Annotated in this window: 103 protein-coding genes, 4 tRNA genes, 3 rRNA genes, 1 other RNA gene and 2 pseudogenes (2 of these 113 only partly in view); 66 read left to right on the forward strand and 47 right to left on the reverse strand. The window is 63.4% G+C overall.

The window, feature by feature from the left end; translation table 11 throughout:
• Positions 1-383, reverse strand: the 5' end (the start) of a protein-coding gene (locus F3W81_RS17265) for a DNA polymerase III subunit gamma/tau (protein ID WP_193080543.1). It extends 1,447 nt beyond the left edge of the window; the window shows 383 of its 1,830 coding nt (coding positions 1-383); it begins with the start codon at positions 381-383; its stop codon lies off the left edge, out of view.
• 191 nt (positions 384-574) lie between these two features.
• On the opposite strand from F3W81_RS17265, the gene ypfJ reads away from it, so the two are divergent.
• On the forward strand, positions 575-1,423 hold the full coding sequence (ypfJ, locus tag F3W81_RS17270) for a KPN_02809 family neutral zinc metallopeptidase (RefSeq protein ID WP_193080545.1): 849 nt from the start codon (positions 575-577) through the stop codon (positions 1,421-1,423).
• 43 nt (positions 1,424-1,466) lie between these two features.
• Here ypfJ and ffs read toward each other — a convergent pair.
• Positions 1,467-1,563: signal recognition particle sRNA small type (ffs, locus tag F3W81_RS17275), an RNA gene on the reverse strand.
• A gap of 163 nt (positions 1,564-1,726) precedes the next feature.
• Positions 1,727-3,700 (reverse strand): bifunctional 2',3'-cyclic-nucleotide 2'-phosphodiesterase/3'-nucleotidase, encoded by a 1,974-nt coding sequence (locus tag F3W81_RS17280; RefSeq protein ID WP_193080547.1) that lies wholly within the window; start codon positions 3,698-3,700, stop codon positions 1,727-1,729.
• Positions 3,701-3,911: 211 nt separating this feature from the next.
• On the opposite strand from F3W81_RS17280, the gene nudC reads away from it, so the two are divergent.
• Together nudC and F3W81_RS17290 are read left to right on the forward strand one after the other, a co-directional pair.
• The gene (gene nudC / locus F3W81_RS17285) at positions 3,912-4,883 is read left to right on the forward strand and encodes an NAD(+) diphosphatase (protein ID WP_193080548.1); all 972 of its coding nucleotides are present in this window, start codon (positions 3,912-3,914) and stop codon (positions 4,881-4,883) included.
• A 51-nt stretch (positions 4,884-4,934) separates the two neighbouring features.
• Positions 4,935-5,393, forward strand: a complete 459-nt coding sequence (locus F3W81_RS17290; RefSeq protein WP_193080549.1) for an SRPBCC family protein — start codon at positions 4,935-4,937, stop codon at positions 5,391-5,393.
• Between the two features lie 48 nt (positions 5,394-5,441).
• On the opposite strand, the gene F3W81_RS17295 is transcribed toward F3W81_RS17290, so the two are convergent.
• Complete coding sequence (locus F3W81_RS17295) at positions 5,442-6,275, reverse strand: prephenate dehydratase (RefSeq protein WP_193080550.1); 834 nt, start codon at positions 6,273-6,275, stop codon at positions 5,442-5,444.
• Between the two features lie 142 nt (positions 6,276-6,417).
• On the opposite strand from F3W81_RS17295, the gene F3W81_RS17300 reads away from it, so the two are divergent.
• The 5 genes from F3W81_RS17300 to F3W81_RS17320 all read left to right on the forward strand — a co-directional run bounded on the left by F3W81_RS17300 (position 6,418) and on the right by F3W81_RS17320 (position 13,242).
• Positions 6,418-6,939, forward strand: coding sequence for a c-type cytochrome (locus F3W81_RS17300; protein ID WP_193080551.1), 522 nt, complete (start codon positions 6,418-6,420; stop codon positions 6,937-6,939).
• 208 nt (positions 6,940-7,147) lie between these two features.
• Positions 7,148-9,106: an extracellular solute-binding protein gene (locus F3W81_RS17305; RefSeq protein ID WP_193080552.1), complete on the forward strand. Its 1,959-nt coding sequence runs from the start codon at positions 7,148-7,150 to the stop codon at positions 9,104-9,106.
• Between the two features lie 9 nt (positions 9,107-9,115).
• Entirely contained in the window at positions 9,116-10,201 is a 1,086-nt protein-coding gene (locus F3W81_RS17310; protein WP_193080553.1) for a microcin C ABC transporter permease YejB, read from the forward strand.
• 3 nt (positions 10,202-10,204) lie between these two features.
• On the forward strand, positions 10,205-11,389 hold the full coding sequence (locus F3W81_RS17315) for an ABC transporter permease (RefSeq protein ID WP_226941724.1): 1,185 nt from the start codon (positions 10,205-10,207) through the stop codon (positions 11,387-11,389).
• On the forward strand, positions 11,386-13,242 hold the full coding sequence (locus tag F3W81_RS17320) for an ABC transporter ATP-binding protein (RefSeq protein WP_193080554.1): 1,857 nt from the start codon (positions 11,386-11,388) through the stop codon (positions 13,240-13,242). The genes F3W81_RS17315 and F3W81_RS17320 overlap by 4 nt, the downstream gene beginning before the upstream one ends.
• A 5-nt stretch (positions 13,243-13,247) precedes the next feature.
• Here the strand turns inward: F3W81_RS17320 and hemN are convergent, their stop codons facing one another.
• Positions 13,248-14,603, reverse strand: a complete 1,356-nt coding sequence (hemN, locus tag F3W81_RS17325; RefSeq protein ID WP_193080555.1) for an oxygen-independent coproporphyrinogen III oxidase — start codon at positions 14,601-14,603, stop codon at positions 13,248-13,250.
• A gap of 76 nt (positions 14,604-14,679) precedes the next feature.
• Between hemN and fnrL the strand changes: the two genes are divergently transcribed.
• Positions 14,680-15,426, forward strand: a complete 747-nt coding sequence (gene fnrL, locus F3W81_RS17330) for a transcriptional regulator FnrL (RefSeq protein ID WP_193080556.1) — start codon at positions 14,680-14,682, stop codon at positions 15,424-15,426.
• Between the two features lie 294 nt (positions 15,427-15,720).
• On the opposite strand, the gene F3W81_RS17335 is transcribed toward fnrL, so the two are convergent.
• Positions 15,721-16,557 carry a universal stress protein gene (locus F3W81_RS17335; RefSeq protein WP_193080557.1) on the reverse strand — a complete coding sequence of 279 codons (837 nt, stop codon included), beginning with the start codon at positions 16,555-16,557 and terminating at the stop codon, positions 15,721-15,723.
• A 212-nt stretch (positions 16,558-16,769) separates the two neighbouring features.
• Between F3W81_RS17335 and ccoN the strand changes: the two genes are divergently transcribed.
• From ccoN to ccoP, 4 genes are read left to right on the forward strand one after another with little or no spacing between them, the layout of a single operon-like run.
• Positions 16,770-18,389, forward strand: coding sequence for a cytochrome-c oxidase, cbb3-type subunit I (gene ccoN, locus F3W81_RS17340; RefSeq protein WP_193080559.1), 1,620 nt, complete (start codon positions 16,770-16,772; stop codon positions 18,387-18,389).
• A gap of 12 nt (positions 18,390-18,401) precedes the next feature.
• Complete coding sequence (gene ccoO, locus F3W81_RS17345) at positions 18,402-19,127, forward strand: cytochrome-c oxidase, cbb3-type subunit II (protein WP_193080561.1); 726 nt, start codon at positions 18,402-18,404, stop codon at positions 19,125-19,127.
• 11 nt (positions 19,128-19,138) lie between these two features.
• A complete protein-coding gene (locus F3W81_RS17350) occupies positions 19,139-19,321 on the forward strand; it encodes a cbb3-type cytochrome c oxidase subunit 3 (RefSeq protein WP_193080562.1) in 183 nt (60 codons plus the stop codon).
• Between the two features lie 3 nt (positions 19,322-19,324).
• Entirely contained in the window at positions 19,325-20,188 is an 864-nt protein-coding gene (gene ccoP, locus F3W81_RS17355; protein WP_193080564.1) for a cytochrome-c oxidase, cbb3-type subunit III, read from the forward strand.
• A gap of 154 nt (positions 20,189-20,342) precedes the next feature.
• Here the strand turns inward: ccoP and F3W81_RS17360 are convergent, their stop codons facing one another.
• Together F3W81_RS17360 and F3W81_RS21050 are read right to left on the reverse strand one after the other, a co-directional pair.
• Positions 20,343-20,501 carry a hypothetical protein gene (locus F3W81_RS17360; protein ID WP_193080565.1) on the reverse strand — a complete coding sequence of 53 codons (159 nt, stop codon included), beginning with the start codon at positions 20,499-20,501 and terminating at the stop codon, positions 20,343-20,345.
• Between the two features lie 38 nt (positions 20,502-20,539).
• Complete coding sequence (locus F3W81_RS21050) at positions 20,540-20,668, reverse strand: hypothetical protein (RefSeq protein ID WP_264298876.1); 129 nt, start codon at positions 20,666-20,668, stop codon at positions 20,540-20,542.
• Positions 20,669-20,788: 120 nt separating this feature from the next.
• On the opposite strand from F3W81_RS21050, the gene F3W81_RS17365 reads away from it, so the two are divergent.
• The 5 genes from F3W81_RS17365 to ccoS all read left to right on the forward strand — a co-directional run bounded on the left by F3W81_RS17365 (position 20,789) and on the right by ccoS (position 26,202).
• Complete coding sequence (locus F3W81_RS17365; protein ID WP_319022270.1) at positions 20,789-21,697, forward strand: LysR family transcriptional regulator; 909 nt, start codon at positions 20,789-20,791, stop codon at positions 21,695-21,697.
• Positions 21,698-21,763: 66 nt separating this feature from the next.
• Positions 21,764-23,389 carry a cytochrome c oxidase accessory protein CcoG gene (ccoG, locus tag F3W81_RS17370; RefSeq protein ID WP_193080569.1) on the forward strand — a complete coding sequence of 542 codons (1,626 nt, stop codon included), beginning with the start codon at positions 21,764-21,766 and terminating at the stop codon, positions 23,387-23,389.
• Positions 23,389-23,862 carry a FixH family protein gene (locus F3W81_RS17375; protein WP_193080571.1) on the forward strand — a complete coding sequence of 158 codons (474 nt, stop codon included), beginning with the start codon at positions 23,389-23,391 and terminating at the stop codon, positions 23,860-23,862. The genes ccoG and F3W81_RS17375 overlap by 1 nt, the downstream gene beginning before the upstream one ends.
• Before the next feature lie 4 nt (positions 23,863-23,866).
• Entirely contained in the window at positions 23,867-26,038 is a 2,172-nt protein-coding gene (locus F3W81_RS17380; RefSeq protein ID WP_193080573.1) for a heavy metal translocating P-type ATPase, read from the forward strand.
• Between the two features lie 5 nt (positions 26,039-26,043).
• On the forward strand, positions 26,044-26,202 hold the full coding sequence (ccoS, locus tag F3W81_RS17385) for a cbb3-type cytochrome oxidase assembly protein CcoS (RefSeq protein WP_193080575.1): 159 nt from the start codon (positions 26,044-26,046) through the stop codon (positions 26,200-26,202).
• Between the two features lie 152 nt (positions 26,203-26,354).
• Here ccoS and F3W81_RS17390 read toward each other — a convergent pair whose 3' ends face one another.
• Together F3W81_RS17390 and F3W81_RS17395 are read right to left on the reverse strand one after the other, a co-directional pair.
• The gene (locus tag F3W81_RS17390; protein ID WP_264298925.1) at positions 26,355-27,833 is read right to left on the reverse strand and encodes a D-alanyl-D-alanine carboxypeptidase family protein; all 1,479 of its coding nucleotides are present in this window, start codon (positions 27,831-27,833) and stop codon (positions 26,355-26,357) included.
• A gap of 588 nt (positions 27,834-28,421) precedes the next feature.
• Positions 28,422-29,129, reverse strand: coding sequence for an HAD family hydrolase (locus F3W81_RS17395; RefSeq protein WP_193080577.1), 708 nt, complete (start codon positions 29,127-29,129; stop codon positions 28,422-28,424).
• A gap of 136 nt (positions 29,130-29,265) precedes the next feature.
• Here F3W81_RS17395 and clpS point away from each other — a divergent pair, with 136 nt between their 5' ends.
• From clpS to F3W81_RS17420, 5 genes are all read left to right on the forward strand, one after another.
• Entirely contained in the window at positions 29,266-29,601 is a 336-nt protein-coding gene (gene clpS, locus F3W81_RS17400; protein WP_193083997.1) for an ATP-dependent Clp protease adapter ClpS, read from the forward strand.
• Between the two features lie 9 nt (positions 29,602-29,610).
• A complete protein-coding gene (locus tag F3W81_RS17405; protein ID WP_193080579.1) occupies positions 29,611-30,672 on the forward strand; it encodes a class I SAM-dependent methyltransferase in 1,062 nt (353 codons plus the stop codon).
• Positions 30,669-31,469 (forward strand): SDR family NAD(P)-dependent oxidoreductase, encoded by an 801-nt coding sequence (locus F3W81_RS17410; protein ID WP_193080581.1) that lies wholly within the window; start codon positions 30,669-30,671, stop codon positions 31,467-31,469. The genes F3W81_RS17405 and F3W81_RS17410 overlap by 4 nt, the downstream gene beginning before the upstream one ends.
• An 87-nt stretch (positions 31,470-31,556) precedes the next feature.
• Positions 31,557-32,450 (forward strand): oxygen-dependent coproporphyrinogen oxidase, encoded by an 894-nt coding sequence (gene hemF, locus F3W81_RS17415; RefSeq protein ID WP_193080583.1) that lies wholly within the window; start codon positions 31,557-31,559, stop codon positions 32,448-32,450.
• A 184-nt stretch (positions 32,451-32,634) separates the two neighbouring features.
• Positions 32,635-33,513, forward strand: a complete 879-nt coding sequence (locus F3W81_RS17420) for a YihY/virulence factor BrkB family protein (protein WP_193080584.1) — start codon at positions 32,635-32,637, stop codon at positions 33,511-33,513.
• A gap of 3 nt (positions 33,514-33,516) precedes the next feature.
• On the opposite strand, the gene hemE is transcribed toward F3W81_RS17420, so the two are convergent.
• On the reverse strand, positions 33,517-34,548 hold the full coding sequence (hemE, locus tag F3W81_RS17425; RefSeq protein WP_193080586.1) for a uroporphyrinogen decarboxylase: 1,032 nt from the start codon (positions 34,546-34,548) through the stop codon (positions 33,517-33,519).
• Positions 34,549-34,740: 192 nt separating this feature from the next.
• Here hemE and hemC point away from each other — a divergent pair, with 192 nt between their 5' ends.
• Positions 34,741-35,688: a hydroxymethylbilane synthase gene (gene hemC / locus F3W81_RS17430; RefSeq protein ID WP_193080588.1), complete on the forward strand. Its 948-nt coding sequence runs from the start codon at positions 34,741-34,743 to the stop codon at positions 35,686-35,688.
• Between the two features lie 23 nt (positions 35,689-35,711).
• On the opposite strand, the gene F3W81_RS17435 is transcribed toward hemC, so the two are convergent.
• The 3 genes from F3W81_RS17435 to F3W81_RS17445 all read right to left on the reverse strand — a co-directional run bounded on the left by F3W81_RS17435 (position 35,712) and on the right by F3W81_RS17445 (position 37,846).
• Positions 35,712-36,296 (reverse strand): hypothetical protein, encoded by a 585-nt coding sequence (locus F3W81_RS17435; protein WP_193080589.1) that lies wholly within the window; start codon positions 36,294-36,296, stop codon positions 35,712-35,714.
• The gene (locus tag F3W81_RS17440; RefSeq protein WP_193080591.1) at positions 36,293-36,775 is read right to left on the reverse strand and encodes an RNA pyrophosphohydrolase; all 483 of its coding nucleotides are present in this window, start codon (positions 36,773-36,775) and stop codon (positions 36,293-36,295) included. Before F3W81_RS17440 ends, F3W81_RS17435 begins: the two co-directional genes overlap by 4 nt.
• Before the next feature lie 159 nt (positions 36,776-36,934).
• On the reverse strand, positions 36,935-37,846 hold the full coding sequence (locus F3W81_RS17445) for a LysR substrate-binding domain-containing protein (protein ID WP_193080593.1): 912 nt from the start codon (positions 37,844-37,846) through the stop codon (positions 36,935-36,937).
• Between the two features lie 105 nt (positions 37,847-37,951).
• On the opposite strand from F3W81_RS17445, the gene F3W81_RS17450 reads away from it, so the two are divergent.
• Both F3W81_RS17450 and F3W81_RS17455 read left to right on the forward strand, forming a co-directional pair.
• The gene (locus F3W81_RS17450) at positions 37,952-39,178 is read left to right on the forward strand and encodes an acyl-CoA dehydrogenase (RefSeq protein ID WP_193080595.1); all 1,227 of its coding nucleotides are present in this window, start codon (positions 37,952-37,954) and stop codon (positions 39,176-39,178) included.
• A 124-nt stretch (positions 39,179-39,302) separates the two neighbouring features.
• Positions 39,303-39,713 carry a VOC family protein gene (locus F3W81_RS17455; protein ID WP_193080597.1) on the forward strand — a complete coding sequence of 137 codons (411 nt, stop codon included), beginning with the start codon at positions 39,303-39,305 and terminating at the stop codon, positions 39,711-39,713.
• A 54-nt stretch (positions 39,714-39,767) separates the two neighbouring features.
• On the opposite strand, the gene F3W81_RS17460 is transcribed toward F3W81_RS17455, so the two are convergent.
• From F3W81_RS17460 to F3W81_RS17490, 7 genes are all read right to left on the reverse strand, one after another.
• On the reverse strand, positions 39,768-41,150 hold the full coding sequence (locus F3W81_RS17460; RefSeq protein ID WP_193083999.1) for a S41 family peptidase: 1,383 nt from the start codon (positions 41,148-41,150) through the stop codon (positions 39,768-39,770).
• Entirely contained in the window at positions 41,150-42,316 is a 1,167-nt protein-coding gene (locus F3W81_RS17465) for a murein hydrolase activator EnvC family protein (RefSeq protein WP_226941726.1), read from the reverse strand. Before F3W81_RS17465 ends, F3W81_RS17460 begins: the two co-directional genes overlap by 1 nt.
• Positions 42,313-43,830 carry a 2,3-bisphosphoglycerate-independent phosphoglycerate mutase gene (gene gpmI / locus F3W81_RS17470; RefSeq protein WP_193080599.1) on the reverse strand — a complete coding sequence of 506 codons (1,518 nt, stop codon included), beginning with the start codon at positions 43,828-43,830 and terminating at the stop codon, positions 42,313-42,315. Before gpmI ends, F3W81_RS17465 begins: the two co-directional genes overlap by 4 nt.
• A gap of 182 nt (positions 43,831-44,012) precedes the next feature.
• Positions 44,013-44,483 carry a 23S rRNA (pseudouridine(1915)-N(3))-methyltransferase RlmH gene (gene rlmH / locus F3W81_RS17475; protein WP_193080601.1) on the reverse strand — a complete coding sequence of 157 codons (471 nt, stop codon included), beginning with the start codon at positions 44,481-44,483 and terminating at the stop codon, positions 44,013-44,015.
• Positions 44,484-44,498: 15 nt separating this feature from the next.
• Positions 44,499-44,861: a ribosome silencing factor gene (gene rsfS / locus F3W81_RS17480; RefSeq protein ID WP_193080602.1), complete on the reverse strand. Its 363-nt coding sequence runs from the start codon at positions 44,859-44,861 to the stop codon at positions 44,499-44,501.
• Positions 44,862-45,228: 367 nt separating this feature from the next.
• Entirely contained in the window at positions 45,229-45,900 is a 672-nt protein-coding gene (locus F3W81_RS17485) for an FAD-binding oxidoreductase (RefSeq protein WP_193080604.1), read from the reverse strand.
• 48 nt (positions 45,901-45,948) lie between these two features.
• Entirely contained in the window at positions 45,949-47,283 is a 1,335-nt protein-coding gene (locus F3W81_RS17490; RefSeq protein WP_193080606.1) for a mechanosensitive ion channel family protein, read from the reverse strand.
• A gap of 280 nt (positions 47,284-47,563) precedes the next feature.
• Here F3W81_RS17490 and F3W81_RS17495 point away from each other — a divergent pair, with 280 nt between their 5' ends.
• From F3W81_RS17495 to F3W81_RS17570, 16 genes and pseudogenes are all read left to right on the forward strand, one after another.
• Entirely contained in the window at positions 47,564-48,190 is a 627-nt protein-coding gene (locus F3W81_RS17495) for a hypothetical protein (protein ID WP_193080607.1), read from the forward strand.
• A gap of 180 nt (positions 48,191-48,370) precedes the next feature.
• A complete protein-coding gene (gene leuC / locus F3W81_RS17500; RefSeq protein ID WP_193080609.1) occupies positions 48,371-49,783 on the forward strand; it encodes a 3-isopropylmalate dehydratase large subunit in 1,413 nt (470 codons plus the stop codon).
• Between the two features lie 39 nt (positions 49,784-49,822).
• Positions 49,823-50,341 carry an HdeD family acid-resistance protein gene (locus F3W81_RS17505; RefSeq protein ID WP_193080611.1) on the forward strand — a complete coding sequence of 173 codons (519 nt, stop codon included), beginning with the start codon at positions 49,823-49,825 and terminating at the stop codon, positions 50,339-50,341.
• A 201-nt stretch (positions 50,342-50,542) separates the two neighbouring features.
• Complete coding sequence (gene leuD / locus F3W81_RS17510; RefSeq protein WP_193080613.1) at positions 50,543-51,148, forward strand: 3-isopropylmalate dehydratase small subunit; 606 nt, start codon at positions 50,543-50,545, stop codon at positions 51,146-51,148.
• Positions 51,149-51,304: 156 nt separating this feature from the next.
• Positions 51,305-52,327: an endonuclease/exonuclease/phosphatase family protein gene (locus tag F3W81_RS17515; protein WP_193084003.1), complete on the forward strand. Its 1,023-nt coding sequence runs from the start codon at positions 51,305-51,307 to the stop codon at positions 52,325-52,327.
• A gap of 75 nt (positions 52,328-52,402) precedes the next feature.
• A complete protein-coding gene (leuB, locus tag F3W81_RS17520; protein ID WP_193080615.1) occupies positions 52,403-53,509 on the forward strand; it encodes a 3-isopropylmalate dehydrogenase in 1,107 nt (368 codons plus the stop codon).
• A gap of 115 nt (positions 53,510-53,624) precedes the next feature.
• Complete coding sequence (locus tag F3W81_RS17525; protein ID WP_193080617.1) at positions 53,625-54,584, forward strand: DMT family transporter; 960 nt, start codon at positions 53,625-53,627, stop codon at positions 54,582-54,584.
• 58 nt (positions 54,585-54,642) lie between these two features.
• Positions 54,643-54,719: transfer RNA gene (locus F3W81_RS17530), tRNA-Pro, on the forward strand.
• Between the two features lie 851 nt (positions 54,720-55,570).
• Positions 55,571-57,032 (forward strand): 16S ribosomal RNA (locus F3W81_RS17535).
• Between the two features lie 178 nt (positions 57,033-57,210).
• A tRNA-Ile gene (locus F3W81_RS17540) sits at positions 57,211-57,287 on the forward strand.
• Positions 57,288-57,306: 19 nt separating this feature from the next.
• Positions 57,307-57,382 (forward strand) — tRNA-Ala (locus F3W81_RS17545).
• A 532-nt stretch (positions 57,383-57,914) separates the two neighbouring features.
• Positions 57,915-60,744 (forward strand): 23S ribosomal RNA (locus tag F3W81_RS17550).
• 104 nt (positions 60,745-60,848) lie between these two features.
• Positions 60,849-60,963: ribosomal RNA gene (gene rrf / locus F3W81_RS17555) — 5S ribosomal RNA — on the forward strand.
• The 16S, 23S and 5S rRNA genes sit together here with 2 tRNA genes alongside, the layout of an rRNA operon.
• A gap of 277 nt (positions 60,964-61,240) precedes the next feature.
• Positions 61,241-61,803, forward strand: a pseudogene (locus F3W81_RS17560) (integrase core domain-containing protein); the annotation flags it as partial.
• Positions 61,802-62,173, forward strand: a pseudogene (locus F3W81_RS17565) (ATP-binding protein); the annotation flags it as partial. The pseudogenes F3W81_RS17560 and F3W81_RS17565, both read left to right, overlap by 2 nt.
• 448 nt (positions 62,174-62,621) lie before the next feature.
• Positions 62,622-62,698: transfer RNA gene (locus tag F3W81_RS17570), tRNA-Met, on the forward strand.
• A gap of 768 nt (positions 62,699-63,466) precedes the next feature.
• Here the strand turns inward: F3W81_RS17570 and F3W81_RS17575 are convergent.
• The gene (locus F3W81_RS17575) at positions 63,467-63,754 is read right to left on the reverse strand and encodes an SH3 domain-containing protein (protein ID WP_193080619.1); all 288 of its coding nucleotides are present in this window, start codon (positions 63,752-63,754) and stop codon (positions 63,467-63,469) included.
• 210 nt (positions 63,755-63,964) lie between these two features.
• On the reverse strand, positions 63,965-65,131 hold the full coding sequence (locus F3W81_RS17580) for a benzoate/H(+) symporter BenE family transporter (protein ID WP_193080621.1): 1,167 nt from the start codon (positions 65,129-65,131) through the stop codon (positions 63,965-63,967).
• Between the two features lie 153 nt (positions 65,132-65,284).
• On the opposite strand from F3W81_RS17580, the gene F3W81_RS17585 reads away from it, so the two are divergent.
• Positions 65,285-65,860 carry a helix-turn-helix domain-containing protein gene (locus F3W81_RS17585; RefSeq protein ID WP_193080623.1) on the forward strand — a complete coding sequence of 192 codons (576 nt, stop codon included), beginning with the start codon at positions 65,285-65,287 and terminating at the stop codon, positions 65,858-65,860.
• A 28-nt stretch (positions 65,861-65,888) separates the two neighbouring features.
• Here the strand turns inward: F3W81_RS17585 and F3W81_RS17590 are convergent, their stop codons facing one another.
• Complete coding sequence (locus F3W81_RS17590; RefSeq protein WP_193080625.1) at positions 65,889-66,845, reverse strand: LysR family transcriptional regulator; 957 nt, start codon at positions 66,843-66,845, stop codon at positions 65,889-65,891.
• Positions 66,846-66,963: 118 nt separating this feature from the next.
• Here F3W81_RS17590 and uraD point away from each other — a divergent pair, with 118 nt between their 5' ends.
• From uraD to F3W81_RS17630, 8 genes are all read left to right on the forward strand, one after another.
• A complete protein-coding gene (uraD, locus tag F3W81_RS17595; RefSeq protein ID WP_193080626.1) occupies positions 66,964-67,521 on the forward strand; it encodes a 2-oxo-4-hydroxy-4-carboxy-5-ureidoimidazoline decarboxylase in 558 nt (185 codons plus the stop codon).
• Complete coding sequence (locus F3W81_RS17600) at positions 67,518-68,045, forward strand: tripartite tricarboxylate transporter TctB family protein (protein WP_226941727.1); 528 nt, start codon at positions 67,518-67,520, stop codon at positions 68,043-68,045. The genes uraD and F3W81_RS17600 overlap by 4 nt, the downstream gene beginning before the upstream one ends.
• A 3-nt stretch (positions 68,046-68,048) precedes the next feature.
• Complete coding sequence (locus F3W81_RS17605; protein ID WP_193080630.1) at positions 68,049-69,563, forward strand: tripartite tricarboxylate transporter permease; 1,515 nt, start codon at positions 68,049-68,051, stop codon at positions 69,561-69,563.
• A 43-nt stretch (positions 69,564-69,606) separates the two neighbouring features.
• Positions 69,607-70,569, forward strand: coding sequence for a Bug family tripartite tricarboxylate transporter substrate binding protein (locus F3W81_RS17610; protein ID WP_193080632.1), 963 nt, complete (start codon positions 69,607-69,609; stop codon positions 70,567-70,569).
• Positions 70,570-70,621: 52 nt separating this feature from the next.
• Positions 70,622-71,572, forward strand: coding sequence for an ABC transporter substrate-binding protein (locus F3W81_RS17615; protein ID WP_193080633.1), 951 nt, complete (start codon positions 70,622-70,624; stop codon positions 71,570-71,572).
• Positions 71,569-72,498, forward strand: a complete 930-nt coding sequence (locus F3W81_RS17620) for a BMP family protein (RefSeq protein WP_226941728.1) — start codon at positions 71,569-71,571, stop codon at positions 72,496-72,498. Before F3W81_RS17615 ends, F3W81_RS17620 begins: the two co-directional genes overlap by 4 nt.
• A gap of 153 nt (positions 72,499-72,651) precedes the next feature.
• Positions 72,652-73,764: a hypothetical protein gene (locus F3W81_RS17625; RefSeq protein ID WP_193080637.1), complete on the forward strand. Its 1,113-nt coding sequence runs from the start codon at positions 72,652-72,654 to the stop codon at positions 73,762-73,764.
• Between the two features lie 66 nt (positions 73,765-73,830).
• Positions 73,831-74,757 (forward strand): LysR substrate-binding domain-containing protein, encoded by a 927-nt coding sequence (locus F3W81_RS17630; RefSeq protein ID WP_193080639.1) that lies wholly within the window; start codon positions 73,831-73,833, stop codon positions 74,755-74,757.
• On the opposite strand, the gene F3W81_RS17635 is transcribed toward F3W81_RS17630, so the two are convergent.
• From F3W81_RS17635 to F3W81_RS17645, 3 genes are read right to left on the reverse strand one after another with little or no spacing between them, the layout of a single operon-like run.
• Positions 74,758-75,648 carry an alpha/beta hydrolase gene (locus F3W81_RS17635; protein WP_193080641.1) on the reverse strand — a complete coding sequence of 297 codons (891 nt, stop codon included), beginning with the start codon at positions 75,646-75,648 and terminating at the stop codon, positions 74,758-74,760.
• A gap of 52 nt (positions 75,649-75,700) precedes the next feature.
• Entirely contained in the window at positions 75,701-76,774 is a 1,074-nt protein-coding gene (locus F3W81_RS17640; protein ID WP_193080642.1) for a type 2 periplasmic-binding domain-containing protein, read from the reverse strand.
• A 16-nt stretch (positions 76,775-76,790) separates the two neighbouring features.
• On the reverse strand, positions 76,791-78,743 hold the full coding sequence (locus tag F3W81_RS17645) for a tripartite tricarboxylate transporter permease (RefSeq protein ID WP_193080643.1): 1,953 nt from the start codon (positions 78,741-78,743) through the stop codon (positions 76,791-76,793).
• Between the two features lie 251 nt (positions 78,744-78,994).
• Here F3W81_RS17645 and F3W81_RS17650 point away from each other — a divergent pair, with 251 nt between their 5' ends.
• Positions 78,995-79,378: a RidA family protein gene (locus F3W81_RS17650; RefSeq protein WP_226941729.1), complete on the forward strand. Its 384-nt coding sequence runs from the start codon at positions 78,995-78,997 to the stop codon at positions 79,376-79,378.
• 70 nt (positions 79,379-79,448) lie between these two features.
• Here the strand turns inward: F3W81_RS17650 and F3W81_RS17655 are convergent, their stop codons facing one another.
• The 4 genes from F3W81_RS17655 to F3W81_RS17670 all read right to left on the reverse strand — a co-directional run bounded on the left by F3W81_RS17655 (position 79,449) and on the right by F3W81_RS17670 (position 82,037).
• The gene (locus F3W81_RS17655) at positions 79,449-80,081 is read right to left on the reverse strand and encodes a nuclear transport factor 2-like protein (RefSeq protein ID WP_226941730.1); all 633 of its coding nucleotides are present in this window, start codon (positions 80,079-80,081) and stop codon (positions 79,449-79,451) included.
• Between the two features lie 120 nt (positions 80,082-80,201).
• The gene (locus F3W81_RS17660) at positions 80,202-81,026 is read right to left on the reverse strand and encodes a bifunctional 5,10-methylenetetrahydrofolate dehydrogenase/5,10-methenyltetrahydrofolate cyclohydrolase (protein ID WP_193080644.1); all 825 of its coding nucleotides are present in this window, start codon (positions 81,024-81,026) and stop codon (positions 80,202-80,204) included.
• A 10-nt stretch (positions 81,027-81,036) separates the two neighbouring features.
• Positions 81,037-81,819: an IclR family transcriptional regulator gene (locus F3W81_RS17665; protein WP_193080645.1), complete on the reverse strand. Its 783-nt coding sequence runs from the start codon at positions 81,817-81,819 to the stop codon at positions 81,037-81,039.
• On the reverse strand, positions 81,813-82,037 hold the full coding sequence (locus F3W81_RS17670; protein WP_193080646.1) for a hypothetical protein: 225 nt from the start codon (positions 82,035-82,037) through the stop codon (positions 81,813-81,815). Before F3W81_RS17670 ends, F3W81_RS17665 begins: the two co-directional genes overlap by 7 nt.
• A gap of 193 nt (positions 82,038-82,230) precedes the next feature.
• Here F3W81_RS17670 and F3W81_RS17675 point away from each other — a divergent pair, with 193 nt between their 5' ends.
• The 8 genes from F3W81_RS17675 to F3W81_RS17710 all read left to right on the forward strand — a co-directional run bounded on the left by F3W81_RS17675 (position 82,231) and on the right by F3W81_RS17710 (position 90,213).
• The gene (locus F3W81_RS17675) at positions 82,231-83,034 is read left to right on the forward strand and encodes a creatininase family protein (protein ID WP_193080647.1); all 804 of its coding nucleotides are present in this window, start codon (positions 82,231-82,233) and stop codon (positions 83,032-83,034) included.
• Complete coding sequence (locus F3W81_RS17680; protein ID WP_193080648.1) at positions 83,031-84,326, forward strand: amidohydrolase family protein; 1,296 nt, start codon at positions 83,031-83,033, stop codon at positions 84,324-84,326. The genes F3W81_RS17675 and F3W81_RS17680 overlap by 4 nt, the downstream gene beginning before the upstream one ends.
• Positions 84,326-85,714 carry an FAD-binding oxidoreductase gene (locus tag F3W81_RS17685; protein WP_193080650.1) on the forward strand — a complete coding sequence of 463 codons (1,389 nt, stop codon included), beginning with the start codon at positions 84,326-84,328 and terminating at the stop codon, positions 85,712-85,714. Before F3W81_RS17680 ends, F3W81_RS17685 begins: the two co-directional genes overlap by 1 nt.
• A 69-nt stretch (positions 85,715-85,783) precedes the next feature.
• Positions 85,784-86,365: an NAD(P)H-dependent oxidoreductase gene (locus tag F3W81_RS17690; RefSeq protein WP_193080652.1), complete on the forward strand. Its 582-nt coding sequence runs from the start codon at positions 85,784-85,786 to the stop codon at positions 86,363-86,365.
• A 20-nt stretch (positions 86,366-86,385) separates the two neighbouring features.
• On the forward strand, positions 86,386-87,195 hold the full coding sequence (locus F3W81_RS17695) for an ABC transporter ATP-binding protein (protein ID WP_226941731.1): 810 nt from the start codon (positions 86,386-86,388) through the stop codon (positions 87,193-87,195).
• 2 nt (positions 87,196-87,197) lie between these two features.
• On the forward strand, positions 87,198-88,100 hold the full coding sequence (locus F3W81_RS17700; protein WP_193080653.1) for an ABC transporter permease: 903 nt from the start codon (positions 87,198-87,200) through the stop codon (positions 88,098-88,100).
• Positions 88,101-88,171: 71 nt separating this feature from the next.
• Positions 88,172-89,335 (forward strand): hypothetical protein, encoded by a 1,164-nt coding sequence (locus tag F3W81_RS17705; protein ID WP_193080655.1) that lies wholly within the window; start codon positions 88,172-88,174, stop codon positions 89,333-89,335.
• Positions 89,335-90,213, forward strand: coding sequence for a bifunctional 5,10-methylenetetrahydrofolate dehydrogenase/5,10-methenyltetrahydrofolate cyclohydrolase (locus tag F3W81_RS17710; RefSeq protein ID WP_193080657.1), 879 nt, complete (start codon positions 89,335-89,337; stop codon positions 90,211-90,213). Before F3W81_RS17705 ends, F3W81_RS17710 begins: the two co-directional genes overlap by 1 nt.
• A 104-nt stretch (positions 90,214-90,317) precedes the next feature.
• On the opposite strand, the gene pepT is transcribed toward F3W81_RS17710, so the two are convergent.
• The 3 genes from pepT to F3W81_RS17725 form a co-directional block, all read right to left on the reverse strand.
• A complete protein-coding gene (gene pepT / locus F3W81_RS17715; protein WP_193080658.1) occupies positions 90,318-91,562 on the reverse strand; it encodes a peptidase T in 1,245 nt (414 codons plus the stop codon).
• Positions 91,563-91,644: 82 nt separating this feature from the next.
• Positions 91,645-92,115, reverse strand: coding sequence for a hypothetical protein (locus F3W81_RS17720; RefSeq protein WP_193080660.1), 471 nt, complete (start codon positions 92,113-92,115; stop codon positions 91,645-91,647).
• A 100-nt stretch (positions 92,116-92,215) separates the two neighbouring features.
• Positions 92,216-93,505 (reverse strand): O-acetylhomoserine aminocarboxypropyltransferase/cysteine synthase family protein, encoded by a 1,290-nt coding sequence (locus F3W81_RS17725; RefSeq protein ID WP_193080661.1) that lies wholly within the window; start codon positions 93,503-93,505, stop codon positions 92,216-92,218.
• 264 nt (positions 93,506-93,769) lie between these two features.
• On the opposite strand from F3W81_RS17725, the gene F3W81_RS17730 reads away from it, so the two are divergent.
• From F3W81_RS17730 to F3W81_RS17750, 5 genes are all read left to right on the forward strand, one after another.
• Positions 93,770-95,218 (forward strand): YfcC family protein, encoded by a 1,449-nt coding sequence (locus tag F3W81_RS17730; protein ID WP_193080663.1) that lies wholly within the window; start codon positions 93,770-93,772, stop codon positions 95,216-95,218.
• A complete protein-coding gene (locus tag F3W81_RS17735) occupies positions 95,215-96,438 on the forward strand; it encodes an arginine deiminase (RefSeq protein ID WP_193080665.1) in 1,224 nt (407 codons plus the stop codon). The genes F3W81_RS17730 and F3W81_RS17735 overlap by 4 nt, the downstream gene beginning before the upstream one ends.
• 11 nt (positions 96,439-96,449) lie before the next feature.
• Entirely contained in the window at positions 96,450-97,451 is a 1,002-nt protein-coding gene (gene argF, locus F3W81_RS17740; protein ID WP_193080667.1) for an ornithine carbamoyltransferase, read from the forward strand.
• A gap of 1 nt (position 97,452) precedes the next feature.
• Positions 97,453-98,379 (forward strand): carbamate kinase, encoded by a 927-nt coding sequence (locus F3W81_RS17745; RefSeq protein WP_193080669.1) that lies wholly within the window; start codon positions 97,453-97,455, stop codon positions 98,377-98,379.
• Positions 98,380-98,529: 150 nt separating this feature from the next.
• Positions 98,530-99,390 (forward strand): alpha/beta fold hydrolase, encoded by an 861-nt coding sequence (locus F3W81_RS17750; RefSeq protein WP_226941732.1) that lies wholly within the window; start codon positions 98,530-98,532, stop codon positions 99,388-99,390.
• A 43-nt stretch (positions 99,391-99,433) separates the two neighbouring features.
• On the opposite strand, the gene F3W81_RS17755 is transcribed toward F3W81_RS17750, so the two are convergent.
• The 10 genes from F3W81_RS17755 to hmgA all read right to left on the reverse strand — a co-directional run bounded on the left by F3W81_RS17755 (position 99,434) and on the right by hmgA (position 109,020).
• The gene (locus F3W81_RS17755) at positions 99,434-99,907 is read right to left on the reverse strand and encodes a MarR family transcriptional regulator (RefSeq protein ID WP_193080671.1); all 474 of its coding nucleotides are present in this window, start codon (positions 99,905-99,907) and stop codon (positions 99,434-99,436) included.
• Between the two features lie 32 nt (positions 99,908-99,939).
• Positions 99,940-101,247 (reverse strand): TRAP transporter large permease, encoded by a 1,308-nt coding sequence (locus F3W81_RS17760; RefSeq protein WP_193080673.1) that lies wholly within the window; start codon positions 101,245-101,247, stop codon positions 99,940-99,942.
• Positions 101,240-101,680 carry a TRAP transporter small permease gene (locus F3W81_RS17765; protein ID WP_226941733.1) on the reverse strand — a complete coding sequence of 147 codons (441 nt, stop codon included), beginning with the start codon at positions 101,678-101,680 and terminating at the stop codon, positions 101,240-101,242. The genes F3W81_RS17760 and F3W81_RS17765 overlap by 8 nt, the downstream gene beginning before the upstream one ends.
• 11 nt (positions 101,681-101,691) lie before the next feature.
• Positions 101,692-102,726 (reverse strand): TRAP transporter substrate-binding protein, encoded by a 1,035-nt coding sequence (locus F3W81_RS17770; RefSeq protein ID WP_193080677.1) that lies wholly within the window; start codon positions 102,724-102,726, stop codon positions 101,692-101,694.
• 58 nt (positions 102,727-102,784) lie between these two features.
• Positions 102,785-103,447, reverse strand: a complete 663-nt coding sequence (gene maiA / locus F3W81_RS17775; RefSeq protein WP_193080679.1) for a maleylacetoacetate isomerase — start codon at positions 103,445-103,447, stop codon at positions 102,785-102,787.
• Positions 103,444-103,653 (reverse strand): DUF2783 domain-containing protein, encoded by a 210-nt coding sequence (locus F3W81_RS17780; RefSeq protein WP_193080681.1) that lies wholly within the window; start codon positions 103,651-103,653, stop codon positions 103,444-103,446. The genes maiA and F3W81_RS17780 overlap by 4 nt, the downstream gene beginning before the upstream one ends.
• A 4-nt stretch (positions 103,654-103,657) precedes the next feature.
• Positions 103,658-105,280, reverse strand: coding sequence for an FAD-dependent oxidoreductase (locus tag F3W81_RS17785; protein ID WP_193084012.1), 1,623 nt, complete (start codon positions 105,278-105,280; stop codon positions 103,658-103,660).
• Between the two features lie 69 nt (positions 105,281-105,349).
• Positions 105,350-106,300 carry an MBL fold metallo-hydrolase gene (locus tag F3W81_RS17790; protein WP_193080683.1) on the reverse strand — a complete coding sequence of 317 codons (951 nt, stop codon included), beginning with the start codon at positions 106,298-106,300 and terminating at the stop codon, positions 105,350-105,352.
• An 84-nt stretch (positions 106,301-106,384) separates the two neighbouring features.
• On the reverse strand, positions 106,385-107,623 hold the full coding sequence (gene fahA, locus F3W81_RS17795) for a fumarylacetoacetase (RefSeq protein WP_193080685.1): 1,239 nt from the start codon (positions 107,621-107,623) through the stop codon (positions 106,385-106,387).
• A gap of 38 nt (positions 107,624-107,661) precedes the next feature.
• Positions 107,662-109,020 (reverse strand): homogentisate 1,2-dioxygenase, encoded by a 1,359-nt coding sequence (gene hmgA, locus F3W81_RS17800; RefSeq protein ID WP_226941995.1) that lies wholly within the window; start codon positions 109,018-109,020, stop codon positions 107,662-107,664.
• A 92-nt stretch (positions 109,021-109,112) separates the two neighbouring features.
• Between hmgA and F3W81_RS17805 the strand changes: the two genes are divergently transcribed.
• The gene (locus F3W81_RS17805) at positions 109,113-109,538 is read left to right on the forward strand and encodes a MarR family winged helix-turn-helix transcriptional regulator (RefSeq protein WP_193080689.1); all 426 of its coding nucleotides are present in this window, start codon (positions 109,113-109,115) and stop codon (positions 109,536-109,538) included.
• A 5-nt stretch (positions 109,539-109,543) separates the two neighbouring features.
• Here the strand turns inward: F3W81_RS17805 and F3W81_RS17810 are convergent, their stop codons facing one another.
• The 3 genes from F3W81_RS17810 to F3W81_RS17820 form a co-directional block, all read right to left on the reverse strand.
• Complete coding sequence (locus F3W81_RS17810; protein ID WP_193080692.1) at positions 109,544-110,065, reverse strand: hypothetical protein; 522 nt, start codon at positions 110,063-110,065, stop codon at positions 109,544-109,546.
• A gap of 55 nt (positions 110,066-110,120) precedes the next feature.
• Positions 110,121-112,091, reverse strand: coding sequence for a primary-amine oxidase (locus F3W81_RS17815; RefSeq protein WP_193080693.1), 1,971 nt, complete (start codon positions 112,089-112,091; stop codon positions 110,121-110,123).
• A gap of 62 nt (positions 112,092-112,153) precedes the next feature.
• Positions 112,154-112,269: the 3' end of an APC family permease gene (locus F3W81_RS17820; RefSeq protein ID WP_193080695.1), read on the reverse strand. 1,336 nt of this gene lie beyond the right edge of the window; the window shows 116 of its 1,452 coding nt (coding positions 1,337-1,452); its start codon lies beyond the right edge, outside the window; it ends in the stop codon at positions 112,154-112,156.

Raw genomic sequence — 112,269 nt, forward strand, 5'->3', positions numbered from 1 at the left:
CGATAATTCACGCTGTCGATGATCTCGCGGATGTCATTGACGGAGGTGTTGGAGGCCGCGTCCATCTCCATCACGTCGACGTGGCGCCCCTCCATGATGGCGCGGCAGTGTTCGCATTTGCCGCAAGGTTCGGTCGTCGGACCGCCATTGCCATCGGGTCCGATGCAGTTGATGCCCTTGGCGATGATACGTGCGGTCGTGGTTTTCCCGGTGCCGCGGATGCCCGTCATGATGAAGGCCTGCGCGATGCGATCGGCGGCAAAGGCGTTTTTCAGTGTGCGCACCATGGCGTCCTGCCCGACGAGGTCGGCAAAGGTCTCGGGCCGGTATTTGCGGGCCAGAACCTGGTAGGCGCCAGAGGATGTCTGCTCGGTGTCGGTCATGCGAGGCCTGTTCGGGTAGCGATCCGGCAAGAGGCCGGATGTGGGGGTCGCCCCAAGGTTAAAGGGCTGTGCGGGCAGCGTCCACCGGCAACGATCGAGTAGGTGGCGGGATGCTGCAAGGGAACCATACCCCTGTTTCGCACATTGGCCCTGCACATATAAGGGCGCGTTGCCCATGAGAGGAGACTTTGATGCGTCTGCGGGGCACGAGAACCAGTTCCAATATCGAAGACCGGCGGCGATCCGGCGGCGGCGGCCGGGTGATTGGCGGGGGGCTGGGCATCGGCGGCGTGCTGCTCGTCCTGGCGATCGGCTGGTTCACCGGCATAGACGTGACGCCGATCCTGAATGGGGGCTCCGAGCCGCAGAGCCAGCAAACCACGCGAGAGCTGAGCGCGCAGGAAGAACAGTCCGGCGTCTTCGTCTCGCAGGTTCTGGCCAGCACCGAGGACGTCTGGGGCGAGGTTTTCCCGCAGCAGGTGGGTGAGGCCTATCAGCCGCCACGTCTGGTGATGTTCTCGCAGGTGACGAGCAGCCCCTGTGGTGGCGCTTCTGGGGCGACGGGGCCTTTCTACTGCCCGCTGGATCAGAAAGCCTATCTCGATACGGATTTCTTCTCGACGCTGTCGCAACAGTTGGGCGCGGAGGGTGACTTTGCCGCCGCTTATGTGATTGCGCATGAGGTCGCGCACCACGTGCAGAACCAGCTGGGGATCCTCGATCAGGTCGACAGCTATCGCCAGGGGGTGAGTGAGGCGGAGGGGAATGCGGCAACCGTGCGGTTGGAGTTGCAGGCGGATTGTCTGGCGGGCGTTTGGGCCTCGAATGTCGATGCGCTGCTGGAGCCGGGGGACATCGATGAGGCGGTAAATGCTGCCCGGATGATCGGCGATGACCGTCTGCAGCGTCAGGCGGGGCAGGTGCCGCAGCCCCATACTTTCACACATGGGACATCTGAACAGCGCTCGCGCTGGTTCACGACCGGCTATGAAACCGGTGAAATCGGCAGCTGCGATACGTTCAACGCCAAGACTTTGTGAGGGGTATGCCCTACAGGCGCAGCTGGCGCCTGTAGCGGGGCAAGGTGAGAGGCTGGACAACGACCCAAGCGGGGCTCGTTACGGCTGCTTCCTTCCGGACCTGACCGGGTTGGCGAGGCGCTCGCCCGCGCCAACCTCTCGAGGGGTGATATAGGGGCTGCTACGCGGATTCGCAACACCTTGTGGCAGGGGGCGGATTTGCCTCTCTCTGCGAGAGCGGCAAGCCTCCGGCGGGAATATATTTGCAGGAAGAAGGGCCGGGGTTTGCGCCCCGGCCCTGTCGTTTTCTCAAGTCTCAGGTGATCAGAGCATGATGCGGAACAGGGCGAAGCCGCCTTCGCCTTCGCCAGCCGGCTCAATATCGACGCCTTTGACGCTGTCGGCGTATTTTGCAGCGCCGGGGCCGGTTTCAAACAGCACTGTAGTGTCGGGCATCGGCGCGAAGGTCCAGTTGGCATCTGCTTTCGGGCTGATGGTACCCTTGTCGACGATGTAGCGCACGATGATGTCGCGGTTGGTGTCGGGGCCTTCAAAGATGATCGTGTCGCCAGTGCCGGGGAAGTGGCCGCCGCCGGAGGCACGGTAGTTGTTGGTGGCGACGATGAACGTCATGTCATCGGTGACCGGCTTGCCCTGGTAGGCGAGGTTGACGATGCGGCTCTCAGGGCTGACCTCGCCCCCGTCATCGTCGTAACGCGCAGGCTTGGACAGGTCGATCTGGTAGGTCACGCCGTCGATCACGTCGAAGTTGTAGCTGGGGAAGGAGGTGTTCAGCAGCGCCGCGTCTTTCGAGCCCGGTTCGATCTGGTTGAACATGCCGGCCGAACGGTCCAGCCAGCCCCGCAATTGCGTGCCGTTGATCTTCACCGCGCGGATCGTGTTGGGGTAGAGGTAGAGGTCGGACACGTTCTTGATCGCGACATCGCCCACCGGCACTTCGGTGTAGTATTCCGGGCCACCGCGACCGCCGGCCTTGAAGGGGGCGGCAGCAGACAGAATTGGCAGGCCTTCGTATTCGGTGCCGACCATCATGTCCTTGATGTACCACTCCTGCGCGTTCGAGACGACCTGAACCGAAGGATCATCGGCGACCAGCGCAAAGTAGGAATGCAGCGGCGTGTCGGTCTTGCCGACGGCGCGGCGCACGTAGGACAGCGTCTCGTCGTGCTGTTGCTGGGCGGCGGCCAGAACGGTCGGCACGCTTTCGACCAGTGCAGTGATGGAGCGATCCTCGCCGCGTTTGTAGATCGGGCGGGTCTCACTTTCGGTGGCGACGACACGCCACTCGTTGCCCTCATGCTCCAGCAGCAGGTCGATCACACCGAGGTCGGAGCCCCAGAAACCACCCATGACGGCGGGTTTGCCGTGGATCGTGCCTGCGGCCACATCGACGGCGGCGAAGCCTTCGAAGGTGGGCGAGGGGAAGACGAGGTGCGAGTGACCTGTGAGCAGGGCGTCTATGCCCTCGACCTCGGCCAGCGGGACGGCGGCGTTTTCCATGCCGTCTTCGTGCTTGGCGGAACCGATGCCGGAGTGGGACAGTGCGATGATGATATCGGCGCCCTCTTCCTTCATCTGCGGCACGTAGGCGCGGGCGGTTTCGACGATGTCGCGGGTGTTGACCTTGCCCTCAAGGTGCTTGCGATCCCAGTTCATGATCTGCGGCGGCACGAAGCCGATCAGGCCGATCTTGATGGGATGGGCGCTGCCGTCGCCGAGGGTGATGGTCTTGTCGAGGATCACATAGGGCGGCAGCAGTGTCTTGTCGGCGGTCGGATTGGCCGCCATTTCCTTGACCACGTTGGCCGAGATCACCGGGAAGTTCGCGCCCGCCACGGATTTCATCAGGAAATCGAGCCCGTAGTTGAATTCGTGGTTGCCGAGGGTCGAGGCCTCATACCCCAGCGTGTTCATCGCGGCGATCACCGGGTGCAGGTCGCCGTCCTTCATGCCGCGCTCATAGGCGATGTAGTCGCCAAGAGGATTGCCCTGCAGGAAGTCGCCGTTGTCGATCAGGATCGAGTTCGTCGCCTCGGAACGGATGGTGTCGACATGCGCCGCGGTGCGGGCAAGGCCGACCGTGTCATCGGGTTTGTCGGCGTAATAGTTATAGGGAAAGACATGCACGTGCAGGTCGGTCGTTTCCATGATGCGCAGGTGCGCCTGGGCGCCGGCGGCGCGCGCCGAGAAGGGGTGAAGGCTGAGCAAGGATGCCCCCGCTACTGTGCCGGCCAGGAAGCCGCGGCGCGACAGGCTGGATGATTTGAATTTCGACATGATCGACTCCCTCAATTTCGTAAAGGCGCATCATGCGACCCGAGGATGACATTGCCATAACAGATTCAGGGTGACGTAGCCGGAGGTGAGGTGTTTGGCGCGTCTTGGCCTGTCATGTGGCGCGGATCTTGGCCCACTTTGCCTGATTTTTCAACATTGCACTCGCTGAGGCAAGCGGGCAGGTTGCGGCAAATTATGGAAGGAAGATCCCATGACTGTCGCAATCGCCGAGGAGGTGACGTTTGGGGGATCCGGCCTGGACAGGGCCGCGCATCTGCGGGGAAATCCTGAGGCACTGATGGCGTCTTTGCGCCAGCCCGAGGCACGTGCGATCCTGTTCTGGCGCGGCACTCTGCTGGTCGAGGCGGACGGCCGTCTGGCCCGGCATGAGATGAACCCCAGCGTTGTGATCGAGGCCGGCGATGCCGCGACCCTTCTGGGATTGGACGAGGGGGGGCCGGTTTTCGCGCTTGATCTCGCGACCTGGGGCCGGGATGAGGCCGCGTTTCGGGACCCGACAGCGGACCTTGCGGCACAGGGCTTGCCCCTGCTCCGGGCCTTGCCCGAAGACGAGGTCTTCGTGGATCTGCGCAGCGTGATGGCTGGCCTGTCGCCGGTGGATGCCGAGCTGGCTGCGACGGCAAAGGCGCTCTACGCATGGCATGCGACCCACCGTTTCTGCGCCTGCTGCGGCCAACCGAGCGAGATCATCGAAGCGGGCTGGCAGAGGCGCTGTCTGTCCTGCGATGCGCGCCATTTTCCCCGCACCGACCCCGTGGTGATCATGTTGATCACGCGCAACAATCAGGTGCTGCTGGGGCGCTCTCCGCAATGGCCGGAGGGGATGTATTCGCTGCTGGCCGGGTTTGTCGAGCCGGGCGAGACGATCGAGGCCGCCGTGCGCCGCGAGGTGCTGGAGGAAACCGCCGTGCCAGTGGGCGAGGTCTCGTATCTGTGCAGTCAGCCCTGGCCGTTTCCGAATTCGCTGATGTTCGGCTGTCGCGGCACCGCCCTGTCAGATCGCATCGAAGTAGACCCGGTTGAGATCGAGGCCGCGCTCTGGCTCAGCCGTGAAGATCTGGTGACGGTTTTCGCCGGAGATCATCCGATGATTCGCCCGCCGCGAAAGGGAGCAATTGCCGAATTTCTTCTGCGTAATTGGCTTGCGGACCGTTTGGATTGACGCAATCCTCGCTGGGATCAATCACCACGAGCTGCAAAACGGCGGAGCTTCATGAAGATCGTTGCGAAACAGGATATCGAAGCGCCGATCCAGAAGGTTTTCGAACGCGCCACGGATTTCAAAAACTTCGAGCGTTCTGCGATGCGTCGCGGGGCCAGCGTCACGCGACTTGAGGGCGAGGATGACGCGCAGGTCTGGGATGTGGCGTTTCCGCTGCGCGGCAAAACCCGCCTCTTTCGCCTGACGGTCACCGATTTTGACGAGCCCGAAAGGATGAGCATGTCTGCCGTCTCGGAAGGGATGGCAGGCAGCATCCAGGTGGATCTGGTTGCCTTGTCGCGCAGCCGCACACGCCTGCGCGTCGAGATCGAGGTCAAGCCGCAGACCCTGTCGGCCCGGTTGCTGGTCCAATCCCTGCGTCTGGCGCGCGGCAGCCTGCAACAGCGCCTGCAAGAGCGTCTGGCGGAGTTCACGACGGCCGTGGAGGGGACCCGGTCCCGGCGCGCCTAGCAGGCCGCTGGACGGCGGCCTGCGTGCCCCGGAAGGGTCAGCGCGTGTTCAGCCGCGCTGCGGATCAGCGGCATATACGCCCAGAATTTCCAGCTTTGAGGAGAAGTACCCCAGCTCGTCGAGGGCCAGCTGGACATTGTCGTCCTCGGGGTGGCCTTCGATATCGGCATAGAACTGGGTCGCGGTGAAACTGCCCCCGACCATGTAGCTCTCAAGCTTGGTCATGTTGATGCCGTTGGTCGCAAAGCCGCCCATGGCTTTGTAAAGCGCTGCGGGGATGTTGCGCACTTCGAACACCAGCGTGGTGATCATGCCGTGATCGCCGCGCCGGCGCATGTCAGGCTCACGGGACATGATCAGGAATCGGGTCGTGTTGTTGGCCTGATCCTCGATATGGCGGGCCAGCACGTCCAACCCATAGACCTCTCCGGCCAGTTCGCTGGCGAGGGCCGCCCGCGTTGGATCGTCCTGCTGAGAGATCAGCAGGGCCGAGCCTGCCGTGTCCGCGCCAATGATCCGGCTGATGTTATGCTCTGACAGAAACGCACGGCATTGCCCCAGCAGCATCTGGTGCGAGGTGGCCGAGGTGACCTCCTCCAGACGTGTGCCGGGCAGGGCCAGCAGGTTGATATGCACCCGCACGAAGGCCTCGCCGACGATGTTCAGCCCGCTGCCGGGCAGCAGATAGTGCATGTCGGCGACGCGCCCGAAGGTTGAGTTGTCGACGGGCAGCATGGCTAGATCGGCGGTGCCGTCCAGCACGGCGGCAATCGCGTCCTCAAAGCTGCGGCAGGGGAGCGGTTCAAACTCCGGCTTCGCTTCTACACAGGCCTGATGGGAATAGGCACCCAACTCTCCCTGGAACGCAATGCGGCGATTCATGACGATTAATTCCGTGTTATTCTGGACATATCGCCATAAAGGGCGATTGGTCGCGGTAACTACACCTTGCGTTGAGCGAGGGGAAGCGGATAGATACCCGCCGAAACACTTGCGACGGATTCAATCAGGGGCGCGGCTTTTCATGTTTGATACAATGACTATCACGAAGATCGTTGGCGGCGTATGCGGCACGCTTTTGGTGTTCCTTTTGGGGAACTGGTCGGGCGATCTGCTGTACGAAACCGGATATGGCGAACATGGCGCTGAAGAGCACGCTCAGGGCTATCTGATCGAAACCGCCGCCCTAGAAGGCGGAGACGCTGGCGCCGAAGGCCCGACCTTCGAGGAAGTCTTCGCATCCGCAGACGCTGGCGCAGGCGAGCGTGTGTTCAACAAGTGCAAGGCCTGCCACAAGGTCGACGGCAGCAACGCAACCGGCCCTCACCTCGATGGCGTCGTCAACCGCGCAGTCGATTCGGTTTCCGGCTTCACCTACTCGGGCGCTCTCGAAGAGCATTTCGATGTCTGGACGCCTGAGCACCTCAACACTTTCCTGACCAATCCGCGCAGTGCCGCACCGGGCACCAAGATGACCTTCGCCGGTCTGCCCAAGGTCGAAGACCGCGCCAACGTGATCGCCTATCTCGACTCCCTGTCGAACTGATCCTGGCCTGAGCGATGCATTTAGGGCCGTCAGCCTTCGGGCTGGCGGCCTTTTTCGTGTTGCATGCCGCCGATCACAACGGCTTCACGCAATCTCAACTTGAACATGGCCAAGATGCGACATTAGCCTAAGTCACACGCTGGACCGGTCGAAACCAGTCCACGGCAGAATGCCGAATGCGCCCAGAAGGATAGACGAGGAGCCCTCCATGCACCGTCCCGCGACCCTGCTCTTGCCGTTTCAGGCCTCCTTGTCACGGCGCAAGGTCCTGGCGCTGGGGGCGCTGACCGCCGCGTCGTTTGCCTTTGCCGTGCCGGAGGCGCGCGCGCAGGACACGGCATCGCAAACCTCCGAGGAGGCTGAGAGCACCGGCGCTGATGACAAGATCATCACGAGCCACGGTTATTCGTACTTCGGGGAACTGAAGTATCCGGCAGATTTCGAGCATCTGGCTTTCGTGAACCCGGATGCGCCAAAGGGTGGCGAGATTGTCATTCAGGAATCCGGCACGTTCGATTCGATGAACCCCTACACGGTCAAGGGGCGGGCCGGTGCGCAGGCCACGATCATGTACGAAACTCTGCTGGGCAGTTCCGCAGATGACTACAACGGCTCCTACTGTCTGCTTTGCGAGAGCCTGGAATATGACGAGGGGCAGACCTGGGTCATCTTTCACATGCGCAAGAATGTGAAGTTTTCCGATGGTACGCCGCTGACCGCGCAGGACGTTGTGTTTTCCCACAACCTGCTGATCGAGCAGGGGCTTCCGTCGTATTCCGCAGGCGTCAAGAAACGCATCCTGAGTGCCGAGGCGCTGGACGATTATACCGTCAAATTCACCTTCGCGACGGGGATTTCGCGCCGGTCCCTGATTGATCAGGTCGGCGGGACCTCGGTCTTCAGCAAGAAATGGTACGAGGAAACCGGCGCACGTCTGGATGAGCCGCGGTTTGAGATTTCGCCGGGCTCCGGGCCTTATATGCTCGACAGTTATGACGTGAACCGCCGTATCGTATACAAGCGCAATCCTGAGTACTGGGGGGCGGATTTGCCGCTGAACAAGGGGCGGTACAACTTCGATACCATCCGCATTGAATACTTTGGCGACGAATCCGCCGCTTTTGAGGCGTTCAAGGCCGGTGAATATACCTTCCGAATCGAAAGCAGCTCTCGCCAATGGGCGACGCAATATAACTTCCCCGGCGTGCAGAACGGCCACGTGATCAAGACCGAGCTGCCCGATGGCACGCCGCCGAACAACGTCGGCTTTGTGTTCAATCTGGGCCAGGAGAAATTCAAGGACAAGCGGGTGCGCGAAGCCATCGCGCTGGCCTACAACTTTGAATGGACCAACGAGAGCCTGCAATACGGCCTGTTCAAGCACCGTGAGAGCTATTTCCAGGATACCCCCCTGCAAGCCATCGGCCTGCCGGAGGGCGAAGACCTCGCCTTTCTTGACGGGCTGGGGGACATCGTTCCCGAAGTGCTGAAAACCGAACCTCCCGTAGGGATCCACGACAGTTCGCCTGAGCGTTTGAATGATCGTGGCAATCTGCGCAAAGCGGCCAATCTGCTGGAGGAGGCTGGCTGGATCGTGGGCGACGACGGTCTGCGCCGCAATGCCGCGGGAGACGTGCTCTTCATCGACTTCCCGATCAACTCCTCCTCTGCCAGCGCGCTTGAGCCGGTGCTGGATAACTACGCGCTGAACCTCAAGGCCATCGGTATCCGCCCCGATTTCGAAAAGGTCGACCCGAGCCAGTACACCAACCGCACCCGCAAGGGCCAATACGACATGGTCTACGGCGGCTATCCTGCGTTTCTGGGCACCGGGACCGGGTTGATGCAGATGTATGGCACATCCGAGGTCGGGTTCTCGTCCTTCAATCCGGCTGCTCTGGCCAGTGATCTGGTGGACACAATCATCCTCGCCTCACTCGATACCACGAGTCAGGAAGAACAGGACGCCTCGCTGCGCGCTCTCGACCGGGCGCTGCGCTACGAATTCCTGATGGTGCCGACCTGGTACAAGTCCGGCTATTGGGTGGCCTACTACGATATGTTCGAACACCCCGATATTCCGCCCTATGACTTAGGGTACCTCGATTTCTGGTGGTACAATGCGGACAAGGCGGCCCAGTTGAAGGCCGCTGGCGCACTGAGGTAAGCCAGCCAGATGGGAGCCTACATTTTTCGCCGCCTGCTGTTGGTCATTCCGACCCTGTTGGGCATGATGATCATCAACTTCACGCTGACACAGTTTGTGCCGGGCGGCCCGATCGAACAAATTATCGCTCAGGTGCAGGGGCAGGGCGATGTCACCGCCGGTTTTACCGGTGGCGGTGGTGATGCAGCCAATATGCTCGGCTCCAACGACTCTGCCTATGCCGGTGCGCGTGGCTTGCCGCCCGAGTTCATCGAGAAGCTGGAGAAGGAGTTCGGCTTCGACAAGCCGCCTCTGGAACGCTTCGGGCTCATGCTGTGGAACTACGTGCGGCTTGATTTCGGCGACAGCTATTTCCGCTCGGTCAGTGTGATCGATCTGGTGCTGGAAAAGATGCCGGTGTCGATCACCCTCGGCCTCTGGTCGACGCTGATTGCCTATCTGATCTCGATTCCTCTGGGCATTCGCAAGGCGGTCAAGGACGGCTCCAGCTTTGACAACTGGACGTCCGGCGTGATCATCGTGGCCTATGCGATCCCTGGATTTCTCGTGGCGATCCTGCTGCTGGTGCTGTTTGCCGGTGGCTCCTACTGGCAGGTGTTTCCGCTGCGCGGGCTGACGTCGGACAATTTTGATCAGCTCAGCTGGGGCGGCAAGGCGCTGGACTATCTCTGGCACATCACGCTGCCGGTGCTGGCCTCGACCATCTCCGCCTTTGCGACGCTGACCCTGCTGACCAAGAACTCGTTTCTGGACGAGATCAAGAAGCAGTACGTCATGACCGCCCGCGCCAAGGGGCAGAGCGAACGTCGCGTGCTCTATGGCCATGTGTTCCGCAATGCGATGCTGATCGTCATCGCTGGTTTTCCGGGCGTGTTCATCAGCGTCTTCTTCGCCGGCAGCCTGATCATCGAGACGATCTTTTCCCTTGATGGGCTGGGCCGTCTGGGGTTTGAGGCGGCTGTCGCGCGGGATTATCCGGTGATCTTCGGCACGCTGTTCATCTTCGGCCTGATGCAACTGGTGGTCGGGATCGTGTCGGATCTGATGTATGTCTTTGTCGATCCACGCATCGACTTTGAAAAGCGCGAGGGCTAGGCCATGACAGACCTGATGCAGCCCCCCGCGCCGCGTATTCCGGGCCATGATGCGCCCGCTCCGGTACCCGCAGCCCCAAAGCGCGGACTGTCGCCGCTGAACAAGCGGCGCTGGCGCAACTTCCGCCGCAATCGCCGTGCGTTCTGGTCTCTGATCGTCTTCACCATCCTCTTCGGCATCTCGCTGTTTGCCGAGTTCGTGGCCAACGACAAGCCGATCCTGATCAACTACCGCGGCGACTACTACATGCCGATCTTCCGCTTCTATCCGGAGACGGCCTTTGGCGGCGATTTCAAGACCGAGGCGATCTACCGCGACCCCGAGGTGCAGTGCCTGATCCACAGCGGCGGGCTGGAGAGCTGCTTCGATGATCCGCAAGGCGTCATGGTGGACTCAGAAGATGGTGTCGTCGATGGCGAACCGATCGAAAAGGGCTGGTCGATCTGGCCGCCGATCCCCTATTCCTACGACAGCCCGGTGGATCGTCCCGGTGCCGCGCCGCTGCCGCCGAACTCCGAGAACCTGCTCGGCACCGACGACACCAAGCGGGACGTGCTGGCGCGGGTGATTTACGGCTTCCGGCTGTCGATCCTGTTCACGCTGATCGTGACCGGCCTGTCGTCCTTTATCGGTATCGTGGCCGGTGCCGTACAGGGCTTTTTCGGCGGGTGGGTCGATCTGCTGTTCCAGCGTTTCATCGAGGTCTGGTCCTCGACCCCGTCACTCTACGTCATCATCATCCTCTTCGCGATCCTGGGGCGCGGGTTCTGGCTGCTTGTCGGGCTGACCGTGCTGTTCGGATGGATGGCGCTTGTCGGCGTCGTCCGGGCCGAGTTCCTGCGGGCGCGCAACCTCGAATACGTGCGTGCAGCCAAGGCGCTAGGCGTGTCGAACCGCACCATCATGTTCCGCCATATGCTGCCCAATGCCATGGTCGCGACGCTGACCATGATGCCCTTCATCGTCACTGGCACCATCTCGACGCTGGCCGGGCTCGACTTCCTCGGCTTCGGTCTGCCGTCGTCCTCGCCTTCGCTGGGAGAGCTGACGTTGCAGGCCAAGGAAAACCTTCAGGCGCCCTGGCTGGCCTTCACATCCTTCATCGTGTTCGCCCTGATGCTGTCGCTGCTGGTCTTCATATTCGAGGGGGTGCGCGACGCCTTCGACCCCAGAAAGACGTTTCAATGAGTATACTTGAGGTCCGCGACCTGCGCATCGCCTTCCGCCAGGACGGCCAGCGGCACGAGGCCGTCAAGGGCGTCAGCTTCTCCGTCGACCGGGGCGAAACCGTGGCACTGGTGGGCGAATCTGGCTCGGGAAAATCCGTCACGGCGATGTCGACGGTCGCCTTGCTGGGCGACAATGCCGAGGTCTCCGGCAGCGCCACCTTTGACGGGCAAGAGATGATTGGCGCCAATGCCGAGCTGCTGCGCAAGGTGCGTGGCAACGACATCAGCTTCATCTTCCAGGAGCCGATGACCTCGCTCAACCCGTTGCACACCATTGAAAAGCAGCTGGCCGAGTCGATGGCTCTGCACCAGGGCCTGAAGGGGCGCGGCAAGGGCAAGCGGTTCCTCGAGAGCTGGATGAACTTCTCCCCCGTGCCCTTCCTGATCGGGATCGGCGTGTTTCTCGCGGCCATCGCGGCCTACGGCAGCTTTATCGCCACCGCCCCGAGCGAGCCGAGCCTGTCTTTCCTGCCCGCCTTCGCCGCAGATCTGGTGCCAGGGCTGATCATTGCGCTGGCTTGGGCGGTTGGGCTGACAGCCGTCCTCTGGTTGGGGAAATATCTGCTCGCGTCGCGGCTGCGGACATGGATCATCACGTCGGAGACGCGCGAACGCTCGATTGCCCTGCTCAATCAGGTTGGCATCCGAGACGCCGAATCACGCCTGACCGCCTATCCGCACGAACTCTCCGGTGGGCAGCGTCAGCGCGTCATGATCGCCATGGCGCTGGCCAACCGTCCCGGCCTGCTGATCGCTGATGAACCTACAACGGCGCTGGATGTCACCATTCAGGCCCAGATTCTTGAGCTGCTGGCAGAGCTGAAAGACAGTCATTCCATGGGCTTGCTGTTCATCACTCATGACCTCGGGATCGTGCGGCGTATCGCGGACCGGGTCTGCGTGATGAAGGACGGCGAGATCGTCGAGACCGGTCCGACGGCGCAGATCTTTGCCAATCCGCAACACCCCTATACACAAATGCTGCTCTCGGCTGCCGCTGTCGGGGTGCCGAACCCCGCGGCCAGTGATGCGCCTGCGGTGCTGGAGGCCGAAAATCTGCGCGTCTGGTTCCCGATCAAGGCCGGCCTGATGAAGCGCACGATCGGCCATGTGAAGGCGGTCAACGACGCCACCCTGACCGTGCATGCGGGCGAGACGCTGGGCGTCATCGGCGAATCCGGATCTGGCAAGTCGACGCTGGCCATGGCTCTGATGCGGCTCATCGGCTCGGGAGGGCAGATCCGCTTTCAGGGACAGGACATTCGCCAGTGGTCTACCGGGCAGCTACGCCATCTGCGCAAGGACATGCAGATCGTCTTTCAGGACCCCTTCGGCTCGCTCAGTCCCCGCATGACCTGCGAACAGATCATTGCCGAGGGACTGTCGATCCACAACATCGGTGGCGGTCGTCCGCAACGTGAACTGGTCGCCGAGGTGATGCATGAGGTCGGGCTGGACCCTGCCGCGATGCACCGCTATCCGCATGAGTTTTCCGGTGGCCAGAGGCAGCGGATCGCCATTGCCCGCGCGATGATTCTGCGCCCCAAACTGGTCGTTCTGGACGAGCCGACCTCTGCTCTGGACATGACCGTGCAGGTGCAGATTGTCGATCTGCTGCGCGATCTGCAGCAGAAATACGGGCTGGCCTATGTCTTTATCAGCCACGACCTGAAGGTGGTGCGCGCCATGTCACACCGCGTGATGGTGATGCGTCAGGGTGATGTGGTCGAAAGCGGCACGGCCGCGCAGGTGTTTGACGCCCCGCAAGCTGCTTATACGCAAGAGCTTTTCGCCGCCGCTCTGGATCGCTGAGGCGTTCAGATCGCTGACGAATGGCGCGCAATTGACGTGTCGTAGCGATCAAAGGCGCGGGCAATCATGCGCGTCAGGGGGCGGACAGGTTCTGGAATGAACAGCCCGTCGGTGGTGACGCGCAACAGGCCCGGAAACTGGTCCGCAACGCCGTTGAACATGGCGATCAGGGCGGCGGGGGATACGGGGAAATGCGCCGCAAGCTCGCCCGTGCGGACTTCGAAATCACACATCAGGGCTTCGATGATCCTGCCCCGCAGGCGGTCCTCGGCGGTGAACATATGCCCGCGTGTGGTTGAAAACCCACCGTTGCGGATCGCGGCCGTGTGACCAGAGGTCGCCGCGTTGTTCTGCGTATAGCCCTGCGGAAACCGCGAAATGGACGACGCGCCGACACCGATCAGCACATCCGATGTGTCATCGGTGTAGCCTTGGAAATTCCGCCGCAGCAACCCGGCCTTCTGCGCGATCTCAAGCCCGTCGCCAGCGAGGGCGAAATGATCGATACCGATCTCGGCGTATCCATCCCATTGAAACAACTGACGCGCGGCCTCGAACAGGGCGAGTCTCTCTTGCGGCAAGGGCAGCGCCTCGGAGGGCAACATGCTCTGACGGCGCGCCATCCAGGGCACATGCGCATAGCCATAAAGCGCAACACGATCTGGGCTCAGCGACAGCAGTTTTTGCACGCTATCGGTGATCTTGGCGGGCGTCTGATGGGGCAGGCCGTAGAGGATATCGGCGTTCAGACTGTGCACGCCGTGGTCGCGGATCGCAGTCACGACGTCGCGTGTCACCTCGTAGCTCTGCACACGACCTATGCATTTCTGGATCTGCGGATCGAAATCCTGCACCCCGATCGAGGCACGGTTCATGCCCGCAGCAGAGAGCACCGAGAGACGGGCAGCGTCTACCTCATTTGGGTCGATCTCGACCGAAAATTCGGCATTGGGGGCCAGTGGCGCGACCTCGGCGATGGCGCCGGCGAGGGTCTGCATCATGGCGGGCGACAGGAGTGTGGGGGTCCCCCCACCCCAGTGCAGGCGCGATAGGCTGACGCCTTCGGGCAGCTGCGATTTCAGTGTTTTCAGTTCTGCCAGAAGGGTTTGCAGGTAGGCGGCCACGGGCGCCTCGCTCTGCGTGCCCTGCGTCCGACAGGCGCAGAACCAGCAGAGGTGGCGGCAGAAGGGGACATGGATATAGAGCGAGATCGTCGCGCCGGGCGGGATCGCGGCAATCCAGTCCGCATGATCCTGCGGACCTGTCGCGTCCGAGAAGTGCGGGGCTGTCGGATAGCTGGTGTAACGCGGGACTTTCGCGTCAAACAGACCGTGGCGGGACAATTGCGTTTTGATATCCATGAGGCTAGGGTTAGCAGGGCCGTGTGCGGGTCTCCTTGACCCAGATCAAACCGACACCCTCAACCTAAAGGCGAACATGCTGCATTCTGACCTCGCCCATTCCACGCAGGATTGCGAAGCCTGCCCGATCCGGCATCGGGCTGTCTGCGCTCGCTGTGATGCTGATGAGCTTCAGGTGCTGGAGGGGATCAAATACTATCGCAGTTTCGAGGCCGGGCAGACTGTTGTCTGGGCGGGGGACCGGATGGATTTCGTTGGCTCCGTAGTCTCGGGCGTGGCGACGCTGACCCAGACGATGGAAGACGGGCGGACCCAGATGGTGGGGCTTTTGCTGCCGTCGGATTTCGTCGGGCGGCCCGGGCGTGATGGGGCTGCCTATGACGTTGTGGCGACGACGAATTTGGTAATCTGCTGTTTTCGCAAGAAACCTTTCGAGCAGCTGATGGAGACGACACCGCATATCGCCCAGCGTTTGTTGCAGATGACACTGGATGAGCTGGACGCCGCGCGCGAGTGGATGTTGGTGCTGGGGCGCAAGACGGCGCGCGAAAAGATCGCAAGTCTGCTGGCAATCGTGGCGCGACGGGATGCGACGCTGAACTTGCTGACGCCGAACGGGAAATTGGTTTTCGACCTGCCGATGACCCGTGAGGCGATGTCCGACTACCTCGGGCTGACGCTGGAGACGGTGAGCCGTCAGATGAGCGCGCTCAAGCGTGACGGGGTGATCGTGCTGGAAGGCACACGCCATATCACCGTGCCAGATTTCAGTCGGTTGCTGGAAGAGGCGGGGGATGACAGCGACGGCGGGATGCTGAGCTGACGTGACCCTGGCTGTTTGATGAGGTGCCCTGCGGAGACGTGGGACATTTTTTTGGCTTTTGCGGGGTCGGAAGGGGGGAGTCCGAGCCTTGGAGAGCGTTGAATCGGGATGTCGGTATCTGGTCGGTATCGCGTCGGTAAGGGGGCGGTGCGAAAAGCAGGGCTCTGCCCTCGGCGCGATGCGCCTCACCCGAAGTATTTCAGGCAAGATGACAGGGAGTGTGGGGCCGCTGGGGAGGGGGCTCTCCAGCGGTTAGGGTGTCAGTGCGCCAAGAAGATTAGTGCGCCAGGAAGGTCAGTGCGCCAGGAAGATTGGCAGCTCGGTTGATTCGAGCATATTGCGGGTGGCGCCGCCGAGGATGGCCTGGCGGAAGCGGGAGTGGCCGTAGCCGCCCATGACGATCAGGTCGGCGGAGATGTCCTGGGCGTGCCGGCTGATCTGGTCAGAGACGTGGGGCATGGTTTTTGCCAGCACTTCGATTTGCGCCGAGACGCCGTGGCGCGACAGCCATGTCGCCAGCAGGCCGCCGGGATCGGAGCGGGTCGGGCCGTGCACCGGCGGGTCGATCACCACGATATGCACGTCACGCGCCTGTTGCAGCAGCGGCAGGGCGGCGCGCACGGCGGCCAGAGCCTCGGGTGTTTCGTTCCAGGCGATCAGCGGCGTCTGCAGCGCCTCGGGGGTGGATTGTGCGGGCAGGATCAGGATCGGGGCGCGGCCCTCGAAGAGGCAGGCTTCGGTGATCTGCTCATGCTCGGTCAGGCGGTCCTTGCCATAGGGCTTGGGCAGCACGACCAGATCGGCGAAGCGGGCGCGCCAGCCGACGTGACGGCCGATGTCGCCGAGCTGGGTGACGTCGGCTTCGCTGGACCAGCGCAGCTCTGCCCCCATCATCGCGGCTTTGACCGTTTCCTCGATCCGCGCGGATTCGGCGAGGGCGGAGTCGATGGCCTCTTGCAGGATCAGGGCATTTTCGCCCGGGTAGTAGTAGCCGATCTGACTGCGGTCGATGCCGAGACAGAGCACATCAAGGTGCGCGTCCTGTTCGACGGCAACGGTGACGGCATTATCCAGAACAATTTTCTCGGCATCGTTTTCGGTGATGACGGTGAAGACGGATTTGTAGGCCATGTCAGCCTCCCTCTCGTGGCGTTGCTATTTCTGCATCAGAGCACGCAAAAGCCGGGTCCACCCTGATCTGGGTCAACTCTGCGGTGCGGCGATTGATGCAGATCAAGGAAAGCCGATCACGGTGCGGTGATAAGCGCCGGGGCAAGGACGCGAACACGTGGCGGGTGTTTCCCGGCGCGGGGCCGACAGCCCGGACGGACAGAGGGACGAAAATGACAAATGCAGTAAAGCTGATCGTGCTGGCGATTGTTGCGCTGATGGCAGCAATTGCAGCGAATTACGCGCGCGATCTGGCCTATATGGTCAATGCGCTGGTGGTGATGGCGGTGGCCGCGGTGATGTTCATCGTGGTGCTGCGCAACACCGATGAAGAGGTCGAGACGCGCGATCTTTCGGGCGAATACATGGACGATGTGATTCGCTTTGGGGTTGTGGCGACGGCGCTTTGGGGCGTGGTCGGGTTTCTGGTGGGCGTGTTCATCGCCTTTCAGCTGGCCTTTCCATCGCTGAACTTCGGTTGGGCCGAAGGATATCTGAACTTTGGCCGGCTGCGCCCGCTGCACACCAGTGCGGTGATCTTTGCCTTTGGGGGCAATGCGCTGATCTGCACCAGCTTCTATGTCGTGCAGCGCACCAGCGCGGTGCGGCTCTGGGGCGGGAACATGGCGTGGTTCGTCTTCTGGGGGTACAACCTGTTCATCGTCATGGCGGCGCTGAGCTATGTCCTCGGCGGGTCGCAGTCCAAGGAATATGCCGAGCCTGAGTGGTATATCGACATCTGGCTGACGATTGTCTGGGTCTGCTACCTGGCGGTCTTCCTCGGCACGGTGATCAAGCGGAAGGAGCCGCATATCTACGTGGCGAACTGGTTCTACCTGGCCTTCATCGTCACCGTGGCCATGCTGCATGTCGTCAACAACCTGGCCGTGCCGGTCAGCATCTGGGGCGGCAAGTCCGTGCAGCTGTTCTCCGGCGTGCAGGATGCCATGACGCAGTGGTGGTATGGCCATAACGCGGTCGGCTTCTTCCTGACGGCGGGCTTCCTGGGGATGATGTACTACTTCGTCCCCAAGCAGGCCGAGCGGCCTGTCTACAGCTACAAACTGTCGATCATCCACTTCTGGGCGCTGATCTTTCTCTATATCTGGGCCGGTCCGCACCACCTGCACTACACCGCGCTGCCCGACTGGGCGAGCACGCTGGGCATGGTGTTCTCCATCATCCTGTGGATGCCGAGCTGGGGGGGCATGATCAACGGGTTGATGACCCTGAGCGGCGCCTGGGACAAGCTGCGCACCGATCCGGTGATCCGCATGATGGTTCTGGCGATCGGCTTTTACGGCATGTCCACCTTTGAGGGGCCGGTGATGTCGATCCGGGCCGTGAACTCTCTGAGCCACTATACCGACTGGACGATCGGGCACGTGCACTCCGGTGCGCTTGGCTGGAACGGGATGATCACCTTTGGTTGCCTGTACTTTCTGGTGCCGCGTCTTTGGAACAAGCAACGGCTCTATAGTCTGTCGATGGTCAGCTGGCACTTCTGGTTGGCGACGATCGGGATCGTGCTTTACGCGGCCTCGATGTGGGTCACCGGCATCATGGAGGGCCTGATGTGGCGCGAAGTCGATGCGAACGGGTTCCTCGTGAACAGTTTCGCCGACACGGTGGCTGCGAAGTTCCCGATGTATGTGGTGCGGGGCTTGGGCGGGGTCATGTTCCTGGCCGGTGCGATCATCATGTGCATCAACCTGTGGCTGACGGCCACCCGAGCGCCTGCGATCGACAAGGCCAGCGATGTTAGGCCCAATGGCCTGGTCCCGGCGGAATAAGGAACTGAAAACATGGGTATTCTTGACAAACACAAGTTCCTTGAACGCAACGCCACGCTGCTGCTGGTCTGCTCTTTCGCGGTGGTCAGCATCGGCGGGATCGTCGAAATCGCGCCTCTGTTCTACCTGCAGAACACCATCGAGAAGGTAGAGGGCATGCGCCCCTACTCTCCGCTGGAGCTGGCGGGGCGGGATGTCTACATCCGGGAGGGCTGCTATGTCTGCCACTCCCAGATGATCCGCCCGATGCGCGATGAGGTGGAGCGGTACGGGCACTATTCGCTGGCGGCGGAGTCGATGTACGACCATCCGTTCCAGTGGGGCAGCAAACGCACCGGGCCGGATCTGGCGCGGGTCGGCGGGCGCTACAGCGACGAGTGGCACGTCGATCACCTCAGCGATCCGCAGAGCGTGGTGCCGGAATCGGTGATGCCGAAGTACGCCTTTCTGGCTGATGTGCAGATTGACGGGCGCTATATCCAGGACTCGCTGAAGACGCATCGCATCGTCGGCGTTCCTTACACGGATGCGATGATCGAGAACGCCGAGGCAGATTTTACTGTTCAGGTTCAGCCCTTTGGTAACTGGGACGACATGGTGGCGCGCTATCCCAAGGCACAGGTGCGCAACTTCGACGGGCGGCCGGGCATCTCGGAAATGGATGCGCTGATCGCCTACCTTCAGATGCTGGGCACGCTGGTCGACTTCTCGACCTTCACGCCTGATGCAAGCCGCTAAGGGGGACCATGATGGATACCTATTCCCTGATGCGCGAATTCGCCGACAGCTGGATGCTGCTGTGGCTGTTCGTGTTCTTTGTCTGCGTCTTTGCCTGGGTGTTCCGCCCCGGCAGTCGCCGCGTGTACCGCGACACGGCAAACATCCCCTTTCGCAACGATGACCGGCCCGCTGCCGCCGACAAGGAGGCCTGAGCGATGAGCGAGAATGACCTGAAGGACAAGCACGGCACCACCGGCCACAGCTGGGACGGTATCGAGGAGCTGAACACCCCCCTGCCGCGCTGGTGGCTCTATACCTTTTACGCCTGTATCGTCTGGGGGATCGGCTATGCGATCCTGTTCCCCTCGATCCCGCTGCTGCATGGCGCGACGCCGGGCTTGCTGGGCTTTTCGACCCGCGGCGAGTTCGCCGAAAAGCTGAGTGCGGCGGAACTGGCCAATGCCGGCGTCAACGAACAGCTGGTTGCCATGCCGCTGGAAAGTGTCGCCCAGGATACCACGCTGAACCAATATGCGACCTCGGCCGGGGGCGCGGTCTTCATGACCTGGTGCGCCCAGTGCCATGGCTCGGGTGCGGCGGGGGCCAAGGGCTATCCCAACCTGCTGGATGATGACTGGCTCTGGGGTGGCGCGATTGATGACATCCACACCACCATCACCCACGGGATCCGCAACGAAACCGACCCTGATGCCCGCTACAGCCAGATGCCAGCCTTCGGGCGCGACGGCATTCTGGAAAAAGCGGATATCAGCGCCGTGGTCAATTTCGTGATGTCGCTGTCGGAGACACCGCAGGACCCCAGCCTCGTGGCACGCGGTGCCGAGGTTTTTGCGGAGAACTGCGTCTCCTGCCACGGGGCCGAGGGCAAGGGGGACCGCGCACAGGGCGCGCCGAACCTGACCGATGCGATCTGGCTCTATGGCGGCGATTACGCGACCCTGCATGAGACGGTCACAAATGCGCGCTTTGGCGTCATGCCCGCCTGGGGCGACCGGCTGAGCGAGGCGCAGATCCGCGCCGTGGCCATCTATGTCCACCAATTGGGGGGCGGCGAATAACGCCGACCTCTCCGCCACGCCCGCCTGCTGGTTCGTCCCCGGCGGTCGGGCTCGGTGCGCCCCGGTCCCACCTGTTCGCGCAATCCTGAGCCGGGGTGCGCCACAAAAGAAACCCCGCAGCGCGTCGCGTCTGCGGGGTTTTACGTGTGAGGGGTCAGGGTCGGGTCCAGTCGATCAGATCCTGCAGCCATTCGGGCCGCTGGCGACGATGACGGCGGGCGGTTTCGCGGTAGGGGCGGCCATCCGGGCGGCGGCCTCTGGCATCGAGGTCGGAGGGGAACAGATCCGGTGTGCGGTCGTAAAAGGGGCCCATGGGGGTGTCCTCCTGTCATGGGTTGCGGGGGCCGCGTGTTATTTGACGGGCGGGCGTGCGGGGGCTCTGAGGCGGGGCATGACCTCCTCAGGACGGGCGGTGCGGGCGGCGGAGGTATGGCCGGAGCGCGCGGCGGTCAGGAAAGATTTTGCGAGAATGTGCAGCATGGCGGTGTGTCCTTGTGTGTGTCGATGTGACGTCTCTGGGGACTGTGATACGCCGAAGTTGGTGATTTCCCTATTCAGGAAGACTGATCCCATGTAAGGCTGGCTTACATGATAGATTGGATGAAACTGCCGCCCTTGAGCGCGCTGAGGGCCCTTGCCGCCCTTGCGGAAACCGGCTCCACCGTGCAGGCGGGGGCGCGGTTGAACGTCAGCCACGCCGCGATAAGTCAGCAGATCAAGGGGTTGGAGGCGCACTTGGGCCTAGCGCTGGTTGACCGGGGCGGGCGGCAACTGGCGCTGACCGAGCAGGGGCGACAGGTGGCCGATGCGGTGATCGGCGGCATGTCCTCCATCGAGTCGGTTATTGAAAGATTAACAGGTCAGGATGCCGCGCGGCCGCTGATGGTGACCTGCACGCCAGCTTTTGCCTCGTCCTTCCTGATGCCGAGGTTGGCGGATTTCCAGCGCCGTCATCCCGGTGTGTCGCTGATGCTGGACCCGACGCCGGTGATCCAGAGCATCGGGCCGGGCGGCGCGGATGTGGCGCTGCGTTACGGCACGGGCGTCTGGCCGGGGCTGGAGGCGGAGCTGCTGCTGAACACCCCGATCGCCATTGTCGCCGCGCCTGCGCTGGTGGGGCAGGGCGGCGCGCTCGATCCCGGAGATCTGACCGGCTATCACTGGCTGCAGGAGCTGGGGACCAACGAGGCGAGCGAATTTCTGCGCTGGCATGGCCGGGATCTGGACATGTCCAAGGGCGTCACCTCTCTGCCCGGCAACCTCATGCTGGACGCGGCGCGTGACGGGCGCGGCGTGGCGGTGATCGCGCGCGCCTTCGTTGAGAGTGACCTTGTCGCGGGGCGGTTGCGGCTGCTCTATGAGGATCGGCGCAAGAAGGGCTACTACCTCGTCTGGCATCCCGGCCATATCCGCCCGCTGGCGCGCGAGTTCATGACCTGGGTGCGCGGTCAGGCGCGCCGTGCCGAGGATGGCGGGCATGGTTACAGCGGGCAGCCGGTGGCAGGGTAAGGCGGCGCTGAAATAATATGACCGCCAAATAACATGACCCATGGATGCGCCAATTGATGCAAGTCAATGCCGGGTGCCGACAGCTCTGTCACAACGCACAGGAATATCCTGCGCAGAAGTGAGACTCACCCCGTGTCGACATCCCAGCCAAGCCCCACTGAACCCGGCCTTTATGCCGCGCGAGAACCGATCTTTCCGCGCCGTGTGCAGGGCAAGTTCCGCCAGTTGAAGTGGGTGATCATGGCGCTGACGCTGGGGGTCTATTACCTGACGCCCTGGATCCGCTGGGATCGTGGCCCGAACCTGCCCGATCAGGCGGTGCTGATCGACATGAGCAGCCGGCGGTTCTTTTTCTTCTGGATCGAGATCTGGCCGCATGAGTTCTATTTTGTCGCAGGCCTGCTGGTGATGGCGGGGCTGGGGCTGTTCCTCTTCACATCCGCCTTGGGCCGGGTCTGGTGCGGTTACACCTGCCCACAGACGGTCTGGACGGATCTGTTCATCCTTGTCGAGCGCTGGATCGAGGGCGACCGCAACGCCCGCCTGCGCCTGCATCGCCAGAAGAAATGGGATTTCCGCAAGGCCCGCCTGCGGGTGACGAAGTGGGTGGTCTGGCTGCTGATCGGCCTCGCCACCGGCGGGGCGTGGGTGTTCTATTTCGCCGATGCGCCGACCCTGCTGCGCGATCTGGTGACGCTGAGCGCGCATCCGGTCGCCTATGGCACCATGGCCTTTCTGACGCTGACCACCTTTGTCTTCGGTGGCTTCATGCGCGAACAGATCTGCATCTACGCCTGCCCATGGCCGCGCATTCAGGCGGCGATGATGGACGAGGACACGATCACCGTCGCTTACCGCGAATGGCGAGGAGAGCCGCGCGGCAAGCACCGTCGCCGTGCCGAGATGCAGGAAAAGACCAACAAGGCGCTGGATCTGCGGATAGCTGGCCCGAAAGAGGGGGGCACCGTGCCGTTCCTTGCGATGCCGGGGATGCCTGCGGGTGTTGGCGGGCCGATCCCGGCCAAGGAAACCTTGGGTGATTGCATTGATTGCAACGCCTGCGTCAACGTCTGCCCGATGGGGATCGACATCCGCGACGGTCAACAGATGGCCTGCATCACCTGTGCGCTCTGCATTGATGCCTGTGACGACGTAATGGACAAGATCGGCAAACCGCGTGGGCTGATCGACTATATGGCGCTGACGGACGAAACCGCCGAGCGCGCCGGAGCCACGCCGCGCCGGGTCTGGCGGCATGTGATGCGGCCGCGGACCATCATGTACACGCTGCTCTGGGCGACGGTCGGGCTGGGGCTGGTGTTCGCGCTGTTCATCCGCTCGGACATCGACATGACGGTCGCTCCGGTGCGCAATCCGACCTTCATCACCCTGTCCGACGGCACCATCCGCAACGTCTACGACGTGCGCCTGCGCAACAAGAACGGCGAGGCCCGCCCCTTCCGCCTGTCGGTCGCGGGGGATGCGGCGTTGGTCGTCTCGGTCGAGGGCAGCTCTGACGCGACCGTCACCGTGCCGGCCGACAGCGCTGAGCTCGCGCGTCTGTATGTCGAGGCGGCGCCGGGCACTGAGGCCGCGGGCGAGGAGCGCACGGACTTCAGGCTCTGGGTCGAGGATATGACCAACGGCGACCGGGCCAGCCGGGATACGGTCTTCAACGGAAGGGACAATTGATGGAAAACGCAGTGAAACCGGGCTTTACGCTGAAGGGTTGGCATGTGCTGGTGGGGTTCGTCGCGGCGTTCAGCGTGATCATCACCGTCAACGTGGTGATGGCAACGCAGGCGATCCGCACTTTTCCGGGGCTGGAGGTCGCCAATTCCTACGTTGCCAGTCAGGAGTTCGACACCCGCCGCGCGGCGCAGGAAAAGCTCGGCTGGACGGTCTACGCCGATGACGCGGATGGCTGGGTGCATCTGCGCATCACCGACCGCGATGGCACGTCGGTGCGCGCAAAAGAGCTGCAGGCCGTGGTTGGTCGCGCCACCGTGCGCACGCAGGATGTCACCCCGGCCTTTGCCTATAACGGCAGCTACTACGAGGCGCCGCTGGCGCTGGCGGGCGGCAAATGGGACGTGCGGATCAACGCGACGGCTGAGGATGGCACCGCCTTTACCCAGCGGGTCATCCTGCATGTGACGCGGTAACGCCATGGCCGAGGCGATTCCCTTTGCGGCCTGTCCGGCCTGTGGCGTGGCCCCCGCGGCGGGCGAAATTGCGGCGCGCGCGCTTCGGGACGTGACGCTGATGCTGTCGATCCCGGGCATCCACTGCGCCGCCTGCATCGACACGGTGGAGCGCGCGTTGAACGCCGAACCGGGGGTGCAGGGCGCGCGGGTGAACCTGACGCTGAAGCGCGCTCAGGTGCAGGCCGAGGCCGGGGTAGAGGCCGCCAGTCTGGTGCGCGCGGTCGAGGCGGCGGGCTACGAGGCGCATGAGCTGGACGCGGGCGCGATTGCCGCCACGGCGACCGACCGCGCGGGCCGGGAGCTGCTGATGCGCCTTGCCGTGGCCGGGTTCGCCAGCATGAACGTCATGCTGCTGTCCGTTTCGGTCTGGGCGGGGGCGGAGGACGCGACGCGCGACATGTTCCACTGGATCAGCGCGGCGATCACCTTTCCCGCCATCGCCTTCTGCGCCCAGCCGTTCTTTCGCAACGCCTGGCGGGCGCTGCGGGTGGGTCGGCTGAACATGGATGTGCCGATCTCTCTGGCGATCCTGCTGGCGCTTGGCACCTCCCTCTGGGAGACGATCCTGTCGGGCGAGGACGCCTATTTCGACGCGGCGCTGACGCTGACGTTCTTCCTGCTGGCGGGGCGCTATCTGGACCACCGCACCCGGGCCATGGCGCGCTCTGCCGCCGAGGAGCTGGCGGCGCTGGAGGTGCCGCGCGCGCTGGTCCTGCGCGACGGGGGCGAGGTGCTGGTGCCCGTGGGCGAGGTTGTCTTGGGAGACCTTGTTCGGGTGCGCCCGGGTGGCCGGATGCCGGTCGACGGAGAAATTGTCGAGGGATCCTCGGAGCTTGATCGCAGCCTGCTGACAGGTGAGACACTGCCGGTGCAGGCGATGCCGGGCCAGCTGGTCAGCGCGGGCGAGGTCAATCTGACGGGGCCGCTGCTGGTGCGGGCGACGGCGGTGGGGCGCGATACGTCCTTGCACCGCTTGGCAGATCTGGTGGCGATCGCCGAAAGCGGGCGCAGCCGGTACACCTCGCTGGCGGATCGCGCCGCGCGGCTCTATGCGCCGGGGGTGCATATCCTGTCGGCGCTGGCCTTTGCGGGCTGGTGGCTGGGCACCGGCGATCTGCGCATCGCGCTGAACATTGCGGCGGCGGTGCTGATCATCACCTGCCCCTGTGCCCTCGGGCTGGCGGTGCCGGCGGTGACGACGGCGGCCTCGGGGCGGCTGTTCCGGCGCGGCATGCTGATCAAGCACGAGACTGCGCTGGAGCGGATGGCGCTGGTCGACACCGTCGTCTTCGACAAGACCGGCACGCTGACCGCCGGGGTGCCTGTGGCGATCAACATTGACGATTTCGACGACGCAACGCTGGGCATCGCGCTGGCACTGGCCGAGGCGTCGTCGCATCCGCTGAGCCGCGCGCTGGTGCAGGCACTGGCCGGGCGGGTGCGTCCTGCGGTACTCAGCGATCTGCGCGAGGTGCCGGGCTATGGCACCGAAGCGCTTCTGGACGGCGCGCTGGTGCGGCTGGGGCGGGCGGAGTGGTGCGGCGCGCAACCGGGCGCGCAGACCTCGGCGCATTTGCAGGCGGGCGGGCAGGTGCATGGCATCACCTTCGAGGATCATCTGCGCGCGGGTGCGGCACAGGCCGTTGCCGCCCTGCAGGCGCAGGGTGTGCGGGTGCTGCTGATGTCGGGCGACACGGCGGGACCGGTGCAGCGGCTGGCGGATCAGCTGGGTATCAAGGAATGGCAGGCCGGCGCGCTGCCTGCGGACAAGGCCGGACGAATCACTGAGTTGCAGAGCTGGGGCGCGAAAGTGCTGATGGTGGGGGATGGCTTAAATGACACAGTTGCGCTGAGAACGGCCGATGTCAGTCTCTCGCCCGCTTCTGCGTTGGACGCTGCGCGGGTTGCCTCCGATATTGTGCTTCTGGGTGGCGACCTGTCGCCCATTCCCGATGCTCTTCTCACGGCCTCTCGCGCAACACGGCGCATTCGTGAGAATTTCCGAATTGCGACGTTCTACAACGTGATTGCTGTGCCGTTGGCGGTGGCGGGTCTCTGTTCCCCCCTCATCGCGGCGCTGGCCATGTCGGCCAGCTCGATCACGGTGTCGCTCAACGCGCTGCGACTGAGGTAACGACCATGGAAGTTCTCGTCTGGCTGATCCCGATTTCCCTGTTCCTGGGTGGACTTGGGTTGATCGCTTTTGTCTACACCGTGCGGAGTGGTCAGTATGACGACCCCGACGGCAATTCCCAACGCATCCTGTCCGAGCAATGGGACAATCATCCCAAGGCCTGACCGGAGCATTTGGTGGGGCTGCCAGCTGCCGATGGCCCCGCCTTCATGCGTATTTCGGGTAACACGACATGAAAACGGGCGCCTGGCGGGGCGCCCGTTTTTGCATGTGGGGGCAGGGGAGGGGGACGCGCCCCTGTCCGATCCAGTGGGCCTCAGGTGCCGGGGCCGACCATGAAGCAGGTCATGTTGCGGGCGGTCAGGCGCTGGCATGTACGATCTGCCGCATCGCGGGTCAGGCCGACAAAGTTCGCCTCCCATCCGGTGGGTTTCTGCAGCACCTTGCGCTCGGCCCCTTCAAGCGTCTCGATCTCGGAGAGGGCGGTGGTCAGCAGGATACGCTCGGCGATGCCCTTGGTGTTGTAGCGCCCGATATTCACCCCCCAGAGCGCCTCGGCAGAGGCGCTCATCCGGGTGACGACGACGGGTGCCGCCTTGGCCGCAGGGGCCTTGGCAACGGCGGGTTTGGCCTCGGCCACGATGGCGGGGGCAGGCGCGACAGGCGTCGTGGCGGGCACCGCAGGCGTGAATTGCTTGAGCAGATCCTTGGGGCGCGCCATCGGGTTCAGGCGGGCGTACTTCGGCTGTTCGACCACGGCGGCCGCGACCTCGATCGCCTCTGGCGCGGGCACGGGGTCGTAGGATTTGCTTGCGACGAGTTCGGCGATCTGCTGGGCAATCTGATCGGTATCCGCCGCGGCCAGCAGGACTTCGCCCTCATCCGGGTCCTGATCCCCTTGCGAGATCAGCTCCTGCGTGGGGGTGGCGGCCTGAGCGACCAGCACCGGTTCGGGTTGGCCGGGGCGCGCTTTGGGGCGCAGCGATTTGGTGACGGAAATCACCCGGTTCACTGTCTTGCCAGCCATCAGCAGCGGATCCTGCGGCGCGTATTTCGGTGCGGCCGGGGCCTGACGCGGGGCGTTGCGCGGTGCACGGTCAAAGCCCATGTCGAGCAGTTCTGCCATGCGCTGGTTGCGCCATGCGGTCGAGCGACCGCCGAAGACTGCCGCGATGATCCGCTTGTCGCCGCGCACTGCCGATGCCACCAGGTTGAAGCCCGCCGCATTGGTATAGCCGGTCTTGATGCCATCCGCGCCCTTGTAGGCCGAGAGGAATTTGCGGTTGGTGTTGTAGAGGGTGTGGCCGGGGATCGAGGTCTGCTTGCGCCCGAAGAGGTTGTAATATTCGGGATAATCGAACAACAGGTGCCGCCCCAGCGTGGCCATGTCGCGCGCGGTGGACAGGTGGCCGTCGCGCGTCAGCCCGTTGGCGTTCTTGAAGGTCGAGCTGGTCATGCCGAGCGCCTTGGCGGTGCGATCCATGCGCGCGGCAAAGGCCGGTTCGCTGCCGCCAAGATAGTCACCGATGGCCGTTGCGGCGTCATTGGCGGATTTGATGGCGGCGGCACGGATGAGATAGCGGAGCTTGATCTTCTGGCCTTCGCGCAGACCCAGTTTGGAGGGCGGCTCCTGAGAGGCATTGCGCGACACGCGGATTTCGGTGTCGAGGCTGACCTCGCCCTTCCGAATGGCCTCAAACGCGATGTAGAGCGTCAGCATCTTGGTTAGCGACGCCGGGTGCAGCCGGGTATCGGCATTCGTCGCGTGCAAGACTTCGCCGGTGCGGGCGTCCATGACGATGGCAGCATAGGGCGCTGCCTGTGCTGCCGTGGACAAGAAAAGCACCACGAGAAATGCTGCGAATGTCGAAATGAGCCCCCAAAGGGGCCGACTGCTCTGCCGCGCCGTCACTGTGTCACCTATCTGCCTCGATGCCGCCGGATTTCCGGCTGGTCCGGATTGGGTCGCCGATTTTCCGGCTGACCATTCTTTATTGTGAAAAAGGCTAACACAGGGTGTCTTGTGGGCAAAGCGCATTGTTTCAATGGATTGCAAGCCACAGCTGCCGCTTGCAGGGATCGCGCCAATATGTGGTGATGCAACCGGCGCGCGCTACAAGACCGGCCAAAGGTACAGGTCCATGCCTGCGGAAAAATCCCTACAATTTGACGTATATGCAACAGAATAAGGGCGTAACGGCTTGGTGAGTGGACGTGATGCGCCTTGGCGCTAGGGCTCCGACACCCGGTTGAGCCGAGTCGTCTAAGGCGGTTGCGTGGGCTGAAGCTGTGTATTCTTGCGAAACCGGCCCGTTCGGCGGACCGGTGCCTCGGCTGGAATGCGCTGAGTTCTGCCGAAACAACCCCGGACCGGGCGCTGGAGTCAGCCGATCCGCGCCATCAGGGCCCCAAGGCCGCTGAGATCGGGGAGCTCGCGGAACCGGGCTGCGTCGGCTGCGACGGGTGGTTCGGCGTGTTCGAGGGCCCAGGTGTCGCCGTGCGGCACATAGACCCCCCAGCCGCCCGCCGCGATCACCGGCAGCACATCGGACTTCAGCGAATTGCCGACCATCAGCGCGCGCCCGGCGCCGTCGCCGTGGCGCGCAAAGATCTGGGTGTAGACCGGGGGCGTCTTGTCGGAGACGATCTCGATTGCGTGGAACAGATCGCCGAGGCCGGATTGCGCCAGTTTGCGTTCCTGATCCAGCAGGTCGCCCTTGGTGATCAGCAGCACGCGATGGGTCTCGGCGGCGGCCTCGACCGCCTCACGCGCATGCGGCAGCAGGTCGATGGGATGGCGCAGCATCTCCTGCCCGGCGTCGATCAGCTGGCGGATGACCGAGGCGGGCACGCGCTCCTCCGTCACCTCGATCGCGGTCTCGATCATCGACAATACGAAGCCCTTGATGCCGTAGCCATAGCGGCCCAAATTGCGGCGCTCGGCGTCCAGCAGGGTCGTCTCGAGGTGGTCGCGTTCGGCATAATCGGACAGCAGTTCGACGAATCGCCCCTCGGTCATGCGAAAGAAACGTTCGTTGTGCCAGAGTGTGTCATCGGCATCGAAGCCAATGGTGGTGATGTTTTGCGTCATTTTTGCAATGCCTTTCCCGCCGAGGGTCTTTCAACCGGCGGGGCGGACGTTATATAGTTCATTCAAAGCCCGAAACCCCTATGTGCCCGTGACGGGTGCCTATGTGCCCTAGAATGGGTGATTGAGCGTTATGACGATGAAGTGGCCTATGATGATGGCGGACCGGATTGGCGACGACAGCGATGGTCATGTCGTTGTGGACACGCGTCCGCGCACGAAGCGCCCGCCGCTCTATAAAGTGCTGTTGCTGAATGATGACTACACGCCGATGGAATTCGTCGTGCTGATCCTGGAGCAGTTCTTTCACAAGACCCACGCGGAAGCGTTCGAAATTATGCTGACCGTGCACAAGAAGGGTGTCGCGGTCGTTGGTGTATATAGCCACGAGATTGCCGAGACGAAGGTCGCGCAGGTGATGGATTTCGCCCGCAAGCACCAGCATCCTCTGCAATGCACGATGGAAAAGGAATAAGGTCCCAACATGACCGGAGCTCGTCTTTCGCTGGCCCTTGAGGCTGGCGGGTTGGTGTTGCCTGAAGGCCGCATCGCCATTTTGTCCCCGCGTGAAGGGGCTGACCTGTCTCCTTTCCCGAAGGACCGTTGTCATGTGGTGAGCGGGTTCAAGCCCGACTACGACGCTTTTGTCGCCGCAGGGTACGACTGCGATGTGGCGCCTGAGGGGCCCTATGGCGCCGTCATGGTCTGCCTGCCACGCGCAAAGGCCGCAGCGAAAGCGCTGATTGCCGAGGCGCAGGCGCTGACCGATGGCCCTGTGATCGTCGACGGCCAGAAGGAAGACGGCATCGAATCGATCCTGAAGGAATGCCGCAACCGAGTCTCCATTATCGGGCCGATCAACAAGGCCCATGGCAAGATGTTCTGGATGGCCTCTGCCGATATGGCGGGCGCGGTCTTTGCCGACTGGCAGGACGTGCCGGGCGCGGTCGAGGGCGGGTTTGTCACGTCTGCGGGTGCGTTCTCGGCCGATGGCGTCGATCCCGGATCGCTGTTCCTGGCCGACTCCCTGCCGCCACTGCGGGGCCGGGTGGCCGATCTGGGCGCGGGCTGGGGCTATCTTTCGGCGCGGATGCTGAGCAATGAGGCCATCACCTCGCTGGATCTCATCGAGGCGGACCACGCCGCGCTGGAGTGTGCCCGTGCGAATGTGCCTGACCCGCGCGCCAGTTTTCACTGGGCCGACGCGCGCGACTGGCGCAGCGATACGTCTTATGACGCCGTGGTGATGAACCCGCCGTTCCACACCGGGCGCATTGCCGATCCGGAACTGGGGCGCGCCTTTATCCGCGCCGCCGCCAAGCTGCTGTCGCCGCGTGGCACGCTCTACCTCGTCGCGAACCGGCATCTGGGCTACGAGACCGTTCTGGCCGAGATTTTCAGCAAGGTCAGCGAGTTCGGTGGCGATCGCAGCTTCAAGCTGTTGAGCGCGGAGCGCCCGACTCGCCAAGGAACGGGACAGGGCGTAAAGTCCGGAGCGGAGCACGCAGGCCGGGCGCCGCGGGCGAAAAACGGGAAACAGAGATGACATTTTCGATTGCCGGCAAAACGGCCATTGTGACCGGGGCCGCGAATGGTATCGGGCTGGCCATCGCCAAGCTCTTTGCCAACAAGGGCGCCAACGTGATCTTTGCCGATATGGACGAGGCGCGTCTGCAGGCCGAATTGGGCGATATCAGCGATGACAGCAATGTGCGCTATTTCGCCGGGGATCTGCGGGAAAAGCTGAGCATTGCCAACCTGCTCTCGGCGACCATCGATGCCTTTGATACGGTGGACATTCTGGTCAATGCATCGCGGCAGGTGATCCCGTCGGACCCGTTGAACCCTGACGACGACGCGGTCGAGACGCTGTTGCAGCAGAACCTGCTGACAGCCCTGCGGGTCAGTCAGACGGTCGCCAAGCGGATGATCAAGCAGTCCGAGGGCCAGACCGAAGGGCAGGCTGGCGCCATCGTCAACCTGTCGTCGATCGCGGCGCGGCGCACCCATCCCGATCTTCTGGCCTATTCGGTGAGCTCTGCAGCGCTGGACCAGTTGACGCGCAGTCTGGCCGTGGCGCTGGCGCCGCACCGGATTCGCGTCAATGCGGTGGCTTTCGGGTCGGTGATGTCGTCGAGCCTGAAAGAGACGCTGAAGGACAATCGCGACTATCGCCTTGATATCGAAGAGCATACCCCGCTGCACCGGATCGCGCCGCCGAGCGAGCTGGCCGAGGCGGTGCAGTATCTCTGCTGTGAGGCCTCGTCCTTCATGACCGGGCAGATCATGACGATTGATGGCGGGCGTACCTTGCTGGACCCGGTGGCGGCACCGGCGCACTGAAGATTGACGGGAAGAGGGGGCTCTGCCCCCGCCGCGCGTTGCGCGCCTCCCCCGGAGTATTGACGGCAAGAAGAAGGGGATCCGGGCATGAGCGAGGCCATGGAGACAGAAAAGGCGCAGGCGGCTGCATGGTTTCGCAGCCTGCGCGACGAGATCGTGGCGGGCTTCGAGGCGCTGGAGGATGCGCTGGTCGAGGGCCCCATGGCCGGGCATGCGCCTGGGCGGTTCGAGGTGAGCGAGACGAGGCGGACCTCGGACGACGGATCGGACGCCGGTGGCGGGCTGATGAGCGTGATGCGCGGTGGCCGGGTGTTCGAGAAGGTCGGGGTCAATATCTCGACCGTCTATGGCACCTTGGGCGCGCGGGCGCAGGCCGCGATGGCGGCGCGCAAGGGCCTGCCGGGGATGGTCGAGGACCCGCGTTTCTGGGCCTCGGGGATTTCGCTGGTGGCGCATATGCAGAACCCGCATGTGCCGGCCGTTCACATGAACACGCGGATGTTCTGGACGCCGCATGCCTGGTGGTTCGGCGGCGGGTCGGATCTGAACCCCTGCATCGAGTATGCCGAGGATACGGCGCATTTCCACGCCGTCCAGAAGGCCCATTGTGACCGTCATGACGCGGGGTTCTATCCGCGCTTCAAGGACTGGGCGGACGAATATTTCTACATACCGCACCGCAAACGGGCGCGTGGCGTGGGGGGCATCTTCCTCGACGATCATTGCTCGGGTGACTGGGCGGCGGATTTCGCCTTTATCCGCGATGTCGGGGCGGCGTTTCTGCCGGCCTACCGACCGCTGGTCGAGGCGCGCATGGCCACGCCCTGGGACGAGGCTGACAAGGATGCGCAGCTGGTGCATCGCGGTCTCTATGCCGAGTATAATCTGGTGTATGACCGGGGCACCAAGTTCGGTCTGGAGACCGGACATGATGCGAATGCCGTGCTGATGAGCCTGCCGCCCCTGGCGAAGTGGGTCTGAGGCGGCATCTGAAGGTGCCGGGGCGATGCAGGATTGCCGCGCCCGCCCCGCGATTGTCCCCCGCGACCTGACAGAGGCTGTGTTGCCCGTCGCATCGCGCTAGGATTGCAGGTGAACCCCCGGTCGCGGGTCTGGCAGGTCTGCCGGGCTGCGTGGCGGGGATGGCACTGGGGGCGCGTGGCAGGTGAAGGCGATCAAGAGGTTCTGGCAACTGCTGGCGGCGATGGGCCGTCAGATGGGCGAAATCAACATGGGGCTGATTGCGGCCGGTGTTGCGTTTTACGGGATGCTGGCGTTTTTCCCCGGTATTGCCGCGATGATCTCGCTCTGGGGGCTGGTGTCGGACCCTTCGGTGGTTGTCGATGAGCTGGGCGTGATGCGCGACATTATCCCGGATGAGATCTTTGCACTGGTCGAAAATCAGGTGGTCAAGATCAGCTCGGGCAGTGGCTCGACCCTGGGGTGGGCGGGCGCTCTGTCGTTGGCTGTGGCGATCTGGTCGGCGCGCTCGGGGGTCGCCTCACTGATCCTCGGGCTGAACATGATCCACGGCGATCCGAACCGGGGCAATCTGCGCCACTACCTGACCGCGCTGACGCTGACCGTCGCGCTGCTGGGCGTCGGCATTGTCACGCTCGGCTCAGTCGTGATCCTGCCGGTGGTGCTGAACTTTGTGCCGCTGGGTTTCGTGACCGGCATCCTGATCGAGGTCGTGCGCTGGCTGGCGGCCATTCTGGCGCTGCTGATCGGGCTGTCGCTGGTCTATCGCTACGGGCCGAACAACCGCGGCCAAAGGGTTCGCTGGGCGACGCCGGGGGCCGGACTGGCCGTCTCGCTCTGGGGGATCGCGTCCTTCGCCTTCTCGCTCTACCTGACGAATTTCGCCAATTACAACGAGGTGTACGGCTCACTCGGGGCGGCGGTGGCGCTGCTGTTCTGGCTCTATATCACGGCGTTTCTGATCCTGCTCGGCGCTTCGCTGAACATCCAGCTCGACAAGCGCCGCGCCATGGACCGCGCGCTTATGACGATGGAGGGCGAGTCGCCCTCCATCCCGTCCTGAGGCTCAGGCGCCGCGCACCGTATCGATCATCAGCTGCACGTTCTCCGGATCGGCGTCCGGCGTGATGCCATGCCCGAGGTTGAAGATATGCGGCCCCTTGGAAAAAGCCTTCACGATCTCGCGCGTTTCGCGCACCAGAGCATCGCCGCCCGTGACCATATGTGAGGACGCGAGGTTGCCCTGCACGCAGCCATCCACCTGCACATGCGCCGCCGCCCAGTACGCATCGGCAGAGTTGTCGATGGCGACGCAATCCGCGCCGGTCGCCTTGGCGAAACCGACGTATTTTGCGCCCGCCTCGCGCGGAAAGGCGATCACGGGAATGCCGGGATGGCGCGCCTTCAGCTCCGAGATGATGCGCCGTGTCGGGGCGAGGGCGTAGCGGTCGAAATCCTCGCCCGACAGCGATCCGGCCCAGCTGTCGAACAGCTTGACCACTTCCGCGCCCGCCTTGATCTGCTCGGAGAGATATTCGATCGTCCCTTCGGTGATCCGCTCGATCAGGGCCTCGAAAACCGCGCGGTTCTCGTCCTTCAGCGCATGGGCGGGGGCCTGATCGGGGGTGCCACGCCCGGCAATCATATAGGTTGCCACGGTCCAGGGCGCCCCGGCGAAACCGATCAGCGTCGTGTCCTTCGGCAACTCGCGCGCCAGAATCTTCACCGTCTCGTAGATGGGCGACAGCACGTCATGCACATCACCCGCCGGTTTCAATGCATCAAAGCCCGCCTGATCGGTGATCGTCGACAGCCGCGGTCCCTCGCCGGTAACAAACCACAGATCTGCCCCAAGCGCCTGTGGCAGCAGCAGGATATCGGCAAACAGGATCGCCGCGTCAAAACCATAGCGGCGGATCGGCTGCAGGGTCACTTCCGCCGCCAGCTCCGGATTGTAGCACAGCGACAAAAAGTCGCCCGCCTTGGCGCGCGTGGCGCGATACTCCGGCAGATACCGCCCGGCCTGCCGCATCATCCAGATCGGCGGCACCGGCAGAACCTCACCCTTCAACGCCCGCAGGATTGTCTTCTCGCTCATGTGCTGCCCTTCCAAAACTGACCTCTCTGGTCGCGTCCCAACCCCCGAATGTCAAGCGACGCGGCCGCGCGTCACGCCCCACCCGAGGGTTTCCCTGTTCCAAATATCCTCCCCGAAGGGGAAATCAACGCCGCCACACGCACGGCCCTCGCCCCTTGCCTCAGCCTCCCCTGCGCAATAGAGCTTTCACCCATGATACATCCGCTCCCGTCCCCCGACCGTCCACTCAAGATCGGCACCCGTGGCTCGCCTCTGGCGATGGCCCAGGCTTACGAGACTCGTGACCGCCTCGCCGCGGCCTTCGATCTGCCACACACGGCCTTCGACATCCTGCGCATCTCCACCGCCGGGGACCGCATTCAAGACAAATCCCTGCGCGAGGTCGGCGGCAAGGGTCTGTTCACCCGCGAAATCGAACAGGCCCTGCTGGACGGAGAGATCGACATCGCCGTGCACTCGATGAAGGATATGCCGGTCGAACAGCCCGTCGGCCTGACCCTGGAGTGCTACCTGCCACGCGAAGATGTGCGCGACGCTTTCGTCTCGCTGTCCTATCCCGCGCTGGCGGATGTGCCGCAGGGCGCCACGATGGGCACCTCTTCGCTGCGCCGGCGCGCGCAACTTCTGGTGCGCCGCCCCGATCTGCAGGTCGTCGAGTTTCGCGGCAACGTCCAGACCCGCCTGCGCAAACTGAACGAAGGCGTCGCGGGCGCGACCTTCCTCGCCATGGCGGGCCTGAACCGCCTCGGCATGGCCGATGTCGCCAAAGCCGCCCTCGACCCCGAAGAAATGCTGCCCGCCATCGCCCAGGGCGCCATCGGGATCGAGCGTCGCCACGACGACACCGCAACGGCGGCCATGCTGGAGGCGATCCACGATCCCGTCACGGCACAGCGCCTCGCAGCCGAGCGCGCCTTTCTGGCCACGCTCGATGGCTCCTGTGAAACCCCGATTGCCGGGCTGGCCACGCTGGACGGCACCACCCTGCGCCTGCGCGGTGAAATTCTGCGCCCGGACGGCTCGGAGTCGCTCACCGACGACCGCACCGCCCCGATTGAAGACGGCGCAGAGCTGGGGCACGAGATGGCAAAAGCCCTGCTCGGACGGGCCGGGCAGGGCTTCTTCGACTGGCGTAGCTGAACGGGCGTAGCTGAACGGCGCCGTTACTTCGTGTCGCTCTCCGGCGTGACCTCGGGGGCGATCTCCGGCGTCGCTGCCGGGCTGTCTCCGACGGCGCCGTCCTCAACCGGGCAGCCGTCGATCTGACAGCTCTCGAGCCGCGCGACCTGCTCCTTGGTGGGGTTCGCAAACAGATGGCCACCGCAGGCGTTGACCCGCAGGATCGGGCCATTGTTGGTCAGCTCGATAAAGGCCAGCACGGTGCCATTCTCGGGCAATTGCGCGCACCAGGGACCGGTACAGCCCAACTCCATGGTGATCTGCGCCTCAACCCCCGACGAAAAGCCTTTTTCGGTCATCGCCAGACCCTTCACCAGCGCAGGCAGCCGCACCACTTCGGGGGAGTTGTTGCTCAGATCTCGCTCCGGCACGGTCGGGGTGCCCCGGTCCAGCGTCCCGAGCAGGACCATATAGCGCGCATCCGATTGCGCCGCCTCGTCGAAACTGCGCGCCACATCCGGCGCAAGGCACGACAGCGCCTGAGCAGGGCCAGCGGCCAAACTCGCCATGGCCAGCAACGTCATAACTGACAGGCCGCGACGCAGGGATCTCTTTGCAGGGGTCGTCATAGGCGTTCTCCGAATTCTGCTAGGACGCGGGCATAGACCTCGCGTTTGAAGGGCACGATATTGTCGACCAGGCTCTCCGGTGCCATCCAGCGCCATTCACTGAACTCGGGATGCTCGGTCGCGATGCGCACATCGTCATCCGTCCCGGCAAAGCGCATCAGCAGCCATTTCTGCTTCTGTCCGCGAAACTTGCCACCCCAGATCCGCCCGGCAAGCTCGGGCGGCAGATCGTAGGTGACCCAGTCCTCGGTCTCGGCCTCGATCACCACCTTGTCCGCGGTGACGCCGGTCTCTTCCCAAAGCTCGCGCAAACCGGCCTCGCTCGGGCTCTCGCCCGCGTCGATCCCGCCCTGCGGCATCTGCCAGGCGGCGACGTCGCTGTCGATCCGCTGGCCGGTAAAGACGCGGCCCTCCGCATTCACCAGCATCACGCCCACGCAGGGACGATAGGGCAGGTTCAAGATCTCGTCTGGTGTCATCGGCACTCCTGACGTCCTGTGACAGAACATGTTTTCCCCATCCTACCCCACTTCACCCCAAGCGCAATCGCGTCGCCATCACGGCGCTGTCATCACGTTGTTTCCCTGTTGAAAATATCCCCGCCGGAGGCTGGCGCTACGCCGCATCCGGAACCGTCCTCAGGCCCATATCCCGGCGATCTCGGCGCTCAGCCAGTCGCGGAACCGTGCAAATCCGGGCCGCGCGGTGCTGCGCTCGGGGTAGATCAGCGTATAGGCCTGCCCCGTCTCCAGACGCCGCTCCGAGACGGCGACAAGCCGCCGGTCCTGCAGGGCCGCGCGGGCGATGATCTCGGGCACCAGCCCGATGCCGAGGCCGGCAATCGCCGCATCCACCACCATGTCGAAGTGATCAAAGCGCGCGCCCCGAAGCGAGCGGCGCGGGTCGATCTCGGCTTCGCGAAACCAGTCGGGCCAGAGCGTCGGACGGGTGCTTTGCTGGAGCAGTGGGGCCTCCAGCAGATCAGCGTCGCGCATCGGCCCACTCTGGCGCAGACGTGGCGCGATCAGCGACGGCGCCGCCACGGCGACCAGCACCTCGTCCAGCAGATGCAGATGCTGCGCCCCGGCGCTGCGATGGCTGGAGCGCTGGATCGCCAGATCGAACGGCGAGGTGTCAAAGTTCACCGGCTCCAGCCGCGCCGCCACGTCATAGCTGATGCCGGGGGCTGCCGCCTGAAACGCCCCGAGGCGCGGGATCAGCCAGCTGCGCCCAAAGCTCGGCAGCACCGCCATGCGCAGCACGGATTGCTGCCCGGCAAAGGCCATGACGCCGGTGGCCGCCGAATCCAGCCGCTCCAGCAGCGCCTCGGCCTCGCGCAGGAAGCTGCGGCCCGCGTCCGACAGCGACAGCCGCTGACGTGCGCGCAGGAAGAGTGCGACGCCGAGGCGATCCTCAAGCGCTGCAATGGATCGGCTGACGGCGCTTTGTGTCAGCCCCAGATCGCGCGCCGCCCCGGTGGTGGTGCCAATGCGGGCACATGCGCAAAAGGCTTCAAGCTCGCCCACCGAAGGTATGTATGACTTGCGCATCTGTCCCGCCTTCATGCAAATAACTCATGACCCTTTCAGAATTACTCGTTAGCGCGGGGCGCCGCAATCGCCTAACCTGTCGCCAACAGAATACAGGAGACACCGATGGATACCCCCACCAAGCCCGTCCTGAAGGACAAGGATCGCCCGAACATGTCCAGCTTTGCCTGGGAAGATCCCTTCCTGCTGGAGGACCAGTTGGAAGAAGACGAACGCATGATCCGCGACTCGGCGCATCAGTTCGCCCAGACCACGCTCGCCCCCAAGGTCGACAAGATGTACCTGGAAGAAGGCATCGACCCCGATATCTTCCGGGAAATGGGTGAGGTCGGTCTGCTGGGTGTGACGGTTCCCGAACAATATGGCGGTATCGGCGCGGGCTATGTCTCCTACGGGCTCGTCGCCCGTGAGGTGGAGCGGGTCGATTCGGGCTACCGCTCGATGATGTCGGTACAAAGCTCGCTGGTAATGTACCCGATCTACGCCTACGGCAGCGAAGAGCAGCGCATGAAGTACCTGCCGAAACTGGCCAGTGGCGAGTGGATCGGTTGCTTCGGTCTGACCGAGCCGGATGCGGGCTCTGACCCTGCCGGCATGAAGACCCGCGCCATCAAGACCGAGGGCGGCTATCGCCTGATCGGCTCGAAGATGTGGATCTCCAACGCGCCGATCGCGGATGTGTTTGTCGTCTGGGCCAAGTCCGAGGCGCATGACGGTGCGATCCGTGGTTTTGTGCTGGAGAAGGGCATGAAGGGTCTGACGGCGCCGAAGATCGGGGGCAAGCTGAGCTTGCGCGCCTCGATCACCGGCGAGATCGTGATGGACAACGTTGAAGTGGGCGAAGAGGCGCTGCTGCCGCATGTGTCGGGTCTGAAAGGCCCCTTCGGCTGTCTGAACCGCGCCCGCTATGGCATCGCCTGGGGTGTGATGGGGGCAGCCGAGGATTGCTGGTTCGGCGCGCGCAACTACGGCATGGACCGCAAGCAGTTCGGAAAGCCGCTGGCGCAGATGCAGCTGTTCCAGAAGAAGCTGGCGGACATGCAGACCGAGATCACGCTGGGTCTGCAGGCCTCGCTGCGGGTGGGGCGGCTGTTTGACAAGGCGATGGCCGCGCCGGAGATGGTGTCGATGATCAAGCGCAACAACTGCGGCAAGGCGCTGGATATCGCGCGCATGGCCCGCGACATGCACGGCGGCAACGGCATCCAGATCGAGTACAAGGTGATGCGCCACGCAGCAAACCTTGAGACGGTGAACACCTACGAGGGGACGCATGACGTGCATGCGCTGATCCTGGGGCGGGCGCAGACCGGCTTGCAGGCGTTTTTCTGAGGCGTCTTTGGACGATGTGAGCTTTGCAGCGGTCCGGGCGATGTCCGGGCCGTTTTGCGTCTTGCGGGGTGGTATGCCTCCGGCGGAAGTATTTTGGGCAAGATGACAGGGGAGGGCGCGCGCGATGCTGAGCCATGTGACGATTGCGATTGCGGATTTTGAGCGGGCGCTGGCGTTTTATGCGCCGATTATGGCGCGGCTGGGGCTGGAACGGAGCTGGTATGACGGGGGGCAGGGGCAGGCGTGTTTCCGCGCGCCCGGGCATGGTCGGCCGCTGTTCTTTCTGACGTGTCCGTTCGAGGGCGAGGCTTTGGCGGGCAACGGTGGGATGGTGGCCTTTCTGGCGCAGGATCGTTTGGTCGTGCGCGAGGTGCATGGGCTGGCGCTGTCGCTGGGCGCGCGGGACGCGGGCGCGCCGGGGCTGCGGCCGCAGTATCACCCCGACTATTATGGGGCGTATTTTCGCGATCTGGATGGCAACAAGATCTGTGTCGTCTGTCACGATGCTGAAGGCGAGGTGGCGATCGGGGCATAGAAAAACCCCGCGCGGGTGAGGCGCGGGGTTTTGTGTCTTGTCAGGCCCGTCCGGTTAAGGTTTGGCGGCGGCCTGATCCGCCGGCGTGGCGGTGACACTGTATTGCGGGCCGAGCGCCGAGAGGCCCTTGAGGATGTCGATCGCATAGGCGAGCTGGTAATCCTCGGTGCGCAGTTTGGCGGCCTGGTCCGCCTTGGCGCGTTCGGCTTCGATCTGCTTGACCTCGTCCTCGGAGAGCGAGTCGTTGTCGAGGGCGCCGCGCAGGTCCGCCTCGGAGCGCATGGCGTTGGCGGGGGTGTCCTCTTCCTCGGCGGTGGCGTTGGGATCGGTGCGGGGCTGTTCGACCACGATGTCGGGCGAGACGCCGAGGTTCTGGATCGAGCGGCCCGATGGCGTGTAGTAGCGCGCCGTGGTCAGCCGGATCGAGCCGTCGCCGCGCAGTGGCATCACCGTCTGGACCGAGCCCTTGCCGAAGGATTTGGTGCCCACGACGATGGCGCGGCGGTGGTCCTGCAGGGCGCCTGCGACGATTTCCGAAGCCGAGGCAGAGCCGCCGTTGATCAGCACCACGATGGGCTTGCCGTTGATCATGTCACCGGGTTCGGCATTGTAGCGGTCGCCCTCGCCGGGGTTGCGGCCGCGGGTCGAGACGATCTCGCCCTTGTCGAGGAAGGCGTCGGAGACCTTGATCGCCTGCACCAGCAGGCCACCGGGGTTGTTGCGTAGATCGACGACGACGCCATTGATCTTGTCGATGCCGCCGGCTTTTTCGATCTGTTCCTTCAGCCCGGATTCGAGGTTGGGGAAGGTCTGGTCGTTGAAGGCGCTGATGCGCAGGACAACCGTATCGCCTTCGGTGCGGGCGCGCACCGAGGTCAGCTTGATGGTGTCGCGGGTGATGGTCAGGTCGAAGGGTTCGGCCTCGCCCTCGCGCACGATGGTCAGCACGATCTCGGAGCCGACGGGGCCGCGCATCATCTTGACCGCATCGTCCAGCGTCAGGCCCAGCAGGCTTTCGCCGTCGACATGGGTGATGAAATCGCCCGACTCGACACCGGCGATGGCCGCCGGCGTGTCATCCATCGGCGAGACGACCTTGACGAAGCCATCCTGTTGCGTGACCTCGATGCCGAGGCCGCCGAATTCGCCACGGGTCTGGACGCGCAGGTCGTCGGCCTCTTCCGGCGGGTGGTAGCTGGAGTGCGGATCGAGCGAGGTGAGCATGCCCGAGATCGCGGCTTCGATCAGTTTCTTGGAGTCGACGGGTTCGACGTACTGGCTGCGGATCCGCTCGAAGACATCGCCAAAGAGATCCAGCTGCTCGTAGACATTGGCGTCATCGGATTTGTCCTGCGCCAGCAGGGGAGGGGCGAGCTGGGTCGTGGCGACAACCGCGACGGTCATCCCGGCGATTGCTGCCATGGCGAATTTCTTCATCATTGCGTATCCTTCGTGAGTTCGAACCAGGTTTCGGGGTCTTGCGGTTCGTTTCCCTGCCTGACTTCTATATAAAGCGTTTCCGAGCGCTCACCGCCAGAGCCGTCTTTCGCTTGTGCCACAATAGCCCCCGCTGCGGCGTCTTTGCCGCCCATCAGGCCAATTGGTGCGCCTGCGGGCAGCACTTCGCCCATCTTGCCATAGACCGTATCGAGCCCCGCAAGCACGAAGAGTATGCCCGATTGCGGCTCAAGTATCATCACGTTTCCGTAGTCGAGCAAGGGGCCAAGATAGCGCAGGGTGGCCGCTGTCGGTGTTGTGACAAGCGCACGCGGGCGTGTCGCCAGCACCAGACCGGGCCGGGTGATCCCGGCGGCATCGGCCTCGCCGGCGCGGCGCAGCACGCTGCCCTGAACCGGCAGCGGGATATGGCCCTTTTGCGCCGAGAGGTCGGGCAGGGGGGTGTCACTGCCACCGGCGCTGTCGTCGGCGATGTCGGGAAGGCTGGCGGCAAAGTCGCGCAGCGTGTCGGTGGTGGCGATCAGCAGTTGCGTCTTCATCGGGTCGGCGGTGAAACGGCGCGGCAGGTCAGTGCGGTCCGCGACCGCCTGTGACAGCGCGGTGCGGGCCTGTTGCACGCCACTCAGGGCCTGGGCGAGCTGATCTGCGGCGCCTTGCTGGATGGTGCGCAGATCCTTCGCCTCGGCCAGCCGCTGACCAAGGGCAAGGGCCTTTTCACTGAGTGCGGGGGCCGCCTTGGCCATCAGCATCCCCGAACGGGCGGTGCCGATGGGGCCGGAGGGGTGCAGCATCAGCACCGGGGCGGGTTCGCGCGACAGGGTTTGCAGGACCGCCAGAAGGGCTGCGATCTCGTCCCGCTGCGAGTCGAATTCGCGCTGCATGCTGGCTTCGCGCAGGGCAGCGTCGCGCAGGCTTTGCCGCATCGCCGAGAGACCCTTTTCATAGGCGCGGATCGCGGCGGTCAGGGCTTTGGTGCGATCCGAGGCCTGCGCGGCATTGTCGAGCGCGCGCGACGCCGCGTCCAGATCATCGGCGGCGGCGCGGGCCTGCGCGGCGACGCTTTGCGCCTGAGCACCCTGCGGATGCACCGTCGCCGCGACCATCAGGGCCGCGGCGACGAGGGGGGCAAGACGCCCGTTTCTCATTTGATCAGGCTTTCCCCGGTCATCTCGGCGGGTTGTTCCAGCCCCATCAACTGCAGTAGCGTCGGCGCGATATCGGCCAGCCGACCGGAGCGCAACGTCGCCCCCTCAGGCCCGCCGATCAGGGCAACGGGGACGAGGTTGGTGGTATGGGCGGTGTGCGGGCCGCCGGTGACGGGATCGACCATCACCTCGCAATTGCCATGATCGGCGGTCAGCAGCATCGCGCCACCGGCTTTTTCAAGGGCGGCCAGCACGCGGGTCAAGCCTTTGTCGACGGCGGCACAGGCGTCCATCGCGGCCTGCAGATCGCCGGTGTGGCCGACCATATCGGGGTTGGCGTAGTTGGTAACGATCAGGTCAAAGCCCTGCTCGATCGCGGAGACGAAGTGATCCGTCACCTCTTCCGAGGACATCTCGGGCTGCAGGTCATAGGTCGCGACCTTGGGGGATTGCGCCATATAGCGGTCCTCGCCCTCCTTGATCAGCTCGATGCCGCCGTCGAGGAAGAAGGTGACATGGGGGTATTTCTCGGTCTCGGCGAGGCGGAACTGGGTCTTGTGATGTGCCGCGACCCATTGGCCCAGCGTGTTGACGATTTTCTGCTTGGGATAGCAGGTGGTCATGTAGGTGGAATGGTCGACGGAGTATTCGACCATGCCCAGCATCGCGGCGAGTTTCGGGCGCGGGCCGGTCTCGAATCCGTCGAAGTCGGGCTTGCCGATGGCAGCGAGGATTTCCCTCGCGCGGTCGGCGCGGAAGTTCAAGCAGAAGAAACCGTCGTTATCCTTCGCGCCGTCGAAATCACCGAGGACGGTGGGCAGGATGAACTCATCCACCTTGCCGGCGTCATAGCTTTGCTGGATGGCATCCTTGGCGGTGGCGGCTGCCTCGCCTTTGGCATTGATCATCGCGTCATAGGCCAGCTGCACGCGGTCCCAGCGGTTGTCGCGGTCCATCGCATAATAGCGCCCCGAGAGGGTGGCGATGCGGGCCGTGTCGGGCAGGGCGGCGGTCATTTCCTCAAGAAAGCCGAGCGCGGATTGCGGGGCGACGTCGCGGCCATCGGTGATGGCATGCAGAGCGACGGGTACGCCTGCGTCCGCAATGGTGTTCACCGCCGCGATGATATGGGGCAGGGAGCCATGCACGCCGCCGTTCGACACAAGGCCCATGACATGCGCCGTTCCGCCGGTCTCTTTCAGCGTCGCGATCATGTCGTTGAGGGGTTTGTTTTGCGCGAAGGAGCCGTCCTCGATCGCGAGGTCGATCTGACCGAGGTCCATGGCGACAACGCGCCCGGCGCCGATATTTGTATGGCCGACCTCGGAGTTGCCCATCTGGCCCTTGGGCAGGCCGACATCCGGGCCGTGGGTGATCAGCGTGGCGTGCGGGCAGGTCGCCATGATGTGATCGAAGGTCGGGGTGTCTGCCAGCGCAGGGGCATTGGCCACAGTGGTGTCGCTGAGGCCCCAGCCATCGAGGATGCACAGAACAACGGGTTTCGGAATAGGCATGGTTGGGGTCCCTCGCTTGTTTCGCCTGCTGTTCTAGCGGGTTGAGGGCGTGGGGTGAACCGGGATCGCGCGGCGCGGGCATAATGTGGCTGGCGCGTGGGTGGCGGGGCGCAGAAAGGGGGCGCTGCCCCCCCCTCAGCCGGGGGCTGAGTCCCCCGGGATATTTGGAAACAGGGAAACGATCAGGTGCGGTGGTAGGGGGAGCCGGAGAGAATCGTCGTGGCGCGGTAGAGCTGTTCGGCGAGCATGGCGCGCGCCAGCATATGCGGCCAGACCATCTTGCCGAAGGAGAGAGTGAGGTCGGCGCGGGCGCGCAGGGCGGGGTCGAGGCCGTCGGCGCCACCGATCAGGAAAGCGGCGTCGCGGATGCCATCGTCGCGCCAGCGGGCGAGCTGGTCGGCGAAATCGGGGGAGGTCATGAGTTTGCCGCGCTCGTCCATCGCCACGATGGCGGCGCCGTCGGGGATCATTCGCTCAAGCAGGGCGGCTTCGGCGGGCATGCCGCCACCCTTCTTGTCCTCGGCCTCACTGACCGAGGCGGGGCCTAGTCCCAGGGCGCGACCGGTCTTGCCGGCGCGATCCAGGTAGTCGTCGATCAGCGCCTTTTCAGGGCCGGCGCGGAGCCGGCCTATGGCGCAGATATGCAGCTTCATCCGTCGCTTGCAGGATCAGATCGCAGGGGCCGGGCTGCCCGGTTGCAACCACATCTTTTCCAGCTGGTAGAATTCGCGGACCTCGGGGCGGAAGACATGGACGATGATGTCGCCGGTGTCGATCAGCACCCAATCGCCGGTTTCCTTGCCTTCGATCTTGGCGACACGGCCGGTGGCGTGCTTGATCTTCTCGGCCAGCTTGTCGGCGATCGAGGAGACCTGCCGCGAGGAGCGGCCGGAGCAGACGATCATGTAATCGCCAATGGAGGATTTCCCGGCCAGATTGATCGTGACGATCTCTTCGGCCTTGTCGTCGTCCAGCGATTGCAGGATGAGATCGAGCTGGTCCTTGGACGTGAGCTCTTGCGGAGCCGGCATTGTGGAGACCCCTTCATGCGCGGAGTGATCCGCAGTTGCGTCGAGTGACAGGACGTAGTCCTCCCTGGCAGCGCACCGCCGGAACCCCGGTGCTGGGCATAAGGCCAAGATAGCAAGGCCGGGCGTTCATTTCAACGAAACGCGTACAAACGCGACAGCTTTTCAGCGCGCGCAAGCACGAAAGCGCCGCCAGTGGCCTGTCCTTCCGCACCGGAGAGCCCCTGTTGGGGGCCCTTTGGCGGGTTGGGCAGCACGGTCTGGCAGCGTTTGGCGTGCGTTCGATCTGCGGCTGATAAGGGGTTGTCGCGGGAATGAAAAGGCCCCGTGTGATCTGATTTCACCGACCGGGGCCTTTTCGGGGGCGTGTTCACCAGCCCTCTTCGGTGACGATATTGCTCTCAGGCGCACCGAGGGCCTTCAGGGCGGTGCGGATATCGTCGACGAACTCACCCGGGCCGCAGATGTAGAAGGTCTGCTGAAAGTCCTTGAGGACGCCAGACAGAAAGGCCTGATCGACGCGGGCCTGTTGCACGGTCTTGCCGGGGCCCTCCGTCACCGTGAACACCGTTTCAAGGTCGCGCATCGCCTCCCACTCCTCGCGCAGGATGATGTCGGCCTCGCTCTTGTTGGTGTAGATCAGGCGGCAGCCTTTCAGCGTGCCCTCGTGCATACGATGGCGCAGGATGGGGATGAAGGGCGTCAGGCCCGCTCCGGCGGCGATGAAGGTGCCGGGACCCTGATCCTTGATGGCGCCGAAGGGATCGACGATCTCGACCGTGTCGCCGGGGGTCAGACCGGCCAGCTGCTGCGTCACGCCCTCATGCGAGGGATAGGATTTGATGACGAACTCCAGCGCGGACTCCCCGGGTTGAGAGGTGAAGGTGAAGGGGCGGCCTTCGTCCTGCCAGTTTGGGTCGTCCAGCGTTAGCTCGGTCGCCTGACCGGGGGTGAAGCTCAGCGCGTCGGGGCGGGAAAAGACGAACTGGTGCACATCATGGGTGAGGCTGGTTTTCTGCTGCAACGTCAATTTGTACGGCATTGGATCCTCCTTTGGCGAACCAACACGCGGGCGGCACGGGCAGTTCCCTCACGCTTCGGTGTCCGGGGCCGCTTTGGCAGGCCGGGCCATCTCCAGCGTCGATCCTGCCAGCAGGCGCACCTCGCTCTGGGGGAAGGGGAAGGAGATGCCGTTGGCGTGGAAGGTGTCCCAGAGCGCCAGCAGCACATTGCCGCGGATATTGGTCAGCCCGCCCGTCGGGTCACGGATCCAGAAGCGCAGGATGTAGTCGACCGAACTGTCGCCGAAGCCGGTGATGTGACAAACCGGAGGGCGGTCGACCAGCACCCGCGTCACGCCGCGCGCCGCCTCGATCGCCAGTTTGCGGACCTTGTGCGGATCGCTGCCGTAGGAGGTGCCGAAGTTGATGTCGAGGCGCACGAATTCGTTGGAGTGCGACCAGTTCACCACCTGTCCGGTGATCAGATCTTCGTTCGGGATCAGGTATTCGCGCCCGTCCCGCGTCACCACGCTGACGTAGCGCGCGCCGAGGGCGTTGATCCAGCCGAAGGTCTCGCCCAGGCTGATGACGTCGCCGGGCTTGATGCTCTTGTCGAGCAGGATGATGACGCCGCTGACAAGGTTCGACACCACTTTCTGCAGGCCAAAGCCGAGGCCGACACCGATTGCGCCCGACAGCACCGCAAGCCCGGTCAGATCGACCCCCACCGCCTGCAGCCCGGCAAAGAAGGCGATCCCGTAGAGCAGGATCTGCATCGACTTGACCGCCAGCACCTGCATCGAAGGGCTGATATCGCGCGAGCGGTTGATGCTGGCCGCACTGGCATGGGCGAGAAAGCGCGCCGCGCTCAGCAGCGCCGTCAGGATCACAGCGGCCTGCAGCACCGTCCAGACCGACAGCCGGGTGCTGCCAAGCGAGAAGGAGATCCGCTCCAGCAGCCCCTGCGCATCATCCGACAGACCCAGAATCATCAGCGTTGCCCAGATCCAGCCACCGACCCGCACCAGCATCCGCAATTCGTGGTTCGCGATCAGCCGGGTGATCAGCGTGATGGCCAGCCAGGCGAAGGACAGTGATCCGATGATGCCCAGCAGATAGCTGCGCGAGGGCCAGGTGGTATCCTGCATGATCCAGATAGTTGGCCAGATCAGGCAGACGAACAGGATCAGCCGCAAGCGCTTGAGCAGGATCAGCAGCAGGCGCAGCCGCCATTTCGGCCAGCCTTCGCGGGTCCGCAGCCAGTCGTGCACCCGCGGTCGCAGAAGCCGCGCCACCAGATGCGCCAGAAGGAACAGCAGCAGCGCGATCACGATCTGATAGCCGTTCCAGGGCCGGAACAGGGTCTGGCTCAGCGCCTGGATGCGCGTCAGCACGGCACTCAGCAGCGTGTCGAAATCCTGCATCGGCGTCACATCTCCCTTAGAGTTTGCGCACTGGGGGCGCAGGTCTGGCGCGCGGCTCGGGCGCTGGGGGAACACTATTTCGCCTGCGGGCCCGCCTGTCCGCAAACGTAACGCGCCGCCCGTAAATGGCGACTCCCTGACGCTAATTGGCGTCAGGCGAAAAAAGATGCAGACGCGAATGTGCGTCCATTAGGCAAAAAAGAACACTTTTCCACTGTATACATGCTTCAATTCTGGAATGTGAAACGTGTGTGAGTCTCTCAAGCATCCATGGTTTGGTATGGTTATTGAATTTGAATCTATCAGTGTCGCTATTCATGCAGCGGCCAACCTCATCGTTACGCGGGTGGTTGGCACCCCGCAACCTGACGAATTCAAGCAGGTGGCACAGCGCTCCATCGCGCATCGCGCTCAAGGGTCCGAGATGCGGGCGCTGGTCGATCTGAGCGGGCTGACCGGCACCCATCTGACCTCGTCCCATATCCGGGCCTATCTGACGCGCCTTGATGCGGCCGTCGCCGCAAGTGGGCCCCAGACCCGTGTCGCCGTGGCGTTCTTTGCCGCAACGGGCAGTCTCGGCTATGCCATGGCGCGTATGTTTCACGCCCACGCCAGTGGCCTGCCTCATCTAGAGGTGGAGATTTTCGACATGGTGGACGCGGCAGAGGCCTGGGGCGGCGTCCCCGGTGCCCTCACTCGGCCCGAGGGCAGTACCACCGCAGCGATCAGCCCGATCGACCGTCTGCGCGCCGAGTCTGCCCGCAGCGACAAGGTGCTGACGGCACTCACCTCCTCCGACATGAGCATCGACGCGAAAAGGCCGCATCCGTCGGTGATTTTGTCGATGCGCCATGTGCCCACGGTGCTTCAGCCGCTCTTGCAGGGAATCAAGCTTCGGAATACATAGCGTTGCATGACGCAGATTTTCGACATGGATGACCGCGCGCGCTTGCCCTGGCGCTTTTTCGGCGCGACGCTGACGATACTCGCCCAGCTATGATGCTGGCGCGGGTTTTTTCCCGTGCGTCCCATCTCTCGAAATCCCCCATTTCCGAAAATCCACGAAATTCCAAGGGAGAGGACTGCCATGTCTTCCGAAGCCAAAACCCTCTATGACAAAATCTGGGACGCCCATGTCGTGCAAGAAGCCGACGATGGCACCTGCCTGCTCTACATCGACCGGCACCTCGTCCACGAAGTGACCAGCCCGCAAGCCTTTGAAGGCCTGCGCATGACCGGTCGCAAGGTCCACGCGCCCGAGCGGACCATCGCCGTGCCCGACCACAACGTGCCGACAACGCTCGACCGGGCCTCCGGCATCATCGAGAACGAAGACTCGCGCATCCAGCTGAACGCGCTGGACGTGAACGCCCGTGAGTTCGGCGTCCATTACTACCCGGTGAACGACGTCCGTCAGGGCATCGTGCACATCGTCGGCCCCGAACAGGGCTGGACGCTTCCGGGCATGACCGTGGTTTGTGGCGACAGCCACACCGCCACGCACGGCGCATTCGGCAGCCTCGCCCATGGCATCGGCACTTCTGAGGTCGAACACGTTCTGGCCACCCAGACGCTGATCCAGAAGAAGTCCAAGAACATGAAGGTCGAGATCACCGGCCAGCTGCGCCCCGGTGTCACTGCCAAGGACATCACCCTGTCCGTCATCGGCAAGACCGGCACCGCCGGCGGCACCGGCTATGTCATCGAGTATTGCGGCGAAGCCATCCGCGCGCTGTCGATGGAAGGCCGTATGACCGTCTGCAACATGGCGATTGAAGGCGGCGCGCGCGCTGGTCTGATCGCCCCGGACGAGACCACCTTCGCCTATGTCAACGGCCGCCCGCATGCCCCCAAAGGCGCGCAATGGGAGGCCGCTTTGACCTGGTGGAGAACATTGTTCTCCGATGACGATGCTCATTGGGATAAAGTTGTCACCATCAAGGGCGAAGATATCGCTCCGGTTGTGACATGGGGCACCTCGCCCGAAGACGTTCTGGCCATCACCGATGTCGTTCCTGCCCCCGAAAGCTTTACCGGTGGCAAGATCGAAGCGGCCAAGCGCGCGCTGGAATACATGGGCCTGACCGCCGGTCAGAAGCTCTCCGATATCACCATCGACACCGTCTTCATCGGGTCCTGCACCAATGGCCGGATCGAGGACCTGCGCGCAGCCGCCGCGATCCTCAAGGGCAAGAAGATCAAGGACGGCATGCGTGCCATGGTCGTGCCGGGCTCTGGCCTGGTGCGGGCGCAGGCAGAAGAGGAAGGCCTGGCCGACATCTTCATCGAGGCCGGGTTCGAGTGGCGCCTTGCGGGCTGTTCGATGTGCCTTGCGATGAACCCCGACCAGCTTGCGCCGGGCGAACGCTGCGCTGCCACCTCCAACCGCAACTTCGAGGGGCGTCAGGGCAAGGGCGGTCGCACGCACCTGATGTCGCCCGCGATGGCCGCAGCGGCCGCTGTCACCGGCAAGCTGACCGACGTGCGGGACATGATGTAGGCTGACAGCCCAACTGCGACAGACAAGAGGAAGACAAAGATGCGTGTTTCCACCATTCTGATGATCATCGGGGCGTTGCTCTCGCTCGGCGGCATACTGGCGCTGGCGAATCCCTTTGCGGCCTCGATGACGGTCACGACAATCGTCGGGGTCTTCTTCGTCTTCAGCGGTGTTGTTCAGGCCTGGATCCTGTTTCGGGCTGGTGGCGTTTCGGGCCGGTTCTTCAACGGCTTCGTGGCGCTGCTCAGCATCGTCGCCGGGGTCTGGATGCTGGCCAATCCGCTGGCGGGCACGGTGTCGCTGACGCTGATCCTCGGCGTCGTTTTCCTGATCATGGGCCTCGTGCGGCTTCTGATGGCGGTGCAGCTGGGCCAGACCCGGCTGCGCTGGATCATGATGCTGTCGGGCATCGCCTCGGTCGGGATCGGCCTGCTTGTGCTGTTCAACATCGCCGCGGCGGCCAGCACTCTGCTGGGCATCTTTCTGGGCATTCAGCTGCTGGCCGAAGGCATTGGCCTGTTGGCCTTCACCTGGGCCATGCGGCGCAAGGGTCACTGACCGCTTTTGCGCTGGCGGACCCTCCTCCGCCCGCGCCTTCACCAAATATCAACTTCACCCACACCGGAGACTGACAGCATATCGGCCAGGCAACGGGTCACAGGGGGCAGGGCCCTCTGCAACGACCGCCTGACACACTGATCGGATACGTGATGCGATACCGACAGCTGACCGACGTGCCATCCGGACAGGAGACGACAGATGGAAAAGTTCGAAAAACTCTCGGGGATCGCCGCGCCGATGGCGTTGGTCAACATCGACACCGACATGATCATCCCCAAGCAGTTCCTCAAGACGATCAAGCGTTCGGGCCTCGGCGTGAACCTGTTCGACGAGATGCGCTATAACGACGACGGCAGCGAAAAGCCCGACTTCGTGCTGAACAAACCCGCCTACCGCGACGCGCAGGTGCTTGTGGCTGGCGACAATTTCGGCTGCGGCTCCTCGCGTGAGCATGCGCCTTGGGCGCTGGCGGATTTCGGCATCAAGGTGGTGATCTCGACCAGCTTTGCCGACATCTTCTTCAACAACTGCTTCAAGAACGGCATGTTGCCGATCGTGATGCCGCAAGAGGTCGTCGACGTTCTGATGAGCGACGCCGAAAAGGGCGCCAACGCCCGCATGGAAATCGACCTTGAAAAGCAGACGGTGACCACCTCGGATGGCGAAGTCTTCAACTTCGAGGTCGACAGTTTCCGCAAGCATTGCCTGCTGGAAGGGCTCGACGATATTGGCCTGACGCTGGAAAAAGCCGCCGCCATCGACACGTTCGAGGCCAGCGCCGCCCAGTCCCGTCCCTGGGTCTGAGACGACGCGCCCCGCGATCTGAACGCGTGATCTGAAAAGGCCCCCTCAGCGGGGCCTTTTTGGCTTTTGGGGCCCTGCGGCGGGGGCCAAGGTTCCTGATTAACGCTTTCTTAGCCACCCCTCTGCAATCAACGCGGGGCAGGGGGGGACATGGCGATGATCTGGCGCATATCACGGGGCGTGGCTCTGGCGTGGATGCTGATGACAGGCCTGTGGCTGCCGCAGAGCCTCGCGGCAGAGAGCCTTCGCATAGCCTACTACGACACCGAGCTTGGCCGCGACGGCCCAGGCCTCTTGCTGCGTGATATCCTGGACGGCGATGATCCTCAGGTCGTGGCGGTGACGGCGGTTCTCGATGCGGCGGCGGCCGATATCCTTGTCCTCGCCGGCCTCGACTACGACCTTGAGGGCCTTGCGCTGGTGGCTCTGAACGCGACGCTCGCCGCGCCCTATCCGCATCTTTTCGCGCCCCGTCCCAATACCGGCATGGCGACCGGCCTCGATCTCGACGGCAACGGCCGGCGGGGCGATGCCCGCGATGCCCAAGGCTACGGGCGTTTCAACGGCGCGGGCGGCATGGCCCTGCTGTCGCGCTATCCGCTCAGCGGTGCTGTGCAGGACTTCTCCGCACAGCTCTGGAAGGACCAGCCAGAGACGCTGATGCGCCCCGAGGACCCCGGCTTCGAGATCCAGCGCCTGTCCTCGACCGGCCACTGGATCGTGCCGCTCGACCTCGGCGCTCAGGGGCTGTCGCTGGCGATGTTTCACGCCACCACCCCGGTGTTCGACGGGCCAGAAGATCGCAACGGCCGCCGCAACCACGATGAAATCGCCTTTTGGACAAGGGCGCTCAGCCAGCCTGACGGCCTCGCCGCGCCCTTCGTCCTGACCGGCGGCGCCAACCTTGACCCCGACCGGGGTGCGGGGCGGCGGCAGGCGATCCGCGACCTGCTGTCCCACCCAGCCCTGCAGGACCCCCTGTCGCAGGGCCCCGAAACCGTCGACTGGCCACCGCCCGACGGCCCCGGGCCGATGCGCGTCGACTACCTGCTGCCCTCGGCCACGCTCCGTGTGCAGGGCAGCGGCGTCCTCTGGCCCGATCAGCCGCCCCTGTCGGACGCGGTTGTCGCCGCCAGTCGCCACCGGCTGGTCTGGATCGACATCGCCATGCCCCCCTGACCTCCTTCAATTCTTGAACTTTGCCCCGGCTCGGTTTACCCGAGGTCGCAAAGCTTTCAGGAAGGACAGCCACAGATGAGCAACCCCTCGCTTCTTATCCTCCCCGGTGACGGGATCGGTCCCGAAGTCATGGCCGAAGTGCGCAAGATCATCACCTGGTTCGGTGACAAGCGCGGCATCACCTTCGACGTCAGCGAAGACCTCGTCGGTGGCTGCGCCTATGATGCCCACGGTGTCCCGCTCACGGACGAGACTATGGCCAAGGCTCAGGAAGTCGACGCTGTTCTGCTCGGTGCCGTTGGTGGCCCGAAGTACGACTCGCTTGATTTCTCGGTGAAGCCCGAGCGTGGCCTGCTGCGCCTGCGCAAGGAAATGGACCTGTTTTCCAACCTGCGCCCGGCCCAGTGCTTTGACGCGCTCGCCGATTTCTCCTCGCTGAAGAAGAACGTCGTCGCCGGCCTCGACATCATGATCATCCGTGAGCTGACCAGCGGCGTCTACTTTGGCGAGCCGCGCGGCATCATCCGCGAAGGCAATGAGCGCGTCGGCATCAACACGCAGCGCTACACCGAATCCGAGATCGCCCGCGTCGCCCGTTCCGCCTTCGAGATGGCGCGCAAACGCTCCAACAAGGTCTGCTCGATGGAGAAGGCCAACGTCATGGAATCCGGTATCCTGTGGCGCGAAGTCGTTCAGGAAATCCACGACGCCGAATACCCTGATGTTGAGCTCAGCCATATGTATGCCGATGCTGGCGCCATGCAGCTGACCCGCTGGCCCAAACAGTTCGACGTCATCGTCACCGACAACCTGTTCGGCGACCTGCTGTCCGACCTCGCGGCTATGCTGACCGGCTCGCTCGGGATGCTCCCCTCCGCCTCGCTCGGCGCACCGATGGCCAATGGCCGTCCGAAAGCGCTGTACGAGCCGGTGCACGGCTCCGCTCCCGACATCGCGGGTCAGGAAAAGGCCAACCCCTGCGCCTGTATCCTCAGCTTTGCCATGGCGCTGCGCTACAGCTTCGACCTCGGCGACGAGGCGACCCGCCTTGAAGCCGCCGTTGAAAAAGTGCTGGCCGATGGTGTGCGCACCGCAGATCTGCTGAACGAAGAGGGTGTGACCCCCGCGACGACCAGCCAGATGGGCGACGCCGTGGTCGCGGCGCTCGACGCCAGCCTCTGAGGCATCATCTCTCCGGGCTCGCGGCAAAACTCCGCGGGCCCGACACAACTACCCCTTGCCATTCTGCGCCGCAGCGCCAGTGTTAAGCGAACCCAACACTGGAGACGCATGTAACATGGTCGGAAATACCCGGGGAATCCTCTTCGCGCTGCTCGCTTACGCGGTTTATTCGAGTCACGACGTGGTCGTGAAGCTGCTCGGCTCCGATTATTCCTCTTTTCAGATCGTGTTTTTCTCGGTCCTGTTCGGGTTTCCCCTGACCAGCGTCATGCTGATGCGCGATGCCAAGGCCGGCACGCTGATCCCGACTCACCCCTGGTGGATGCTGGCGCGCACCCTGTTCACCGTGACGGCCAACAGCGCGGCCTTCTACGCCTTCCATGTGCTGCCGCTGGCGGATGCCTATTCGATCTTCTTTGCCACGCCTCTGCTGATCACCGTGATCTCGATCCCGCTGTTGGGCGAAAAGGTGCGTCTGCACCGCTGGATGGCTGTGCTGGTCGGCCTGATCGGGGTGGGCATCGTGCTGAACCCCGGCGGGTCCGAGCTGAATGTCGGTCACCTTGCCGCGCTGGTGGCCGCCAGCTGTGGCGCCTTCTCCTCGGTGATCGTGCGCAAGATCGGCCGGGACGAGCGGAACGTGGTCATGCTGCTCTATCCGATGATGGCGAATTTCTTTCTGATGGGGCTGGTGATGATCCTGCTGCCGTCCAACTATAACCCCGTCGCCGGTCTGCACATGATGGGCTTTGCCACGATTGCCGGGTTGTCGATCATCGGGATGCTCTGCGTCATTGCCGCCTATACGGCGGGCGAGGCCGCGATTGTCGCGCCGATGCAGTATTCCCAGATCATCTGGGCGACCCTCTTTGGCTATCTGCTGTTTGATGAGCTGCCCGGAATGAACGTGATTGCAGGGGCCGGTCTGATCATTGCCTCGGGTCTCTACATCGTTCTGCGCGAATCCAGAGCCGGGCGCAGCTCTCAGCAACCGGTGCTGCGGACCCGCAATCGCGTGGGCACACCTTCGGCAATGCGCATCGGGCCGCTCATGCGTCTGCGCAAGTCATCCTGATGGGCGCGGTTTCTCTCTTGCCAAAGCGCGCCAATCTATGTACCCCGCCACCCACGGTCGGGCTGTAGCGCAGCCTGGTAGCGCACCTGCTTCGGGAGCAGGGGGTCGGAGGTTCGAATCCTCTCAGCCCGACCAATTACGAAACGATGCTGGGCCCTGCGGGGCCCTTTGTCGTTTCTGGCGATCCTCTGATCTCTGTCCGCCCTTTCGAGAGGCCGGAGCTGCCCGCAAGACCCCCGAAAATCGCACCGCCCGGATACCGACGGAATACCGACGCGATACCGACAGCCGAATTCGCGTGGTTCTGGCCCCTCACAGAGCGGCCCGGGCCCTGCGCTCCCCCTCACACGCGCCGAGTCTTCCCGACTCGTCGCAAGGGGGAGGGGGGTCTGTGGATAAGTCTGTGAGTAACCGCGAGTCCGCATGCTTTGCCCGGTTCGAGGTCTGGCTTCCGCCCTGTATTATGCGGGCCGAAGCTGTGTTGCGCCGATGTAAGTCCTTGAAACAAATAGGTTCCATAGAAAATAACATTTCTCACCAAAAAGGGGTTGCGGGTAAAAGTTGGAAACCTTAGAACCCCCTTCACCGGCGGCGCTGAGGTGCTTGTCGGGACGCGGGATTGGATAGGCGGACTGAAGTGGCGATGCTGCTGAGGGATGTCTGGATCATCAGGCGGGTAAGAAATTCAGAGGTAAGGATGGGCGGCGCGCCGATAGTTAGGGCGCACTGGTTGTTTTTGTCTCTACGCTCTTTGAAATTGCGAGTATCTGAAGAGATATGTGGGCGGTTTGGATCATTTCGATGATCAACGCTGCATATCGCGCTCTTAGGCTTTCGGGCCGATGATAGAGTGACAGCTTCACTGTTTGGACGGCTTTCGGTACCTTTGGTACCAAAGCACAACAAACAGAGACGACCCGGACTAGCCTCCGGGTCAACAGATGTGCAGAGGTTCGAACGTCAGGGATAGCAACGTAAGTTGCTTTCAACTTGAGAGTTTGATCCTGGCTCAGAACGAACGCTGGCGGCAGGCCTAACACATGCAAGTCGAGCGCTCTCTTCGGAGGGAGCGGCGGACGGGTGAGTAACGCGTGGGAACGTACCCTTCTCTACGGAATAGCCTCGGGAAACTGAGAGTAATACCGTATACGCCCTTCGGGGAAAGATTTATCGGAGAAGGATCGGCCCGCGTTAGATTAGATAGTTGGTGGGGTAATGGCCTACCAAGTCTACGATCTATAGCTGGTTTTAGAGGATGATCAGCCACACTGGGACTGAGACACGGCCCAGACTCCTACGGGAGGCAGCAGTGGGGAATCTTAGACAATGGGCGCAAGCCTGATCTAGCCATGCCGCGTGAGTGATGAAGGCCTTAGGGTCGTAAAGCTCTTTCGCCAGAGATGATAATGACAGTATCTGGTAAAGAAACCCCGGCTAACTCCGTGCCAGCAGCCGCGGTAATACGGAGGGGGTTAGCGTTGTTCGGAATTACTGGGCGTAAAGCGCGCGTAGGCGGACTAGTCAGTCAGAGGTGAAATCCCAGGGCTCAACCCTGGAACTGCCTTTGATACTGCTAGTCTTGAGTTCGAGAGAGGTGAGTGGAATTCCGAGTGTAGAGGTGAAATTCGTAGATATTCGGAGGAACACCAGTGGCGAAGGCGGCTCACTGGCTCGATACTGACGCTGAGGTGCGAAAGTGTGGGGAGCAAACAGGATTAGATACCCTGGTAGTCCACACCGTAAACGATGAATGCCAGTCGTCGGCAAGCATGCTTGTCGGTGACACACCTAACGGATTAAGCATTCCGCCTGGGGAGTACGGTCGCAAGATTAAAACTCAAAGGAATTGACGGGGCCCGCACAAGCGGTGGAGCATGTGGTTTAATTCGAAGCAACGCGCAGAACCTTACCAACCCTTGACATCCTTGGACCGCTGGAGAGATTCAGCTTTCTCGTAAGAGACCAAGTGACAGGTGCTGCATGGCTGTCGTCAGCTCGTGTCGTGAGATGTTCGGTTAAGTCCGGCAACGAGCGCAACCCACATCTTTAGTTGCCAGCAGTTCGGCTGGGCACTCTAAAGAAACTGCCCGTGATAAGCGGGAGGAAGGTGTGGATGACGTCAAGTCCTCATGGCCCTTACGGGTTGGGCTACACACGTGCTACAATGGCAGTGACAATGGGTTAATCCCAAAAAACTGTCTCAGTTCGGATTGGGGTCTGCAACTCGACCCCATGAAGTCGGAATCGCTAGTAATCGCGTAACAGCATGACGCGGTGAATACGTTCCCGGGCCTTGTACACACCGCCCGTCACATCATGGGAGTTGGGTTTACCCGAAGACGGTGCGCCAACCTTTCGAGGGGGCAGCTGGCCACGGTAGGCTCAGCGACTGGGATGAAGTCGTAACAAGGTAGCCGTAGGGGAACCTGCGGCTGGATCACCTCCTTTCTAAGGATGTTCCTAGCAACGCTGAATTCGTTCAGCGATCGTGGAACACTTAGCAGGTCTCTGTTTCGCAGAGACCACATCAAACGGTCCGAGCCGTCCTCATATCTCTTCAGACTATAGTGGTTCAGGTCATCGACCTGTGCTGGTCAGTTCTCAGCGAGAATTGCACCATCCAATTGGGTCGGTAGCTCAGGTGGTTAGAGCGCACGCCTGATAAGCGTGAGGTCGGAGGTTCAAGTCCTCCTCGACCCACCAATTCCTCCGGGAAGATATTGGGGCCTTAGCTCAGCTGGGAGAGCGCCTGATTTGCATTCAGGAGGTCAGGAGTTCGATCCTCCTAGGCTCCACCAAATCACTTCACGATGTGAAGTGATCAAAGGCGGCAGCATATTACGCAGTAATGTGCGACAGCCCCCATATCCGCCGCGCGGAACCACTTCAGATACTCAAAATAGAGCGTTCCAATCGTACCGTTAAGCAGCTGATCAGCTTCTTTACCGTCCGATTGGACGCGGATGCCTTCGGGCATCTGTTGCGCGCGGCCTGCAAAGGCTGCCGCAATTGACATCGTATAGAGAGATATCAATCAACGTTACTCGTTGGTCATAGTAATTGGCCTAACGCGTTGAGGTGCTGATCCTTCGGGATTTGCGAGCGATCCAACATTCCTAGCCGGTTTGTGGAGCGTCTGCCTCTTCGACAAGAAGTAACTGTTGTCCAAGTAAAATACACTAACCCGTGTGATTAACCATCACACAGTCTGGACGCATGTCCAGGCGGGAAGAAATGTATGACTTTTGATCCAGAACAGAGCATCAGCAGACGAACCAGCCTGCATATACAAATGATGCGCGACAGACTTGTCTGTCTTCTTCTGGATCAGATCAAGCGCGAGAAGGGCGTTTGGTGGATGCCTTGGCAGTAAGAGGCGATGAAGGACGTGATACTCTGCGATAAGTCATGGGGAGCTGAGAATAAGCTTTGATCCATGAATTTCCGAATGGGGCAACCCACCTGACAGTTACATATTGTTGCCGCAAGGCAATCAATATGAAGCTGAAACAGGTACTTATTACCTGAATACATAGGGTTTTAAGAGCAAACCCGGGGAACTGAAACATCTAAGTACCCGGAGGAAAGGACATCAATAGAGACTCCCCTAGTAGCGGCGAGCGAACGGGGACCAGCCGAGCCATGAGAGTGACCAGAACTGTTTGGAAAAGCAGACCATAGTGGGTGACAGTCCCGTATGGGTAGCTCAATTGGACGTATTAAGTAGGGCGGAACACGTGAAATTCTGTCTGAAGATCGGGGGACCACCCCCGAAGGCTAAGTACTCCTTACTGACCGATAGCGAACCAGTACCGTGAGGGAAAGGTGAAAAGCACCCCGACGAGGGGAGTGAAACAGTACCTGAAACCGAACGCCTACAATCAGTTGGAGGGCCCTTGCGGCCTGACAGCGTACCTTTTGTATAATGGGTCATCGACTTGGTCTCACAAGCAAGCTTAAGCCGTTAGGTGTAGGCGCAGCGAAAGCGAGTCTTAATAGGGCGAATGAGTTTGTGGGATCAGACCCGAAACCGAGTGATCTAGGCATGACCAGGATGAAGGTACGGTAACACGTACTGGAGGTCCGAACCCACACCTGTTGAAAAAGGTCGGGATGAGTTGTGCCTAGGGGTGAAAGGCCAATCAAACTCGGAGATAGCTGGTTCTCCGCGAAATCTATTTAGGTAGAGCGTCGTCCGAATACCCTCGGGGTAGAGCACTGGATGGGTAATGGGGTCCCACAGACTTACTGATCCTAACCAAACTCCGAATACCGAGGAGTACTAGACGGCAGACACACTGCGGATGCTAACGTCCGTAGTGAAGAGGGAAACAACCCTGACCTCCAGCTAAGGCCCCTAATTCATGGCTAAGTGGGAAAGCAGGTGGGACGACCAAAACAACCAGGAGGTTGGCTTAGAAGCAGCCATCCTTTAAAGATAGCGTAACAGCTCACTGGTCTAATTTAGTTGTCCTGCGGCGAAGATGTAACGGGGCTCAAGCCATGAGCCGAAGCTGAGGATGCACATAGTGCATGGTAGCGGAGCGTAGTGTGACATAGGTCCATGCGTCCTTGCCTTCTTTCGGGAAGGATTGGACGCAAGGAGCTTTCTGTGAAGCCGGGGCGTGAGCCATCCGGTGGAGAGATCACTAGTGAGAATGATGACATGAGTAGCGACAAAGGGAGTGAGAGACTCCCTCGCCGAAAGTCCAAGGGTTCCTGCTTAAAGCTAATCTGAGCAGGGTAAGCCGACCCCTAAGGCGAGGCCGAAAGGCGTAGTCGATGGGAATCAGGTTAATATTCCTGAGCCAGTAGGATGTGACGGATCTCGAAGGTTGTTCCTCCTTATCGGATTGGAGGGGCCGCTTAGAGGTTCCTGGAAATAGCCCTACATGAGATCGTACCCTAAACCGACACAGGTGGACTGGTAGAGAATACCAAGGCGCTTGAGAGAACGATGTTGAAGGAACTCGGCAAAATACCTCCGTAAGTTCGCGAGAAGGAGGCCCGGTATGTACGCAAGTGCGTGCCGGGGGCACAAACCAGGGGGTGGCGACTGTTTACTAAAAACACAGGGCTCTGCGAAGTCGTAAGACGACGTATAGGGTCTGACGCCTGCCCGGTGCCTGAAGGTTAAAAGGAGGGGTGCAAGCTCTGAATTGAAGCCCAGGTAAACGGCGGCCGTAACTATAACGGTCCTAAGGTAGCGAAATTCCTTGTCGGGTAAGTTCCGACCTGCACGAATGGCGTAACGACTTCCCCGCTGTCTCCAACATCGACTCAGCGAAATTGAATTGCCTGTCAAGATGCAGGCTTCCCGCGGTTAGACGGAAAGACCCCGTGCACCTTTACTACAGCTTCACACTGGCATTAGGCCGAACATGTGCAGGATAGGTGGTGGGCTTTGAAGCAGGGACGCTAGTCCCTGTGGAGCCTCCCTTGAGATACCACCCTTGTTCTGCTTGATGTCTAACCGCGCACCGTTATCCGGTGCCGGGACCCTGTGTGGCGGGTAGTTTGACTGGGGCGGTCGCCTCCTAAAGCGTAACGGAGGCGCGCGAAGGTTGGCTCAGAGCGGTCGGAAATCGCTCGTTGAGTGCAATGGCAGAAGCCAGCCTGACTGCGAGACTGACAAGTCGAGCAGAGACGAAAGTCGGCCATAGTGATCCGGTGGTCCCAAGTGGGAGGGCCATCGCTCAACGGATAAAAGGTACGCCGGGGATAACAGGCTGATACTGCCCAAGAGTCCATATCGACGGCAGTGTTTGGCACCTCGATGTCGGCTCATCTCATCCTGGGGCTGGAGCAGGTCCCAAGGGTACGGCTGTTCGCCGTTTAAAGAGGTACGTGAGCTGGGTTTAGAACGTCGTGAGACAGTTCGGTCCCTATCTGCCGTGGGTGTAGGATACTTGAGAAGAGTTGCCCCTAGTACGAGAGGACCGGGGTGAACGAACCACTGGTGGACCAGTTGTCGTGCCAACGGCAGTGCTGGGTAGCTATGTTCGGACAGGATAACCGCTGAAGGCATCTAAGCGGGAAGCCCCCTTCAAAACAAGGTATCCCTGAGGGCCGTGGTAGACCACCACGTCGATAGGCTGGAGATGTAAGTGCAGCAATGCATTCAGTTGACCAGTACTAATTGCCCGATAGGCTTGATTTGATCCAGTAGAAGTCAGACTTCTGCGATTAATCAAAAGCATACACAACATAACAGTGTATCAGTACAATACGGACATCATTGATATCTCTCTGCTTTTTCCTCGGTCTGGTGGTCATAGCGCGAGCAAAACACCTGGTCCCATCCCGAACCCAGCCGTTAAGTGCCGTAGCGCTGATGGTACTGCGTCTTAAGACGTGGGAGAGTAAGTCGCCGCCAGACCTAGAAAAAAGCAATTACGATGTCAGAATACACAAAACCCCGGAGCAGAAATGCTCCGGGGTTTTGTCGTTCCTAATACACACCAAAAACACCCAAGACAGCGCCACAAATCCTCACGTCGGTATCCCGTCGGTATCAGAACGGTATCCCGTCAGTGACCTGCTCCCCTGAAACGTCCGCGATTTAGGGTTAGTCTGTTCCTGTCAAAGGAGGCCGACGATGAAGAGATGTAGGTTCACGGAAGAACGAATCATCCATTGAGGGCCTGACAGTGCGCAAGGGCCTGACAGTGCGCGAACGCAGCGGCAGGAAACGTGCCTTGGGAACCAGAGCACCTATGGCAATCCCGCAGGGGCCAAACCAGCGATGGAGCCTGGACTTCGTGTCAGACAGTCTGTCGTGTGGTCGCCGGTTCCGGATACTGAACGTGACCGATGACTTCAGCCGTGACTGTCTGGCAGCCGTCGTCAACACATCGCTGTCCGGCATCCGGGTTGGCCGCGAACTGGACCGGATCGCCGAGATACTGGGATATCCCTGCATGGTGGTGGCGGACAACGGGACAGAGCTGACCTCGAATGCGATCCTGAAGTGGCAGGAGCATCGCAAGGACGAGTGGCAATACATCGCGCCGGGCAAACTCATGCAGAACTGCTTGGTGGAGAGCTTCAGCTGAACGAACACCTCTTCGAGAGCCTGCGCCATGCCCGCAATCTGGTGGCAGCATGGCGCGACGACTTCAACCATCAATGCCCACACTCAAGCCTCGCTGGCCTGACACCGCGGGAATATGCTAACCGGTCAAACGACGACCAAAACCCGAATAGAGCTAGCTCATAAACGAGGACTATCAGGGGAGCAGGTCAGGAGAACCGAATTGGTGATCTTGGACGCGCTTGGCTACCTGCCGTTCAGCGCTTCGGGCAATGCCCTGCTGTTCCCTATTTTTGGCACATTATACGAGTGGACCAGTGTGGTCATTACCACCAACCTGAGCTTCAGCGGGTGAGCCAGCGTGTTTCGAGATGTCAAAATGAGCACCGATTTGCTCGAGCGCTTCACTCATCGCTGCCACATCCTTGAGACCGGCATCGACAGCTATCAGTTCGAAGCCAGCTCCGAGACAGCGAAAAGAGACCGAAGGCGACAGTGGCATTTACCAAGTCACGAACCAGGAAACATAAAGTACGGGCGGGTCAGTTCTCAATGACATCCATCGCAAATTTCTCCTTCTCAGCGTGGGGAGGTTTTCACTGGGTCAATACACTGGCTCGGTCGCCTCAAGCCCAGAAGAGGCCAAGCTGAAAAAGTACTGCACATCTGTTAGGCGCTGCACCCGACTACGCCAATACGAAGCGCAGGGGCGATGCGTGAACGGCTTTTAATCCGTGATCTAGGGCGATGTCCTGCGAGCCTCCCGGCACGGCGATTCGCTGAGGGCATAAAAGAGTCGGGGTAGGCAAGGCTCTGGCTGCGTTGGGTAATCTGGCCTTTAGGTCGACTGCATTTCCCTCGGACACGTCGGAGAGCCTAAGGAAACCGAGGCTCACAAAGGAAAATGTCGATTTAATGAAATCTTTCTCAAAAAAGCTCTTCCGAGCCCTTGCGCCCACCCTGCACTAGGGGTAGATCGGGGCATCGCTCGAGAGGGTGTGTGTCGCGGGGTGGAGCAGCCCGGTAGCTCGTCAGGCTCATAACCTGAAGGTCGTAGGTTCAAATCCTACCCCCGCAACCAACTAAACGACGTGGCCCTCACAAACTGTGGGGGCTTTGTCGTTTCTGGGGCGCCGCTCGCTAGAAATGCAGTGATCTCCGCCTCTTGTTTCCTACGGCGTTTGTTCGGGGTGATGCCCGGCTCCATATTTACCTGTGCAATCAATCCCCGAGGAATTGCTGCGGATCAAGGGCATGGGTTGGCGCGGTTAGGGTCTGCGTCAGTCGTTGCTCCTGATCTCGGAAAAGATCGGCAACCTAGGGTGAACGGCGGTTAAGGGTGCTCTGGCGCGGCTTTCAGGAATGAGACCTACATGGGGCTGCACGCTTCGAGGTCTGAAATGTCTCTCTCAGTGGGATGTGTGGAGCCCGTGCTCCATCGCTGCGCCGATGGCGGCGGGCGTGGGCTACATGTTGGCGAGGGCGCCTTGGTGCGTTGGCGGTATTTTGGCCACGGGAGTGAGACCTCGCGCGTCGCAGCTCTTCCAGACCGTCCCGGCCGGTCGCCGGGTCCTCCATATCGCCATCCCAGCTTCGGTGGGCGCGATCAGCAGTTCGTCGGACGAGCGCGTGCCACGCTGGACGACGACGCGGTCGCCCGGCATGGCCATGGCGGAGGCAACCTAAGGATCTGGACGCCGCCATGGCCGGAGTTCAGGCTGCCCTAACCGGGACGATCCGGGACATTACGCCCCAACAGACATCGCATTGCTGTGGGTGGCTTGCTGCCGACCCGAGGCTTTCCGCTTCGCCTGCTCTCGATGCGAACGGCCCGCCTCGGGCCTTGGGCTCATTTTCGGGCGAGGTAGTCGGCGGAGACGTAGCCTTTGACGCTCGGCGAGTCGGTGAGCGACACCCGGCACCAGAGCTGCCCCACTTCGGTCACACAGTCGCGCCGCGTGAGGGCCGTTCCGTCCGGCAAGCCCATGATCACTTTGTAATGCAGGCCCGGGCCGACCCGCAGCTTCAACAGATCGTCCGGTCCGGCGCCTCTTACCACGGTGCGTTGCGGGCCCATATCGCTGCAACCAGCGACCAGCATGAGAGAAAAAAGGATGGAAAGTGTGCCACGGCGCATGCTCTGACCTCGTTTTGATTTTTTCTCCGCATATACCAAATCAGACGAGTTTCCAAACAGATGTGCCGACCTTCGCGCAGGCCGGCACGGCGTCTGCGGACGAGAAAAGTGGCAACTGCATGAACCTCCTTGCCGGTTGGCTGAGAGGTGCGCGCCTCGATTGTGCCCCTGACGAAACGCGCTCTCTCTGGATAGGTTGGAAGCGCCGCCTCAGCCCGTCACGCGCTTCGGGCGCAGGACCAGCGCGGTCACCCCGCCGAACAGCAGCGCCCAGACCGGAGCGCCGATGCTCAGGAAGCTGATCCCTGACACCGTTGTCATGAAGGTGACAAGGGCGGCCTCCCGGTGCGCCGCACCGGCGAGGGCTGAGCTGAGGGCGCCGGCGATGGTGTTCAGCAGCGCAAGGCCCGCGATGGTCACGACAAGCGCCTTGGGGGCGATCAGGAACAGGCTGATCACGGCCGCCCCGAGAAGGCCGACGATGCAATAGAGCCCTCCGGCGACGGCCGCCCCCTTCCAGCGCGTCGCCGGATTCTCGTCGGCCTCCGGACCGGCACAGATCGCCGCCGTGATGGCCGCGAGGTTGAAGGCATAGCCGCCGAAGGGCGCAAGGATCAGCGTGGTCAGCCCCGTGACGGTGAGGGCCGCGGACACGGGAAGCCGATAGCCCGCCGCCTTCATCGTCACCACGCCGGGCATGTTCTGGGACGACATCGTGACCACATAGAGCGGCAGGGCGATGCCGATCAGCGCAGACAGGGTGAACTGCGGCCAGGTAAAGACGGGCTTTGCCAGAGTGAAGTCGAAGGACGCACCCGTTGTGAAAGCACCGGTCGCGGCACAAAAAAGCGTGCCGACCAGAAGCACGGCGGGAATGGCAAAGCGCGCGAACCAGCGTCGCCCGGCAAGGTAGGTCACGCACATCACCGCGACCAGCGGCAGGTTCCCCTCCATCGAGGAAAACACACCAAGGCCGAAGCGGAACAGGATGCCGGCGAGCATGGCGCTGCCGATCGCGTCCGGTATGAGATGAGAGATCTTCTCGAACCATCCCGTCACGCCGGTGAGCGTCAGAAGGGTGCCGCAGAGCAGAAAGGCTCCGATGGCCTCGGGCAGGGACACGCCGTTGAGGCTGATGACCAGAAGCGCCGCGCCGGGGGTCGACCAGGCCGTCAGGATCGGCATACGGTATCGCAGGGTCAGGATCAGTGTCGACAAGCCCATGCCCAGACCCAGCACCAGCATCCAGCTGTTCGCCTCGGCCTGCGACAGGTTCAGCACGCCGATGGCCTGAAAGATGATCGCGACGCTGCTGGTGTAGCCGACAAGCACCGCGATGACGCCGGAGACGATGTGGGAAAGCTTCAGTCCTGGCATGTCGCCTCCGTGCAATCAGGATGGTGCGGCCAGCCGGGACAGGAACAGGCTTGGACGCAGCACCGTTTGTGCGTTATAACGCTCAAATCCGCTATAGCGCGCGGACGCTATAGCGCACAAGCGGGATTTGCCAGACAGGACAGGACGTCTTCTATGACCGCCAAGGGCACGACCGGCACAGACGCCCCAAGGATCACGCTCAAGACGGTGCGCAGCAAAGCGGGGCTGAGCCTGTCGCAGACAGCCGTGATCACGGGCGTCAGCAAGGCGATGCTGGGGCAGATCGAGCGCGGCGAATCCTCGCCCACGCTGGTCACGTTGTGGAAGCTCGCCAAGGGGTTTCATCTGCCGCTGAGCGCCTTCATCGAGGGGCTTGCGCAGGGGGATGAGACTGTCCCGGGCAAGTCCCCGGGCCAGCGTGTGCGCTTTGATGAAAGCATCAGTTTCGAGACGCTTTTTGCCTTTGATCCTGCCTTCGGGTCGGAATGTTTTCTGATCCAGCTGCGGCCCGGCCAGACCCATGTCTCGCATCCGCATGATCTCGGTGTCGTCGAAGATATTTTCGTGACCGAAGGCGCTGTCGAGCTGGAGCTTGGCGGTGACTGGACCCGCTACGAGGCGGGGCAGGCGGTCCGCTTCAAGGCGGATCAACCGCACAGCTATCGCAACCCCGGCGAGGCCCCTGCGCAGTTTCACAACACGATCCATTATCCCGGGGCCGCAGGCTAGGCGCACAGGGGCCTTTTCGAAGCTCTCGCTAACCGGGGCTCACCGGCGCTGCAGGCGCAATCATGTCATTGAGGCGCTTCATCAGATCCTCGAGCAGCGACGCCTGAAGATTCCCGACCTGCCGCGCGGCGTGCGACAACGGGCGGCGGGCGTCGACAACAAGGCTCAGTGATTGTGGCTTGAGGCCGGCATCCCGGATCGGCACGAAACTCAGATCACCGGCGAGGAGTTCTGTCGCCACATCCATTTGCGAGGTGATCGCCATCAGCTTGCCCTCCAGCAGAACCTGTTTGAGCAGTTGTTGCGAGTTGGTGACAAGCACCGGCTTCACCGGATTGAACAGCCAGCCATAGCGGCGCTCAAGATATTCGCGCACGGGCAGGATTTCGCTTTGGGCGGCGATGGGGTTCTGCGCCGCATCCTTGAGCGTCACCGAGGGCGCCCCCCACAGCCGGTGCCCTTGCCCGACCACACAGCCAAACGGCAGCGGCGTCGACCAGAGCACATGCCGGGTCTTGTCCGCAGACAGATTGAACACGACGGCGAGGTCGACCATCGCCTGATCAAGGTCGCGCGCTGCGTCCTGAGGGGCCATGATGTCCACCGACAGGTTTATGCCGGGATGCCTGTCCCGCAGGACGCTGACCAGCGCGGGCAGCACCGAGTTCGACAGGCTGTCCATCGCCGCCAGACGCACCGTGCCCTGCTCCATCCCGCGCATCTGGCGCAATTCGTCGGACAGGCGATCCTGATCCGCCCGCCAGCGCCGCGCCAGAAGGATCGCGGCTTCGCCCGCGGCGGTCAGGCGCATGCCGCGGGGGTGGCGTTCGAACAAAGGCGTCTCGCATTCCTCCTCCAGCCCGATGATCTGCCGGTCGATCGCCGATGCCGCGATCCCGAGCGCACGAGAGGCCGCCTGAACCGAGCCGAGGCGGGCAACCGCTTCGAGATATTGCAGGGAGCGGGGATAGATATGAAGCGGCACGCGCAACGCCTCTCAATTGGAATGCATACTGATTTGTAGAATGCACAGTCCCTTTTATTGAAATAGTTGGCAATGCTTTTCCCGCGTACCCTTGCAGCGACTCAACCGGGGTAAGCAGATGTCTGACAGCGATCAGGATGCCTTTTCGATAGCCGCTCTCAACTGGGCAAATCCGGAGGCGGCGGTGGATATGTTGGCGCGGGTCACCGAGCGCTCCGACTGGCTGGCGGTCAGGCTGGCGGCGCATCGCCCCTATGCCGATGCGCAGGAACTGGGGGATCGCCTGCAGGCCGAAATCCTGTCGCTGACGCCGCAGGACAGCCTGCGTCTGCTCGCCGCGCACCCCGAGCTTGCCCCGCCGCGCCCCACCGCGATGACCCAAGCCTCGCAGGCGGAACAGGGGCGTCTTGCGCTGACCGATCCCGCGCCGGCGCTTGCTGCGCGCCTCAACGCCCTCAACACCGCTTACCAGCAGCGCTTCGGCTTTCCCTTCGTCATCGCGCTGCATGCGTTTGAGGACATGGAGCGCGTGATCGCCCGGTTTGAGAGCAGATTGCGCAACGCCCCCGAGGTGGAAAGACGTCAGGCCCTCAGCGAAGTTGTGTCGGTCGCGCGGGCGCGCTTGGCTCGCCTCACTGGGGCGGATGAGCGCGTTGTCGGGGAGGCGACGCGATGATGCTGCCCGAACACCCCTTCACGAAAGGAAACGCGATGCGAGAGTTTCTGCTGCGCCTGCGGCGTTCGGAAGATGCCGCAAGCCCTCCCCATGCCTGGCTCGGCGCGCTTGGCGGGGCAGGGCTGCTGGTGCTGAGCGTGGTTTTCATTATCGGCGGGATCAAACTGGGCGTCGGTGTGCCGCGCCGCCTTGGCACCGGGGCCTTTCCGGTCATCACCGGAATCGCGCTGGCGCTGCTCTCGGTGGCGATCATCCTTAGCGATCTGCGTGACACCCGCGATGCGGAAACGCCGGACTGGATTTCCTTCGCGGCCATCGGGGCCTCGCTCGCGATCTTCGCGGTGGTCTCGGATCACCTCGGGCTGATGCCCGCGGTGTTTCTGGCCGTCGTGGTGGCCAGCCTGCCGGACCCGAGCCTGCGCCTGAGCGGCAAGCTGATCCTTGGCGCCATCATTTCGCTCGGGTGCTGGGGGCTGTTCATCGGCCTGCTCGACCTGCCGTTCCAAGCCTTCAAGGGGGTCTGAGCCATGGATATCTTCGCCAGCTTCGGTCATGGCCTGCTCGTCGCGATGCAGCCGGAAAACCTGCTCTATTGTTTCATCGGCGTCTTTCTTGGCACCTTCATCGGCGTGCTGCCGGGGATCGGGTCGATGGCCCCCATCTCGATGATCCTGCCGCTGAGCTTTTATCTTGAGCCGACCTCGGCGCTGGTGATGATCGCAGGGGTCTACTATGGCGCGGAATACGGAGGCTCGATCGCCTCGATCCTGATGAACATCCCCGGCACGCCCTCGTCGTCGATCACCTGTATCGACGGCTACCCGATGGCGCGCGAGGGGCGGGCGGGCATCGCCCTGTTCACCAGCGCCATTGCCAGCTTTGGCGGCGGGATGATCGGCATGGTCGTCATGGCGGTGCTGGCCCCCGCGCTGGCCTCGCTGGCGCTGAATTTTGGGCCGGCCGAGTATTTCGCCGTTATCCTGCTGGGGCTTGTCGCGGCCTCTGCCGTCTCGAATGGCAGCCCGGTCAAGGGCGTGGCCATGGTGGTGGCGGGGCTGATGCTGGGCACCGTGGGGGTCGACATCACGACGGGGGCCGAGCGGTTCACGATGGGGATTCCTGAGCTGCGCGACGGCGTAAACCTTGTCGTCGTTGCCATGGGCCTGTTCGGCGTGGGCGAGCTGATCGTGTCGATCAAGGCCAATGCCAGCGGGGCGCATCAGACCGACATCGACTACAAGCAGTTCTACCCCAGCCGGGCCGAGTGGAAGTCGATCTTCAACCCGATCCTGCGCGGTGGGGCCATCGGCAGCTTTTTCGGCGCCCTGCCGGGGACGGGCCAGACTGTCGCCTCTGCCGTCGCCTATGCGGTGGAAAAGAAGCTGTCGCGCAACCGGGGCAATTTCGGCAAGGGCGCGATTGAGGGCGTCGCGGTGCCCGAATCCGCCAACAACTCGGCGACGCAGACCGCCTTCATCCCGACGCTGACGCTGGGCGTACCCGGATCGGCCTCCATGGCGCTGGTGATCGGGGCGCTGATGATCCATGGCATCACGCCGGGGCCGCGCCTGCTGGTTGAACACGCCGATCTGTTCTGGGGGCTGGTCGCCAGCTTCCTGATCGGCAACGTCATGCTGCTGGTGCTCAACATCCCGATGATCGGGCTCTGGGTGCGGCTGCTGCAGATCCCCTACAAGTATATGTACCCGACGATCATCGTGCTGATCTGCATGGGCGTCTATTCGGTCAACAACAACGTCTTCGACATCTGGCTGACGCTGGCGTTCGGGTGGGCCGGTTACCTCATGCGCCTGTTCCGGTTCGAACCTGCGCCGCTGCTGATCGGCTTCGTCCTTGGCCCGATGATGGAGGAACAGCTGCGCCGCGCCATGCTGCTGTCGCGCGGTGATCCCACCGTGTTCCTGACCCGCCCGATCAGTGGCGTGCTGATCGTGATCACCATCGGATTGCTTGCCTATAGCTGCGTCTCTGCGCTGCGCGCACGGCGGCACCAACGGGGTGCCCTGCGCTCTGCCGAATAAGAAACCTCCTCCCCCCTTTCCAACAGAAGGACTGCCCCAGATCATGAAACCCCATGCCCTCCTCGCGCTCGCCGCCTCGGCCCTTTTCGCAACCAGTGCCGTGGCCGAGCCCGGCAAATGGAGCGATACGCCCGTGCGCATCGTCGTCACCTTTCCGCCGGGGGGCACCAGCGATCTGGTGGCCCGTATCCTTGCGCAGTATCTCGACAGCGAGTTCGGCCAGAAGGCCGTCGTCGACAACCGCCCCGGCGCCGGGGGCACTGTCGCGGCTGACTATGTCGCCCAGCAGCCCGCCGATGGCACGACGCTGATCCTCGGCAACAACGCCCCCTTCACCATCGCGCCGACGCAGTTCGAGTCGCTGCCCTATGATCCGGTCGCCAGCTTCACCCATATCGCCAACCTCGGGGCCTCGACGCCGGGGCTTTTCGTTCAGCCCTCGCTCGGGATCACGGACCTCGATGGTTTCATCGCGTTGGCCAAGGGCGATGGTGTCACTTACGGATCTTCCGGTGTCGGCTCGATCACCCATATCCTGGGGCAGGCCGTGGACACCGCGTTGCAGATCGAAACCATCCATGTGCCCTATCAGGGCAGCGCCCCGGCCATTCAGGATTTCCGCGCCGGTGTGCTGGACGCCTTCTATGACTCGATGGCGCAGAACTCGGCCATGATCGAAGATGGCGAAGTGGTGCCACTGGCGGTGGCCGCGCCCGAACGCTCCAAGCGTTTCCCCGAGATCCCGACCTTCCGCGAGCAGGGCTATGACGTGGTGATCGAGAACTGGACTGGCCTGTCCGGCCCCGCCGGGATGGACCCCGCGATGGTGCAGACGATCCACGACTCGGTCGAGCAGATCATGGCGATCCCCGCAGTGATCGAACAGATGGACCAGTGGGGCATCGCCCATACCGCAATGACCACCGAGGATTTCTCCAGCTTCGTGGCCAATACCATCACCGTCTGGCGCCCGCTGATCGAGGCCGCCAATGTGAACGGGGGCTGAGCCGCTGATGCAGGCGCATGCTGAGAGCACGGCACGGGGAGGGGGCCTTCCCGTGCGGTTCATCCTCAACACCTTCTTCTCGGGTCCGCAGGCCTGGTTCTTTCTGGCCGCCGACAAGGGCTATTTCGCCGAGGAAGGTCTGGAGGTGACCTTCGCGCAAGGCAACTCACTGGCGCGCGCCGTCACGACGATGACCACCGGCGACTACGATGCAGGCTATGGCGATCTGAACGAACTGGTCCGAATGCAGGCCGAGGGGCGCCGCGATACGCCGATTGCCGTCATGGCGATCCATAACCGTCCGCCCTATACCATCGCGGTGGATGCAGGCGGGCGGATCAAGACCGCGGCAGACCTGCCGGGCGCGCGGCTGGTCTCGCACCCGCAGGACGCCGCATGGCTGCTGTTCCCCGAGTTCTGCCGCGCAACCGGGATCGATCCGGAGAGCGTCGACATCACCCTCTCCTCGGCGCCGCATACGGAAATGGTGCCGCAGATGTTGGCGGGGCAGTGGGACGGGATCTTCGGCTTCGTCAACACCGTCGCCGCGCAGGCCATCGAGGCCGGGGTCGATCCGGCTGTGTCGCTGCACCACCTCGCCTGGCACACTCACGCGCCTGCTTTCTACGGCGGCGCGATGATGGTGACGCGGGCCTTCCGCGACGCCCACCCGCAGGCGGTGGCCGGGTTATGCCGCGCCGTCAATCGCGGCCTCGCCGATACCGTGGCCGATATCGACGCCGCGATTGAGGCCGTCGCGCGCCGCAATCCCGCACTGGATCGCAAGGCCAATCGCGCGCGCCTTGTCGGGACACTGGCGCTGGAAATGGGCGATGCGGCGGCGACCCAAGGCCTCGGCGATGTCGAGGATGCCCGTCTGGAGACCATCGCCCGCCTTATCTGCGAGGCCAAGGGCTATGCGCACCGGCCCTCCCCCGCGGAAGTCTTTGATCGCAGTTTCCTCGTTCCCCCATCCGAACGCGCAAGGATGCCCGCAGCATGACCCCCCGAGGTCCAGGTATGAAAATCGCCGTGCTGTTCGTCGGCGAACTGCAGGATTCCGGCTTCAACGCCTGCGCGGCTGAGGGCGCAAACCGTCTGAGGCAGCGGGATGACCTCTCGGTCGAAATCATTAGCGGCGTTCCATTCGAGACGCAGGCCATGACCTCAGCCCTGAGCCGCGCCGCCGAGCGCAGCGATGGGGTGATCTTCGTCGGCGGGCAGGGCAATGGCGTGACGCCGAAGGTGGCGCAGGCCTTTCCCGATTGCGCCTTTGCCGTGGTGCAGGGCGAGGTGACGGCCGCGAACCTTGCCAGCTACGACGTCCTGCAGGAGCAATCTGCCTTCCTTGCGGGCTGTCTTGCGGCGCGCATGACGCGCAGTGGTGTCGTTGGGCACTTGTCTGGGCACCGGGTGTCCCCGGGGCTGAAGGGACGCGCGGCCTTCGCGGCGGGTGTCGCGCATATCGATCCGTCGAACCGCCTCCTCACCGGATTTTGCGGCACGCAGGACGACAGTGACGTGACCCGCGCCTGGGCCGCCGCTGAGATCAAGGCCGGGGCGGATGTTCTTTTCACCATGCTCAACGCGGCGCGCAGCGGGGCGATTGCCGCCTGCCGGCAGCTCGGCGCGGTTCAGATCGGCAATGTGCTGGATTGGTGCGCGTCCGAGCCTGACGTCTTCATCGGCTCGGCGCTGGCCCGGATTGATCTGGGTGTTGAACGGGCCGCGGCGGACATGGTCGCGGGCGTGGTGCCCGGGACTGTGCAGCATATCGGCCTTGAAAATAAGGACGCCGTGGCGCTCTCCCTAAGCGCGCAGGTGCCGCGAGATGTCGCGGACGAAATCGCCGCGATCAGCGCCAGCCTTGCAAAGGGCGACATCGTCATCCCGAGGGGCTTCACCGGCGCGGAATTCGTGCTGCCCTGAGATATTCAGCGCCTCCCGACCAGAAGCCAAGACGCAGCAATACCCCGACCTTCCGCCTTGAGTTCCCAGATCACCGTTCTATTTGATGGACTTAGCCGCATCATCCTTTGAACGCCGGTCGCAAATTCAACCCCCCGGAAGGTTCGTGTCCATATGATGACCACACAGCGCCTGCTCCTTGGCGTGATCACAGCGGGCGCGATGGGCCTCGCCTCGCCCCTGTTGGCGCAGGACGATTGCACGGCGACGAAGCTGGAGGCGGGCCCCACCTTCACGACCGGTCCCGACTGCACCATCAGCTGGATCGACAACGCCGAGATGCGGAGCCTGACGTGGCAGGCGGTGACAGATGACTACCAACCCGCCACATTGGTGCAGACGGGTAAGGGCACGACGCTGACATCAAGCCAGTTGCCGGAGCTGATCGACGTTGATCAGGACGGCTGGCTGGATATCGTGACGTTCACGTCCATCGGCATGGTGAACGGGACCTTCGACATTTTCCTCTATGACCCGGCGGGCGGCGGTTACAGGCAGGGGCGCTCCGTCTCCGGATTCGCGCTTTCGCAGGACCGCGACGGATATCTCGTTGTGGCCAGCAAAGACGGCGCTGCAACCCTCACGCGGTTCTTCAAAGCCGATCCGAAGGGCCTGCAGTTTCAGTTCGAGATCAACCCCTATGCGACGGATCCTGCCAAGCCGGAGGGTGGCTTCACCTGCGACATCCGCGCGACGCGCAGTGATGGCTCGGCAGGCGCTGCGGCGGGTGTCGTGCCTGAAAATCCCGACCTGCTGAGCTATTATTGCGACCCTCAGCCCGCACCCTCGCGCGCACGTCGCGATACTGATCTGACCGAGAACCCAGCGACAACCGACCGTGTGCCCGGCGGAACGCTGTTCTACTGTCGTCTGGAAGGTGGCACCCGCAGCGTGACCATCTCGCAGACCGCCAAGGGGCTGCGCTATACCTATGGCCCGCTGCGCGGCACGCCCGAGCTGGTGCTGGACCGCGCGATGCGCGAGGTCACGATCCTGCCAGCGAAGAGGCCAGACCGCTCTGGCGCGATCAGCTTCAAAAACGCGGCCTACACTTATACGGTATCCTACGGCGACAAGATGTCGGATGCCGGGGACGCGGCGGGCACAGCGAAGGTCAAACGCGGGTTGGTCGTCACCAAGGACGGCAACGCGGATCGCCCGATCTTTGCCAAAGCCTGCCTGTCTGATCACACCTACGATGTGATCACGACCCTCCACCAGCGGTAGCCGCGCCCGAAACGTGGCCCGGCGTTTTTCCTGTGTCTGCCCGCCCTGCTTCTGCTAACCTTGGTCATGAAATTCGATGCCCTGACACGTGTGCCCCTCCTCTCGCTGCGACATCTCGAGTCTGCGGTCAGGCTGGGGTCGTTCGATCTGGCGGCGCGGGAGTTGAATGTGACCCCAAGCGCCGTCAGCCAGCAGATCAAGCGGACCGAAGACAGTCTGGGTCATTCCCTGTTCGAGCGCTCGAGCAACCGCGTCACCCCGAATGCCCGGGCGATGGAGCTTGGCAGCATCCTGTCTGAAGCCTTTGAGCTGATTGAATCCGGCGTGCGGCAGGCCATGACCGACGGGGGCGAGCAGTCGGTCAAGATCCGGCTGTATCAGACCTGGGCCAATCGCTGGCTTGTGCCGCGGCTGGAGGGATTCACCCGCGCCCACCCCGAGATCGCGGTCGAGTTTGAAACCGGCATAGAGATGGTGGATTTCAGCCGCACCGATGCCGATATGGCGATTTCAACCCATGCTGCGCAGACCCGGTCCGCCAGACGCAAGCAGATCATGACCTCGCGCCTCACGCCCGTGTGCACCCCGGCTCTGGCGGCGCGACTGACCTCGCCGGGGGATCTGGCGCAGGTGGCGCGGATCGTCTCGCGCAACCGCATGTCGGACTGGCAGCGATGGCTGGATGCTGCGGGCTATTCGCAAGTGGACCAGCGGCCGATGCTGGTGTTCTCGAACTCGACGCTGGTCTATGAATCCGCGCTCTCGGGCGCAGGCGTGGCCATCGCGCAGGTCGAGCTGGTGCTCAATGAACTGGAAAGCGGGCGTCTGGTGCAACCGTTCCCGCTCGCGCTGACCTCGGACACGCCCATCTTTCTGTTCGAGCCTGAGATGCGCGGCCGTCGTGCGGCCGTGCGCAAATTCAGGGCCTGGCTCTTGTCCGAGATCGAGGAAATCGTTGCCCGGACTGATGCCTATCTTCTCAAGGTAAGCTGATCAGCTGCCCGGTTTTTGGCCCGATTTACGGCTCGCCACATCGGCGATGAAGGCCATGATGCGGTCGGACACCGGCGCGGTGCGAAACAGCTCGTGGCCATGACCCGCACCCTGAACCGTCTCGAAATTCACCGCGACACCGGCGCGGGCAAGCGATGCGGCGAAGTCAGCGGATTGCGCCCAGGGCAGGACAATATCCTCGACACCGTGCAAGATGTAGAACGGCGGCGCGTCAGGGCGCACGTAGGTTTGCGGGCTCATTGTCTTCAGGGCCTCCGGATGCTCGGCCGGGTCGCCGCCGATCATCAGCGCAAGCGCAGAGTCGGGGCCGCCGTGGTCGATTTCCATCTCGTCCTGATTGGCGATCATGTCGGGCAGGTCATAGGCGCCATAGATCGCCACCATGCCGCAGGGATTGAAACCCGGAACCGGGGCGAACTCGGGCACGTCCTTGGCCAGAACGGCCAGCGTGCCAAGATGGGCCCCTGCAGAGGTGCCAGCGACAACCATGCGCGTGGTGTCGATGCCATAGGTGTCCGCATGTTCGATCAGGTGTCGCAGACCGGCGTTGGCGTCCTGAATCTGGGCCGGGAACGGCGCGTGCTGTGCCAGACGATACCCGATGCTGACCAGCGCAAAGCCGTGCTCCAGCACGAACATCGTGCGCACGGCGCGCTTGTCGCGGCGGGTCCAGGCGCCGGGGTGGAAAAAGACCACCACCGGCAGCGGACGTGTCGCGTCGCGCGGCAGGTAGACGTCATAGCTTTGCCGCTCATGCGGACCAAAGGCGACGTCGCGGATGACCTCGACGCCTGCGGGCACTTCGGGCTCCGGGATCGGCGTGCCGGTGTGGACGCGCCGGGGGGATGCGGTGTTGGGATCAGATGTCATGAGCAGCCTGTTTGTGGCGCCCCCCCGACAGGCGAAGGGGCGCAGAGGAGGTTTAGCGTTTGAGGTCAAAGTTCAGCTTGGTCCGGTACCAGTCCTGCAGCCAGGCAAAGGCTTCGTCGTCCATTTCGCCACCGTTGGCGAAGGCCGCCTGCGCCGCGTCGCCGGTCAGCAGCGGGTAGCCCCCGAGGGAGGCTTTCGTCGCGTCCTTGAACTCGGGGTTGGCGATGACCGTGTCAAAAGCGGCGGTATAGGCATCAACCACCGTTTGCGGCGTGTCCTTGGGCAGGGCGATCGTCTTGCCCGCCGTCAGGGCCGCAACGCTCAGGGCGGTGTAGGCGCGGTAGGCAGGGCCCGACAGCGGTGCACCATGGACCTTTTCGTAGACCTCAAGGAAGGTCGGCAGATCCGGGTAGATCGGGTCGCGCAGAACTTCGCCGTCCGCCGTCCTCAGCCCCGAGGTCATGAAGGGAATGGCCGTCCCGGCATCCACCAGAGGCTGGACGGAGGAATTGAACGCCAGCGAGGTCTGCTGATCAACGGTGAACTCTCCCCGCTCAAAGCCGATCCGGCTGCCGCCGCGCTCCACACCCCAGATCGACTGCACATTGATGCCCAGCAGATCGAACTGCATGACCGTCAGCGCGTCAGAGCTGTCCTGACGACCGCCGCCGTAGATCACTGTCGTATCGCCGATACCCGCAACGTCGCCCGGCTCGGTCGCCCCGGTCGAGGGCGAAATATACGTCACCCCACCCAGAGGCGCGACAAACACGGGGATGAAGCCGTCGAGCTTGAAGTGAATCTGAGGGTTGCTCAGAGCGCTGGCGACAAAGATCGACGACGACAGCGAAATCAGATCCGACCCGTCACGGGCGGCGTTTTTCACAAAGCGGTTGGTCGAGGGAATGCCGCCGCCGCCTGGCTCGTTGCGGATCAGGATCGTCGGCTCACCGGTCAGGGCGGGCTGCAGGAAGGGCGCAATGGCGCGCACCAGCGTATCGCTGCCGCCACCCTCGCCAAAGGGCACCGTCACGTTGATCCGCGACAGTCCGAGATCCTGTGCGGCGACCGGCAGCGCAAGGCCAATGGCCCCCACGCCGGCAAGAAGCAATTTAGTCAGTTTCATGAGTGTCTCCTCCACTTCAGAAATAGGTCCAGGGGTTGAGCGATAGGACCCAACCATCTGGTAGAAAGGTGCCGCTGTAGAACATCAGAACCAGGTAAAGACCGACGATTCCGATTATCCCCGCAGCGATCTGCCAGATCCGTGCGCGCGCCTCGATGCCCAGGAACAGCGCCAGAAACAGCGCTGATCCGGCAAAGAAGCCAAAGGCAATCAGCAGCGCCATCGCCGCGGCCAGCCAGCCACCGACACGCAGCATCGACACCGGGTACTCCGTGCCCTCCTGCTCCTGGTCCTCCATGGACGAGGGAACCTTGCGCAGGATCTGCACCGCCGCGATCAGGGCCGCGACAAGACCAATGCCCGCAACGATCTCGGGGAAGGTCCGGCCCAGCGGTTGCAGATCCTTCAGGATCCACAGCGCCCCGCCAAACACCGCCGCCAGCATCACCGGCATGAGCAGTTGCAAGGGGCGTGTGGCCATCAGGCTCGCCTCATGCTCGGGCGTGTCGAAGCGTACAGTGGTCGACAGCTGTTTGCGCAGCGAGTTGATCAGCACCGTTGCCACCACCACGGCCAGCAGCAGCACGATGGGACGCGAAATAAAGCCCCATAGGTCATAGAGCTGTGAGGTCTGATAGAACGAGCGCTCAAGATTGCCCTGCAGGACAAAGCCGATCAGGAACGCCGGGCGTGAGAAACCGAAGCGGCGCATGAACACGCCGACGGCCCCGAACACCAGCACCAGCAGCAGGTCGCGCGGGTCGCGGTTGACCTGCAGCGTGGCAAAGGAAATCGCCACGATGAGGAAGGGCGCGATCCAGACGAAAGGGATCATCGTGATCTTTGCCAGATGCCTGGCCAGCAGGAAGCACAGCCCCGCGCCGACGATATTGGCAATCGCCAGCGACCAGATCATCGAATAGGTCAGGTTGATGTCCGCGCCCAGCATCGAGGGGCCGGGCTGCACGCCCAGCATGATCAGCGCCGAGAGCAGCAATGCGGTGGAGCCTGACCCCGGCACGCCGAACAAAAGCGTCGGGACCAGAGCACCGCCCAGCACGGCGTTGTTCGAGCTTTCGACCCCGATCACACCGCGCACGTCGCCCTGACCGAACCTGCTCTTGTCCTTGGCCGAGCGCACGGTCTGGCCATAGACGATCCAGTCGACCACGGCGCCGCCGACTCCCGGCATTGCGCCCACCAGACAGCCCACGCCCGCCGAACGCACCACCAGCCACTTGTTGGCCAGCACGTCGCGCATCCCCTGCAGCGTGCCCGACCCCATCACCGGCCGGTCCGAGACCGAGCGGTTCTGGCGCACCAGATCGACGATTTCAGGAACCACGAACACACCGATGACGCAGGCGATCAGCGGCAGCCCGTCGGCAAAGTAGAACATCCCGAAGGTCAGGCGCTCTTCCCCCGTGGCCGGGGCATAGCCGATCGAGGCCACGATCATGCCAAAGGCACAGATTGCCACGCCCTTTGCCAAACTGCGCCCGGACAGGGCGGCCACGCTGGCCACGCCGAACAGGATCATCATCAGGATCTCCGGCACGCCGAACAGCAGGATAATCTGTCGCGCGACTTGCAGGGTAAGGGTCAGCACCGCCGCCCCCAGCAACCCTCCCATCACGGAGCTCAGAAAGCCCGCTGACAAGGCCCGGGCCCCCTGACCTGACTTGGCCATCGGGAACCCGTCGAGGATTGTCGCCTGCGACGAGGCTGATCCGGGGATGCCCAGAAGCACGGAGGTGATCGTATCGCCGGTTGTCACCGTCGCCAGCATCCCGATGACCATGGCCATCGCCGCAGAGGGCTCCATGCCATAGATAAAGGGGATCAGAAGCGAAAGACCCGCCGCGCCTCCCAGCGCAGGTAGAATGCCGACGACCAGTCCCAGACAGGCGCCGAACAGCAAATAGAAAATCGCGGTCGTGCTGAACAGACCTACAAAAGCGTCAACCATATCTCCCCCCATGTTAACGAGGCGACCCTACTGCAGGAGAAGGTGCCAGGAAAATTAAACGATCTACACTTAGGGTTAGTTTGGCTAATGCATGGGGCGCGCTGTTGCACCATTGCTAAGCTGTTGCGAACGCATCCGTCCCGCCCCCGGGCGATGACATCCCCAAGCACGCAGCTGGTCTTCCGGCAGGGGCGGCAAAGTGCTAGCACCGCCACGCCCCTTGCACCCTGATCCCAGCCGGAGCCCTCCTGATGAAATCCCTCAGCCCCGCCACTCTCTCCCCGCCCTTTGGCAAGTATTCCCATGGGCTCGCCGCAGGGCCTCTGGTCGTCACCTCCGGCCAGCTGGCGCTGGGCGCGGATGGCAAAGTCCCCGACGGCATCACCGCCCAGGCCGAGCTGTGCTTTGCCGCCGTCCTCGCCATTCTGGCCGAGGATGGTCTGGATGCTTCCGACGTGATGCGCTTTTCCGCCTTCGTCACACAGCGCGCGGACATGGCGCCCTATATGGCCGTGCGCGACCGCGTCTGCGCCGATCTGGTGGTCAAGCCCGCCTCGACGCTGATGATCGTCTCCGGCTTCACCCGCCCCGAATTTCTGGTCGAGGTCGAGGCTATCGCTCTGCGCCGCGCCTGAGCCTGCGCATAAAAAAGCCGTGCCGGGGGCGCTTCCCCGGCACGGCCATCCTCAGACAAGAGCGCTCAGATCATGGGCAGGTGTTGACCGGCGCCGCCTTGACGATGGGAAAGCAGGATTCCCATTCCTTGGTGCGCGCGGGCCAGGGGGTCAGCGACTTAGGGCTTTCCTCCATCTCCAGCACGCCGAGCTTTTGCAGATCCTTCACGCGGCCATCGAGGTATTCCTTGATGACGCTGATCTGGCCGTCGCTGACATGCGCGACCCAGACGTCATTGACCACCTGACGCGCGCCGCGCTGAAAGGTGCGGAACTGCAGCTCGGCCGCGATCCGGCCCGTCTCTGTGTCGACGAAGAAGGCATCGGCGGGCAGGTAGATGCTGGTGTCCGTCGCCATGCCGCAGAAGGTCGCAAGGTCCGCAAGCATCGTGTCGCGCCCGCTATAGGCGGTGGTGGGATAGGAAAACGCCACGTCCTCAGAGACTGTCGCCTTCATTAGATCCGCATTGCACGACGCCCAGGACGAGGCGAGGTCCAGGATCAGCCCCTCCATCGCGGCGCGCGCGGGGTCGCTGGACAGGGTGCCCGCGTAGGTGACGCCGGGGCGGATATCCTCAGCCTGTGCCGCCAGCGGCAGGGCGAGCGTTGCGGCCAGCGCCAAAGCTTTGGTGGCGCGGGTCAGGAAAGATCGGGACGTGTTCACTCTGTGCTTCCTTTTGTCGATAATCGAGCGTGGGTTCGTATTGCGATTATCCGACGAGATTCCGCAGCGTCACGCAACGGTGAACTGCTGAATTTCACCACTCAGGCGATACGGAGGGCCTCAGGTGCCAGCTTCGCAGGCAGTCGCTGCGATATTGGCCAGCAGGCAGGCGGTGGTGACAGGGCCAACGCCGTCGGGCACATGGGTCACGGTCAGGTCAGGGCGCGCCAGCGCATCCGGCGCGACATCCCCGATCAGCCCCTCGGGCCCGCGATTGATCGACACGTCGAGCACCACAACGCCCGCGCGCAGATGGCCGGAGCGCAGCAGGCCCGGTTGCCCGGCGGCGGTGATCACCAGATCGGCCTTGGCGGTATGGGCCGCCAGATCGCGCGTGTCGGCATGGGTCAGCGTCACCGTCGCGCCCGCATCCAGCAGCAGCTGCGCCAAGGGCCGCCCGACGATGCGCGACGCGCCCACCAGCACCACCTCACGCCCGCGCAACGGCCCGGCGATGTCCTCGGCGATCAGACGGCAGGCCTGCGCGGTGGCGGGCGCACGGGCGGGCGCGCCGAGCGCCAGCAGCCCCGCGTTCATCGGGTGCAGCCCGTCGATATCCTTGGCCGCGCCAAGCGCCAGCGCCGCCTGCAAGGGCGCGATCCCACGGGGCAGGGGATAGAGCGTCGCCACCGCATCGACGCCCGCATCGCCGCCCAGATCGGTCAGCCGCGCCAACACCTCGGCCGCGCCGTAGCTCTCGGTCAGCAATGTGATACCGGTCGCGGCAGCGCTCTCGACCAGCCGCCGCCCATAGGCCGCCATCCCGGCATCAGCGCCGTCCAGCAGGACCACACAGCGCGGCGACCGGCCCAGAGCCTCGACCACGGTGCGTGTCTCTGCGTTCAGCCGCGCGGCGAGGGCGGTGCCCCGGTAGATCTCGGCCATGACGCGCCCCTCAGAAGGTTGAGGCGACATGCGCCGCACAGGTGCGCAACCGGCGGACCATATCGGCGCGCTCGGCACTGTCATAGCGCCCCTGCTCAAAGATGATCGACAGCGCGCCGGTGACAACGCCTCCCCCCAAGCCATCGCCCATGCCCGGCCGGAACACCGGCACGGCGAGCGAGGCCACATCCGAGACATATTCGCTCTCGGTCTGGGCAAACCCCTGCGCGCGCACCGCCTGCAGCACCTCGCGGAACCGGCTGAGGTCGGTCTCGGTGCGCTCTGTGAAGGCGGCGAAATCGGTGCCGCGCAGGATCTCCTCGCGGCGCGGCTCGTCGAGGTAGGCCAGAATAACCCGCCCGCTGGCGGTCGGGGCCAGTGGCACCCGTGACCCGATCGCGACCCGGTTTAGGGTGAATTTCGCGGGCAGGAAAGCATGGGCGATATAAACCGCGTCCGTGTCGTCCAGCATGGCAAAGGAGACGGATTCGCCGATCTCCTCCGCCGCGCCGCGCAGGATCGGCTGGATGATCTGGGGAATGCCGCGCCCCTCGATGAACCCCTGGCTGAGGCGCAGCACATGCGGCGTCAGCTCATACCGGCCGCGGTCACAGCTCAGATATCCCAGCTGCTCCAGCGTGCGCACAAGGCGGCGCGCGACGGCCCGGTTCAGGTTTACCTTTTCGGCAATCTCCGAGATGGTGATCGAGCGGTCCTTCGCGTCAAACGCCAGCAAGACCGTCAGCCCCTTGGCGAAGGTCAGCGAGATTTCCTTGTCGTTTTCGTTCAGCATCCGGGCTCCCTCAGGCGCGTGTCGCGCAGCAGGCTGGCTTTCGGATAGCGGCTTTGCCTGTTCGATAATAGACCATTTTGTCTTTGTCCGCACAAATTCAGGGCGGATTTCGCCGTTTGCCCTTGGCGGAACGGCGCATTTTTAGGCGGACACAACTGGGGTCTACCGATGCGAAACTGATTTAACAAACTGAAATAAATCAAGAAATCCTGTTTCATAGGCACCCCACCGGGCATTTTGCATCTTGACCCTGCGGTACAGCGGCGCAATCTATTTCGATCAAATGCTCGATTAACGAACAATGCAGGCGATCCGCGCGCTGCACCGTTCCCGGGCTTCCGACTGGCCAAGGCCTGACGCCCCCCTCGGGGCGGGCCCCATGCCGACAGCATATAAACGACGCAGGCGCCGATGCCCTTTACCCACTGGTCCTCTCTCAAAACCACCGATTTCGCCGCGATGGATGCCCGGGCGGCGGTTGCCCTGCTGCCCGTCGGTGCCACCGAACAGCACGGCCCGCACCTGCCGCTGTCCACGGATTCGGTGCTGGGCGAGGGGGTGGCGCTGGCCGCCGGGCCGCTGGTCACGCGCGCCGATGTCTATCTGCTGCCAACCATCACCTATGCCAAGTCCGACGAACACCTCAGCTATCCCGGCACCCTGACGCTGTCGTCGGAAACCCTGCTGGCGACGCTGGTCGAGATTGGCCGCAGCGTCGCGCGCGCTGGCATCCGGCGGTTGGTGCTGCTGAACGCCCATGGCGGCAATGTGCCCGTGCTGCAGATCGCCGCCCGCCGGTTGCGACTGGAAGAAGACATGCTCTGCGTCACCGCCGGCTGGATGGCCATGGGCTTTCCGCCGGGCCTTGTGTCCGAGCAGGAGCGCGCGGAGGGCATCCACGGCGGCTTTGTTGAAACCTCCGCCATGCTGCACCTCGCGCCCGCGCTGGTCGACATGACCGCGGCGCAGGATTTCACGCCCGCCTCTGCCTCGGTCGCGGCTGAGAATGACATCCTGCGCATGCTCGGCCCCGTCGGTTTCGGCTGGGTGTCCGAGGATCTGCACCCCGCCGGTGTCGCTGGCAACGCCGCCGCCGCCACGCCCGAGGCTGGCCGCGCCCTGATCGACCACGCCGCCACCCGCTACGCAACCCTGCTTGACGAAGTTGCCGCCCAGTCCCTGCCTGAGCGCCGCACGGGGGCGCGCCGCGTATGAGCCTGCCGACCCTTCCCGCCCGTGGTGATTATGTCCTGCGCAACGCGCTGATCCCGGCCTCCCTCGCCGAAGGTCTGCCGGGGCACGACTGCGCCTCGATGCTGCAAAACGGCCTGATCCTGACCGATATCGCCGTGCGCGGCGGCCGCTTTCACGCGCCCGACCCCGCCGCGACCCTGCCCGCGATCGACCTCGGTCAGCGCATCCTGCTGCCGCGCTTCGTCGATATGCACACCCACCTCGACAAGGCCTATACGGTTGAGCGGACGGGCTTTTCCCGCGATGGCCTGAGCTCGGCCGTCGCGCTCTGGTCCGCAGGGCAGGGCGCGCGCAGCGTGGCTGACGACATCGCCCGGATGGAACGCAGCCTGATCGCCGCCGAGGCCCATGGCACCCGCGCCCTGCGCACCCACCTCGACACCATCGGCCACCCCGACGACAACACCGGCTGGCAGGCCTACGGCGAGGTCGCGCCCCGCTGGAAGGGCCGGATTGAGCTGCAGGCCGTCGCCCTCACCGCGCTGTTCCGCGTGGAGGAGCCCGATTTCCCCGCCCGTTGCGCTGCCATTGCCGCGCGCGGCGGTATCCTCGGGGCCTTCATCGACCGGGGCGGCGCCACGCCAGCCCTGATGCAGCGGCTGCTCTCGGTCGCCGCCGTGCAGGGCCTCGACCTCGACCTGCACGTCGATGAAACCCTCGACCCCGCCGCCAACGGGTTGGAGATGCTGGCGACCTGGGTCCTGAAAACCGGCTTTCGCGGGCGCGTCGTCGCCGGGCACTGTTGCGCGCTGGCCCAGATGGCCCCGAGGGACCGGGATCGCGTCATCGCGCTGGTCGCTGAGGCCGGGATCGAGGTTGTCGCCCTGCCCGCCACCAACGGCTTTCTGCAGGACCGCAGCCCCGATCGCACCGGCCTGCTGCGCGGCCTCGCCCCGGTGCAGGAGCTTGCCGCCGCTGGTGTCCCGGTCTCCTTCGCCTCGGACAATGTGCGCGACGCTTTCTACCCCTACGGCGCCTATGACCCGCTTGAGGCCCAGCGCCTCGGCCTGTTCATGGGCCAGCTGGAGGGCGCGCCCGAGGAATGGATCGCCGCCACCACCGCCACCCCCGCCCGCGCCATGGGCCTAGCCGATATCGGCCGCCTCAAGGCCGGGGCCGCCGCCGATGCGGTGCTGTTTGATGCCCACGACTGGGCGGATCTGTTCAGCGGCACCGCGCTCAGCCGCTGCGTGCTGCACAACGGCGCGCCCCTGACGACCGCCCAGCCCGTCCTTGAAAGGGAGCCCGCCTGATGCCCGATCTCGCCACCTGCCGTGCCGCCCTTGCCGGGTTCGACGTCGATGAAAACCCCCGCTCGATCCAGCAGAAAAGCCGTGATTTCTACTGGTACAGCCCGATCCTGAAGGATCAGCTGGGCGCGGTCTGCGCCGATCTGGTCGTCTCGCCCCGCAATCAGGACGAGGTCATCGCGATCCTCGCGATCTGCCACGCCCATGACATGCCGGTCACCGTGCGCGGGGCAGGGACCGGCAACTACGGTCAGGCCATGCCGCTGGCGGGCGGCGTGGTGCTTCACATGAAACATATGACCGGCGTCGTTCATATCGGCGAGGATCACGTCATCGCCCAGTCCGGCGCCGTGCTGAAAGACCTCGAAACTACCCTGCGCGCTCAGGGGTACGAACTGCGCCTCTTCCCCTCGACCACCGCCACCGCCACCATCGGCGGCTTCATCGCCGGTGGTTCGTCGGGCATCGGCGCGATCCGTTGGGGCGGCCTGCGCACCCCCGGCAACATCCGCCGCATCCGCCTGATCACGATGGAGGCCGCGCCCCGTATCATCGACCTGACCGGCGAGGATATCTTCAAGGCCGCCCATGCCTATGGCGTCAACGGTGTCATCACCGAGGTCGAGGTGCCGATCGACCCCGCCTTGGACTGGGTCGATGCGCTGATCGGCACCGCCGATTTCGCCGCCGCCACCCGCCTCGCCTTCGCCATCGGGGCCGAGAGCAGCATCGACAAACGCATGATCTCCACCTTCGCGCCGGAAATCCCCGCACGCTACTTCAACCGCTATACCGAGTTCGTCACCCCCGGAGAGGCCGCCGTCGCCGTCATGGTCAGCCGCGACAGCCTGCCCGCGCTGACGGCTCTGATCGACGCCAACCCCGACGCCACGCTGCGCTTTCGCGCCGACCGCGACAAAGGCGAACGCCGCCTCACCGCGCTCTATGAATACGCCTGGAACCACACCACCCTGCGCGCGCTCAAGGTCGACCCGTCGATCACCTACCTGCAGATGATGCTGCCACAGGACACGATCTACGACTCCATCGCCCGGCTTGAGGCTGACTTCGGCGATGAGCTGGTGATGCATTTCGAGTTCACCCAGTTCTCAGGCCGCGTCGCCGCCGTGGCCATGCCGCTGGTACGCTATACCAGCGCCGCCCGGCTGGAGCAGCTGATTGCCCTGCTGGAGGCCGACTACGGCGTGACGGTCTTCAACCCGCACCGCATCACGCTGGAAGAGGGCGGCATGAAAAAGACCGACCCCGCCCAGCTGGACTTCAAACGACAGACCGACCCCAAGGGGCTGCTGAACCCGGGCAAGATGATTGCCTGGACGGATCCGGACTGGGTTCCGGAACCGGGCCGCGCCTTCCTGTTCACCCATTAGATCCGGGGCGCGCCAGCCGCACGGCGCGACGCCCCGCCCGGATGCCAAGACCATGAAAGCCGCAGTAAAATGAAAGTGCATGTGATCTACGCCCACCCGCTGGCCAATTCGCTGGCCTCCGCCCTGCACCAGACGGTGATCGAGGGGCTGACAGAGGCGGGGCACGAGGTCGACGACCTCGACCTCTATGCCGACAACTTCGACCCCGTGCTGACCGCCGAGGACCGCGAAGAGTATCACGACATCTCCATCAACCGCCGCAAGGTGGCCTCCTATGTTGACCGCCTGACCACCTGTGACGCGCTGGTGCTGTGCCATCCGGTGTGGAACTTCGGCTGGCCGGCGATCCTCAAGGGCTACTTCGACCGGGTGTTCCTGCCGGATGTGTCGTTCAAGCTGACCGACGGCCAGCTCGGCCCCGGTCTGCGCAACATCAAGAAGCTGGCGACAGTCACGACCTATGGCTCGAAACGCTATCGCGCCATGTTTCTGGGCGATCCGCCGCGCAAGAACGCCACACGCTTTCTGCGCGTCGTCTGTGACCCGAAGGTCAAGGTGCAATACCACGCGCTCTACGACATGAACAACGTGACCCCGGCGCAGACCGCGGCCTATATCGGCAAGGTGCGCCGCGCCATGCAGACATTCTGACCGAGCCCAGGAGCAAGAGTTTGAGCGCAGATTTCACATCCACCACGGCCCCGCACAGTCAGGCCCCCGGGACAGAGGCGCAGGCGATGCCCGGCGGCAACGCCATCGTCTTCGACAACGTCTCGATGACCTTTCCCGACGGCACCGAGGGGCTCAAGGACGTCGACCTGGCCATTGCACCGGGTGAATTCGTCTCCATCGTCGGCCCCTCGGGCTGTGGCAAATCCACCCTGCTCAAGGTCGCCTCGGGCCTTGTCACCCACACGGGCGGCAAGGTCTGGGTGGACCGCGATCAGCTCGGCTATACCTTTCAGGATGCGACCCTGCTGCCCTGGCGCAAGGTCCAGGACAACGTCGAACTGCTGATGGAGCTGCGCGGCTTTCCCCCGGCTGAGCGGGCGCGGATCGCGCGCGAAAAGATCGACCTCGTCGGCCTGACGGGGTTTGAAAACCACTATCCCCAGCGCCTCTCCGGCGGCATGAAGATGCGTGTCTCGCTCGCGCGCTCGCTGGCGCTGAACCCCGCCGTCTTCATGTTCGACGAACCCTTCGGCGCGCTGGACGAGATCACCCGCGAGCGCCTGAACGACGAGGTCATCGACCTCTACCAGCGCGAACAGTTCACCGGCATCTTCGTCACGCATTCGATCCCCGAGGCGGTCTACATGTCCTCCAAGGTCGTCGTCATGTCCGCCCGTCCGGGCCGCATACAAGAGGTCTTCGACGTGCCCTTCGCCTATCCCCGCAGGCCCGAAATGCGCTACCAGGCCGATTTTTCCGAACTCTGCGGAGAGGTCTCCCTCTCCCTGCGCCGCGCGATCGAGGGATGACCATGCCTGACACTCTGGCCCAAAACGCCGCCCCCGCCAACGCCGCGCGCGGCACCGCCCGCAAGGCCAATATCGAGGCGCATTCCGCCGTGCCGATCCCGACACCGCCGGGCCTCGCGCATAAGCTGCTGACCTCGCTGGTGCCGCCGATCCTCGCCGGTATCCTCGTCATCCTCCTCTACGCGATGGTGCGGTCCAGCCTGCCGCCGCACCGCCAGTTCCTGATGCCCTCGGCGCAGGGCCTCTGGGACCTCGCCTTCGCCGTGCCGGGCTTTGTGCCTGAACTGCTCAGCCGGTCGGTCACCACCATGGCCATCGCCGTCACCGGCCTTGCGCTATCGATCTCCTTCGGCTGCCTGATGGGCATCGTGATGTTCCGCTTCCTGTTTCTGGAAAAGGCGATCTTTCCCTACCTCGTGGTGCTGCAATCGGTGCCGGTGCTGGCCATCGTGCCGCTGATCCAATCGGCGCTTGGCTTCGGCTTCATGCCCAAGGTGCTGATCGTGGCGCTGTTCACCTTCTTCGCCGTCCCCACCACGCTGCTGCTGGGGCTGAAGTCCGTCGACAAGAACATCCTCAACCTGTTCAAGCTGCAGGGCGCGACATGGCGCACCACGCTCATCAAGGCCTGCCTGCCCTCGGCCGGGCCAACGCTGTTTGCCGGCTTTTCGATCTCCGGCAGCCTCGCCGTCATCGCAGCCATCACGTCCGAGCTGTTCTTTCTCTCGGGCGAGGGCGGCCTTGGCCAGCTGCTGATGAATTCCAAGATCGACTTCAAGTACGAGCAGATGTACGCCGCGCTGATCGCCGCCTCGGTGCTGTCGATCGCCGTCTACCTGTTCTTCAAGTGGCTGGGAAACCGGCTGTTCTCTCACTGGCACGAAGCCTCTGAAAAGCGGCAGTGACGCCTGCCGCCGATACCCAGCCGCGCCTCAAAAAGCGGTATTTCCTCCACTCCCAACCAACAGGGTGACCCATGAAAACCACGCTCAAATCCGCCTCTCTCCTGGCGCTGATGGCCGCCGCCGCCAGCCCCATCGCCAGCCCCGCGCTCGCTGGTGATTTCGCCAACACCGCCTATACGACGCCGCTGGCCGATGTCTGCCCGGCGACGCTGTCGATCCAGCTCGACTGGCTGCCACAGGCCGAACAGGGCGGCATCTGGCAGATGATCGGCGCTGGCGGAGAAATGACCTCCGGCGATTATACCGGCCCCCTCGGTGCCACCGGCATCAACCTGAAGATCCTGTCGGGCGGCGGTGGCATCGGCCTCGGCGATGGCGAAACCGCCTATTCGGCGCTGTTCACCGGGAACTCCAAGGCGGGCCTCACCCCCGACCTTGGGTATCAGGAGCTCGACAACGCCTTCATCTTCTCCAAGCGTTTCCCCACCGTCGGCGTCTTCGCCCCGCTCGACGTCGCGCCGACCGTGCTGTTCTGGGATCAGGCGACCTATCCCGACGGCTTCGGCTCGATTGAGGATCTGACCACGCTGGCCGAAAACCCTAAGGCCAAGGCCTATGTCTCGACCGTCGGGCGCACCTTCGGCAAGTACCTCGTCGATGCGGGCGTGCCCAAGGATCTGTTCGTCGAGGGCTATCGCGGCGATGGTGAAAACTTCGTCACCCACAATGGCGAATGGCTGAACCAAGGCTTCGTCACCTCCGAGGTCTACAAGTTCGAAAATGGCCTGAACTGGGCGAAACCCATCGGCTTCCTCAAGATCGACGATCTGGGCTATCGCAACTACACCGGCATGGTCTCGGTCGCGAAATCCCGGCTCGCGGAAATGACTCCCTGCCTGACCAAGCTCGTCCCCATCATGCAGCAGGCCGCCGTCGACTACGCCACCGATCCGGCGGAAACCAACGCCACCATCGTGGCCTTCAACGACGCGGGCATGGCCACCTCCTGGTGGAAGACAGAGCCCGCGCTGATGGCCTATGCCGCCGAAACGATGGTCGCTGAGGGCATCATCGGCAATGGCCCGAACGCCACCGTCGGGGATTTCGACATGGACCGCGTTGCCGAAATGCTCGAGATCGTGCGCCCCAGTCTGGACGAACGCTCCGAGGCGGATGTGAACGGCGACATGGTTGTCACCAACCAGTTCATCGACCCCTCCATCGGCCTGAAATAATGGCAAACCTGCACAGCGACGGCACGGCTGTCTGTCTCGATGGCGATGTCCTTGCCGCAACGCTGCGCAGGCAAATGGCCGCGCGGGCCACGCGTCTGCGCGCCATCGGCGTCACGCCGAAATTGGCCACCGTGCTCGTCGGGGACAACCCGGCGAGCGCCTCCTACATCGCCCGCAAACACGCCGACTGCGCCGAGATCGGGATCAAGGCGACCGACATCCGCCTGCCCGCCAAGACCTCTCAGGCCCAGCTGCTGGCCCATGTTGCCGCGCTGAACGCCGATCCGCTGGTGCATGGGCTGATGGTGCAACTGCCCCTGCCTGCGGGTCTGGACGATGACGCGGCGCTTGCGGCCGTCGACCCGGCCAAGGATATCGACGGGCTGCATCCGGAAAACCTCGGGCGGCTGCTGGCGGGCACGCCCGGCCTGCTGCCCTGCACCCCGCACGCCATCTGGCAATTGCTGCGCCATCACCAAGTGCCGCTGAAGGGCGCGAAGGTCGCGATCATCGGGCGCGGCCCGCTGGTCGGGCGGCCGCTGTCGATGCTGCTGTCGATGCGCGGCATTGATGCCTCGGTGACGCTGCTGCACTCTGCCTCGCGCGACATTGCCGAGGCGACACGCGCCGCCGATGTCGTCATCGCTGCCCTTGGCCGCCCCGGATTTGTCACCGCCGACATGGTGCGCCCCGGCGCCGCCGTGGTCGGCGTCGGCATCACCTATGGCGATGGTTGCAGTATGGTCTCGGACGTCGCCGAAGATGTCGCCAGTGTCGCCGGTCACGTCACCCCGCCACATGGCTCGGTCGGTCCGCTGACCCGCGCGGCACTGCTGCAGAACCTGCTTGAAATTGCCGAGCGGGGCCTGCCCGGATAGGGCAGACCCCGCCAAAATCGCACCGTTCACTTACCGACGGAATACCGACCGGATACCGACATCCCGATTTCGGCCGATTTGGGGTATTCCGGTAGTCCGCCGGGCTATTTTGCGCCCTCGGAGGCCATTTCGGCCAGCGTCACGCAAAGCTCGGTTGCCGCCGCCATATCCTGCACCGAGATCCACTCCAGCGGGCCATGAATGCACTGCATCCCGGTGAACAGATTGGGCGTCGGCACCCCCATTTCGGTGAGGCGGGAACCGTCCGTCCCGCCCCGGATCGGCAGCGAAACCGGCTCCACCCCCAGCTTGCGGGCAGCGGCGCGCGCCAGATCGACCGGAGTCATGTCCTCCTCCAACCAATACCTCATATTGCGGTACTGAGGCCGGATATCACATGTGATGGTAGCCCGAGGCTCGGTCGCGGCGACAGCATCACAGACCTTGCGCAGCAATTCGCCCTTCTCGGCCAGCCCCTCGCGTTCAAAATCGCGCAGGATCAACCGGATCACCATCTCCGACGATCCGCCCTCCATATCGGTGGCATGGATGAAGCCTTCGCGCCCGTCAGTGACCTCTGGCGTCATGGTCGCCTGCGGCAGAGTCGCGATGATCTTGGCGGCAAGGTGGATCGCGTTCACCATCTTGTCTTTGGCGGTGCCGGGGTGGATCGACACGCCCTGAATCGTCACCTTCGCCTGATCCGCCGAGAAGCTCTCATAGACGATCTCGCCGACCTCAGCGCCGTCGAAAGTATAAGCGAAATCAACGCCTAAGTCGGCAGGAAGCGCCGCATCGACACCGCGCCCGATCTCTTCATCCGGGGTGAAAGCGACGCGGATCGGGCCGTGCGGGATGTTGGGATTGGCCAGCAGATGGCGCGCTGCGGTCATGATGATCGCCACGCCCGCCTTGTCATCCGCCCCCAGCAGGGTCTTGCCGGAGGCGGTGATGATGTCATGCCCCTGCTTGCGCGCCAGATAGGGAAACGCCTCGGGCGAGAGCACCAGATCGGGGTTGTCGGGATAGGTGATATCGCCGCCGTTATAGCCGCGCACGACCCGCGGTTTGACGCCGGTCGCATTGAACTGTGGCGCTGTATCGACATGCGCCAGAAAGCCGACAGCCGGCCCCGGAGCAGTGCCGGGGATCGTCGCCAGAACCACGCCATAGGACGTCAGCGTGACGTCCTGCGCGCCGATCTCCTGCAGCTCCTTGTGTAGCAAATTCAGCATGTTGAACTGAATGTTCGTGCTCGGCGCCGTGGGCGAGCTTTCGTCGCTCTGGCTGTCGATGACGGCGTAGCGGACCAGTCGGTCCTCCAGTTCCTGATCGAATGGGCGTTGCATCTGACCTCCTTTAATTTGCCTCAGAAAGGGGGCAGGGGCGGTCAGTGTCAAGCCATCCGCCGGCATCTTGGCGCTTGCCGCGTCAGTAGTCCGGGCAGCTGCCTGTTGCCGCCTCAAACGGGCGATCCGTCTTCGCCAGAGTGCCGCTGACAATGCGGATGGGGAGGAACGGCGGGACATCCTGAATGCCGGGGCTCACTGCGGAGATCAGATAGCACCCGGCATAGACCTGCGTGCTGCCATCCGTTCCCACCGCTTCGATCACAGCGGGAATCTGGGTGTAAATGGTGCCGGCCGCCCCTTCGGTGAGCGGTTCGCCCAGTCGCAGAGTGACGCTCTGCGTCTCGGCATAACCGGCCTTGAAACTGTCGTAGTCGCCGATCCTGTCGGGGTCGAAATAGCTGTAAGCCCTAAGATATTGTTGGGAATTTATCGCGTTATAGAGCGACTCCACCACAGCGGAGGGAGAGGAGCGATCATCAAGATAGCTGGGGTCTGCCTGCGCGCTGAGCGGCACAATCGCAGTGGCGAGGATCATCAGAATGCGTGTCACGGGGGTATCCTTCCTGTCCGTGTGAAACGCCCGTGGGTGCCAGCGGTTCCCAAGTCAGGCGAAGGGCTTGCCCCCCTCGCCTGCCTGGGCTGCGCCTCTATCAGGCGGTCGCCGCCGTCAGACCCTGATCAAGATCCGCGATGATGTCGGCCACATCCTCGATCCCGATCGAGATGCGCACGACGTTCGGGGCAGCGCCCGCCTTGACCTGCTGGGCTTCGTCCAGCTGGCGGTGCGTGGTCGAGGCCGGGTGGATGATCAGGCTGCGCGTGTCGCCAAGGTTGGCAACGTGGCTGAGCAGATTGAGGCTGTCCACCAGCTTGACGCAGGCATCATACCCGCCCTTGACCGCAACGGTGAACAGCGCGCCTGCGCCTTTCGGCACGATCCGCTGCGCCCGGTCATGCCAGGGAGAGGAGGGCAGGCCAGCATAGGTAACCGCCTCAATCCGTGGATCTTTTTCCAGCCACTCCGCTACAGCCTTCGCGTTTTTCACATGGCGCTCCATGCGCAGGCCCAGCGTTTCGATCCCCATCAGCGTGTAGTGCGCGCCCTGCGGGTTCATCGTCATGCCGAGGTCGCGCAGGCCCACGGCGATGGAGTGGAAGGTGAAGGCCATCGACCCCAGTGCCGCATGGAAGGTCATGCCGTGATAGGCGGGTTCGGGCTGCGACAGCGACGGGAACTTGTCCGAGGCGGACCAATCGAACTTGCCCGAATCCACCACGACGCCACCGGTCACGGTGCCATTGCCGGTCAGGTACTTGGTGGCCGAATGCACCACCAGCGTCGCACCATGGTCGATGGGGCGGCACAGCCAGGGTGTGGCGGTGGTGTTGTCGACGATCAGAGGAATGCCTGCCTCGTCCGCGATCTTTGCCAGCGCGTCGAGGTCCGAGACATAGCCGCCGGGATTGGCGATCGTCTCGCAGAACAGGGCGCGGGTGTTGTCGTCGATGGCGGCTTTGACGGCGTCCAGATCGTCGGTGTCGACGAAGGTCGCGGACCAGCCGAAGCGGCGGATCGTCTGGCTGAACTGGGTGATCGTGCCGCCGTAGAGGCGCGAGGACGAGACGATGTTGCATCCCGGTGCCATCAGCGGAAACAGTGCCATGATCTGCGCGGCATGGCCCGAGGAACAGGCGATGCCGCCCGCTCCGCCCTCCAGCGCCGTGACGCGGTTCGCCAGTGCGGCGACGGTCGGATTGGTCAGTCGGGAATAGATATAGCCGACCTCTTCGAGGTTGAAGAGCCGCGCCGCGTGATCCGCATCCCGGAACACATAGGACGTGGTCTGGTAGATCGGCACCTGACGCGCGCCGGTGGCGGGGTCAGGCTCGGCGCCAGCATGGACGGCAAGGGTGTCGAATCCAAGGGTATTGTCTGTCATGAAAAATCTCCTCCTTCAGCTGTGTCACGGTATGGACTGGGCACCGTTGCGGCAATGGCGAAACCGAGGTTTTTCGCGCGACAGTGCCAAGGTGATTTTGCCTTGGGCGCTCAGGGCGCGCGCGCGCACAGTGGCCGAAGATCCGGCTGAAACGGCGCCGCTCACGAAACCTGATCTGGATCAGCGTGGCACATCCGAACCTCAGATAGCTTTGTGCAGACCCGCTTGCGCCGCCTCATGGCCCGGCCGGAAAAGGACAAAACCATGCCCCCACCCGACACCAAAGTGCCAGAGCCAGCAAGCCGGTTCCGGTTCCCCTCGGCCTATACCATCCTGTTCGCGCTGATCCTTGTGGTCGCGGCGCTGACCTGGGTGATTCCGGCAGGCCAATACGCGCGGGTCGCATCGGAAGCCTTGGGCAAGGATGTACCTGTCGCGGGCACCTACGCTGTGACCGAGGCCGATCCGCAGGGTGTGTTTGACATCATCCTCGCGCCGATTGCGGGCTTCTATGATCCCTCGAGCTATACCGCCAACGCCATTGATGTGGCGCTGTTCGTTCTGATGATCGGCGGTTTCATCGGCGTGGTGACCGCGACCGGGGCCATCGATGCGGGTATCAAGCGTGCCATGACCCGGCTGAAGGGCCGGGAAAAGTGGATGATCCCGATCCTGATGGGCCTGTTTGCCCTTGGCGGTACCACCGAGGGCATGGCCGAGGAAACGCTGGCCTTCTATGTCCTGCTGACGCCGGTGATGATCGCGGCGGGCTATGACGCGCTGACTGCCGTGGCGGTGATCCTGCTGGGCGCGGGGGTCGGTGTGCTTGGGTCCACCGTGAATGCATTTTCGACCGTCATTGCGTCGGATGCTGCGGGGGTGGCGTTCACCGATGGGCTGATGCTGCGGCTGGTACTGCTGGCGCTGACCTTCGCCGCCACCGTCGCCTATGTCATGCGCTACGCGGAACGGGTCAAGGCGGACCCATCCCGCTCGCTGGTCTTCGACCGCAAAGCAGCGAACGAGGCGCATTTTGGCACCGCGAGCCAGACCGCTACCGCCTTCACCGGCCTGCACAAGATCGTGCTGCTGCTGTTCGGCGCAACCTTCGGCGTGATGATCTGGGGCGTTTCCCTCGGCGGCTGGTGGATGGCCGAGATGAGCGGGCTGTTCCTGTTTGCGGGCATCGGCATCGGGCTGGTCGGACGTCTGGGCGAAAAGGGTCTGGTCGAGGCCTTTGTCGGCGGCGCGCGCGATCTGCTGGGCGTGGCGCTGATCATCGGCCTCGCGCGTGGCATCGTCGTGATCATGGATGCGGGCCACATCACCGACACCATCCTGCATTGGGCCGAGGGCACCGTCACCGGGCTGAACCGGATCGTCTTCATCAACGTGATGTACTGGATCGAGGTGGCGCTGTCGTTCTTCGTGCCCTCGACATCGGGCCTTGCGGTGCTGTCGATGCCCATCCTCGCCCCCGTCGCGGATTTTGCCGGGGTGGCGCGCAGCCTTGTCGTAACGGCCTTTCAGTCCGCCGAGGGCGTCGTCAACCTCGTCACCCCAACATCTGCCGTCGTCATGGGGGGGCTCGCCATTGCGCGGGTGCCCTATGAACGCTGGTTGCGCTTTGTCTGGCCGGTTCTGCTGGGCCTGACCGTTATCATCATGGCCGTCCTCAGTCTGGGCGTGCTGCTGCAAGGAACACCGACATGACCCTGACCTATGGCGTCCATTCCGAGGCGGGCAAGCTGCGCCGCGTCATGGTCCATACACCCGGCGCCGCAATGGCACGCCTGACACCCGCCAATTGCGCCGAGCTGCTGTTCGACGATGTGATCTGGGTCAAGCAGGCCCGGGTCGAGCATATGACCTTCGTCGATGCCATGCGCAGCCGCGGGGTCGAGGTGGTGCACATGCGGCAACTGCTGGCGGAAACGCTGGTCGACGTCGAGGCCCGCCGCTGGCTGTTGAACGCGCGCATCAACGACAACACCGTCGGCGTCGGCTTGTCCGAGGATCTGCTGGCGCATCTGATGGAGGTCAGCGCCGATCTGCTGGCCACCATCCTGATCGGCGGGATGAGCCGGGCCGAGTTGCCGGTGGCCGCAGGCGGCGTGCTGGCCCCGATGCTGGAGCCTGCCGATTTCATTCTACCGCCGCTGCCCAATCACATCTTCACCCGCGACACGACCTGCTGGATCTATGGCGGGGTGACGCTGAACCCCATGCACTGGCCCGCGCGGCGGCTGGAAACGCTGAACCTTGCCGCGATCTATCGCTTTCACCCCGATTTCCGGGCGGCGGGCTTTCCGGTCTGGTGGGGCGACCCGACGCAGGATCACGGCCCCGCCACGGTCGAGGGCGGCGATGTCATGCCCATCGGCAATGGCTGCGTGCTGATCGGCATGGGCGAACGCACCACGCCGCAGGCCGTCGGGCAGATCGCGCGCGGCTTGTTTGCCGGGGGCGGTGCCACCCGTGTCATCGCCTGCCAGTTCCCGAAATCGCGCAGTGCGATGCACCTCGATACCGTCTTCACCTTCTGTGATCGCGATCTGGTCACGGTCTTTGCCGAAGTGACCGACGCCATCCGCTGCACCAGCCTGCGCCCCGGCGACAATGGCGAGATCGTGGTGGAGGCCGAGACGAAGCCGTTTCTGCAGGTCGTGGCAGAGGCGCTTGGCCTGAAGGCGCTGCGGACCATCCCGACCGGGGGCGATGCCTATGAATCAGCGCGCGAACAATGGGATGACGCCAACAACCTGCTCTGCCTCGAACCTGGGGTCGTGGTCGGATACGAACGCAACACCTTCTCCAACACCCTGCTGCGCAAGGCGGGTGTCGAGGTCATCACGATCCCCGGATCGGAACTCGGGCGTGGACGGGGTGGGTCGCATTGCATGACCTGCCCGCTGATCCGCGACGCCATTTAACGGAGATCCCCATGCCACAGAACCTGCACGGACGCAGCTTTTTGAAGCTGCTCGACTTCACCCCGGACGAAATCCGGCACCTGCTGAGCCTTGCCGCGACGCTGAAGGCCGCCAAGCAGAGCGGCACCGAGGTGGCGCGCCTCAGCGGCAAGAACGTCGCGCTGATCTTTGAAAAGGACAGCACCCGCACCCGCAGCGGGTTTGAGGTGGCGGCCCATGATCAGGGCGCCCATGTCACCTACCTCGGCCCGACGGGCAGCCATATCGGCCACAAGGAATCGATCAAGGACACCGCGCTGGTGCTGGGCCGCTTCTATGACGGCATCGAATATCGCGGCTTTGGCCAGAGCGATGCCGAGGTGCTGGCCGAATTCTCCGGCGTGCCGGTCTTCAACGGGCTGACCGACGATTTCCACCCGACCCAGATCCTGGCCGATCTGATGACGATGCGGGAATTCAGCCACAAGCCTCTCTCCGACGTCGCGGTCTGCTTCATGGGCGATGCGGGCAACAACACCGGCGCCTCGCTGATGGTCGGGGCGGCGCTGATCGGCATGGATGTGCGCCTGTGCGGCCCGCAAAGCTGCTGGCCCGACGCCGCCCTTGTCACCCAGTGCCGCAGCATTGCCGAGGACACCGGCGCGCGCATCACCCTGACCGAGAAACATGCCGAAGGGCTTGAGGGCGCCGATTTCGTCTACACAGATGTCTGGGTGTCGATGGGCGAGGCGGAGTCGGTCTGGGCCGAGCGTATCGCGCTGCTGTCGCCCTATCAGGTCAGCACGGCGGCGATGGAAAAGACCCACAACCCCTACACCAAGTTCATGCATTGCCTGCCCGCCTTCCACAATCGCGACACCGAGGTCGGCGAGCAGACCTTTCAGACCTTTGGCATCGACTGCATGGAGGTGACGGACGCGGTCTTCAACTCCGCCGCTTCGGTGGTGTTCGATCAGGCCGAGAACCGGATGCACACGATCAAGGCCGTGCTTGTCGCCACGATGGGCGCCTAGGATGCGCGTGGTCGTGGCCCTTGGCGGCAATGCGTTGCTGCGGCGGGGCGAGCCGATGACACCGGCGGCGCAACTGGCCAATATCCGGATCGCGGCGACCGCGCTGGCGGACCTTGCCCGCGACCACGAAATCGTCGTGACCCATGGCAATGGTCCGCAGGTCGGTCTGCTGGCGCTGCAGGGGGCAGCCTATGATCCCGATACCCCTTGGCCGCTTGACGTGCTGGGGGCGCAAACCGAAGGCATGATCGGCTATCTGATCGAACAGGAACTGGCGAACGCCCTGCCTCTGGGCAGCCGGTGCACGACCCTGCTGTCCCGGGTTGAGGTGGACGCGAAAGATCCCGCCTTCGCCGCCCCCAGCAAACCAGTCGGTCCTGTCTATACGGCGCCAGAGGCGGCAAAGGCGGCCCGCGATCACGGCTGGAGCATGGTGACCGAAGCGTCAGGTGGCGCACGACGCGTGGTGCCCTCTCCCCCGCCTTTGCGCATTCTGGGCCTTGAGGCGATCACGCTGTTGCTGGAGGCCGGGCAGTGCGTAATCTGCGCAGGGGGCGGTGGCATCCCCGTCATGCGTGACGCAGGCGGAGCGATGATCGGAGTCGAAGCCGTGATCGACAAGGATCGCACTGCGGCGATGCTGGCCCGTGAACTGAACGCCGATGCGCTGTTGTTACTGACCGATGTCCCAGCGGTCTTTCTGCACTGGGGAACACCGCAGCAAAGCGCAATCGGGCGGACGACCCCTGCGGCAGTCGAGGGGCTTGATCTTGCCGCCGGTTCGATGGGGCCGAAGGTCGATGCCGCCGCAGGGTTCGTGCGCACCGGAGGGGGATTTGCGGGGATCGGCCTGCTGGGGGAGGCGCGATCCATCCTCGAAGGCCAGTCGGGGACGCGTATCTTGCCGGATCCGCGCTCAGATCAGTGAGAGATGCCTGTCGCGGCGTGACGCGGGTGCAGCTCATCCGGCTTGCCCGCGCGGCAAGTCTGCGCGTAGGCTTTGGCCAGAGACGCAGACCGTGCCCGCCAGAGCATCCGGTGGTCATGGCGCACCCCTTCAACCCCTGCGGAGGCCACAGTGTTTTCTGGTTTTGAGGAAATGGACGTCACGGTCCCCGGAGCGACGATCCACGCGAGGGTCGCAGGCCAGGGAGAGCCGGTTTTGCTCCTGCATGGTTATCCTCAGACCCATGTGATGTGGCATGTCATTGCGGAGGAGCTGGCGCAATCTCACCGTGTCGTCGTTGCGGATTTACGCGGCTACGGTCAGTCCATCGCTCATCAGGCGGATTTCACTTTCCGCGCCATGGCGCAGGATCAGGTGGCCCTCATGCGTCATCTGGGGCATGCGCGCTTTGATGTGATCGCCCACGACAGGGGCGCACGCACGGCGCACCGGATGGTGCTGGATCACCCTGAGGCCGTCCGCTCGATTGCTCTGGCCGATATTCTGCCAACGCTGGATGTCTGGCGCGTAATGGACGACTGGCTGGCGCGGAAATATTATCACTGGCTATTCCTGTCGCAGCCCGGCGACATGCCGCAGCGGCTGATCAACAGTGATCCGATCCTGTTTTTGCATTCCGCCTTGCTGGGGCTGTCCGGCGCGCCGGATGCCTTTCACCCGCAGGCTCTGGCGGACTACGAACGGGCCGCGCGCAATCCTGATGTCGTCGCGGCCTGGTGCGGCGATTATACGGCGGCGGCAACGACGGATCTGGATCATGATCGCGCGGATCTTGGACGCACCAGCCCGATCCCCTGCCTTATCCTGTGGGGCAGTCGGGGGGTGGTCGCGCACCACCTCGATCCGCTGGAGGCCTGGCGCGCATGGTTCCCCAAAGCGCAGGGACATGCGGTCGAGGCGGGGCATTTCCTGATCGAGGAACGCCCCAAAGAGGTGCTGACGTCCCTGATGCGGCACCTCGGACAGGTTTGAGGTCCCCTGTGGCGGTTGGGCAAGAGAGGGGCCGTTCCTGAGGTCAGGGATCGGCGATTCCGCCCGTGCCGATCTCGATGCTGTTGAGGTCGTCCAGCAAATCGAGGAGCTGGCTGTACTTATCCGGGCCGAAACGACTTCGGATCTGGTCGGTGATGCCACGGCTGACGGCGCTGTAGTCCGACAGGATCTGTGATCCGGCGGGGCAGATCGACACCACCTGACGCCGCCGGTTGCTCATGTCCTGCACGCGCCTGATCTGGCCCTTCTGGACCATCGCCTGCAAAAGCCTCGAGACCGAGGCGGGCTGCAGGCAGGCGGCTCTGGCCAGATCCTGCCCCGACATCGGCCCGGCCTCGTCCAGCACCCGAAGGATGCGCCACTGCGGCTCGCTCACCCCCGCTTCGGCCAGCATGCGCCGGATCGGGATGATGATACGCTCGCGTGCGCGCAACAGCGCGATCGGCAGGGATCGCCCTGTCGGAGAGAGCGAGGCGGGAGGCGGGTCTTTCGGCATGCCTTTCCTTTACTGGCAGGCGGACCTCCGGCTCAGATGAGCCAGAGGGACAGTGTCGGGATCAGCACCAGCAGCGTCAGGCGCAGGATGTCGGCGATCCAGAACGGCACGATGCCGCGAAAGATCGTGCGCAGCGGGATGTCCGGCAGGGTTGCGCGCAGAACGAAGACGTTCATGCCCACGGGCGGCGTGATCAGGCTGATCTCGGTCACGACAACCACCACCACGGCGAACCAGATCAGCACGTTCTCCGGGTCGGCCAGTGGCCCGGCGCCGAAATCAAGCTGGGCGACGATAGGGTAGAAGACCGGCACGGTCAGCAGGATCATCGACAGGCTTTCAAAGACACATCCCATCACGAGGTAGATCATCACCATCATCCCGATCACCGCCCAGGGGCTGATGTCGAAATCATAGATCATGTCCACCAGCGCATCCGGCAGCCCCGCGAAATTGACGAAGGCGGAAAAGATTTCGGCGCCGATGATGATGGCAAAGATCATGGCCGAGGAGATGACTGTATCGCGGCAGGCGGTCACAAAGCCTTCGCGCGACAGGCCGCGCATGGCAAGCGCCAGCACCAGAGAAAAGATCGCGCCCATCCCTGCGGCCTCGATCGGGGTGAAAAAACCGCCGTAAATGCCGATCATGATGAAGGAGAACAGGCCCAGCGTGCCGAAGACACCCATCGTGTCGCGGCGCGACATGGGTTCCGGCTCGGTGACAGGCGGGGCCAGCTTTGGGTTCACGCGCACGGCGATCACGACGGCCAGCATGTAGAAGATCACACCGATGGCACCGGGGATCAGGCCTGCGATGAACAGCTTGCCGATGTCGCTCTCAGTGAGCAGGCCGTAGATGATCATGATGACCGAGGGGGGGATCAGGATGCCCAGCGTGCCGCCCGCCGCGATGGAGCCCGCGGCCAGGCTGTCTGAGTAACCGAACTTGCGCATCGGCGGCATGGCGACCCGTGACATGGTTGCGGCCGTGGCAAGGGACGACCCCGAGACGGCGGAGAAACCACCGCAGGACAGCACCGTGGCCAGTGCCAGCCCGCCGCGCATCCGCCCGAACAGCCGGTCCGCGCCGGCGAAAAGCCCATGCGCGATGCCGGAGTTGGCCAGGATATTGCCCATGAAGATGAACAGCGGCACGACGGAGAGAGAGTAGGAAAAGCCGGTCTCGAAAACTGCTGCCCCCACCATGGCGCCTGCAGGCTCAAGCCCACGCAGCCATGTAAAGCCAAGCCCGCCGACCAGGGCCATGGCAAAAGCGATGGGAACGCGGGCAAACACCAGTCCCAGCAAAACGATCAGAGCGATCAGGGATTCAGTCATCTTTCTGCCCCCATTTCAGGCCATATATGGCAGACAGAATGCACGCCGCCGCACCCAGAAAGGCGAAAGGCGCAAACGGCACATCCAGCGAGACCGAGCGCGATCCGTCCGCCAGTTGCCCCATCCCAAGCACAATCAGCCGCCAGGCGAAAAAGCCGAGCACGGCGGCCGAGACGAGCGCAGCGAAGACGCCCAGCACGCGGTTGACAGAGCGCGGCAGAAGTTCAGTCAGCAGATCAACCTCGACATGGGCGCCGGCGCGACTGACCAGCGGCAGCGCCACAAAGACCAGTGCACCCAACAGCAGCTCGGTCAGCTCGAACGCGCCCGAAAGCGGCGCATTCAGCAGATAGCGGCCCACCACATCGACGCCGGTTACGGCCATCAAGGCCAGCAGCAAAAGTGCTGCCAGCCCCATCAGAACACGTTCCACAGGCTTTGAGATCATTGCGAGGCGGCGCCCGTTTCAACGCCGGTCATCGTGCGCAGGCGTGCCAGTGCCGCTGCGCCATCTTCGTTTTCAGGCAGGGAGGCCGCCCATGCGTCTTCGTACTTGGTCGCGGCAGAACGGATCGCCTCGACCACCGGGGCGGGGGCTGCATAAAGCTCGATCCCGGCCTCTTCGATCTTGGTGGTGGCGACGCGGTCCGCTTCGTTCCAGGCAGCGCCAACGCGTTCAGCAAAGGCGAGGCCGGAGATGGCGTCGATCGCCGCCTGATCCTCGGGCGAGATCTCGTTCCACTTGTCCTTGTCCATCACCAGGAACCAGGTGGTGTTGTACATGCCGCCGGGCACGGTCATCGAATACTTGATGTCGTCGGTCAGCTTGAATGCGGTCAGCGCCTCGTAGGTGAAGGCCACCCCGTCGATCACGCCGCGCGACAGCTTCTCGTAGACCTCGGGCGAGGACATGAACAGCGGCGTGGCCCCGAGATCGGTCAGCAGGTCAGCGACATAGCCACCGGGCACACGGATTTTGAGGCCATCAAAATCGGCAGGCGTCTCGATCTTGAGCTTGTTGTTGTGAAACAGGCCCGGCCCATGCATGAACAGGCCCAGAAGGTGGGTGCCCTCGTGTTCGGCGCGCGCGTTCAGATCCTCGGTGTAGACGGTCCAGAAAGCCTCTGACGCCGAAACGGCATCGTCGCCCAGGAACGAGAACTGACCCAGCTGGCTGCCGGCAAAGCGGTCATCCTGGGTGAAGCTGTGCAGGCCATAGGTGATATCGGCGATCCCATCGCGCGCCATGTCGAAATGCGCCGGCGGGCTGCCGAGCGGTTTGCCCAGGACCCGGACCGAGACGCGGCCTTCGGTGACCTGCTCGATCTCCTCAGCCCAGGGCTTGATCGCGTTGACGACGATCGGATGGCGTGGCGGCAGCCAGCTCGACAGGGCCAACTCGACATCAGCGGCCTGTGCGGCAAGGGGCGTCAGGATGGTGCTGAGGGCCAGCAGGCCGGCTTTCGTGAGGTGTTTCATGTGGTCTCCTCCCAGAGAGATGGTGGCCTTGCGGGACGTCCCGCGCAGCCGGTTGATGTCAATTTGCAGGGGCCGGGCGCACCGCTTCGGGGCGCGCGGCTTGGAATGCTGGCAGCGGCGCACAGGCAGCCGCGACGCGGGTGAGACGGGGCAGGTCCTCGGTCGGCACGCCCCAGCGGGCGGCGTTGTAGAGCTGGGGAATCAGCACGACATCGGCCTGACTGACCTTGGCCCCCATGGCGAAGGGGCCGGTTTCGTCCAGCATCTGTTCTACGGCTTCAAGACCCGAGCGGATGAAGTGGCGGGACCATTCGGCGCGCGTGTCCTCCTGCCCGCTGATCTGGACGGCGCGTGACAGGACACGCAGGTTGCACACCGGGTGAATGTCGCAGGCCACCGCCTGCACCACCGCGCGCATCCTTGCCCGCTCTGCAGGATCGGCGGGACGCAACGCCAGATGGCCCATGTCTTCGAGGTAGTCGAGGATCGCCATGGACTGGGTCAGCCGCAGGCCGTCGATCTCCAGCACGGGGACCATACCTTGCGGGTTGCGCGCCAGATGAGGCGTCACGCCATGATCCCCTGCGACCAGATCCACCGGGACCACATGATAAGCGATCCCGGCGAGGTTCAGGGCAATGCGCAACCGGTAGCTGGCGGTCGAACGCCAGTAGTCATAGAGCACCACCTCTGGCGCGCAGCGAGGCAGGGGGCTTGTCATGCCGTGCTCTCTGCAACGAGACCTGCGCGGGCGGTTTCCAGCGCGGCGTTGATGGTGCCGAGGGCCCCGACCTGGTTCATCAGGATCAGGATCAGACGTGCGTTCAGGGCATCGCTTTGCGCTTTGTTCAGACCTTCATGCGCGGCGATCAACGCGGCATAGGCATCGTCCGGGGCGGTGATATTGGGCGTCAGAATCAGGCTCATGGGGTTAGTCCTTTGCCGTGGCGCGGCGCAGGGCGGCGCGCAGTTGGGCCTCGTCCGGGGCTGACCAGCGTCCGGCAACATGCTGATCCGGGCGGATCAGATAGACTGCTGCCTCTGCTTCCCCGAGGTAGCGTTCGCGTAAGCTCTGCGTGATCGCTTCTGCGGGCAGGGTGAGGGCCTTGGCGCAGAGTGCACCCTCGATCAGGTCCTGCACGTCGACCCCGATCCCGAGGATCACGAAGCCAGTGCCCAGTTGATCCAGCAGATAACCGTTCAGAAGCGGCGCATCGGGGCAGGGGGCGCCGGGGCGCGTGCGTTCGGGGCCTCCGGTCAGCGCGTCCGCAGTGTTCAGGGACATACCGTCATAGACGCAGGGCAGGGACAGCCGGCCAGAGTTCACCAGCGGGCGGGCAAAGGCATGATCGCTCGCCAAGCTCAGCACCGCATTGCGGAAAATCTGGCTGATCTCGGACTTGGGTGTGATGAAATCGGTGGAGCGGGTGGAGTTCAGGATATTCTCATCCGCGCCGAACCGGCGTTCTTCGCAATAGCTGTCCAGCAGGGCCTCGGGTGCATGACCTTGCAGCACAAGGCCGAGCTTCCAGCCCAGATTGTCGACATCCTGAATGCCGGAGTTCGCCCCCCGCGCCCCAAAGGGCGATACCTGATGCGCCGAGTCCCCGGCGAACAGCACCCGCCCATGTCGGAACTTCTGCATCCGGCGGCACTGGAAGGTGTAGATCGAGGACCAGACCACTTCATAGTCTACATCCGGGCCCAGCATGGCATCCAAACGGGCGCGTATGTTTTCGGGTTTCATTTCCTCGGCCCGGTCAATGTCCCAGCCGATCTGGAAGTCGACGCGCCAGACACCGTCGGGCTGCTTGTGCAGCAGGCAGGAGGCGCCGGAGGATTTGAACGGCGGCTCGAACCAGAACCAGCGCTCGGTCGGAAAGCTCTCGTTGGTCATCTTGATGTCGGCGATCAGGAAGCTGTCCTTGAAGACCCGCCCGGCAAAATCCAGGCCCATCATCTTGCGCAGGGGCGAGGATGCGCCATCACAGCCGATCAGCCAGTCCGCCGCGATGCGATAGGGGCCTTCGGGTGTCATCACGTCGAGCAGGACATGATCATCGTGGACCTCGACCGCATCGACGCGGTTCTTGCCACGGATCTCGATGGGGGCGCCATCGGCCTGTGCGGCGCGGATACGGTCGACCAGAAAGCGTTCAAAATAGGGTTGCGAGAGGTTGATGAAGGCCGGGTTACGATGGCCATCCTCGGGCAGCAGGTTGAACTCGAACACCTTGCGATCCTCGTGAAACACCTTGCCGACGTTCCAGACGATACCTCGGTCCAGCATCGGAGCCGCGCAGCCCCAGCGGGTGCAGATATCCAGCGTGCGCTTGGCGAAGCAGATCGCCCGACTGCCCTTGCCGACACCCTCATGATCGTCCAGGACCACGACCGGAATGCCTTGGAGCCCGAGGTCGAGCGCGGTGGCCATGCCGATCGGTCCGCCGCCAAGGATAACGACCGGATGGCGTACCGGTGCGTCTGCATCCTGATCGGCGGTATGTTCATAAGGGTATAGCCTGAATTCCAGGCTGTAGCGGTCATCCAGCATCATCTCTCCTCCCCTGAAGTTCTTGGTCGTGGTGGTTGGAGGCGGACTCCTCCGCCGCCCCCGGCCGCTTCAGCCTTGCAGGTCGGCCCACATCTGCTGGTCGCGCTCGGCGGTCCAGACGCGGGGCGTGTCGATGCCACGGGCCTCGTCATAGGCGCGGGCCACGTTGAACGGCAGGCAGTGTTCGTAGATCGCATAGTCCGAGAATTTGGGGTCACATTCAGCGCGGCAGGCATCCCAAGCTTCTTTCAGCGAGCCGCCACGGGCGACGACCTTGGCGATCGGGCGGTAGGTCGAGCGGACGAAATCGGCGGTGGCCTCTAGCGCTTTTTCGACCATCTCTTCGCCGACCAGTGCGTCGCCGCGCCCGGGGGCGATGCTTTTCGGCTCGAAGGCGGCGATATTGGCCAGGGTGTCTTCCCAGTCGCCGAAGTGGCCGTCGCCGCAGTAGCAGGCGGAGTGGTATTCGACGATGTCACCGGTGAACATGACCTCCTGATCCGGCACCCAGATCACTGCGTCACCGGCGGTATGGGCGCGGCCCAGCTTCATGATGTCGACGCGACGCTTGCCGAGATAGACTGTCATCTGATCGGAGAAGGTGGTGGTGGGACGGGTCAGGCCGGGGATTTCCTCATGCCCCTGAAACAGCCGCGGGAAGCGACCGAATTCGCTGTCCCAATCTTCCTGCCCGCGTTCCTCGACCATGGCGGCGGCGACGTCGGACATGATGATTTCACGCGCGCCATAGGCGGCGGCACCCAGCACGCGGACGGCGTGATAGTGGGTCAGAACGAGGTGGCTGATCGGCTTGTCGGTGACCTCACGCACCTTTTCGATCACCATGCGGGCGAGGCGTGGGGTGGCCTGAGCTTCCACGATCATCACGCTCTCGTCGCCGATGATGACACCGGTGTTGGGGTCGCCCTCGGCAGTGAAGGCATAAAGGCCCTCGCCGACTTCGGTGAAGCTGATTTTCTTGTCCGTCATGTCGCCTTGCGATGCGAATGCCTTGGCCATGGTGGTGTCTTCCTTTTGATGTCTGCGCCGGGTGCGGGTGGGGGAGCCTCCGGCGGGAATATTTGGCAAGAAGAAGGTGGGCGCCTATGCGCCGCGTTTGTAGGGATCTTCGAGGGCCGCGATCACGGTGCCGCTGCAGGATCCGAAGCCGATGCGGAAGCCGTCGCCTTTGGCTGCACCTGTCAGGGTCAGGGTGTCGCCGTCCTCGATGAAGCTGCGGGTCTGGCCTGCCACTTCGAAGGGCTCCTTGCCGCCCCAGCTGAGTTCCAGAAGCGAGCCACGGCTGTCCTTCGTTGCGCCGGAGATGGTGCCGGAGCCGAGCAGGTCGCCGGTGCGCATGGTGCAGCCGCTGGTGGTGTGATGGGCAAGCTGTTGGGCGGCGGAGTAGTACATCTCGCGGTAATTGGTGCGGGCGATGGTTTCGGGGGCCGCGCCTTTGGGGGCCATCGTCACGCTGAGGTCGATGTCGTAGAGCATCGGTTTTGGCTCTGTCAGGTAGGGTAAAAGATCTCGCTCCCGCTCTGGCGTCGAGGTGCGGAAGCCCTCAAGCGCGGCGGCCGTGACGATCCAGGGGCTGATGCTGGTGGCGGTCGCCTTGGCCTGAAACGGGCCGAGAGGCTGGTATTCCCAAGCCTGGATGTCGCGGGCGGACCAGTCGTTCAGCAGCACGTAGCCGAAGATCATCGCGTCGGCTTCTGCCACGGTGACAGGCCCGCTGGAGGGGATGCCGACGATAGCGCCAAGCTCAAGCTCGATATCGAAGCGTTTACACGGGGCGAAGATGGGGGCTTCGGCGTCGGGGGCCTTCAGCTGGCCCCAGGGGCGGCGCACATCGGTGCCCGAGACCACAACGGAGGAGGCGCGGCCGTTGTAGCCGATGGGGAGGCTGGTCCAGTTCGGCGGCAGGGCATTTTCCGCACCCCGGAACATGGTGCCGACATTGGTGGCGTGGTGTTTGGAGGCATAGAAGTCGGTGAACTCGGCCACGGTGAAGGGCATCAGCAGCTGGGCGTCGGCCATGTGGCTGAGGTGGGGCGCGACGGCCTCGCGGTGCGTGGGGTCCGAGAGCAGTTGTGTCAGACGGGCGCGCAGCTTGGCCCAGACCTGCGCGCCGGCGGCCATGACCGCGTTCCAGGAGGGGGCGGCGACGAGCGCGGGGTCCAGCCCGTGATCAACCTGTGCGAGGTCGAGGATCTGGTCGCCGATCGCCACGCCCATTCGGGCACCCTGACCTGCGTCAAACACACCATAGGGCAGGTTGTTCAGTGGAAAATCTGTCTGAGGGTCGTTCGCGGATGCGACCCAGCTTTCGATGAGACCCATGTCTCCTCCCATTCTTGCAGTCTTTGTGGCGGCGGACATCAATCCCAGTTGCCCTCGGGCGTGCCGTCGAAGTGTTTCTTCAGGCTGTCCCAGCAGTCGATGTAGTCGTCCTGCAAGGGCGCCTCCTGCGCGGCAAAGCGGGTCAGGTGCTGGGGGAAGCGAGTCTCGAACATGAAGGACATCGTGTTGTCGAGTTTCTCGGGCCCGAGGTCGTCATGCGTGGCCTTCTCGAAGGCGGTATTGTCGGGGCCGTGGGGCAGCATCATGTTGTGCAGGCTCATCGCGCCGGGGGCGAAGCCGTTGGGTTTGGCATCATAGGCGCCGTAAATATTGCCCATCAGCTCGGACATGACGTTCTTGTGGTACCAGGGCGGGCGGAAGGTATCCTCCATCGTCATCCAGCGTTCGCGGAACAGCACGAAGTCGATATTGGCTGTGCCCTCGACACCTGATGGGGCCGTCAGAACGGTGAAGATCGAGGGATCAGGGTGGTCGAACAGGATCGCGCCGATGGGGCAATAGGTGCGCAGGTCGTACTTCACCGGCGCGTAATTGCCGTGCCAGGCGACCACGTCCAGCGGGCTGTGCCCGATCCGGGTGCGGTGAAACTGGCCCTGCCACTTGATCGTCACGGTCGAGGGGGTCTCGCGGTCTTCAAAGGCGGCGACGGGGGTCTTGAAGTCGCGCCGGTTCGCCATGCCGTTGGCCCCGATGGGACCACGTCCGGGCAGGTCGAACTTCTGGCCGTAATTCTCGCAGACAAAACCCCGCGCGGGCCCCTCCAGCACCTCGACCCGGTAGACGAGGCCGCGCGGCAGGATGGCGATCTCCTTCGGTTCAAGGTCGATGACGCCCAACTCGGTCGCAAAGCGCAGGCGTCCCTCTTGCGGGACGACCAGCAATTCGCTGTCGGCGGAGTAGAAATAGTCGTCCTGCATCGACTGCGTGACGAGGTAGATGTGGCTGGCCATGCCGACCTGAGTGTAGACGTCGCCCGCGGTGGTCATCGTGCGCATACCAGTGACCCAGGTCAGCGGCTGGTCCGAATGCGGCACGGGGTTCCAACGATACTGGCCCAGGCTGATCACGTCGGGGTCGACATTGGGGGCTGTGGCCCAGTAGGGCACGTCGATCTTTTCATACCGGCCCGAGTGTTTGACCGAGGGGCGGATGCGGTAGCACCAGGTGCGTTCGTTCTGATGGCTGGGGGCGGTAAAGGCGGTGCCGGAGAGCTGTTCGCCATAAAGACCGTAGGCGCATTTCTGCGGGCTGTTGCGCCCCTCAGGCAGCGCACCGGGCAGGGCCTCGGTTTCAAAGTCATTGCCGAATCCGGGCATATAGCCCTCGTGCAGGGCTGAAATGCCGGTGGCGCGGGTCAGACCGGACAGTTTTGTCATCTCGTTCATCGACGTTTCCTCCCTCGTGACAATTGACATGTTGATAGTCCGTTTTGTAACTAACAAGCATCAATCTGCCGGAGTGTCGAAAAATGCATCATGATGATTTCCAGCTTGCCGGTTTCACGCCCTACCTTCTCAATCAGGCGGCGGAGGCGCAAAGCCTCATCTTCTCAGCCATTTACAAGGATCGCTACGGCATGCTGCGCAATGAGTGGCGGGTGCTGTTCCACCTTGGGCGCTACGGCGAAATGACTGCCAAGGATATTTCCGAAAAGGCGATGATCCACAAAACCAAGATTTCCCGCGCAGTGCGGGCGCTGGAGGAAAAGCGATTCCTGGCGCGTGAAGTCAGCGAGGAGGATCGCCGGGCAGAGCGCCTGACCCTGCGGGCACCGGGGCGGGAAGCGTTCGAGTACCTCGTCAAGGCAGCCGGTGAATACGAAGACAGGTTGGCGGGCAAGCTGGGGCAGGACGAGGTTCAGATGCTCAAGGCGCTGCTGAATAAACTGCTCTAGAGGCGTCAGAACCCCGGAAAGGCCATGCCAAGTGTTGCCCCGCCCATCAGCAGGGTTTCGATGGCATGGATGCGCCTATTGGGGCCCGTCGCCAAATGCCGCAGGGCCATGCCGAGTGTGAGCAGGCCATAGGGCAGCATCAACGCAGCCGTCACACGGACCAGTCTGTCCTGCCAGTCGGGGATCAGAAGCAGCGTGACGCCATGCGCGCCGATCAGGGGCACAGATTGTGCGCCACAGATGCTGCTGCCGTTGAGGGCGAGAAGCGCTGCCATGATCGCGGCCATCATCAGCGCGGATACCGCACTGTGGCCGTCACCGCGCCGCCGAAGACCATAGCCTGCAATCGCAAGCAGCACCGCAATCGCGCCCAGCACCGCCATCGGAGAAGGGATGAGCATCGCTGCACCCATCGCCAGACATGACACGACGGATTCGGCCCGGTGCTGAGGGCAGGAACGGTGCGTGGCGACCAGACCGCTGGCAGTTGCGGCCAACAGCAAAAGAACGGCATGATAGAGCGTCATCTCAGGGTGCAGCCCTCATCGGGCCCGCACGAAGTCTCGCGCAGGCCCAATGATGTCACTCAGCCGCGTGGCAGCAACTGCTGCCCTGACGCGCACCATTGGGGTCTTCGGGCACGTCCAGCGTCGGGTTGCGGTCAAAGAAGTTCTCGGGGCGCAGTTTGAAACCCGCATAGTCCACCGGCATGATCGGCCAGTCTTCGGTACGCGGAAAATGCGTCAGCCCGAAGGTGTGCCAGACCACGATATCCTCGCCATCGACAGAGCGATTGCCGCTGGCATAGCTCGGCAGGCCCGCGCCGCCGGGATGCTGGTTCGGGGTGTAGCCCGCCGCCCACATTTCGTCCCGGTCGAACTGGGTCACCCACAGGCTGTGCGTGGCAAATGTGGCCCGCTTGCGGATCGAGGCCTCGTCGGCGGCCAGCAGCAGCGGCTGGCCCTCGGGGATCAGCACATATCCCGTCGGCTCGCCCAGGCGGTTTGTGCGCTCGTCCGAGCTGATGCGCCAGACGCGGCCCTTGTCGTTGGCGGCGTCGCGCTGCGCGTCGCCCTCGGAGGTGAGGCGGGTGATCGTGCGGGTGAAGGCGTTGCCGACGGGGTTCTCAGGGCTCATCGGCAGGCGCTTGACCTCGATCTCGTCGACGTGGTTGCGCTGTCCGTCGATCGCCACGTCCAGCCGGGCCGAGAACATGTGCTGGTGCACCGGGGCGCCCAGACGCGGTGCCAGTTCGGTGGAAAACTCATAGTCTCCCTCCGGGCGGCCCGAGGTGAAGACGATGCCGGTCGCCTTGCACTCCAGCTCGATCCGGCCGTCGAGGTAGAAGTACCAGTAGAACCCGTAGTCGTAGTTGCCCACCGTCACGAAGAACGACACCACCAGACGGCGCTGGCGGCGCACGGTGCCCTGCAGGGTGAAGAAATCGGTGTGCTTCCAGAGGGTGCCGAAGTCTTCCTCGTGGATGCAGATGGCGTTCTTGATCGGCACCGGTTCACAGAAGTCATCGACGACAGTGGCGTCGACATAGTGGATCTTGCCCAGACAATCGCAGCCCAGCACCAGCGAATTGGCGAGCCGCCCGAACTGATATTCCCCGGCGTCGAAATAGTTCTGCCAGTCGTGGTTGGGAGACGGCTCGCCATAGGGCACCACCATTTCCGACACCGAGGCGCGGTTCAGGATCTTGCGCCGGGTGCCGCGGTCGTTGAAGCCGATATTGTGCAGGGTCAGCCCTTCACGCCCGTTGAAGCCAACGCGGATGTCCCAGTTCTGCCAGCTGAGGACATTGTCCTTCATCTCGAAGCTGGCGCCCTCGGGCTGGGTGATCAGCAGTGGCTTCATCGTGTCGCGCATCGGCCCGGTGATGGCTGGGTCGAGGTAGTCGCCCGACTCCTGCGGCACATGCAGATAGCCGGTGTCGGACAGGCGCATCACCTTGCGGTCGGTCAGGTTCACATGCGCCACGATGCCGTCGATGGGATGGGCGAACATGCTGTGGGTGTTCTCGGTCGCATGAAAGCTGAGGACGCGGATCATCCGTTTGCCGACCTCCTCCTCATGGCCGAAGACGCCGGCGGAGAGCGGCGCGCAGCAGACAAGGTTCAGATCGGTGATGCCACGCTTGGCCATAGCGGCAATATAGTCGGGATCGGCCTTGGCGATATCCCCGGCGGCGACGTAATCCTCGTCCAGAATGGGGCCCCAGCCGTCAGTCGCGGCGTTGAGGGCGCGTTCAAACAGGATCTTGCGGGCGGGGATGTCGATCACCATCTCCCGGGCGGAGTTGGACGCGATGTCGGTCACCAGCACGCCAAGTTCACGCGGCACTACATCGCCGGGCTGAAAGGCGTCGAGTACAGTGTGATCGGGTTCGCGCAGCATGACATAGGAAAAGCGCAGGGTCGGCCCTTCAAATCCGGCTTCGGCAAGGACGGCCTTTAGGGTCTGGACCTCGCCCGCCGTGATCGGATCAAGCGGATGGCGCGGCATGTCGGATATGGCATCAGCGGACAGTTTGGACTGCGTATTCATCGTAGAATTCCTTTTGAAAGTGGTCCCGCGCCGGATGGTTGACCCGGCGCGGGGGCTCAGGCTCACTCGAAAGCGTTGCCGAGGCGGTCGTAGATGGCGGGGTTGGACTGGCGCATCCGCATGGCAAAGACTGCACCGGCCAGGCCAAGGCCGAGGATGATCAGCGGGAAGCAGGCAA

This window comes from Pseudooceanicola spongiae (assembly GCF_014899185.1).
Lineage (GTDB): Bacteria > Pseudomonadota > Alphaproteobacteria > Rhodobacterales > Rhodobacteraceae > Pseudooceanicola > Pseudooceanicola spongiae.

Bases quoted from the DNA above. Each gene is read 5' to 3' on its own strand.
- F3W81_RS17685 (WP_193080650.1), top strand. From the start codon at position 84,326: ATGCCCGATCTCGCCACCTGCCGTGCCGCCCTTGCCGGGTTCGACGTC.
- F3W81_RS17645 (WP_193080643.1), bottom strand. From the start codon at position 78,743: ATGGTTGACGCTTTTGTAGGTCTGTTCAGCACGACCGCGATTTTCTAT.
- F3W81_RS17310 (WP_193080553.1), top strand. From the start codon at position 9,116: ATGGGAGCCTACATTTTTCGCCGCCTGCTGTTGGTCATTCCGACCCTG.
- F3W81_RS17810 (WP_193080692.1), bottom strand. From the start codon at position 110,065: ATGACGCTCTATCATGCCGTTCTTTTGCTGTTGGCCGCAACTGCCAGC.
- hemC (WP_193080588.1), top strand. From the start codon at position 34,741: ATGATACATCCGCTCCCGTCCCCCGACCGTCCACTCAAGATCGGCACC.
- F3W81_RS17295 (WP_193080550.1), bottom strand. From the start codon at position 6,275: ATGAATCGCCGCATTGCGTTCCAGGGAGAGTTGGGTGCCTATTCCCAT.
- F3W81_RS17580 (WP_193080621.1), bottom strand. From the start codon at position 65,131: ATGCCAGGACTGAAGCTTTCCCACATCGTCTCCGGCGTCATCGCGGTG.
- F3W81_RS17625 (WP_193080637.1), top strand. From the start codon at position 72,652: ATGATGACCACACAGCGCCTGCTCCTTGGCGTGATCACAGCGGGCGCG.
- F3W81_RS17635 (WP_193080641.1), bottom strand. From the start codon at position 75,648: ATGACATCTGATCCCAACACCGCATCCCCCCGGCGCGTCCACACCGGC.
- leuD (WP_193080613.1), top strand. From the start codon at position 50,543: ATGGAAAAGTTCGAAAAACTCTCGGGGATCGCCGCGCCGATGGCGTTG.
- hmgA (WP_226941995.1), bottom strand. From the start codon at position 109,020: ATGACAAAACTGTCCGGTCTGACCCGCGCCACCGGCATTTCAGCCCTG.
- fnrL (WP_193080556.1), top strand. From the start codon at position 14,680: ATGCTGCATTCTGACCTCGCCCATTCCACGCAGGATTGCGAAGCCTGC.
- F3W81_RS17490 (WP_193080606.1), bottom strand. From the start codon at position 47,283: ATGCAGGATTTCGACACGCTGCTGAGTGCCGTGCTGACGCGCATCCAG.
- rsfS (WP_193080602.1), bottom strand. From the start codon at position 44,861: ATGCCGGCTCCGCAAGAGCTCACGTCCAAGGACCAGCTCGATCTCATC.
- F3W81_RS17700 (WP_193080653.1), top strand. From the start codon at position 87,198: ATGCCTGACACTCTGGCCCAAAACGCCGCCCCCGCCAACGCCGCGCGC.
- F3W81_RS17455 (WP_193080597.1), top strand. From the start codon at position 39,303: ATGCTGAGCCATGTGACGATTGCGATTGCGGATTTTGAGCGGGCGCTG.
- F3W81_RS21050 (WP_264298876.1), bottom strand. From the start codon at position 20,668: ATGCTGCACATTCTCGCAAAATCTTTCCTGACCGCCGCGCGCTCCGGC.
- F3W81_RS17505 (WP_193080611.1), top strand. From the start codon at position 49,823: ATGCGTGTTTCCACCATTCTGATGATCATCGGGGCGTTGCTCTCGCTC.
- F3W81_RS17725 (WP_193080661.1), bottom strand. From the start codon at position 93,505: ATGACAGACAATACCCTTGGATTCGACACCCTTGCCGTCCATGCTGGC.
- F3W81_RS17280 (WP_193080547.1), bottom strand. From the start codon at position 3,700: ATGTCGAAATTCAAATCATCCAGCCTGTCGCGCCGCGGCTTCCTGGCC.
- F3W81_RS17755 (WP_193080671.1), bottom strand. From the start codon at position 99,907: ATGCCGAAAGACCCGCCTCCCGCCTCGCTCTCTCCGACAGGGCGATCC.
- F3W81_RS17465 (WP_226941726.1), bottom strand. From the start codon at position 42,316: ATGAGAAACGGGCGTCTTGCCCCCCTCGTCGCCGCGGCCCTGATGGTC.
- F3W81_RS17610 (WP_193080632.1), top strand. From the start codon at position 69,607: ATGAAACCCCATGCCCTCCTCGCGCTCGCCGCCTCGGCCCTTTTCGCA.
- F3W81_RS17770 (WP_193080677.1), bottom strand. From the start codon at position 102,726: ATGAAACACCTCACGAAAGCCGGCCTGCTGGCCCTCAGCACCATCCTG.
- rlmH (WP_193080601.1), bottom strand. From the start codon at position 44,483: ATGAAGCTGCATATCTGCGCCATAGGCCGGCTCCGCGCCGGCCCTGAA.
- F3W81_RS17670 (WP_193080646.1), bottom strand. From the start codon at position 82,037: ATGAAACAGGATTTCTTGATTTATTTCAGTTTGTTAAATCAGTTTCGC.
- ccoO (WP_193080561.1), top strand. From the start codon at position 18,402: ATGGGTATTCTTGACAAACACAAGTTCCTTGAACGCAACGCCACGCTG.
- F3W81_RS17305 (WP_193080552.1), top strand. From the start codon at position 7,148: ATGCACCGTCCCGCGACCCTGCTCTTGCCGTTTCAGGCCTCCTTGTCA.
- F3W81_RS17650 (WP_226941729.1), top strand. From the start codon at position 78,995: ATGAAATCCCTCAGCCCCGCCACTCTCTCCCCGCCCTTTGGCAAGTAT.
- F3W81_RS17525 (WP_193080617.1), top strand. From the start codon at position 53,625: ATGGTCGGAAATACCCGGGGAATCCTCTTCGCGCTGCTCGCTTACGCG.
- F3W81_RS17365 (WP_319022270.1), top strand. From the start codon at position 20,789: ATGAAACTGCCGCCCTTGAGCGCGCTGAGGGCCCTTGCCGCCCTTGCG.
- clpS (WP_193083997.1), top strand. From the start codon at position 29,266: ATGAAGTGGCCTATGATGATGGCGGACCGGATTGGCGACGACAGCGAT.
- F3W81_RS17585 (WP_193080623.1), top strand. From the start codon at position 65,285: ATGACCGCCAAGGGCACGACCGGCACAGACGCCCCAAGGATCACGCTC.
- fahA (WP_193080685.1), bottom strand. From the start codon at position 107,623: ATGGGTCTCATCGAAAGCTGGGTCGCATCCGCGAACGACCCTCAGACA.
- F3W81_RS17485 (WP_193080604.1), bottom strand. From the start codon at position 45,900: ATGCCGTACAAATTGACGTTGCAGCAGAAAACCAGCCTCACCCATGAT.
- F3W81_RS17760 (WP_193080673.1), bottom strand. From the start codon at position 101,247: ATGACTGAATCCCTGATCGCTCTGATCGTTTTGCTGGGACTGGTGTTT.
- pepT (WP_193080658.1), bottom strand. From the start codon at position 91,562: ATGCAACGCCCATTCGATCAGGAACTGGAGGACCGACTGGTCCGCTAC.
- F3W81_RS17630 (WP_193080639.1), top strand. From the start codon at position 73,831: ATGAAATTCGATGCCCTGACACGTGTGCCCCTCCTCTCGCTGCGACAT.
- F3W81_RS17390 (WP_264298925.1), bottom strand. From the start codon at position 27,833: ATGGACGCCCGCACCGGCGAAGTCTTGCACGCGACGAATGCCGATACC.
- F3W81_RS17600 (WP_226941727.1), top strand. From the start codon at position 67,518: ATGATGCTGCCCGAACACCCCTTCACGAAAGGAAACGCGATGCGAGAG.
- ccoN (WP_193080559.1), top strand. From the start codon at position 16,770: ATGACAAATGCAGTAAAGCTGATCGTGCTGGCGATTGTTGCGCTGATG.
- ccoG (WP_193080569.1), top strand. From the start codon at position 21,764: ATGCCGGGTGCCGACAGCTCTGTCACAACGCACAGGAATATCCTGCGC.
- uraD (WP_193080626.1), top strand. From the start codon at position 66,964: ATGTCTGACAGCGATCAGGATGCCTTTTCGATAGCCGCTCTCAACTGG.
- hemE (WP_193080586.1), bottom strand. From the start codon at position 34,548: ATGAGCGAGAAGACAATCCTGCGGGCGTTGAAGGGTGAGGTTCTGCCG.
- F3W81_RS17380 (WP_193080573.1), top strand. From the start codon at position 23,867: ATGGCCGAGGCGATTCCCTTTGCGGCCTGTCCGGCCTGTGGCGTGGCC.
- F3W81_RS17495 (WP_193080607.1), top strand. From the start codon at position 47,564: ATGGTTATTGAATTTGAATCTATCAGTGTCGCTATTCATGCAGCGGCC.
- F3W81_RS17680 (WP_193080648.1), top strand. From the start codon at position 83,031: ATGAGCCTGCCGACCCTTCCCGCCCGTGGTGATTATGTCCTGCGCAAC.
- F3W81_RS17730 (WP_193080663.1), top strand. From the start codon at position 93,770: ATGCCCCCACCCGACACCAAAGTGCCAGAGCCAGCAAGCCGGTTCCGG.
- F3W81_RS17735 (WP_193080665.1), top strand. From the start codon at position 95,215: ATGACCCTGACCTATGGCGTCCATTCCGAGGCGGGCAAGCTGCGCCGC.
- leuC (WP_193080609.1), top strand. From the start codon at position 48,371: ATGTCTTCCGAAGCCAAAACCCTCTATGACAAAATCTGGGACGCCCAT.
- F3W81_RS17790 (WP_193080683.1), bottom strand. From the start codon at position 106,300: ATGGCCAAGGCATTCGCATCGCAAGGCGACATGACGGACAAGAAAATC.
- F3W81_RS17605 (WP_193080630.1), top strand. From the start codon at position 68,049: ATGGATATCTTCGCCAGCTTCGGTCATGGCCTGCTCGTCGCGATGCAG.
- hemN (WP_193080555.1), bottom strand. From the start codon at position 14,603: ATGGATATCAAAACGCAATTGTCCCGCCACGGTCTGTTTGACGCGAAA.
- nudC (WP_193080548.1), top strand. From the start codon at position 3,912: ATGACTGTCGCAATCGCCGAGGAGGTGACGTTTGGGGGATCCGGCCTG.
- F3W81_RS17335 (WP_193080557.1), bottom strand. From the start codon at position 16,557: ATGGCCTACAAATCCGTCTTCACCGTCATCACCGAAAACGATGCCGAG.
- F3W81_RS17360 (WP_193080565.1), bottom strand. From the start codon at position 20,501: ATGGGCCCCTTTTACGACCGCACACCGGATCTGTTCCCCTCCGACCTC.
- F3W81_RS17450 (WP_193080595.1), top strand. From the start codon at position 37,952: ATGGATACCCCCACCAAGCCCGTCCTGAAGGACAAGGATCGCCCGAAC.
- F3W81_RS17640 (WP_193080642.1), bottom strand. From the start codon at position 76,774: ATGAAACTGACTAAATTGCTTCTTGCCGGCGTGGGGGCCATTGGCCTT.
- F3W81_RS17395 (WP_193080577.1), bottom strand. From the start codon at position 29,129: ATGACGCAAAACATCACCACCATTGGCTTCGATGCCGATGACACACTC.
- F3W81_RS17405 (WP_193080579.1), top strand. From the start codon at position 29,611: ATGACCGGAGCTCGTCTTTCGCTGGCCCTTGAGGCTGGCGGGTTGGTG.
- F3W81_RS17350 (WP_193080562.1), top strand. From the start codon at position 19,139: ATGGATACCTATTCCCTGATGCGCGAATTCGCCGACAGCTGGATGCTG.
- F3W81_RS17665 (WP_193080645.1), bottom strand. From the start codon at position 81,819: ATGCTGAACGAAAACGACAAGGAAATCTCGCTGACCTTCGCCAAGGGG.
- F3W81_RS17690 (WP_193080652.1), top strand. From the start codon at position 85,784: ATGAAAGTGCATGTGATCTACGCCCACCCGCTGGCCAATTCGCTGGCC.
- F3W81_RS17785 (WP_193084012.1), bottom strand. From the start codon at position 105,280: ATGCTGGATGACCGCTACAGCCTGGAATTCAGGCTATACCCTTATGAA.
- F3W81_RS17815 (WP_193080693.1), bottom strand. From the start codon at position 112,091: ATGAATACGCAGTCCAAACTGTCCGCTGATGCCATATCCGACATGCCG.
- F3W81_RS17290 (WP_193080549.1), top strand. From the start codon at position 4,935: ATGAAGATCGTTGCGAAACAGGATATCGAAGCGCCGATCCAGAAGGTT.
- F3W81_RS17515 (WP_193084003.1), top strand. From the start codon at position 51,305: ATGATCTGGCGCATATCACGGGGCGTGGCTCTGGCGTGGATGCTGATG.
- F3W81_RS17780 (WP_193080681.1), bottom strand. From the start codon at position 103,653: ATGAGCCTGATTCTGACGCCCAATATCACCGCCCCGGACGATGCCTAT.
- F3W81_RS17320 (WP_193080554.1), top strand. From the start codon at position 11,386: ATGAGTATACTTGAGGTCCGCGACCTGCGCATCGCCTTCCGCCAGGAC.
- leuB (WP_193080615.1), top strand. From the start codon at position 52,403: ATGAGCAACCCCTCGCTTCTTATCCTCCCCGGTGACGGGATCGGTCCC.
- F3W81_RS17745 (WP_193080669.1), top strand. From the start codon at position 97,453: ATGCGCGTGGTCGTGGCCCTTGGCGGCAATGCGTTGCTGCGGCGGGGC.
- F3W81_RS17315 (WP_226941724.1), top strand. From the start codon at position 10,205: ATGACAGACCTGATGCAGCCCCCCGCGCCGCGTATTCCGGGCCATGAT.
- maiA (WP_193080679.1), bottom strand. From the start codon at position 103,447: ATGACAAGCCCCCTGCCTCGCTGCGCGCCAGAGGTGGTGCTCTATGAC.
- F3W81_RS17445 (WP_193080593.1), bottom strand. From the start codon at position 37,846: ATGCGCAAGTCATACATACCTTCGGTGGGCGAGCTTGAAGCCTTTTGC.
- F3W81_RS17435 (WP_193080589.1), bottom strand. From the start codon at position 36,296: ATGACGACCCCTGCAAAGAGATCCCTGCGTCGCGGCCTGTCAGTTATG.
- F3W81_RS17660 (WP_193080644.1), bottom strand. From the start codon at position 81,026: ATGGCCGAGATCTACCGGGGCACCGCCCTCGCCGCGCGGCTGAACGCA.
- F3W81_RS17710 (WP_193080657.1), top strand. From the start codon at position 89,335: ATGGCAAACCTGCACAGCGACGGCACGGCTGTCTGTCTCGATGGCGAT.
- F3W81_RS17575 (WP_193080619.1), bottom strand. From the start codon at position 63,754: ATGCGCCGTGGCACACTTTCCATCCTTTTTTCTCTCATGCTGGTCGCT.
- F3W81_RS17460 (WP_193083999.1), bottom strand. From the start codon at position 41,150: ATGAAGAAATTCGCCATGGCAGCAATCGCCGGGATGACCGTCGCGGTT.
- F3W81_RS17375 (WP_193080571.1), top strand. From the start codon at position 23,389: ATGGAAAACGCAGTGAAACCGGGCTTTACGCTGAAGGGTTGGCATGTG.
- F3W81_RS17300 (WP_193080551.1), top strand. From the start codon at position 6,418: ATGTTTGATACAATGACTATCACGAAGATCGTTGGCGGCGTATGCGGC.
- gpmI (WP_193080599.1), bottom strand. From the start codon at position 43,830: ATGCCTATTCCGAAACCCGTTGTTCTGTGCATCCTCGATGGCTGGGGC.
- argF (WP_193080667.1), top strand. From the start codon at position 96,450: ATGCCACAGAACCTGCACGGACGCAGCTTTTTGAAGCTGCTCGACTTC.
- F3W81_RS17410 (WP_193080581.1), top strand. From the start codon at position 30,669: ATGACATTTTCGATTGCCGGCAAAACGGCCATTGTGACCGGGGCCGCG.
- F3W81_RS17705 (WP_193080655.1), top strand. From the start codon at position 88,172: ATGAAAACCACGCTCAAATCCGCCTCTCTCCTGGCGCTGATGGCCGCC.
- F3W81_RS17675 (WP_193080647.1), top strand. From the start codon at position 82,231: ATGCCCTTTACCCACTGGTCCTCTCTCAAAACCACCGATTTCGCCGCG.
- F3W81_RS17620 (WP_226941728.1), top strand. From the start codon at position 71,569: ATGACCCCCCGAGGTCCAGGTATGAAAATCGCCGTGCTGTTCGTCGGC.
- hemF (WP_193080583.1), top strand. From the start codon at position 31,557: ATGAGCGAGGCCATGGAGACAGAAAAGGCGCAGGCGGCTGCATGGTTT.
- F3W81_RS17440 (WP_193080591.1), bottom strand. From the start codon at position 36,775: ATGACACCAGACGAGATCTTGAACCTGCCCTATCGTCCCTGCGTGGGC.
- ccoP (WP_193080564.1), top strand. From the start codon at position 19,325: ATGAGCGAGAATGACCTGAAGGACAAGCACGGCACCACCGGCCACAGC.
- F3W81_RS17805 (WP_193080689.1), top strand. From the start codon at position 109,113: ATGCATCATGATGATTTCCAGCTTGCCGGTTTCACGCCCTACCTTCTC.
- ccoS (WP_193080575.1), top strand. From the start codon at position 26,044: ATGGAAGTTCTCGTCTGGCTGATCCCGATTTCCCTGTTCCTGGGTGGA.
- ypfJ (WP_193080545.1), top strand. From the start codon at position 575: ATGCGTCTGCGGGGCACGAGAACCAGTTCCAATATCGAAGACCGGCGG.